Raw genomic sequence first — 114,694 nt, 5'->3', positions numbered from 1 at the left:
TGCACCCTGATCATGTTGCGGGCGCGGATCGTGCGTCCCTTGCTGGTCGGGATGGTCGGGATGGCAGCCTTGGCGCTGCCGTTGTTCGCCTTGGCCATGCACCCGTCGTTGGTCGTGGTCATGGTCTGCTGCCTGGTGGCGGGCGCCGGGGTGCAGGTGTTCATGATCACCTGGCAGACAGCCATCCACGAGAACGTCCCGGAACGGTATCTCTCCAGGGTCACTGCCTACGACAGCCTGGGATCCTTCGTGGCCTTGCCGCTGGGGCAGCTCGCGGTGGGCCCGGCGGCCGAGATCGCCGGACCTGAACCGACGCTGATCGGTTCGGGTGTCTTCTTCCTCGCGGTGGTCGCCGCGGCGCTGGGGGTACCGGCGGTCAGGACGATGCGTCGGAGTACTCCGGTGGGTGCGGACTCCCCGAAGGCCCCGGTGGTCGAACCTGCGACGATCGAACCCCAGCAGGCGGAGCCGCGCACGGGCGGGACGGCGGTGGCCAGCGCTCCCGGTGCGGAGCCCGAGCACTGGACGACGAACAGCGAGAGGCGGCGCGAGGCCCCGTAAACTGGTGGTTTCCGTTCTTTTCGCTGAAGGAGACTCGTGGCTGTCCAGGACATCCGGCTGTTCGGCGACCCCGTGCTGCGCACCCCTGCTGCACCGGTCGTCGATTTCGACAAGGAACTGCGCAAGCTCGTCGAGGACCTGACCGACACGATGCGCGACGCTCCTGGGGCCGGTCTGGCCGCACCTCAGATCGGGGTGGGCCTGCGGGTCTTCACCTGGTGGGTCGATGGTCAGCTGGGTCACCTGTGCAACCCGGTGCTCGACCTCTCCGAGGAACAACAGGAGGGGGACGAGGGATGTCTTTCCATCCCCGGTGTCTACGTGGACACTCCGCGTGCGCTGCGCGCGGTGGCCACCGGAGTGGACATGTACGGGGAGCCGGTCCGGGTGGAGGGGACGGAGCTGTTGGCGCGCTGTCTGCAGCACGAGACCGATCACTTGGACGGCATCCTGTTCGTCGACAGGTTGGACCGTGAGCAACGCCGTCTGGCGATGAAGGCGATCCGGGCTGCCGAGTGGGCCGGGACGACGCCACCGACGGTGAAGGTCAGTCCCCACCCGACCTTCGGTCGGGGGTGGTGAGGAATGCGTCTCGTTTTCGCAGGTACCCCCGAGGTCGCGGTGCCCTCGCTGTCGGCCTTGCTGGATTCTTCTCATGAGGTGGCCGCCGTGGTCACCCGTCCGGACGCGCCTGCGGGCCGGGGTCGTACGCTCCGCCCCAGTCCGGTGAAGGAACAGGCGCTCGAGGCCGGGGTGGAAGTGCTGACCCCGGTGTCGGCGCGTGATCCGGAGTTCCTTCGCCGGTTGTCTGAGCTGGCACCCGAAGCCTGCCCGGTGGTCGCCTACGGCAATCTTCTGCCTGCTCCGGTCCTGGCCGTCCCGACCCACGGATGGATCAATCTGCATTTCTCGTTGTTGCCGGCGTGGCGGGGCGCTGCGCCGGTGCAGCACGCGGTGATCGCCGGTGACGAGTTCACCGGCGCCAGTACCTTCCTGTTGGAGGAAGGCCTGGACACCGGGCCAGTGCTGGGGGCGATGACCGAACCGGTGCGTCCGCAGGACACCGCTGGGGAACTCTTGGATCGGCTGGCCTCAGCGGGCGCGTCCTTGCTGGTGGCGACGCTCGACGCGGTGGAGTCCGGAGCGGCCTCACCGGTGGTTCAGCCTGCGGACGGGGTGAGCCTCGCGCCGAAGCTGACGACCGAGGACGCCAGGGTGCGTTGGGGTATGCCGGTGGCGGCGGTGGACCGTCGCATCCGGGGTTGTACTCCTGCCCCGGGGGCATGGACCACTTTCCGGGGCGGTCGGATCAAGTTGGGCCCGGTCATCCCGGTCGACGACGACCAGGTCAGACCGGTTTCCCCCGGGGCGATGGTGGTGACCCGGCGGGATGTCTTCGTCGGGACGGCAACGACTCCGGTGCGGCTGGGGACGGTTCAACCGCAGGGCAAACGGCCTATGGCGGCAGCCGATTGGGCTCGTGGTGCGCGGGTCATGACCGACGAGATCCTGGGAGAGTGAACGTGTCGGGTACGAGGCGTGGCGGATCCGGCGAAGCCGGACGGAGCGGGTCGGGCTCGGAGCGTGGGGGAGGACGACGATCTTCGACGGAGGCTTCGGCTCCGTACCGAGGACCGCGACGTCGGTCGGTGACCCGCCCGGCGCAGCGGCATCGGGAGGTCGACCGGGCGCGTCTGGTGGCATACGAGGTGGCCCGAGCAGTCGCCGAGGGGGCCTACACCAACCTCGAGCTGCCGAAGCGTCTACGCGCCGCGCAGGTGACCGGTCGTGATGCCGCTTTTGCGACGGAGCTGGTCTACGGGAGCACCCGGATGCGGGGCTTCTACGATCTCGTGGTGGCTCGGGCGGCCGGGCGGCCGCTGTCGAAGCTGGACGATTCGGTGGTGGACGTCCTGCGTCTCGGGGCGCATCAGCTGCTGGGCATGCGGGTTCCGGTCCACGCCGCTTGTGACACCACTGTGGCCTTGGCCCGGCAGACCCATGGCACGGGGGTGTCGGGTCTGGTGAACGCGGTGATGCACCGTATCAGCGAGCAGGACCGGGAGGCGTGGCTGCGTGACGTCTCCCCCGGTGAGGGCGCCGACGCCGGGGCTCGGCTGGCCGTGGAGACCTCTCATCCGGAGTGGATCGTGCGCGCGTTGCGCTCGGCGCTGATCGGGCATGGCTCGGTGACGGCAGCGGAGGCCGACGAGGCGCTGGCTGCGCTCCTGAGTGCGGACAATGCCCCGGCGGCGGTCTCCTTGGTGGCCCGGCCGGGGTTGGCCGGGGTCGACGAGCTCGTCGCGGCGGGTGCGGAGGCGTCCACGACAGTGCGGACGGCGGCGGTGCTGACCGCAGGAGGAGATCCCGGGGCGATTCCGGCGGTGCGTGAGGGGCGGGCCGCGGTGCAGGACGAGGGGAGCCAGTTGGTGGCCCTGGCGCTGGCGGCGGCGCCGCTGTTGCCGGTGCCGCGCGAGGAGGGCGCGGCCGACGACGGCGACCCGTCGTCGGAGCAGTGGTTGGACATGTGCGCCGGTCCGGGAGGGAAAGCCGGTTTGCTGGCGGCACTGGCCGCGAGCCATCCTGCGGTCCTTTTCGCCAACGAGGTGAGTGAGCACCGGGCGCGTCTGGTACGTCAGACCGTGGCTGCCGCTGTCCAGGCCGGCACGGAGGTTTACGTGGGGGTGGGGGACGGACGGGAGATCGGCGAGCTCGAGCCTGGCGTCTACGACCGCGTGCTGGTGGACGCGCCGTGTACGGGACTGGGCGCATTGCGGCGTCGTCCCGAGGCGCGGTGGCGTCGTTCCGCGCAGGACGTGGCGGCTTTGACCGCGGTCCAGGGGCAGCTGCTCGATTCGGCGTTGGCAGCGGTCCGGGTGGGCGGTGTCGTGCTCTACGCCACCTGCAGTCCTCATCTGGCGGAGACCCGTTTCGTCGTGGCCGACGCGATGAAGCGGGCGCAGGCGAGGGGTGTCGGGGTCGAGGAGTTGGATACCGGGGCGGTGTTCGCCGAGGTGTCCGACGGACGTGTCGACCGGACGGGGGAGGGTGCGTCGGTGCAGTTGTGGCCACACCTTCACGGTACGGATGGGATGTTCGCGGCTTTGTTGCGTCGGACGTCGTGAGGGTGCGCGGCCTCCGGGTTGCCGGGCGAGGTCGGAGCCAACCGTGGAGGGGGCGCTGCGCCGCTCAGTAGGATGTCCGGGTGCAGATCTCGCCCAGCATCCTTTCCGCCGATTTCGCGAATCTCCAGTCCGAGTTGGAGGCGATCCGTGACGCTGATTGGGCCCATGTGGATGTCATGGACAACCATTTCGTGCCGAATCTGACCTTGGGCCTCCCGATCGTGGAGTCATTGCTCAAAGTGAGTCCGGTTCCGCTGGACTGCCATCTCATGATCGAGGACCCTGACCGGTGGGCGCCGGCCTATGCGGAAGCCGGGGCGGGGAGCGTCACCTTCCACGTGGAGGCGGCGCAAGACCCGGTCTCCGTGGCCAGGGCCATCCGGGCGGCCGGCGCGCGGGCGTCGATGGCTTTGAAGCCGGGAACGGCGTGGGAGCCTTACGAGGAATTGCTCCCGGAGGTCGACATGGTCTTGGTGATGACGGTGGAGCCCGGTTTCGGTGGGCAGTCCTTCATGGCCGACCAGATGCCGAAGGTGCGAGCGGTCCGGGAGTCGGTCCGTCGCCACGGGGGGCAGATCTGGGTCCAGGTCGACGGTGGGGTCTCCGCCTCGACGATCGAACAGTGCGCCGAGGCCGGCGCGGATGTCTTCGTCGCGGGCTCCGCGGTCTACGGAGCCGAGGACGTCTCCGGACGGGTGGCGGAGTTACGAGACCTGGCGGGCCGACACGCCCACCGCTGAAAGCGGAAGAACCGGTCGACTGACCTCTGGCAACTAATCTGTGCAGCAACACTTCTGATGTCTGTCCGAGTGTTGCTGGGGGGATTCCTCACGGCGCCCTCGGCACGGTTCGCCAGGGAGGAGTCGCATCTGTGAACGGATCTTCGCCTAAGGCACTCGCACATGACGAAGACGCCGAGGAGGTCGCGGGAACCCGTGTCGTGATCGAGGACGAACAGCTCGGTGAAGAGATCGTCCTCGACGAGGACGAGGCCTGGACCCGGCTGGTACGTCTGGTCGAGCGATCACCTGGCCGAGTCGTCCTTGGTATCACCGGGGCGCCGGGGGTGGGCAAGACCGTCTACGCCGATTATCTGGCGGCCTGTTGCGTCGATGCCGCAGTGGTCGGTCTGGACGGTTTCCAGTTGTCCCGCTCGGCGCTCTCCCGGATGGGACGGGCCACTCGCCGCGGTGCGCCGGACACCTTCGACGTCGAGGGATATCTGACGCTCCTACGCCGCCTGCGCAGCGAGGACGACCAGACGATCTGGGCTCCGGAGTTCCGGCGTGAGTTGGAGGACCCGGTGGCCGGATCCGTCCCGGTGCGTCCGTCGACCAAGGTGGTCATCACCGAGGGGAACTATCTGCTCCTGCCTGAGCGTCCCTGGGCCCAGGCCCGCGAGCTGTGCGACGAGGTGTGGTTCGTGGAGGTCCCTGAACGTGTCAGGATCCTCCGTCTGGTCAACCGGCATGCCCATTACGGTCTGAGCCGGGCCCAGGCCCGGGCGCGGGTCACGGTGGGCGCTGACGCGGAGAACGCGAAACTGGTGCGGGGCACCCGGAGCCGAGGAGATTTCGTGGTCCGGATGGCCCTGTCCGAGGAGGAGGCAGGATGAGCTCGTGCCCAGGGACGGGCAGGGCGGACGGGACGAGCCGGGGCGGAGTGACCTGCGTCGGGCTCACCGTCTTGGACGTGGTCCAACGGGTGCGTGGGCCGGTGCTCTGGGGGTGCAAGGCGGTGTCCTCCTCGGCCGAGGTCACCGTCGGGGGTCCCGCAGCGAATGCCGCCATCTGTGCTGCCCGGTTGTCGGGCTCGGCCACGCTGGTCACCGGGGTCGGGCGCGGCGCCGCGGCCGAGCTGGTCCGCGCCGAACTCGCGGAGTGGAATGTGCGTCTGATCGACCTGGCTCCGGTCGGTTGGCAGTTGCCGGTCGCTTCCTGTCTGGTGGGTGAAGACGGCGAACGGACCGTTGTCGCGCCGGGGGCCTTGTCGACCTCGTGGCCCTTGGACGCCCAGGCAACTCTGGCCGTGGAAACGGCAGGTGTTCTGCTCGTGGACGGCCACCATCCCGTCGCGGCGGAGGGCGCGCTCAGGTCGGTGCACTGCTCCCGGGGGAGGGGCGAGGCGTCTGCGATCACCCTGGTCGATGCCGGAAGCGTCAAATCCCACGTCCAGGGGTGGATGCCGATGTTGGACATCGTCGCCGGCTCTGCCGATTACGCGGTTGCGCTGGCGGGGTCGCCGGACGCGGCGATGGAACTGGTCTTGGCCGCGGGGGCGAAGGCTGCGGTGATGACCGACGGCCCGGGGGACATCCGTTGGACCACGTCGAGTGGAGAACGAGGACGGGTGACCCCGCCGCAGGTGACGGCAGTGGACACCCTGGGTGCGGGGGACGCCTTTCACGGAGCGCTCGCGGCCGGATTGGCTGCGGGGATGGATCTTGGGGAAGCGGTGGGCCTGGCGGCGAGGACGGCCTCTTCCCGGGTGTCCTGGCAAGGGGCTCGTTCGTGGATGTCCACGGTCCCACCTCTGCCATGAGCGGTCTTCTTCGTCGTCGAACGGTCGAATCAGGAAAAATATGATTCATTCGCAGCAGACACCTGCACGGTGGCATACTGGGGATCACGTGCTCCGGGGTCGGTGAAATTCCGAGCCGGCGGTGATAGTCCGCGACCCGTTGTCCTCGCTCGCGAGTTCACGGTGGATCCGGTGAAAGTCCGGAACCGACGGTGAAAGTCCGGATGGGAGGCGCACGTGGCCACCTGAGATGGTGGTTCGGCGGCGGTGACTACGTCGTCGTAGCCCTACGCGAGCACGTCTTCGGACGTGCTCGTCCTGTGTTCGGACCCGATGGGTCCTCGACGGGGTGCTTCGCCAGGAGCCTGCGTCGGACACCGGGGGCAGAGCGCGGAGGTCCGGCCGTGTACTGCCTTCCCCGAAGAGGGGCTCGACTACGCGTTCACCGATCCTCCGCCCGTCCCCGGAGCTCGACAGCATGGTCGAGGAGCAGGAGGGACGAGGGTGTCGAGCACCGCCGACGAGGAATTCATGCGCATCGCGCTGGCTGCAGCCGTGCTAGGTCCGGCGGCCGACCCCAATCCGCAGGTGGGGGCGGCGATCACCGATGCCTCCGGACACCTGGTGGCGGTCGGCCATCATCGCGGTTCGGGGACCCCGCACGCCGAGATCGGCGCACTCATCCAGGCCGGGACGCGGGCGCGGGGCGGCACCTTGTACGTGACTCTCGAACCGTGCCGCCACCGGGGTCGCACCGGGCCGTGTACGGAGGCTCTGATCGGTGCCGGCATCTCCCGGGTGGTCTTCGCCCAGGAAGACCCCACTGAACAGGCCGGCGGAGGTTCGCAGGTACTCGCCGAGGCCGGGATCGCCGTGGAGTCGGGGGTCCTGGCCGAGGAAGCGACAGCTTTGAACGCCTTCTGGTCGTGGGCGATGTACCTGGGGCGGCCGGTGGTCTCCTGGAAGTACGCGGCCACGCTCGACGGCCGTTCGGCGGCTGTGGACGGCACCAGCCAGTGGATCACTGGCGAAGAGGCCAGGGCCGACGTCCATGAACGTAGGTCCCAGTGCGGGGCCATCGTGGTCGGGACGGGGACCGCCTTGACGGACGACCCTCAACTGACCGTGCGGGACTCCTATGGCGCGCTGACCGGCCGACAGCCTTACCGGGTGGTCGTGGGGCATCGAGACCTGCCCGACGGCGCTCATCTGCGAGACGGCAGCGCACCGACCCTCTTCCTGCACACCCACGACCCTGCCGAGGTCCTGGCCGAACTCCACGAGCGGGAGATCCGCCATGTCTGGCTCGAGGGCGGGCCCACGTTGGCCGGGGCCTTCCTCGAGGCGGGGCTCGTCGACGAGGTGGTCGCCTATATCGCCCCGATGTTGTTGGGCGCGGGACCGTCTGCTCTGTTCGGTCCCCAGATCACCACCTTGGCCGAGGCATACCGCCTGCAACTCCAGGATGTGGCGCGTCTCGGCGACGACATCCGTCTGATTCTGAACCCTGTCGACTGAGGAGGCTGTTCATGTTCACCGGAATCGTCGAGGAGATCGGCCGAGTCACTGCGATGGAACATCGCACGGACTCGGTGGTGCTGCGGATCCGCGGGCCGCTGGTCACGACGGACGCCGTCCGTGGCGCCTCTGTCGCGGTCAACGGGGTCTGCCTGACGGTGACCGGCCACGAGGACGAGGAGTTCACCGTCGATGTGATGCAGGAGAGCCTGGACCGCAGCAGCCTCGGCACGGTCGAGGTGGGTGGCCCGGTCAACCTGGAACGGGCGATGTCGGCCCAGGGGCGGTTCGGGGGACACATCGTCCAGGGCCATGTGGACGGTACCGCCACCTGTCTGGGGCGGGAACCGGGTCAGGACTGGGAGGTGCTGACCTTCTCGCTGCCGGTCGAACTGGCCCGGTACGTGGTCCTGAAGGGGTCGATCACCGTGGACGGCGTGTCCCTGACGGTCTCCGGGCTCACCGAAGAGACCTTCGCCGTCAGCCTGATTCCTACCACCTTGCGGGACACGACCCTGGGCGAGCTCCAGGTGGGGTCTGTGGTGAACATCGAGGTCGATGTCCTCGGTAAGTACGTCGAGCGGATTCTGGGCCGAGCCCCGTCCGCGGTGGATCGCGTCGGGGGACCGGCGGCCGACGAGGGGAGCAGGCCGTGACCGGCCGTCGGGGAGATGAGCAGAGCCGGATGGTGTCACCGCAGGTGACGGCACGAGCAGGGGAATCGATACCGGGGATATCGGAGATGGGGGAGAACATGGTGGGGACCGGATTCGCGACCATCGAGGCGGCGCTGGCGGCGATGCGCGCCGGCCGGCCGGTCCTGGTCCTGGACAGCGCCGACCGGGAGAACGAGGGCGATGTCGTCCTGGCCGGGCAGACCTTGACCACTTCATGGCTGGCCTGGACGATCCGACACAGCTCGGGTTATGTCTGCGTGCCGATGACGGCCGAACGTGCCGACGAGCTCGGGCTTCCCCCCATGGTCGTCGACAACGAGGACCCGCGGGGCACGGCCTATGCGGTCAGCTGCGATGCCGCCACCGGGGTCAGTACCGGTATCAGCGCGGCGGACCGGGCCCGGACCATCCGTCTGCTGGCCGATCCGTCGTCCGGTCCTGAGCAGTTCGTCCGACCCGGACACGTCCTGCCCTTGCGGGCGCATCCCGGAGGGGTCGCGGCTCGAGCCGGTCACACCGAGGCCGGTGTCGAACTGGCCCGGGCTGCCGGGTTGTCCCCGGTAGCGGCGATCGCGGAGCTCGTCCACGACGACGGGACGATGATGCGAGCCGGTGACGTACTGCGCCTGGGAGAGGCCCATCAACTGCCGGTGATCACGATCGTCGAGTTGCAGACTTGGTTGGCTCAGGCTCAGGACGCGGACCGCCCGACGGGTGTGTCGCAGACCGTAGCCGGTGCCCTTGCACGCCGCCCCGGAGCACACCGGGTGGTTCGTCGTGGGGAGGCTCAGCTGCCCACCGCACATGGGGTCTTCCGGATGATCGGTTATGCCGACCTGGTCACGGGAGCGGAGCACCTGGCCCTGGTCAGCCCGTTGGGGTTGGGGGAACGCCCTGTGGTGCGGGTGCATTCGGAATGTCTGACCGGAGACGCACTGGGATCCTTGCGCTGCGACTGCGGGCCGCAGCTGCAGTCGGCTCTGGAGACAGTCTCGACCCAGGGCGGGGTCGTGGTCTACGTCCGCGGTCACGAGGGGCGTGGCGTGGGCCTGTTGTCGAAGGTGTCCGCCTACGAGGTCCAGGACCAGGGGGTGGACACGGTCGACGCCCAGGTGCGTCTCGGCCTGCCGGTCGACGACCGCGAGTACGGGGGCGCGGCGGCGATCCTCGCCGACCTGGGTGTCGGTCCTTTCGACCTGCTCACCAACAACCCGTCGAAGATCACGGCCCTGCAGGGATTCGGCCTCGAGATCCTCTCCCGTCGGGAGCACCACGTCGGGGTGAACCCGGCCAATGTCGCCTATCTGGCCACGAAACGTGACCGGATGGGGCATCTTCTCTCCCAGGACCAGCACATTCCTTCACCCGCCCCTCCTACGGAAGGTTGACCATGGCCGGACACGGTTCCCCGACCCTGACCCCCGACGCCGGCGCGCTGCGCGTGGCCGTCGTGGCGTCCAGCTGGCACGACGAGATCATGGACGGTCTGATAGCGGGGGCCACCCGGGCCCTGGCCGAGGCCGGTTGTCCGCAGGTCGACCTGGTACGGGTCCCGGGGACTTTCGAACTCCCGGTGGCCTGTGCCCGGCTGGCGTCCTCCTACGACGCCCTGGTCGCCTTGGGGGTCGTCATCCGCGGGGGGACCCCGCACTTCGATTACGTCTGTTCCGGCGCGACCACCGGTATCACCCAGGTGTCGGTGACGACCGGCATCCCGATCGGGTTCGGGGTGTTGACCTGCGATGATGAGGAACAGGCTCGGGCGAGGGCCGGTTTACCGGGTTCGATCGAGGACAAGGGGCGGGAGGCTGCGCAGGCAGCAGTGGCCACGGCGGCGATCTTGTCCGGGCATCCTGGACCGCCGGTGGGCCAAGGAGTTCCACGGTGATCGACATCCTGCGTGATCTCTTCGAAGCCAAGATCAGCGTCGGGGGTTATCCGCTGTACTGGAGGGAGATCATCGGTAACGGTTTCGGCTTCGTCTCGGCTGTCGGTGGCCTGCGCCGACGGGTGTGGGCCTGGCCGGCGGGGATCATCGGCAACGTCCTGCTGTTCACCGTTTTCTTCGGGACGGCGTTGAGCCTGGACGATGGCCGGTTCCCGTTGTTCGGGCAGTCGGCCCGCCAAGTGTTCTTCATCATGACCAGCGTCTACGGCTGGTGGAGATGGCGTCAGACGAGTCGAGGTCGGGCCAAGGACGCACCGGCGATCACCCCTCGGTGGGCGTCCTTCCGGGAACGCATGGTCTATCTCGCGGTGTGGGCGGTGGGCGTCGTGGTCGCCCAGGGTGTCTTCGCCGCTGTGGGCGCCGGATGGCCGGCTCCGCGTTGGTACTACTGGACCGATGCGTGGATCTTCACCGGCTCGATCGTGGCGACCTTCGCCATGGCCCGGGGGTGGAACGACTTCTGGCTCTGCTGGATCGCGGTCGACCTGGTCGGAGTGCCCTTGCTCTGGCACAGTACGTACTACCCCAGCGCGGTGCTCTACGCGGTCTACGGGGCGTTGGTGCTCTACGGGTTCTCCGTGTGGGTGCGGGCTACCAGGGCGGAATACCCCGATCAGGGAGTTGAATCCCCGCCACCGACGAGCGCAGTACGACCTGCCTGATCACGCCGGCGGCGCGGTGGCGGGCCGATTCGTCGTTCGTCCACGGCGTCTTCTGCGGTGGAGAACCGAAGGTCCGCCGTTCCCGTGACGATATGGGGACACCGTGCCCGTACCGGTCACGGTGTTGTCGCCGCACACGATCGCGGCCGGCGCGAGGAGGTCCCCGGATGGGTGCTCAGGACGATACGTACGCGGGGTGGGATGTCGAAGGAAGCGGCCTGCGGGTCGCGATCGTCGCAGCCAGATGGCACCGGGAGTACATGGAGGGGATGCTCGAGGGCGCGAAGCTGGCCCTGTCCGAACATGGTGTCCACGAACCGGACATCGTGCGGGTCCCCGGTGCCTTCGAGCTTCCGGTGGTCTGCGCCCGGCTGGTCCATCAGCCGTATGACGCTCTCGTAGCCCTGGGGATCATCCTCAAGGGCGGGACCCCTCATTTCGAATACGTGGCGCAGTCGGTCACCCAGGGGTTGTCCCGGGTGTCGACCGCGGCCGGCGTCCCGATCGGGTTCGGGGTGTTGACCTGCGAGAATGAGATGCAGGCCCGCGACCGTTCCGGAGTGCACGGTTCACGGGAGTCCAAAGGTTACGAAGCAGGCATGACGGCCCTGGCCACCGCGACCGTCCTGCGTGCGGTGGACGCCTGCCCCGACTGACCCCGGACGGGACCGGACCGGGAAGAGCGAGGCCACGGACCGGGATACGGGCCACGACACGTGATGACGGTCGCGGCCGGTAGCCTGACGCACGTGAAGAGCTTCGACGACCTCTACGCCGAGTTGGCCGAGAAGGCCCGCACCCGCCCTGCCGGTTCCGGCACCGTTGCGGAACTCGACGCCGGGGTCCATTTCATCGGCAAGAAGATCGTGGAAGAGGCCGCCGAGTCCTGGATGGCCGCCGAATTCCAGTCCGACGAGGAAACTGCCGCCGAGATCAGCCAACTGCTCTACCACGTGCAGGTCATGATGATCGCCAAAGGTCTGACCCTGGAGGACGTGTACCGACATCTGTGACCGGTGGCGCCCGACGCCATCGCGCTGCTTTGTCGAGTACAGACCTACACCAACCAGAGGAAAGACCGTGTTACGTATTGCTGTCCCCAACAAGGGGAGCCTGGCCGAGTCCGCCGCCGTCATGTTGAAGGAATGCGGGTACAAAGTCCGCCGTGACTCCAAGGAACTGGTCCTGACCGATGTCGACAACGACATCGAATTCTTCTACCTGCGGCCCCGGGACATCGCGGTCTACGTCGGCTCGGGGACCCTCGACGGCGGGATCACCGGCCGTGATCTGCTCCTGGACTCGGGGAGCGAAGCCGTGGAGACCATGTCCCTGGGTTTCGCCCGCAGCACCTTCCGATTCGCCGGCCGCCCCGGCGCGGCATCCTCGGTCGCCGAACTGGCCGGCCAACGCATCGCCACCAGCTACACCGTCCTGGTCCGGGACCATCTGGCCACCAACGGAGTGGACGCGGAGGTCGTCCGTCTCGACGGGGCCGTGGAGACCTCCATCATGTTGGGTGTCGCCGATGTGATCGCCGATGTCGTGGAGACCGGGACCACCCTGCGGAACCAAGGGCTGGAGGTCTTCGGGGAGCCCATCCTGCGCAGTGAGGCGGTGCTCATCGCCCGCCCGGACACGGCTGAATCCCCGGCGATGGGCGTCCTGCAGCGCCGCCTGCAGGGAGTCATCACCGCCCGCACCTACGTCATGGTCGACTACGACGTCCGGGTCGAACTCGTCGAACGGGCCTGCGCGGTCACCCCTGGGTTGGAATCGCCGACGGTCAGCCCGTTGCACGACAAGGGCTATGTCGCGGTCCGGGCGATGGTGCCCCGCGCCGGGGTGAACCGGGTGATGGACGAGCTGTACGCCATGGGTGCCCGCGGCATCCTCGTCACCGACATCTCGGCCTGCCGTCTATGACCTTCCCGGTGTGATCACGGACGCCGGTCACGAGTTCGTCTGTGCGTACGCGGTCACACCGACGTCAAGATGAGTAGCGTGTGCTTGTGAACAGCACCGCGCCCGAGCCAGGTGACGCTCCGCGCCCCTTCGATCCCTACGCCGTGATGCGTCCGCGCCGGGGGGCCGCGGTGGCACTCGCACTGTCGGCGATGGTGCTGGTGGCCTTCACCTATGCGGCGATCACCGTGCCGGGACGTGAAGGACAGAAAGCGGACTGGGGGATTCTCGACCGGACGATGATCTTCGTGAGTGGAGCAGCCATCGCCTGGTTCATCTGGCGATTCGCCAGTATCAGGGCGACCCCTTCACCAGAGGGGATCGTCGTACGGAATCTGCTGCTGACCAGGACGGTCGACTGGACCCAGATCGTCCGGGTCCAGTACGGCGGTGCCGCGCCCTGGGCGAGGTTGGACCTGTCCGACGCCGATACGGTCGCCGTCATGGCGATCCAGAAAGCCGACGGTGCCCATGCCCAGGCCCTGGCAGCGCGCTTGGCTGCACTGGTGGAAGTGCATTCCTCGGCCGCGGAACCGGAAGCAGGGCTCGGCCCTCGGCGAGGAGACGGGTGACGGTCACTGAGCTCGGCTCGCCGAGGCCTGGTCGTCCTGCACCTGGGGTTCCCGTCTGTCCACCAGGACGAAAGTGCTGGGCACATAGGTCACTGCCTCTTGATAGGGCAGCCCGGTGACCTCCAGCAGATCGACGACGATGGACCGCACCTGGGCGCGAATCACCTCCGAGGACAGCGAAGGGCGCTCGTCGACATAGGTGGTCATCTCGGCCAGGTCCACCAGGATGAGCCGCGAGGCCTCGGGGAGTTCCCGCTCCGAGAGACTCGCGGCCATCAGCTCGGTCGCCTCGGCGAGACCGTCGACCATGTCCAGATAGGCCTTGGAGACGACCTCTCCGGCGGAGACCGCGACATACGCTCGGCGGACCAGTACCCGAAGGTTGCGGATCGTGTGGTCGAGAGGATCGAGCAGATCTGCGATCACCTGGACCGCGGGCAACTGCCTGCGACGGAAGGGCGAGGTGCGGACCACCGCCAGCCCGGCGTCGGCGCTCTCCCTCAGCTCGTCCAGGATCTCCTCGGTGGTGCGGGCCCGTTCCAAAGCGGCGGAGGCCCGTTCCGGGTCCTGTTCCCGGAGGGCACGCACCGTGTCCCGCAGGATCGCACTGATCTCGGCCAGGGCCTCGGCGGCTTTCAACCGGGGAGTCCGCACCGGCGTGGCCGGAGTGATCGTCGCCGCCAACAGGGCGACACCACCACCGATGACGGCATCGGTCCAGCGGAGAAAAGCCTGCCCGGGCGGGGCCACCAGGATGGTGACGACGGCCGACTGGATCCCGGCGGTGGCCGTCATCCCGACTCCGGCGTCGAGCAGGGTGGCCGCCGACATGGCGGTGATGACGATCACCGCCAGCTGCCAGTAACCGGCGCCCATGAAGTGGACGAAGGCGTCACCGATGAAGACGCCCAGGGCGACCCCGACCACTACCTCGACGACCCGACGCAGCCGTTGGCCGAAGGACTGCCCCAAGACGATGAGGGCAGCTACGGCGGCGAAGATCGGCATCTCGTGGCCGAGCAGACCCTGCGCGACCGAGTAGGCGACTCCCGCGGAGATCGCGCACTGCACGATGAAGAAGGAACGGCTGTGCAACCGGGAGATCCGGGTCTGCAGGGAGGAACGCCCTCGGCGGGCTACCCGCCGAGGAATCGCCAGTCCCCAGTCGACCCAAGCGGCTTCGTACCAGCGAGAGCTGTCAGCCGTTCTGGGCATGGAGGTCCTTCCTGGAAGTGGAGTGTGCTGCTGACGTCGAGGTGGGCCCTGCAGGTCCGTCCGGGCTGTCGCCTCCGGTGTCGAGGACCAGATCGGCGTGTTCCCAGGTCTTCTCCCGGGCGAAGAGTTCTTTCTCCTGCCGCGCCCAGCGGTACCAGTACGGGCGGAAGGCGTCGCCGTCGCGTCGCAGAGCCCGCGTCCTGCGGGTCTCCTCCGGGGCATCGGTCCAGACGACGGCGGACAGGTACGGCCGACAGGAGCGCGAACCGCAGCCGACGCCTTCCACGACGATCCACGGCGCTGCCGGGAGCGGGCGGGGATCGCCGAAGGACTGCCTCGTCCAGTCGTAGACCGGGGACGAGACCGGACGACCCTGGGCGAGGGGCTCCAGGACCTGCCTCACCAGCAGGTCGACGGCCGGTGACAAACCGTCCCAGCCCGGGTAGAGGTCGTCCATGTGGACGATCGGGATGTCACAGCCTCCTTCGGAGGACAAGGCGTCGGCGAGCTCGCCGGCCAGCGTGGTCTTCCCCGCACCGGCCGGTCCGTCGAAAGCGACCACCGTGCTCCGGCCGGCCAGAGGGCCGCGGCGTTCCGCGACGGCGACGACCCGGGCCACCGTCGCGGAGACATCCATGTTCTTCGAGGAGGACTGGGTCATACCTCAGACATAGTTCATGGACATCGCGGTGCGCACCTCGTCGAGGGTGGCCGTCGCGACCTCGCGGGCACGGGCATTTCCGTCGGCGAGGACATCGCGCAGATGTCCGGGGTCGGCGGCGAGTTCGGTCCGGCGGGCCCGGATCGGGGCCAGGTGCTCGTTGACGGCCTCGGTGACGACGGCCTTGAGTCGGGCGCCACCGCCGTCGCCGATCTCCTCGGCCAGTACGGCCGGGTCCCGGTCGGACAGCAGACCTGCCATGAGCAGCAGGTTGGCGACCTCGGGGCGGTTCTCGGGGTCGTAGGTGATGTGCCGGTCGGAGTCGGTCACGGCCCGCTTCAACCGCTTGGCCGTCTCGTCGGCGGTCATGCCGAGCTCGATGGTGTTGCCCTTCGACTTGGACATCTTCGTGCCGTCGGTGCCCAGGATGTGTGCCCCTGAGGAGAGCAGCGCCTCGGGAGCGGGGAAGACCGGGCGCTTCTTGTCGGCACGGCCGAACCGCTCGTCGAACCGGCGGGCGATGACCCGGGCCTGCTCCAGGTGGGGGAGCTGGTCCTTGCCGACCGGGACGAGATTGCCCTTGCAGAAAAGGATGTCGGCGGCCTGGTGCACCGGGTAGGTCAGCAGCAGACCGGACAGGGCCCGCCCACCGGTGGCCTCCTGCTCGGCCTTCACCGTCGGGTTGCGCCGCAGCTCGGAGTCGGTCACCAACGACAGGAAGGGCAGCATCAGCTGGTTCAGCTCGGGGATCGCGCTGTGCGTGAAGATCGTGGTGCGGGTCGGGTCCAGGCCCACGGCCAGATAGTCGGTGAGCAGGGAGTAGACGCGTTCCTTCATCTCTCCGACGCCGTCCCGGTCGGTGATCACCTGGTAGTCGGCGATGACGACGAAGGTGTCCAGGCCCAGACCCTGCAAACGGACCCGGTTGCTCAGGGTGCCGATGTAATGGCCCAGGTGGAGGTTGCCGGTGGGGCGGTCGCCGGTGAGCATCCGGAAACCGCTCGGGTCCTCGGCGATCTGCTCCTCGATCTGGGCGCTACGGGCCTGGCTGCGGCGGAGACTGGCGTCGCTGACCGAGTCGGCCATGGCCTGGTCCTCCGGGGAGTCGCCGGGGCCTTCGACGACGGGGTCGGTCTGCGGCGTGGGATTACTCACGTGGTCTTCCTTCGCTGTGCTCAGGATCGCCCGCGTCCGACGTGGATCCGCCGTCGCACGGGCGACGGCGGATGGATGTGCTGCTCAGTGCCGTCGCGTGGACGGCCACCAGGAAGGCACTGGGCGAATCATAGCGATATCGTACGCTGCCGCCGATGGACACCGTCGCCGGACAAGGCACATCCGGTTCTACGCTGGTCCGGTGAGTGTGGCTACCCGTGTCATCCCCTGCCTCGACGTCGACGCCGGCCGCGTGGTCAAAGGGGTGAACTTCCAGGACCTGCGTGACGCCGGCGACCCGGTGGAACTGGCGGCAGCCTACGAGGCCCAGGGCGCGGACGAGCTGACCTTCCTGGACGTCACCGCCAGCAGTGGTGACCGGGCGACCACCCTGGAGATCGTGGGACGCACCGCCGAACAGGTCTTCATCCCGCTGACCGTCGGTGGCGGCGTCCGCACCGTCGACGACGTCGACCGTCTTCTCCGTGCCGGTGCGGACAAGGTCGGGGTGAACACCGCGGCGATCGCCCGCCCCGAACTGATCGGGGAGATCGCCGACCGCTTCGGCTCCCAGGTGCTGGTGCTCTCCGCCGACGTCCGCCGCTGGACGGACCGCGGCGACGGGCTCTCCACGGACGGGCACCCCCGGCCCGGTTCGGGTTTCGAGGTGACCACTCACGGTGGTCGACGGGGCACCGGGCTGGACGCCCTCAACTGGTGCGTTCGCGCCGCGGAGCTGGGCGCAGGGGAGATCCTGTTGAACTCCATGGACGCCGACGGCACCCGTGACGGCTTCGACCTCGAGCTGATCCGATCAGTCCGTCCTCGGCTCACCGTGCCGCTCATCGCGAGCGGGGGAGCTGGGGTGACCGGGCATTTCGCACCGGCGGTCCGCGCCGGAGCCGACGCGGTCCTCGCCGCCAGCGTCTTCCATTTCGGCGCGATGACGATCGGGGACGTCAAGGACGCCCTCAGAGCGGACGGACACCTCGTGCGCTGAAGGCCCATCTGGTGACCTGGCGCGTTGGTGACCAGTGTGCCTGCAGCAGAATTACCATGTGCGAATGACCGATTCCTCGGCTTTGGCCGTATCGGCGCGGAATCTGCCCGTGCCTGCGCCTCGCGGCTGTGCGGAACCGTGACCCGGCGGGTGGCGCAGACCTTCGCCGCACGAGGGGTCGTCGTGGTCGGAGTGGGAGCCGACGGATGGACCGGGTTGGGAGAGGAAGCACGTCAAGCCTTGCGTTCGGCAGGGGCGATCGTCGGGAGCCCCCGACTGCTGGAACACCTGCCGACCTGGCTGGGCGCGGAACGTGTCGAATGGCGCAGCCCGCTACGCAGCGACATCCGCTCTCTCGTGGAGGAGCACGCCGACCGAGGGCTGGTCGTCCTCGCCTCCGGTGACCCTCTCGTCCACGGAATCGGACGTACCCTCGTCGCGGAGCTGGGCATCACCCGTCTCCTCTTCCTCCCCACCCTCTCCTCGGTGGCCCTGGCCTGCGCCCGACTGGGCTGGCCGTCGGAGGACGTCGACGTGGTCAACGCCGTCGGCGGCGGCCTGGCCGGACTGCCTGAGACCTTCCTGCCCGGCGCTCGGTTCGTCGTGCTCTCCGCCGGACGTGACACGCCTTCCACGGTGGCCTCGATGCTGGTGGATGCAGGTTTTGGCGACAGTTTCCTTACCGTCCTGGGTGACCTGGGGTCCTCGAAGGAAAAACGGTGGGAAGGGTCTGCTGCCACCTGGACGGCCGAGATCGACGCCGGGATGAATGTGGTCGCCGTCGACTGCCGCGCTACGGATGTCCGTGCCGACGACGGCGGCTCCCGTCCGTCGGCCGCGGACGGGACGCTCGGCGGCCGTTTCCCGCTACCAGGATGGGAAAGCGGCGAGGGCGACCTCTCCGCGCGGACCGCGCTCGCGCTGATCATGTCGACGCTCCATCCCGGACCGGGTGAATGTCTGTGGGAGGTCGGCGGGCCCGGGGTCTGCGCGACCGAGTGGACCGGGATGGGACGAGGACGCCGAGCTGTCGTGCTGGACCGGCTGCCGGATCCGGCCGCGAAGATGTCACGGCCGTTGCCGGATGCTGTGGTGGCGGTCGGCGCAGGACTGGCCCCGCGCAGTGTCGAGGCCTCCTGGCGCGCCCTGCGTCCGGGGGGAAGGGTCGTCGGTGCCGGGACGACCGTGGATGAAATGGCGCTGCTGGCCCGGTACCACCGGGCCATGGGAGGAGAACTGACCAGGTGGGATTGCGTTCGTGGGATTTCCTCGGCGGATCGGGGGCGGACCCGTTGGTCCGGTGGCGGCCAGATGGTCCTGTGGTACCTGTCGAAACCGCTCGCAGAGCAGGCGGAGCGGTGATGAAGGTGACCGGTCGGGTGGACGCCCTTCAACGGCGCCGTCCTGTGTTGGGGCTCCCGCTCGCCGTGGTCTACAAGTACATCGATGATCAGGGTGCCTATCTCGCGGCATTGATCACCTACTACGGTTTCATCTCGATCTTCCCGTTGCTGCTCCTGCTCTCCTCGGTCCTGGGTTACGCCTTGGAGAACAATCCCGAGTGGCAGGCACGGATCATGGAGTCGGCCTTCCGCCAGGTTCCGGTCATCGGGGACCAGGTGGAGCGGGCCCAGTTGCAGGGAAACACCACGGCGGTCGTCGTCGGCGCACTGGGTGCACTCTTCGGTGCCTTGGGGGTTGCCCAGGCCATGCAGAACGCCTTGAACGCGGCCTGGTACGTCCCCCGCGATTCCCGGCCGAATCCGGTGGTGGCTCGCGCCCGCAGCACGGCGTTGTTGTTGGTGGTCGCACTCTTCCTGGTGGCGACGACGGTGCTCTCCCAGGCGGATGCGGCGCTGGTGGCCATGGGGGTCAGCGACCGTGCGGTCGGCGTCTGGGGGAAGGTGGTCTCGGGGATGATCACCGGCCTGCTCTTCCTGGTGATCTCCCGGTACGGCACGAGCTACCCAGTCACGGTCAAGGAAGCCCTGCCGGGGAGCGCGCTGGGGGTCCTGGCCTGGCAGGGTTTACAGAACGCCGGTACGGAGTTCATCCGTAGTTTCGTGGCCGGGGCGACTGCCACCAACGGGGTGTTCGCCGTCGTGTTGGGCCTTCTGGCGTGGATCTATCTGGCCTCGGTGGCTTTCGTGCTCTGCGCGGAGCTCAACGTGGTCCTGGCCCTGGGGCTCTATCCGCGGGCGCTGCTCACCCCGTTGACCGATGACGTCGATCTGACGGAGGCGGATGTCGCCGCCTATGCGGGTATCGCCAGGGCTCAACGGTTGAAGGGTTTCCAGACGGTGCAGGTGACCTTCGAGCACGACGGGCAGTACCGGAGCGCCCGTCTGCATCGGGAGGAGCGTCAACGGTTGGCCGAGATGGCGCAGGAGGAGACCTGCCGTCGGGCGGCCCAGGCCCGACTGGACCGGGAGATCCGTCGCACTGCTGGGAGGCGCCGTCGTCGGGTGAAGGATACGGACTAGGTTGGTGGACATGAGTGAACGGTGGACATGGACCTGCGCGGACGGAGCCGGTGACCCCGTGGAGGTCGTCGGGATGACGGCGGCCTTCTCCTCCCGGGAGGAGGCTGAGTCTGCGTTGAGCAGCGGTTGGGAAGAGCTCTCCGACGAGGGAGCGGAGACGGTCTCCCTGTGGTGCGACGGCGAGCTGGTGTACGGTCCGATGTCCCTCCAGGAGGGGTGACCGGTTCCCGGACAGGGCGCGGCCCCCGGATCGGATGGATACCGGGGGCCGTCCAGCAGGTGCTCGGAAGATTCGGGTCAGTCGACGGAGGCTCCGCGTTCGACGCGGGGCAGGGGGAGCCGGGCCCGACGCATCGAGAGGGTACGACTCATCGTGTAGAAGAAGGTGCCGCCTGCGGCTTTGTTGCCGAATTTGGCCAGGTGGCGCCGTTTGATGCTGAACCACAGGATCACGGTGTCCAGCATGAAGACGGCGAAGGCGCCGTAGACGACCGAGTAACCGATGCGGACGAGCAGACTGGTCGGGGGGAAGAAGAGCAGCGGCAGACCGATGAGGACGATCGGCATGAGGAATTCGCCGATATTCCACCGGGAGTCGATGACATCACGGATCCAGGCCCGTTCCGGTCCGCGGTCCCGGGGCATCAGCGCCCATTCTTCACCGCGACGCATGGCCTCCTGGCGCTTCAGTCGCTGTTCACGCTCGGCCTGTTTGGCGGCAGAGGCCGCGGCTTTCCGGTCGGCGGGGACCAACGGTTGTTTCCGTGCGGCCTCGGCTTGCTTGCGCTTGGGCGTGGGGCGGTTCTTGGCGCCAGCCCGTTCCACAGCAGCCTGCTCCGGGAGCGTCTCCTGCAGTGAATGATCCTTCTTACGTCCGAACACGAGGGCAACTCTAGGGCACCTTCCCGGCAGGTTGGAGAGCTGTGTCCGGAGATGGACAGCTGTGCGGGGGGAGTCTTCGGGCTTTGCTGTCAGCGGGAGCCTCAGAACGTAGGCTCAGGACATGAGTGACGAGCTGAGAAAGTCTGTGCGAGAAAGTGATCTGCCCGCAGGACGGCGGGATGAGTTGGCTGCTCGGGTGGCATCGGCGATGCCGGGTGTCCGCGCAGATCTGGAGTCCTTGGTCCGGATCCCCAGCGTCTCCCTGTCCAGCTTCGACGCCGGGCAGGTGTCCCGGAGTGCGAAACGGGTCGCCGAGCTCTTCCGCGCGGAGGGGCTCGAGGTGGAGGTCGTCCGGATCGGCGAGGGACACCCTGCTGTCCTGGCGCATAAGCCCGGCCCTGAAGGAGCTCCTCGGGTCCTGCTCTACGCACACCACGATGTGCAGCCGCCCGGCGAAGACTCCGAGTGGATCAGTCCCGCCTTCGAACCGGTCGAACGTGACGGACGCCTCTACGCCCGCGGCGCGGCCGACGACAAGGCCGGCGTGATGGCACACGTGGCGGCGCTGCGGGCCCTGGGCGACGAGACGGCCGTCGACGTGCGGGTGATCGTCGAAGGTGAGGAGGAGGTCGGTTCGGAGAGTCTGCCGGGGATCCTGTCGACCTACGCGGACCGGCTCGACTGCGACGCGATCGTGCTGGCCGATTCGTCCAACTGGGCGGTGGGTGCGCCCGCGCTCACCACGACCTTGCGAGGCAATGTGCGGGTGGTGGTGACGGTGACCGCCTTGGAGCACGGGGTGCACTCGGGGATGTTCGGTGGGGCTGCACCCGATGCGTTGACCGCGCTGTGTCGACTGCTGGCGACCCTGCACGACGATGACGGGACCGTGGCCGTCGCCGGACTGCGCAGCGATTCTGCCAGTGACCTGGACTATCCGCAGGACCAGTTCCGGAAGGACAGCGGGATGCCCGCGGACGCGCCTCTGATCGGGTCGGGCAGTGTCGTCTCTCGGATCTGGTCGCAGCCTGCGGTCACGGTCATCGGGATCGACGCGCCCAGTGTGGACACCGCCGCCAATCTCCTGCTCCCGCAGGCTCGGGCGAAGGTCTCGGTCCGGTTGGCGCCCTCCCAGGACTGGGAGTCGGCCTGGGAGGCGGTCCGTGAGCATCTCCAGACCCGCGCCCCCTGGGGCACTCGCGTCGACATCGAGCTGGAGGATCACGGCAACGGGTTCGTGGCACCGACCTCCGGTCCTTTTGTGGATGCGGCCCGGGCGGCCTTCGAGGACTCCTGGGGTGTGTCGCCGGTCGATACCGGTATCGGCGGGTCGATTCCCTTCATCGCTGAATTCGCCGAGCAGTTCCCGCATGCGGCGATCCTGGTCACCGGGGTCGAGGACCCGGACACTCGGGCTCACGGCGCCAACGAGAGCCTGCACCTGGAGGAGTTCGAAAAGGTCTGCCTGGCCGAGACGATCCTGCTCGAGAGGATCGGGCGTCTGCCCCGCGACTGAACGTTCCACCGCATGCTGGTCGTGGATGACCGGCGGTGCGACCATGTGAGGATGCGAGTGTTGATCTGCCCGCAACGTTTCGGGGGCACGTTGACGGCGGTGCAGGCCGCCGAGGCGATAGCGGCCGGCTGGCGTTCCCGTGCCCCCGGGGACGAGCTGACCTTGGCTCCGATCAGCGGCGGCGGCGCCGACTTCCTCGAGGTGCTGTCCAAGTCAGCCGAGGGTGGTATCACCGTCGCGGCGACGGTCAACGACCCGCTGGGTCGAGAGGTGCCCGGGATGGTCCTCCTGGTGGAGGACGGCTCAGGACTCACCGCCTATGTCGAGGCCACTCAGGCCGCGGGCCTGCATCTGCTCTCCGCGTCGGAGCGCCGCCCCGGGGTGACCAGCAGTCGGGGGGTCGGGGAACTGATCGGGGTGGCTCTGGAGGAGAAGGCCGACCGGGTCGTGGTGGCGGTCGGTGATCTCGCCACGAACGACGGAGGCGCAGGCATGTTGGGCGCCTTGGGTGCAGGCCCACCCGAGGAGCTCTGCCGGGGCGGTGCCGCACTGGCCGAAGCGGACCGGGACGCACTGTCCGGTTTGGGCGCCTTGCGGGAAAGACTCTCCGGTGTGGAACTGGTCCTGGTGACCCAGGAGGAACTTCCTCTGCTGGGTTTGCAGGGAACCTCTGCGGCGACAGCTGGGGCTCGGGGCGCCGACCCCCAGGAGGCCCAGATCCTGGAGCACGCCTTGAGCCGGTTCCGGCATCTGGCCGATACGGTCTGCCCCCCGCCGGTCGACCTGTTGAGTGGGACACCGCGTCGGCTGGACCGGGCGGCCGGAGCAGGAGCCGGTGGAGGCCTGGGTTACGGGCTGTTGCTGCTGGGGGCACGCCGGTGCAGCGCCGCAGGTTGGTGTTTCGAGGCGTGGGGTCTCCCCTCGTTGCTGGCCTGTACTGATCTGGTGGTGACGGGGGAGGGCTGTCTGGACTGGCGGTCGGCCGGTCAAGGTGTGGTGGCCGAGGTCGCGGAGGCGGCAGGGCGGCGCGGGCTGCCGGTGGTGGCGGTCGCCGGGACGGTCGAGGTGGGTCGGCGGGACACGATGTCGATGGGGTTGTCGGCGACCTATGCGGTGGCCGAGCGTCCGGCCGAGGTCGTGGCCGCGCTGGCGGACCCGGCAGGTGCTTTGAGTGCTCGGGTGGCCAGGGTGGCGGCCACCTGGTCTCCGGGGTGACGCCGGGCCGGAGCCGGGTCCGACGACGGTGGGCGCAGGTGAGGTCGACCTTCGACGCTCGCGTAGCATTCGTACAATGCGGGCGGAACAAATGCGGTCCTCAGCCGCGTTGATGCCCCACGAAGGACTTCTCGACCAGCGGAGGACGACGTCATGACCACCCAGAACGAGACTCAGGCGCACGGTGTGATCCTGACCGATGTCGCAGCGACCAAGGTGAAGAGCCTGCTCGAGCAGGAGGGTCGCGACGACCTCCGCCTGCGCATCGGCGTGCAGCCCGGCGGCTGCTCCGGCTTGATCTACCAGTTGTACTTCGACGAGCGCAGCCTGGACGGTGACCTGGTGCGCGACTTCGACGGTGTCGAGGTCGTCGTCGATCGGATGAGCGCTCCGTACCTGGACGGCGCCACCATCGACTTCGCCGACACGATCGAGAAGCAGGGCTTCACGATCGACAACCCCAATGCGCAGGGTTCCTGCGCATGCGGAGACTCCTTCAGCTGAGTCCTCGCAGCACGACCTACGGCGGCCGCCGCTTTCCTTGACGGGAAGCGGCGGCCGTTCTTGTGGGGTGTGTTCAGGACGATGCGCGGCGCAGGGGTCGCCACAGGCGGCCGGCGAGAGCGAGCACGACGAGGAAGATGCCCAGGCTGATGAGGGCGAACGTGCCGCTGGTGGTCAGTCCGCCGCTGAAGCTGGTGGCGGTGTGCTGCGCGCGGTATTCGATCCCGGGGAGGAAGGAAACCCGCCCCACGACCTCGTGTTCGACGCCGGTCGCGATGACCGCGTCCATCCAGGTGAAGGCGGTGTAGAAGACGACGGTCCAGTAGATGGCGACCGCGAGGGCGGCGGCGGACAGTCCTTGGCTCCAGGCGGGGCGACGCGGATCACGGATGGCGTGCGCCGACTCGCGAGCGAGCTGCTCGGGAGAGCCGATGCCGTGGATGGCCTCGCGGGCTCCGCCGTGCGTGGCGGCCTCGCGCAGGTTGCCCCGCAGCTCGCGGCGCAACCCGCGGCGCTGCTTGCCGCTGACCCCGTAGAGGTCGAGGGCGAAGTCGTAGCGCTGCACGGCGTTCTCGATGCGGACACGGTCGATGACGGACATGTCAGGCCTCCTGGGTCTGCAAGGGGGAGGGGGTCGTGGGGGAGGCCTGCACGGCGGCAACGGCGGCGACCAGGTCGGACCAGGCGGCCTCGGCCCGGGCGAGCTCGGCGCGGCCGCCGTCGGTGATCCGGTAGTACTTCCGGGCCGGGCCGGAGGTGGACTTGAGCAGGTAGGACTCGAGATGCCCCGCCGCTTCGAGTCGGGTGAGCGCGGGGTAGACCGTTCCTTCCACGAGGTCGGGGAATCCGGCCCCCTGTAGGCGGGTGACGACGCCGTATCCATATCCGTCCTCGTGCAGGAGCAGGCGGAGCAGGAGCAGCGAGAGGACGCCCTTGAGCATTTGGGGGTCGTGACTCGGCATGTGGCTAGATTAACTCCAGTACTTTGCTATATCTAGTAGTTGAGGAGTCGGGGACGACACACGGTGGCTTAGGGTGATGCCGTGCCCCCCGTCGAACCGCCGCCCACCCCCTGGGACCTGGCCTCCGCCCGGCCGACCCCCGGAGACGACCTGGTCGCCGTGGGCGCCGACCTCGAAGCCGGAACCATCCTGCAGGCCTACCGGAACGGGCTCTTCCCGATGGGACTCGGAGACGACGGAGAAGAACCCATGGGGTGGTGGAGCCCCGATCCACGCGGCGTCCTCGAACCCTCGGCGCTGAAGGTCTCCCGGTCCTTGAGCCGTTCGCTCAGGAAATTCGACCTCACCTGGGACGCAGCCTTCGACCGGGTCGTCGAAGAATGCGCAGACCCGACCCGACCCGGATTCTGGATCACCCCGCAGATCCGCGCGGCCTACGGTGACCTGCACGAGCTGGGCTGGGCCCATTCGGTGGAGGTCTGGTCCCACGACGAACTCGTGGGCGGTCTCTACGGAGTCGCCGTCGGAGGGCTCTTCGCAGGCGAATCGATGTTCCACCGGGCCACCGACGCTTCCAAGGCTGCCCTCGTCGGGCTCGTCGAGGTGATCCGCGCGGACGCGGACCCCCGCCGGATCATCGATGTCCAATGGCATACCGAACACCTCGGCAGTCTCGGGGTCCAAGAGTTCTCACGGACGGACTACCTCGCCCGACTCCACCGCGCCCTCAGCGCACCGCATCTGACCCTTGCGCGAGGAAGCCGCATCACGGTGCACAACGACCGTACCGGGAGCATCCACCGCTGAGCGTGTCAGAGAGCCGCCCACCGATTTGATCGGGGCCTCGCCCGGTACCGGACGCTCAGCCGCACTTCACGACGGGTGCGCGCGCGTAACCTTCAGCTCATCGGACACGCCCGTCCACGCCCTGCGAAGCACATCCGAGGGCATCCACACCGATAGCGGAAGGTGCACCATTGCATCGGCATCCTGACACCCGCGGCCGCCGACCGCGACGGGTGACGAGCATCGCAGCCATGACGAGCCTGGCGGTCATCACACTCGGAGGCTGCAGCAGCGAGGAACTCTCGCGAGGTTTCCTCCCCCGTGGAGCGTCCGAAGGTGCCCAACGTGTCCAGGACCTGTGGGTGGGCGGTTGGATCGCAGCCCTGTGCGTCGGTGTCCTCGTCTGGGGGCTCACCATCTGGTGCATGGTGGCCTACCGGCGTAAGAAGGACGACGTGGGGCTGCCCCCGCAGCTGCGCTACCACGTGCCGATCGAGCTGTGCTACACCGTCATCCCCGTGATGATGATCGGTGTCCTCTTCTACTACACCGCCCGGGACGAGGCGATCCTGCTCGACACCAGCCAGAAACCCGATGTCACCATCAATGTCGTCGGCAAGCAGTGGAGCTGGGACTTCAACTATGTCGAGGCAGAGGTCTGGGAATCCGGGGTCCAGGCACAGCTGACCGGAAAACCCGGGGTCGAGGCCACCTTGCCGACCCTTTACCTGCCCAAAGGGAAACGCGTCGAATTCGTCCTGACCGCCAGGGACGTCATCCACTCCTTCTGGGTGCCGGCCTTCCAGCAGAAACTCGACATGATCCCCGGCAAGGTCAACCGGCTGCAGGTCGTTCCCACCGAGGAAGGCACCTACCAGGGTAAATGTGCCGAACTCTGCGGCCAGTACCACGCGACGATGCTGTTCAACGTGAAGGTCGTCTCGCAGGAGGAATACGACAAGCACATGCAGTCACTGCGGGCCAAGGGCCAGACCGGCATGCTCGACAACAGCCTCAACAGGGCGAAGCTCGAGCCTGGTCAGGAAGGCCGCATGCAGTGGAAACCGGAGGGGAAGCGCTGATGTCGACCGTACTGACACCCACACATGTCGCCGGGGTTCCGGCGACGAGGAGGAAGCAGACCAAAGGTCAACGCTTCGTATCGCTGATCACCTCCACCGACCACAAGGTGATCGGCAACCTGTACTTCGTCACCACCATGTTCTTCTTCCTCATCGCCGGTGTGATGGCGTTGATCATCCGAGCAGAGCTGGTAGCCCCCGGCCTGCAGGTCCTGCACAACCTCGAACAGTTCAACCAGATGTTCACCATGCACGGGTCGATCATGCTGCTGCTGTTCGCCACCCCGCTGTTCGCCGGATTCGCCAACGCCCTGCTCCCGCTGCAGATCGGCGCCCCCGACGTGGCGATGCCGCGCCTGAACATGCTGGCCTACTGGCTCTACCTCTTCGGCGGACTCATGGCCGTCTCCGGATTCCTGGTCCCCGGTGGTGCGGCCTCCTTCGGCTGGTTCGCCTACGTCCCCCTGTCGAACTCCACCTTCACCCCCACCCTCGGTGGCGACCTGTGGATCCTCGGTTTCGGGCTGGGCGGCTTCGGCACGATCATGGGTGCGGTCAACTTCATCACCACGATCGTGTGCATGCGCGCACCGGGGATGACCATGTTCCGGCTGCCCATCTTCACCTGGACGGTCCTGGTGACCTCCATCCTCATCCTGATGGTCTTCCCCGTGCTGACCGCAGCTTTCATGGGGTTGGCCGGCGATCGACTGTTCGGGATGCACATCTACGACGTGACCAACAACGGGCCGATCCTGTACCAGCATCTGTTCTGGTTCTTCGGCCATCCGGAGGTCTACATCATCGCCCTGCCCTTCTTCGGCATCGTGAGCGAGATCTTCCCGGTCTTCTCCCGCAAACCGATCTTCGGCTACAAAGGTCTGATCTTCGCGACCATCGCCATCGCAGCACTGTCCGTGACGGTGTGGGCACACCACATGTACGTGACCGGTCAGGTCCTGCTGCCCTTCTTCTCCGTGATGACGATGCTGATCGCGGTGCCCACCGGGGTGAAATTCTTCAACTGGATCGGCACGATGTGGGGCGGTTCGATCACCTTCGAGACCCCGATCATCTGGGCACTGGGCTTCCTGGTGACCTTCCTCTTCGGCGGTCTGACCGGAGTGGTCCTGGCCAGCCCGGCCCTGGACTTCCACCTGTCCGACAGCTACTTCGTGGTGGCCCACTTCCACTACACGGTCTTCGGCACGGTCGTCTTCGCGATGTTCGCGGGCTACTACTTCTGGTGGCCCAAGCTGACCGGTCTGATGCTCGACGAGAAACTCGGCAAGTGGCATTTCTGGCTGCTCTTCGTCGGCTTCCACGCGACCTTCCTCGTGCAGCACTGGCTCGGGGTGCAAGGCATGCCCCGGCGGTACGGCGACTGGATGGTCGAGGACAACTTCGGGCTGCTGAACGTCATCTCGACGGTCGGCTCGGTGGTCCTGGGCATCTCCTTCCTGCCCTTCTTCTACAACATCTGGAAGACACACAAGGAGAACAAACGCGTCACGGTCGACGATCCGTGGGGCTACGGCGGATCGCTCGAGTGGGCGACCTCCTGCCCGCCACCCCGGCACAATTTCAACAGTATTCCTCGGATTCGTTCCGAGCGTCCGGCCTTCGACCTGCACCACCCGGATGCCGAGGACATCAGTAGTCCCGCTCCGGACCGGGCCGTCCTGGAGGCGCTCCACAGTCAGCGTGGCACCGCCACGACCGAGGTAGGTGCGCACCAGTCTGCGCCCGCGGACGGTGACGGAGGTCACGCCCGATGAAGGTAGAGGCCAAACTGTTCCAGTACGGAGCGGTGCCATTCATCCTGACCGCTGCGATCTACGCCTGGGCGACCGCGGTCTTCACCCCTGACGGGCTGGAGCCGGCGGGCACGGTCTGTATCTTTCTCACCGGCTTGATGACCGGCATGATCGGGTGGTATCTCTCCAAGACTGCGCAGACTCTCGACGCCCGACCCGAGGACGATCCCGACGGCCATATCGGGCAGATGGAAGGGGAATACGGTTTCTTCAGCCCGCACAGCTGGTGGCCGCTGCCACTGGCGCTCTCGGCGCTCCTGCTCTTCCTGGGCCTGGCCGTCGGCTGGTGGGTCTTCATCGTGGGGGCCTTCTTCGGCGCGATCTCCCTCCTGGGATGGACCTTCGAGTACTTCCGCGGCGATATCGGAATCTGACTGATATCGATCTGTGAACATATCGAAAGGGGCGTCTGGCTACGCTGGACGCCCCTTTCGGCTCCGGAGTCCCTGCCAGACGGCTCCCACAGACACATGGCAGTTCAGGAAGTTGCCAGGGGGAGATGTGAAGTTGGTGTTCGGTTAAGGCGCTGCGGATTTGGCCTGCGGTGCGCGGAGCTGGGAGAGAACACGTTGGGCAGAGTCGTACCCCGTGGCACACGCTGGGCGGTCATTGCAGGGCTAACGGTGTCAGTTGCCGTTCTGACCTCCGGATGCCAGGACGGGGAAGAGAAACAGAGCGAGAAAGCTGTGATCGACACCAAGTCGGCACAGGTCAAGCTCGAAGTATCCGTCCCTGACGGGACGAAGGACGTCGCCCCGGAGAGCGTCGTCACCGTGAAAGCCCTCGAAGGTGAGATCGGAACGGTGACGGTCACCAGCGAGGACGGGAAAAGAACCGTCGAGGGGAAGGTCGGCGAGGACAAGAAGCTCTGGTCCTCCCAGAGGAAACTGGCGCCCAAGACGACGTATAAGGTCACCGCGACCGCCCGGAACAAGGACGGGGAGGAGAGCACGTCCACCTCTTCCTTCACCACACTCACGCCCAAGAAAACCATCGGTTACACGGTGACCCCGGACGGTTGGACGGTCGGGGCGGGGATGCCGGTGCAGGTGAAGTTCGACGCACCGATCACCGCCCCGGAGTCGAAGGCTCAGATCGAGTCGCAGATGTCGATCAACGCGAGCCCCAGTCAGCCCGGATCCTGGGGGTGGACCAACGACCGCACCCTGCTCTACCGTCCGCAGGCGTACTGGACCTCAGGGACCAAGATCGAGGTCAAGGCCCCGCTGGCCGGGACGAAGGTCGCACCGGATACCTATCTGGCCGAGGACAACGGCGCCAAGCTGACCATCGGCACCCAGCGAGTGCTGAAGGTCGACCTGGCCGCCTATTCCATGGCTCTGGTCGAGAACGGTCAGACGGTGAAGACCTTCGCGATCAGCGGAGGACGAGCCGGTGAACGCTTCGAGACCCGTGCCGGGACCAAGGTGATCCAGGACAAGTACCCGGACATCGTCATGGATTCCTCGACCTTCGGTGTGGACAAGAGCGACCCGGAGTACTACCGCACGAAGGTCAAGTGGGCGCTGCGGATCACCGACAGCGGTGAGTACCTGCACTCCGCGCCCTGGTCGGTGGGCCAACAGGGCAAAGCGAATGTCTCTCACGGGTGTGTCAACATGGCCCCGGGCGACGCCGAATGGCTGTTCGGCAAGGCCCAATACGGCGACATCGTCGAGACGGTCAACTCCAACTACCAGCTCAAACCCGAGCAGGCCGGGGTCCCTATCTGGTTGTGGACCTGGGAGGAGTGGCAGGCGAAGTCCGCCGTTGCCGCTGCTGGTTCCTCGGAGGGGCCGATGAAGGGCTGATCCGTTCGATTCCTCTCGATCACGGCGTGTGTCCCCTCATCTCGAGTGGGGACACACGCCGTGCGCTCATCCCCAGCCGAGTTCGTGCAGACGCTCGTCGTCGATACCGAAATGATGGGCTATCTCGTGGACTACGGTCACCGCTACTTCGTCGACGACCTCCTCCGACGAGGTGCACATCCGTAGCGTCGGTCCGCGGAAGACGAAGATCCGGTCCGGCATGAGCGGTTCACCCCAGTCCCAACCCCGCTCGGTCCGGGGAACTCCTTCGTAGACGCCGAGGCAGTCGGCGCCGAGTTCGTCATCCGGTTCGTCCTCCACGAAGAAGACGACATTGTCCATCAGGTCGAGAAGTTCGGCCGGTACCGCATCGAGCGCATCGGCGACGGCTTCCTCGAACTCCGCCCGGCTCATCTCGACTGTCATGGAGGCATCCTCTCACCGGGGAGAATGAAGGCATGCGACTTGTGCTACGTGTTCGCCCCGGAGCATCCCGGACACGAGTAGGTGGAGCCTACGAAGCCCCGGAGGGACCGCAACTGTGTGTGGCGGTGAACGACCGGGCCGTCGACGGCCAGGCCACGGAAGCAGCTTTGAAGGCTGTCGCGAAAGCCTTCGGCGTACGACCACGTCAGGTCACCCTGGTGTCGGGTGCGACTTCCCGGTCGAAGATCGTCGAGGTGGACGCCCCTCAGGAGGAGACAGCGGTCAGACTCCGTGAGCTGCTCGACCGGTGAGCTCCTTGTCCGGGCTTTCTCCGGACAAAGGCTGAGGGCCGCCCGCCTGGAGCGTTCCAGGTGGACGGCCCTCAGCCCGCCGTGAAATGTCAGCCGGCGCTGGGGCCCTTCCCCACAGGCTGGTCCGCAGAGGCGCTTTCCTGCGAGGGCTGACCCTGCGGGTCGCCATGCCCGACAGCCTGTGGTCCACGCCCGGCCGGATCCGGAAGCAGGACGGCTGCGTAGTCGTGGTGGTGGCTCTGCGCCTCGCTGAGCTCAGCTGGGGTGACCGGTTCGACCCGGTCGGAGAAGTAGAAGCGGGAGAAGAAGGAGCGAGCTCTTCCGTGTTTCGCCTTCGGATCCGCATTACCCATGGCGTCGGTGTGACGCCCGGTGAGCAGAGGTTGCGGCGACTCGTGCTGGACGAGGTTCCACCGCTGGTAGGGGTCCAGGGGTTCATGGGCCTCGGAGAACCCGTCCCGTTCGCTGAAGACGATGCGTCCTGTCTCGTGGCCGTGCAGAACCTTGGCACGGTCGGCCAACTGGAGGGAGAGACACAGCCGCTTGGTCACCCAGAAGACAAGGACCGGGCCGACGAAGAAGAGCACCTGCAGGGCCCGGGTGATGTCGTTGATGGACAATCCCATCTTGATCGCCATCAAGTCGTTGCCTGCGGCGAGGAACATGACCAGGTAGGCGGTCAGGGCCGCCGCCCCGATCGCGGTACGGACCGGAGCATTACGGGGGCGGTCCAACAGGTGGTGTTCGCGATGGTCACCGGTCACCCAGGCTTCGAAGAAGGGGTAGGCGCCCATGAGGGTGAACACCACGGGCAACAACATGATCGACCCGATCGCCAAGTTCAGGCTGAGGGTGTACCCCAGGATCTCGAACTCCAACTGGCCGGGCAGCAGGCGGAGGGCACCGTCGGCGAACCCCATGTACCAGTCGGGTTGGGAATCCGCGGTGACCGGGGAGGGGTCGTAAGGTCCGTACATCCAGACCGGGTTGATCGCTACCAGCCCGGAGATCAGAGCGATGATCCCGAAGACGATGAAGAAGAATCCCCCGGCCTTCGCCGCGTACACCGGCATCACCGGGAAGCCGACGACATTGTCATTGGTCTTGCCCGGGCCGGGGTATTGGGTGTGTTTGTGCACCATCACCAGGATGAGGTGCGCGGTGAACAGGCCGATGATGAGGGCCGGCACCAGCAGGACGTGAGCGATGTACAACCTGGGGATGATGTGCTCCCCGGGGAAAGCCCCACCGAAGATCATGTACGAGAGATAGGAACCGATGATCGGTGAGGACTCGACGAAGCCCTCCATCACCCGGATGCCGGTGCCGGAGAGCAGATCGTCGGGCAGCGAGTAGCCGGCGAAGCCTTCGATACAGGCCAGGAGCAGGAGCACCGTTCCGATGACCCAGTTGATCTCACGTGGCTTGCGGAAAGCGCCGGTGAAGAAGACACGACAGGCGTGCAAGCCCACGGCCGCCACGAAGAAGAGCGCCGACCAGTGGTGGAGTTGACGGATGAGCAGCCCGCCCCGGACATCGAAGCTGATGTTGAGGGTCGAGGCGTAGGCCTCGGACATCGGCAGCCCCTTGAGGGGGACATAGCTGCCGTCGTAGACGACGTGCCCGGCACTGGGGACGAACCAGAAGGTGAGGAAGACCCCGGTGATCAACGCGATGAGCATGGAGTACATCGCGATCTCGCCGAGCATGAACGACCAGTGGTCGGGGAAGACCTTGTTCATCAGGTACCGCAGAGGCTTGGCAGCCCCGGTGCGTTCGTCGAACCAGTTGGCAGCACCGCCGTCCTGTGAACCGCGACGGTCCGTGGCCCGCGGCGGTGGGACGTCCTCGGCGCGGAGGGAGTCCGCAGCGGCGCGGGCGCGCTCCTGCGAGGAGGGAGAAGAATGAATGGTCATCGCGCACGCGTCCAGAAGCTCGGTCCGACAGGCTCCATGAATCCCTGGTCGGCGACCAGGTAGCCCTCTTTGTCCACGGTGATCTTCAGCTGCGGCAAGGGGCGTTTCGCCGGGCCGAAAACGACCTCGCAGTCATTGGTGACATCGAAGGTCGACTGGTGGCAGGGGCAGAGGAGATGGTGGGTCTGTTGTTCGTACAGGCCGACCGGGCAACCGGCGTGGGTGCAGATCTTGCTGTACGCCACGATGCCTTGGAAACCCCAGTCACGTGCCTTGGCACTGACGAACTTCGCAGGGTCCAACCTCATGAGGAGGACCGCGGCCTTGGCCTTGCGTTCGAGCACGCCCAGGTTCTCGTCGTGTTCGAAGGTCTGGCCTGGTGCAGGTTTCTGCTTCGGTTTGTCGTGGATGCCCTCGGGAAGGACGTGGTAGACCGATCCGAGCGTGACATCTGCGGCCTTGATCGGCCGGTTCTCCGGATCGGTCATCAGCCGCAACCCTTTACGCCAGAAGGTGTTGCGCAGTTCCCGTTCGGCGTCGCCCATCTTGCCCAGTCCGCCGACGACCTGGACCAGCAAGGGGAGGGCGAAGATCCCCAGTGATATCCCGCCTGCGGTACGGATCAGTTTGCGTCGGCCCAGCTGGCTCTGTTCCATCCCGCGGTGCAGGGTGTCGAGTACTCCGCGACGGTCCTCCTCGCTGGAGACCGTCGGATGACGATGTTCGACCACCTCCTCGTCGGGCATCAAGGTCTTGGCCCAGTGCACGGCACCCAGCCCGATCCCCAGGAGGGAGAGGCCGAGGAAGATCCCGAAAAGGGTGTGCAGCAGGTCCAGGTTCCCGAAGAAAGGCACGAAGACCATGTGGTTCATCGGCACGGTGAAATAGGCGACGAGGAAACCGATCGTGCCGACGATGGACAGGACGAAGAGCCCCGCCACCTGGCGCTCCGCCCGTTTGGCGGCACGTTCGTCGACATCGGCGTGCCGCAGGACGTGCGGGGGGAGACCCGGGTTCTCGAAGCGATCGGTGACAGCTACCGCGGTGCCCGGGACGTGCCCGTCCCCCAAGGACACTTCGTGCCCGGTCACGTGCGGGTTCTCAGGGCGACCGTTCCCTGTCGCCCCGGAGTGGGAGCCGTTCTCGTTCATTCGTCGTTCCTGTCGGTACCGAGACCTGCCTTGCGGCGTGGTCGTCCTGGGAGGAGAGGGTCAGGCGGCCTTGCGACCCAGCCAGATGGCGGAGCCGATCATGATCGGGATGGCGATCAGCCACAGGAAGAAACCGTCGGCGACGGGGCCGAAGGAACCCAGGGTGTGCCCGCCGGAGTTGTTGGCTTTGTCCAGCTCGTGCAGATAGGCGATCACATCCCGCTTCTCCTCGGGGGTGATGTTCTGATCGTTGAAGACCGGCATGGACTGCGGCCCGGTGAGCATCGCCTCGTAGAGGTGTTTGCCTTCGATACCCCGCAGCGGGGGCGCGAACTTGCCTCTGGTCAGAGCACCGCCGGATCCGGCGTAGTTGTGGCACATGGCGCAGTTCACCCGGAAGATGTCGCCGCCCCGGGCCAGGTTGGCTCCCTCGGTGGTGGTGTATTTCTGGTCGGGCACTGCAGGGCCGGGGCCCAGCGATGCGACGTAGGCGGCCATCTGTTTGATCTCGGTGTCGTTGAACTGCACCTTGTTGCGTTTGGCCTGGACATTCTGCTGGGGGAGGGGCATCCGACCGGTTCCGACCTGGAAGTCCACCGCTGCGGCGCCGACGCCGACCAGGCTGGGCCCGTCTGCGGTGCCGGTGGCATTCGCGCCGTGGCAGGTCGTGCAGTTCGCCATGAACAGCTTCTTGCCGGTTTCGACGTCCTGGGACGAGGAACCGGCTTCGGCCTGCGCCGGGCCTGGAGCGAAGAAGGCGTAGGCGCCGCCGGTCATCAACAGCCCGATCAGCAGGAGGACGGCGAAGGCGGCGGGGTGTCGACGGCGGGCTGCGAGGGCTTTCACGTCAGTGGTTCCTTGGGGTCGGAGCGCAGGTGGTGTGGCGGGGTGTGCTGGTTACTTCAGGATGTAGATCGTGATGAACAGGGCGATCCACACCACGTCGACGAAATGCCAGTAGTAGGAGGTGACGATGGCGCCGGTGGCTTGTCGGTGGGTGTAGCGGCGTGAGGTGAAGCTGCGTCCGATGATCAGGAGGAAGGCGATCAGGCCACCGGTCACGTGGATGCCGTGGAAACCGGTGGTGATGTAGAAGGCCGAGGTGTACGCGTTGTGGCTGAGCGTCATGCCCTCGGAGGTGAGGGTCGCGTACTCCCAGACCTGTCCGGCGACGAAGACTGCACCGAAGAGGTAGGTGAGGACGTACCACTCACGCATGCCCCATTCCTTGAGCGGGTGGCGGGTCAGGAGCTTCCCGGTGCGTGATCCTCGGCCCTGCTCGGCGGCGAAGACTCCGAACTGGCACCAGATGGAGGAGATGACCAGGATCAGAGTGTTGATGAAGGCGAACCAGAAGTTCAGCTTGGCGGTGCCGTCGCTCCACAGGTCCGGTCGGACGGAGCGGATCGTGAAGTAGATGGCGAAGAGTCCGGCGAAGAACATCAGTTCGCTGGCCAACCACACCATGGTCGCGACCGACGCCATATTGGGTCGAGTGACCGGGCCGTGCCCGGGGATCACGCGAGGTGCGGGGGAATGAACGGAGGTATCGGTCGCCACGGCCGCAATATTGCCTGACGATCGGCGGCGATCCGGCGTGCTGAGCAGGGCTAGGCGGTGCGTCGAACAGATCGTCGCTCAGCGGTCGGTTGTCCCGGACGAGCGGTGGGCGGACCTGCGTTTTCACGGTAGGCGAGCCAGTCAGGTCGGGGTGAGTGGGCGTCCGCGCCTTCGGCTTCCGAGGAGAAGAGGTACGGGCGTCCGTAGTGGACCGGCGCGGGTAGGATCCCCCTATGAGCACCTCCCCCGAATCCGCTGTCGACGCCGCAGCAACCGAGGATGCCGCCGTGCCCCGTCGTCTGCGTGTCCTTCTCTACAGCGACGACCGGTCCACGCGTGACGCCGTGCGGGTCGCCGTCGGTAAACGTCCTTCCCGCCAGGTGGAGATCGAGTCGTGGTTCGAGTGCGCGACCCCGGTCGCAGCCGAGGAGGCAGTTCGGTCGAACACCTTCGACCTGTTGATCCTCGACGGCGAGTCGGCGCCCTACGGCGGGCTGGGGATGTGTCGCCAGTTCAAGCACGAGATCTTCGAATGTCCTCCCGTGGTGGTCTTGACCGGGCGTCCGCAGGACGATTGGCTCGCGGCCTGGTCCTATGCCGACGGCGTGGTTCCTCATCCGCTCGATCCGGTGCAGATGGCGAAGGTGGTCGCCGAGACGTCTTCTCGGGAAGCGGTGACCCCGGTTTGAGCATGGCGGCCGGTCCCACCTGGCCCACAGTACTGACCGCAGTGTTGTCCGGTCGTGATCTGGCTCCGTCGGAGGCGACCTGGGCGTGGCGTCGCATCATGAACGGTGAGGCGTCCCCGGCGCAGCTCGCAGCTTTCGTGGTCGCCTTGCGCGCCAAGGGCGTGACGGTGGACGAGCTGACGGCCATTGCGGAGGAGATGCTGGCGCACGCCCGGCCGATCGTGGTGCCCGGGCCCACTCTGGACATCGTGGGTACCGGAGGGGACGGGTCGCACAGCGTGAACATCTCGACGATGGCGGCCCTGGTCTGTGCCGGGGCCGGAGCGACCGTTGTCAAGCACGGTAACCGTGCGGCCTCGTCGAGTTCGGGGACCGCTGATGTCCTCGAGGAGCTCGGGGTGGTCCTGGACCTTTCACCGGATCAGGTGGCCGAGGTGGCTCGCACGGCAGGGATGACTTTCTGCTTCGCCCAGGTCTTCCACCCTGCGATGCGCCATGCGGCGGGGCCACGTCGAGATCTGGGGATACCGACGGTCTTCAACATCCTGGGTCCGTTGACCAATCCGGCGCGACCCAGTCACGCGGCGATCGGTGTCGCCGATCCTGCCTTGGCTCCCTTGGTGGCGGGGGTTTTTGCCGCCCGGGGGAAGGATACTGCGGTGCTGCGGGGCGACGACGGTCTGGACGAGTTGACGATTTCCACGACGTCGCGGGTGTGGTGGGTGCGGGGTGGATCGGTACGCGAATATGTCGTTGACCCTGAAACACTGGGGGTGCCCGTCTCGCCGTTGTCGTCTCTGCGGGGTGGGAGCCCGGCTGAGAACGCGCAGGTCGTTCGGGAGGTTCTCTCCGGCAGAGTGGGGCCGATCCGTGACGCGGTGGTGCTCAACGCCGGTCTGGCCTTGGCGGTCATGGGTCCGAGCAGTGGGTCGGATCAGGGTGCCTTCGTCCGTGATCTACGACAGGGGATGGACCGGGCCGAGGCGTCGATCGACACGGGGTCAGCCGCGGACAGCTTGGAGCGGTGGCGGTCTGCCACCTGCGGTTATCGCGCCGGTTGAGGCTGCTTAGTCGAGCCCGATCTCGAAAGCAGCGTCCATGTCTGCGGAACCGTACTGCCGGAAGGCGATATGGGTGCGGGTGCTGCGTACCCCGGAGGTCTTGTTCAACCGGTCGGCGATGACGTCGGCGAACTCCTCGTGTTGATCGACCTGGACGACGGCGATGAGATCGCAGTCACCGGTGACCGAATAGACCTCACGTACACCTGGCTGACCTGCGATGTCCTGGGCCACTTCGGGGATCCGGTCGACGTCGGCATGGATGAGGACGATGGCGGTGATCACTCCGACACTCTAACCGGACACGTCCACAGACCTGCTCGGAAGCCATCGCACCGGACCTACCATGACGAGATGTCCTCGGCAGAATTCGTGAGCAGGCGGGATGTCCTGCGCGGCGCGGCCGGGGGCGCATTTCTGTTCTGCGGCGCGACGATCACGGCCTGCGCCGATCCTGCTCCTTCTTCCCGACCTGGACGTTCCCCCGACCCGGAGCTCTCCGGGCTGGAGAAGGCTCTGTCGGGGAGAGCCGCGGCCTATGCCCGTGGGGACGAGGTCGGCTGGGTCGGGAGTGTCCGGTCCGAGTCGGGTCTGGACGAGGGGCCAGGCGCATTCGCGGTGATGCAGGCGCTGGGCGTGCGTGAAGTCTCCTACGGGGCTTTCCGCAGGGCCGGGCAGCGCCTGGGCGCTGAGCTGAGCTACCGGATCGAGGGGGTCGACCGGGTCGCGGCGACGGGGATGACCTGGTGGCAACTGGACGACCGGCTTCCGCGCAGGGTCGGGGAGGCATCCTTCCCCTGGGAGGAGGCTTCGGCTCAGGTCCGCAGGGGGGCGGACTGTCTGGTCGTCGGTGGGGGATCGCCCGCGCTCCTGTCAGAGGCCGTCGCTCGGGCCGATGGAGCTGTTGCGCAGGTGCACGACCTGTGGTCGGGGGAGAGATGCCGGCCGGTGGTGTTGATGCCTGTCGCGGTCGCCCATTACGAGAGATGGGCGACACAGCCCGGGAGCGGTGGGCAGATCCCGGCGGTCACGGTTGGAGCGGTTCGTGAGGGGCGCAGTGTGGGTGCCGACCGGGTGGTGGTGAATCCGCAGATGTGGGGGCGTCTGGTGGCCGAGGGCAAATCCATCGTCCTGGCCCACGAGTTCACCCATCTGGTGCTGCGACGCGATCTGGACGGGCCTCGGCCGTTGTGGCTCGACGAGGGGTTCTGCGAGTACATCGCCTACCGGAGGACCTCCTTACCGGAGGAAGCCGTCGCGGCGGATCTGGCACGCAGAGTTGCCCGGCACGGCCCGCCCGATGGGCTCCCCGAGGACAAGGACTTCTCCGGTCAGGCCCGTCAGGAAGCCTATGCCTCTGCCTGGTTGGCCTGCCGGATCGTGGCAGAGACCCATGGTGAGGAAGCTCTGTGCCGTTGGGTGCGTCAGGCCCGTGGACGAAGGGCCGGCAGTCCGGGCGTGGTCGATTCCCTACGGTCCGTGACCGGATGGCGTCTACCCGACCTGGAGTCCGCGTGGCGGAAGAGGGTGTCCTCACTGGGCGGACGGTGAGTGTGCAGGCATCTGCGAGGATGCTTCTGCACACCCACCCCACGTCTCCTGCCCCGCAGGACCGTCAGCCTGCCGAGGGCGGTCCACCGGTGCCGTACAGGGCATCGATCTGGTCGGCGAAGTCATGGGCGACGACGGTCCTCCGGATCTTCAGCGAGGGGGTCAGATGCCCGCTCTCCTCGGTGAAGTCCGTCTCGAGGACCACGAACTTACGGATGCTCTCGGCGCGGCTGACCTTCTCGTTGGCCCGGTTCACCGCCATTTGGAGATGTTCGAGGACCAGCGGGTCCGTATGCGCGTTGTCCCAGGTGAGATCGGTGCGGCCGTGGGCTTGTCCCCAGATGGAGATCATCTCCGAGTCCAAGGTCACCAGGGCACCGACGAAGGGCCGCTGATCACCGACGACCATGCATTGGGAGACCAGGGGGTGAGCGCGGATCGCGTCCTCCAGGGGGGCGGGGGCCACATTCTTCCCCCCTGCGGTGACCAGGATCTCCTTCTTCCGCCCGGTGATGGCCAGTCGCCCGTCCTCGTCGAGAGAACCGAGATCACCGGTGCGGAACCAGCCGTCCTCGGTGAAGGCCTGTGCGGTGGCCTCCTCGTTGCCGTGATAGGCGCGGAAGATCCCGATCCCCTTGACCAGGAGCTCCCCGTCGTCGGCGATCCGGACCGAAGTCCCAGGCATGGGGAGTCCTACGGTGCCGATGCCGTTCGAGCTGGGGAGATTCACGTTGGTGGGTGCCGTGGTCTCGGTCAGGCCGTAACCCTCGAGGATGTTGATGCCGGCTCCTCGGAAGAAGTGGCCGAGCCGGGAGCCCAAGGGAGCTCCGCCGGAGATCGCCCACAGGCAACGCCCGCCGAGCGCCGCCCTCAGCTTGGAGTAGACGAGGAGGTCGAACACCTTGTGCTGGATCCTCAGGGGGATGGATACCGAACCGGTGTCGACGGCTCGGCTGTAGGCGATCGCGGTCCGGGCCGAGAGCCGGAAGACCCGGCCCTTACCCTCGGTGGCGGCCTTCTGGTCGAGTGAGTTGTAGATCTTCTCGAAGACGCGCGGGACCGCGAGCAGCAGTGTCGGGCGGAAGGAGTCCATGTCCGGCAGGAGCTGTTTGATATCAGGGGCATGTCCCACCCGCATGCCGACGTCGATGCCCAGCACCTGGATGAAACGGGCCAGGACATGGGCCAGGGGGAGGAACAACAGGGTGCAGGCCTCGGGGTCACCGACGATCTCGGGGAGGGAACCTGCGGCGTTCTGCGACAGCTGGAGGAAGTTGTCGTGGGTCAGCTCACACCCCTTGGGGCGTCCGGTCGTCCCTGAGGTGTAGATGATCGTGGCGAGGTCCTGCCGGGTGGTGCGTTTCGCAGCCTCCTGCAAGGGCCGCTGGTCACATTCCTGGGCGGACAGGCGGTCGAGATCGCCGGCGTCGATCTGCCAGAGGAATTCCATCTGCGAACAGTCGTCGCGGATCTTCTCGACCGTCTTCTGGTGTTCGGCGGATTCCACGACGATCGCGCGACATCCGCTGTTCGACAGGATCCAGTGCACCTGTTCGGAGGACGAGGTCTCGTAGATGGGCACGCTGACCAGGCCTGCGGTCCACAGGGCGAAGTCGACCAGTGTCCACTCGTATCTGGTGCGACTCATCACCGCCACCCGGTCGCCCCAGTTCAGACCTGCGGCGAGGAAGGCTGCGGCGAGGGCTCGAACTTGTTCGTCGAATTCCCGGCAGGTGACATCCACCCAGTCGGTCGATCCGGGGAAGCGGCGGCTCAGGGCCACACGATCGGGAGCTATGCGCGCATTGCGTGCGGTGATATTGCCAAGACTCGTCTCCGTCGACGTGGCGAGGACGGGGACAGAATTCTCTCGCATGGATCCCTCCGTAAGCTGCAGCAGTGCGGCTGCCGCTGGACACTACCCGCTGGTCACGCACAGTGACCGCCTTCGATGATGTGACACCGATAACGCGCCATGGCCCGCGTACAAGGCCGGTTGTGGACGTGACGTGACGTGACGCGCCCTCCTGACACATCCTGGTGTGGTGTGGGATTCGACGCGACATCAGGTGCAGATCGTCGACGAGACATATATCGAGGCGTCCCCAGCCCTTCTGGCCGCTGTCTTCCGTCATGGCGACAATGTCGCCAACGTATGGCCCCACGTTCGCGCGACCTTACACCAGGATCGTGGACACTTGGGTGCGATCTGGCATGTCGAGGGTGTCCTGCGGGGCGAGTTCGAGGTGTGGTTGGAACCTTTCTGGGACGGCACGATCGTGCATCATTATATCCGCGCCGATGCCCTCGGCAGGCATGCCAGACGCATTGAGTACGCCCATGTTCGCAGGTGGAAACGCTTTGTCACGGCGCTGAAGGATCGGCTCGAACCGGACAGGCGTGTCTGGGAGGTCCACGGGGGACAGTCCGCCCGTCCTTTGACGGACGAACATCTCCAGGATTCGTGAGTTCTCCGCCCGTCGACAACGGTACGGTCGGCCCATGGCAGATCACACCGAATCGAGCATCTACGTCGAGAGTTCCCCCACCGTCGTGGCCGATGTCATCGCCGATGTCGAGGCCTATCCGCAGTGGACCTCGCAGATGCAGTCCGTGCGGGTGCTGACCCAGGACGAGGAGGAATGGCCCGAACATGTCGAGTTCGTGGTGGACGCCGGGATCTTCAAGGACACCTACGTGCTCGACTACACCTGGGACATCGAGGAGGACAGCCAAGGGGTCATCTCCTGGACACTGGTCCGAGGGGAGAAGCTCACCGCGATGGACGGCTCGTACTCCCTCTGTGCCGAGGGCGGAGGAACTCGGGTCACCTACCGACTCACCGTCGACGTCGACCTCGCCGTGCCCGGGATGCTCAAACGGCAGGCTGAGAAGAGCATCGTGACCGGCGCCCTGGACGGGCTGAAGAAACGCTGCGAAGGCTGAACACTTGCCTGATCTCCATCTGCTGACCGGGGTCGGTGGTGCCGGTGTGAGTACCGTGAGTGCGGCGCTGGCTGCAGCCTGGGCGGCCGAGGGGCACAAGGTCAGACTGGCGCACATCGCAGATCCCGTCAGCCTCGACAGGCCGTTCCCCACCGGGGACGCGGGAAGGGGCATGCTCGATGTCGTCGATCTCGCCGTGACGCCGAAGTGGGGGGATACGGACCAGGCCTTGGCCGATCTCCTGGTCTCCCAGGGGTGCCCCGGGGAGATCGCCGAGGAGTGGCGGGGCTTGCCCGGCGCCGACAGCTGGCAGGTCCTGGCGGCCCTGTCCGGCTGTCTCCAGGACGTGGACATCCTGGTGGTCGATCTGGGGGATCTGTACCGAGCGGGGTCGCTCATCCGGGCGTGCACCCGGGTTCCGTGGGTGATGCGCCATCTTCTCGAAGCGGTGACCGGGCCGTGGGGCGCGGTCGCTGGGGTCACCGAGTCGCTGCTCTCCGGATTGGCCCACATCGAAGCCGGGGCTGATCGGCTCACCGACGCCGGTAGCGTGCTCCACCTGGTCACCAGCGGACGCCCCTTGGACGAGGCTAAGATCCGCCGGAGTGTCCCCGGGCTCCTGCTGGCGGGTATGAGCGCAGGTCTGCTCGTCCAGATCTCGGAGGGCCAGGAAGAAGAGAGTGCGAACTACTGGCGGCCTTTCGCACCGGTCCGGGTCGGTCCGACCCGGCTCGCTGCGAACGGTGCCTTCGCCGAACGGCCCGAGGAATGGGCGGCACCGCTGCTGTCGGGGGTCCTTCCGGCGTCGGTAGGTTCGCGGCCGCGTGCGCGTATCGTCCAGGATCCGCAGTGCGCCACGCGCTTGCAGTGGAGCATGCCGTTGCCCTGGACGCAGGCTGCAGATATCCGTCTGGAGCAACGGGGAAGCGATCTGACGCTCGTCGTGCACGGGGTCGCCCACCTGCTGGCGCTGCCGTCGGCGGTGCGTCGTTGCGAGCCTGAGGCAGCTCGGGTCGTCGACGGTGAAATCGTGATCGATCTGCTCTGGCGGGAAGGGGAGTGGCGCGAACGTGACCTATGACCGGGTGGCCCGGGAAGCGGAACTGTTGACTGAGGTACTCACCGGGTCGGCTGCAGGGGTGGCGAGGGATGGGCGGGGTCCTCGTCCGGCCGGACAGCCGGATCCGTTTTCGGCGCAGGGTGACTCGACTTCTGGGAAGGGTGCGGGGCGGGCTTCTCCTCGGTGGGCGGAGCTCGCGGTGCGGGCCGCTGCGCTGGCCCGCGAGGGTTTCGGGCGCGTGGGCGTGTCGCTGGAGGAATGGGCGCCGGACGGAGTCGACGGCGTACGATCCCCTGCGGGATCGCCGCAGGAAACCCGCGGGAGACACGGGGGGCGGCCGCCCACGGTGTACCGGCGGGTGGAGCGTCGGGATATCCCGGTGACCGACGGAAAGCGACGGTGACCCGGCGCGGCCCATCCGTACCGGCCGTTCGCGCGTGAAGGAGAACAGAGGATGGATGTCGCAGTAGGCATCGACATCGGGGGCACGAAGGTGTCCGGCGGGGTCGTGACCGGCGAGGGCCAGATCTTGCATCGTGCCCGAGCGGCGACGCCCAACCGGTCGACCAGTCCCCAGGTCGTCGAGGACACGATCGTGTCGGTCGTCGAGCAGCTTCAGGAGGCTGCCGGAGCCGACGTCGCTGTTCGCGCGGTGGGCGTTGGCGCCGCCGGATGGGTGTCCAGCGATCGCGCGACCGTCCTCTTCGCCCCGCACCTGTCCTGGCGTCATGAGCGTCTGCGGGACTCGTTGCGCAGCAGGATCGACGCGCCTGTCTTCGTCGATAACGACGCCAATGCCGCGGCCTGGGCGGAATGGCGTTTCGGTGCGGCTCGTGGCCAGGAAGACATGGTCATGATCACCTTGGGCACCGGAATCGGGGGAGCCATTCTCCGGGAAGGACGGATCGACCGGGGGCGTTGGGGATTGGCCGGTGAGTTCGGCCATATGCAGGTGGTCCCTGACGGTCAACGGTGCGAGTGCGGTAACCGTGGATGTTGGGAGCAGTACGCCAGTGGGAATGCTCTGGTGCGGGAGGCCCGGTCGATGATCGACGCGGGCTCGCCTATCGCGACCGATCTTGCGGTGCGACTACGTGCCGACGGGGGTCCCTTGACCGGTCCTCTGGTGACCGCGGCTGCCCGGGAAGGCGATCCCACGGCGGTGGAACTTCTCGCGGAGATCGGGCATTGGCTCGGCGTCGGCTTGGCCAATCTTGCTGCGGCGCTTGATCCCTCGCTCTTTGTTATCGGGGGTGGGGTGAGCGCGGCGGGAGATCTCTTGATCGCACCGGCCGCGGCGGCCTTCCACCGACGTCTGCCCGGACGCGGGTACCGTCCTGCTGCGCAGATCGTGGGAGCGCAGCTGGGTAATGACGCCGGGCTCATCGGCGCCGCCGACCTGGCCTGGAGCGAGATCCAGGGCTGCTGAACCGCAGCATCCCAGCAGGGACGGCGGCTGGCCGCCGCTATCGGACCGGAGCCGGAGGAGGATCAGACGCGGGCCCCGTCATCGCCCTCGTCATGTTGTTCGGGCAGTTTCCGTACCAGAAGTGCAAATCCGGCCGCCGTCGCCAGCCCGGACAGCCACAGGGGGAGGTGGGTGGTGTGGGGCCCGGTCAACGCCCAGCCCACGAAGACCACCGGACCGCCGACGATCCCGGCGAGCGCCCCCCAGAACTGGAGGTCGCCCCGGGGCAGCGGCGGGTCGGGTTCTTCGAAGTCGTCGTCCTCGGGAACTTCCTCCGGCGGTAGATGGACCCGCCAGCCCTCCGGTGCCACGGCGAAGGACGGACGTCGTGGTTCGGGACGTGCCGGAAGGACCGGGGACGAGTTCGTCTTCTCCGTAGCCGTGTGCGATCTCCCCGGACCGGTGTCCCGTTCCCACTCGGCCACAATGGCCGCGAAAGCTGCGTCGATGCGCTCGTCGTCCGGGGTTCGGTCCTGCGGAGTCGGTTTCGTCATCAGGGGTCTCCAGGCGGCGCGGCGAGACGGGGAGGATGTCGGAACGGCGGAAACCGTGACATGGGCGCCTCGGAGGTGAGGCACCTCCCATTCTTCCATGGCGACATGTCGACCGCGAGAGCGATGAGGGACCGCGACATGCCTCGGAGTGTCGTAGAGTCAAACGGCCGTCAAGGAGGGGTCGCTGCCATGTTCTACAGGTTGATGAAGGTTTCGGTCGGTCCGGTGTTGACCGTGCTCTTCCGTCCGAAGGTCGAAGGGCTGGAGCACGTTCCGGACAGTGGTGCGGCGATCCTCGCCAGCAACCATCTGTCCTTCTCGGATTCGTTCTTCCTGCCCTTGGTGCTCCCCAGGCGGATCACCTTCCCGGCCAAGATGGAGTACTTCACCGGGACCGGGGTGAAGGGGCGGATGACCGCAGCCTTCTTCCGTGGGGTCGGGCAGATCCCGATCGACCGTTCGGGTGGTGCCGCCAGCAGGGCTGCGATGGAGAGCGGGTTGGCGATCCTGCGCCGCGGGGAACTCTTCGGGATCTACCCCGAGGGAACCCGCTCCCCCGACGGCCGTCTCTACCGAGGCAAGACCGGGATGGCTCGGCTGGCCTTGGCCGCAGGCGTGCCGATCATCCCGGTGGCGATGATCGATACGGACAAGGCGCAGCCCACCGGCCAGATCATCCCGAACATCACCCAGGTCGGTGTACGTATCGGTGCGCCGATGGACTTCTCCCACCTTGCCGGGCGGGAGGACGACCATGTGCTCCTGCGTCAGGTGACCGACGAAGTCATGGCTGCCCTGCGCGATCTGTCGGGTCAGGAATACGTCGACGAGTACGCTGCCGATCGCAAACGGGCCATCCAGGAGAAGGCCGAGCGGATGATGGCCGCGGCCAAGGCACAGGCCGATGCTGCGGCGGCGAAGGCCCGGGCGGAGGCCGCTGCCGCGACTGCCCGGGCGCGGGACGAGGCCGTGGCCGCCGCCGCGAGGGCACGGATGCAGGCCGACGAGTACGCCGAGTGGGCCCGGATGGAATATGCGGCGGCGCTCGAACGGGCCACTGAGGCGACCTCCCGAGCCCGGGACGAGGCCACTGCGGCGACGGAACGTCTGCAGGCGCAGGTGATGGAAGCGACCGAGAAGACCCGCGCGGCGACGGAGAAGACCCGTGCACAGGTTGTGGAAGCGACGGAGAAGACTTTCGTGCAGGCCGACGAGGCCTTGACGAAGGTACGTGCGCAGGCGGCCGAAGGAGCGGCCAAGGCCTGGAGCCAGGCCGCGGAGGGCGCAGCCATCGCAGAGGGCTGGCTCGCGCAGGCCCGGGCCGACAGCGTGGCCAAAGCCGGAGCGCTCCAGGACCGTGCCGGTGAACTGCACGGCCGCGCCGAAGAATTGCATGTGCGTGCGGAGGAACTGCAGGAGAAACCGGAGAACGAACGCGAACAGCAACCGTCGGACGCCGTTGCGGGAGAGCTTTCCGCTGAGGAAGATCCTGCAGGGAAGAATTCTGCCTCGGCGGGGAAGGATCTCGCCGGCCCGGTCGACGCGGCCGCCGGACAGTCATCGTCCCGGCAAGGAACTGGACCCGGACCCGAAGGGGATCAGCGAGGAAGGAAATCCTCCGGCGAGGGAGCATCGCAGGTCGGAAAGGGTTCGTCGCAGAGCTGAACGTTCGTCATCCGGACCCTGACCGGGAGACTCTGCCCGCCAGGTAGCCTGTGGGGCGTGAGCGCACGAACCATCCTGGACTGGGCCGACCTACCGGCAGCTCAACAACCGACATGGCCGGACCCGGACGCTCTCGCCTCGGCGAGAGCGTCTTTGGCGACCTTTCCACCGTTGGTCTTCGCCGGGGAATGCGACATCCTGCGCGACAAACTGGCAGCGGCGTCGAGAGGCGAGGCCTTCGTCCTCATGGGTGGCGACTGTGCAGAAACCTTCGCCTCGGCAACGGCCGACAACATCCGTGACCGGGTCAAGACTCTCCTGCAGATGGCGGCGGTGCTCACCTACGGGGCGAGTACCCCGGTGGTCAAGGTCGGCCGGATCGCCGGACAATACGCCAAACCGCGGAGCAAGGACACCGAGCACCGTGGCGATCAGGTCCTGCCCGCCTACCGCGGTGACATGATCAACGACTACGCCTTCACCCCGCAGTCGCGTCGTCCCGATCCGCAGCGGCTGGTACGGGCCTATCACGCCAGTTCCGCGACCTTGAACCTTATGCGGGCCTTCACCCAGGGAGGTTTCGCCGACCTGCGGCACGTCCATGACTGGAACCGAGGATTCGTCCGCAACCCGGCACATCATCGGTACGAGCGGATGGCCGGTGACATCGACAAGGCCATGCGTTTCATGGCGGCTTGCGGTGCCGACTTCGAGGCGATGCGTCGGGTCGATGTCTGGGCCAGCCACGAAGCGTTGTTGCTCGACTACGAGCACCCGCTCGCCCGGATCGACAGCCGCACCGGCCGGCCTTATGCCACCAGCGGGCATTTCCTGTGGGTCGGGGAACGGACCCGCCAACTCGACGGAGCCCATGTCGATTTCGTCCGTCGCATCCGAAACCCGGTCGGGGTCAAGATCGGTCCGACAGCGACACCGGAGGATCTACTGGGGTTGGCCGAGAAGATCGACCCGGACCGTGAACCCGGTCGTTTGACGGTGATCGTCCGGATGGGTGCCGAACGAGTCCAGGAGGGCCTGCCCCCTCTCCTGGAAGCGGCGAAGTCCGAAGGCCTGCAACCGACCTGGATCTGTGACCCGATGCACGGGAATACCTTCGAATCGGCGACCGGCTACAAGACCCGGCGTTTCGACGACATCGTCGCAGAGGTGCGCGGGTTCTTCGAGGCCCATCGCGCGGCCGGCACCTGGCCCGGAGGTATCCACGTCGAGCTCACCGGCAACGACGTCACGGAATGTCTCGGCGGAGCGATCGACCTGCACGACGAAGACCTACAGCTGCGTTACGAAACGGCATGCGACCCGCGACTGAATCACCAGCAGAGTCTGGAACTGGCCTTCGTCGTGGCTGAAATGCTCGCCTCCTCGTAAGGCTTCAGGAAGAGGTGACCCCGTGACCCAGGACGATGCCTTCGCCGAGGAACGTCAGCTGCCGCCAGGTCAACGGCGCAGTGAGGAGATGCGCGTCGTCCACTACGGGCGGGTTCCGCGGATCGACCTCGGGCGTTGGCAGCTCAGTATCACCGGCGCGACGCTGGACGGGACGGATCACTTCCTCCGTTGGACGGATCTGTCGGAGATGCCCCAGATCAAGGTCACTGCGGATCATCATTGCGTCTCCCGGCACAGTGTCTTCGACGTGGTCTGGGCAGGGGTGCCGACCAGCGAGTTGGTCAGGTTGTTCCCCCCGGCGGACGACGCCGCCTACGCCCTGGTCTCAGCCGCATACGGGTACAGCGCGACAGTCACAGTGGACGATCTCTCACAGCCGAGGGCCCTCCTGGCGACCTCGTTGAACGGGGAGAGCCTGACCCCGGAACGAGGCTGGCCGGCTCGACTGGTCCTGCCGCATCTCTATGGATGGAAGGGCCCGAAATGGGTCCTCCAGATCGAGTACTCGACAGAACCGGTGCGGGGATTCTGGGAACGGCAGGGCTATCACGTCACCGGGGACGTGTGGCGGGAAGAACGGTACGCACACCAGGAGTAGACCCGACATCCGACGGGCAGGGCCGGCAGGAAGAGAATGCTTCCCCCTGGCCGGCCCTGCCCGTTTTCAGAAGACGCGCAGGACGACCTTGGTACCCCGCGGAACCGAGGAGCCTGCCTTCGGGCTGGTCGAATGGGCCATGCCGAACAGGCCACCGGCGAATCGGTCCACCTCGACCTCCAGGCCTACGGCGCGGAGGGCTTCCACCGCCTGCGATTCCGAGCTACCTCGCACCTTCGGAATCTTGACGAGTTCTGATCCCTTGCTGATCGTGAAACTGACCTGGGCACCTTTGAACAGGGTGCCATTGGCAGGGGTCTGTTTGATGACGGCACCCTGCGGGATGTCGTTGTGGAATTCTTCGCCGCTCACCTGAGCGACCAGTCCGTCCCGTTCGAGCGCGCTCTTGGCCTCTGCGAAGGATTTCCCGGTCCAGTCCTTCACCTCGATCGGTTTGCGGCCTTTGCTGACCACCAGATTGACTGCGGTCGAAGGTTTCACCGAGGTTCCCGAGGTCGGGTCGGCGGAGACGACGTGACCGGTCTTGACGGACTCGTTGAACTCCTCCGCGACCTTGCCCAGGGAGAGCCGGGCGTCGGCGATCGACTTCTTGGCCTCGTCGAGCGGCTGGTTGACGATCTCCGGGATGGTGACCCGGTCCTTGCCCTTGGAGATGGAGACAGCCACTGCCGTGGAACGTCGTACGACACTGCCGCGTACAGGTTCGATTGAGACGACCAGACCGGAGCGGACGTCCTCCGAATAGATCGGGATGATCTCGGCGCGTAGATCGACGGCTTCCAAGGCTGCGATGGCCTGCTCCTGAGACATGCCGGACAGCTCCGGAACCGTCCGTTGTGAACCGGGGCCGGCCAGGAGGTACCAACCGACGAGTCCGCTCAGGAAGAGGACGACGGTCGCAGCGAAGACGGCCAACTGGCGCGGCGAGAAAGCCCGTAACGGGCCCAGACGTGATGACCACGAGCCCCGGGCGCCCGTCATGTCACGCCGGAGCACATTCGTGGGGACCGGCCCGGTCCGTCTTCCGCGCCGGGTCGCGGCTTCGTTCCCGTTCGGGTTCATCACCGGGACGGGTTGCGTCGGCCGGTGGACGCGCGCGGTGTGAGCCACCCCGGAGGAAGCCCCGGGGACACCGAGAGGGGGGAGGTCGAGTTCGTCCGGGGCGAGACCGCGCTCTGCGGCGGTCATCTCCTCGAGGAAGATCTCGGCGTCGAAGGGTCGCTCATGCGGTTCCCGCCGGGTAGCCATCGCGACGAGCTGGTCCAGGACCGGGGAGAGCCCTGGACGGAGGGCGCTGGGCCGGGGGACTTCACCGTGCACATGCTGGTAGGCGACCTGGATCGGGCTGTCACCGTCGACGGCTTTGACTCCGGTGAGCATCTCGTACAACACCAGGCCCGCTGCGTAGACATCGCTGCGTGGGTCGGCGATCCCGTGTTCGACCTGTTCCGGGGCCAGATAGCTGACAGTGCCCAGAATGGTCGACCCGGTGGTGCCTGCAGTGACCGAGTTCACCGTTCGGGCCAGACCGAAATCCGCGACCTTGACGTCGCCGCTGTCCGAGATGAGGACATTCTCAGGTTTGACGTCGCGGTGGACGATTCCGGCCAGATGGGCCGACGCCAGTGCGGCCAACACCTGGCGAAGGACTCGCAGGGACTCACGGGGCGTCATGGCGCCGTCGGTGTCGAGCGCTGAACGCAGTGTTCGTCCCTTGACGAACTCCATGGTCAGGAAGACCTGCTCGCCGTCCTGTCCCTGATCGAAGACACCGACGACATTGGGGTGGCTCAGTTGGGCCACCGCGCGTGCTTCTCGACGGAAGCGTTCCACGAAGACAGAATCCCTGACCAGGTCGGGTCGCATGACTTTCAACGCCACCTGGCGGTCCAGCCGTTTGTCGAGGGCGAGATAGACACTCGCCATGCCCCCGTCTGCGAGATGGCGCAGCACGAGATAGCGGTCGTCGATCAGGGTGTCGACGAGAAGGGCACTGGTCATAGCGCGCAGTCTAGGAGGCCGCGCCGAGAAGTCCCTCAGAAGTCCCCTCTGCTGGGATCAGGTTCGAGCTGCCGTCACATCTGGCGTTTGTAGGCCAGGACCGATGCTACATATTCCTTGGTGTCCTCGAAGAGGCCTCTGGCTCGTACCGAGGCGATTCCCTGGTAGTAACCGGCGATGACCTCGGTCTCGGTGGTGGCACTCCGGGCGAGGCTCCGTAGGAGAACCACGCCGCAGGTGATGTTGTCCTGTGGGTCGAGGAGGTCGAGAGGTCGACCGACGAGCTGGGAGACCCACTGGGCTGTGGACGGTAGGCATTGCATCACCCCGATGGCATTGGCCTCCGAAACGGCGTTCTGGCTCCATCGTGATTCCTGCCAGGCGACGGCCAAGGCGAGCCGGGGATCGACTCCGTGGGCTTGCGCGGTGGCGGTGATCATCGCTTTGAGCTGAGAACGTGAGGGTGTCCCGGTCCGGTTCAGGTAGGTGAGATTGGTGGTGGCGGCTTCCGAGAGGTTGCCCGGCCTGGAAGGAGCCGCTGCGCTGGCGGCGAGGCTGCCGACGACCTGGAGCCGGTCTCCGGGCCTGAGCGGATGGTTCAGTCCGATGCCATTGGCCTTGGCCAGGCCGGTCATGGAGACGCCGTACCGACCGGAGATCGCCCAGAGGGAGTCTCCGGGGCCGACCACGGCGGTGGTGGTTCGGGTGTCGGCTGCACCGGTCCGGGCATTCTTGGTGGCGGCGCGGACGGTCTGGTGTCCCCCCGGGACGGTGAGGCGGCGTCCGGGAAGGAGCATGTCACGGGGGGAGAGCCCGTTCGCGTTGAGTAGCGCGGGGACGTCGACGCCCAGATGGCGGGCGATCGCTGAGGCGGTGTCCCCGGGGCGGATGACGTAGGTGCCGTAGGGGGAGGGGTCCGGCCGGGGGGAGGCATGTGACGCTCCGGGTACCGCGAGCCGCTGCCCTGGCAGGATGACCGAGGTGGGGGAGAGCTTGTTCGCCTGGAGGAGCGCCTCAACCTCGACTCCGGTGGTGTGGGCGATGTCCCAGAGGGACTCTCCGGCCCGCACCACGTGGGTGGGACGTTGCGGGGCTCTGGGTGTCGGGACGGGGACCGGGGCGGCGGCAGCGGCCGGGGACAACGGGGCCGGTGCATTGCCGGAGGGGACGGTCAATTGGTCGCCGACGCGCAGCGGGGTACCTGCGGAGGCGAGTCCGTTGCGGGCGACCAGTTCGGTGACGGAGACCTGTGCTTTGGCGGCGATCTTCCACAGGGTGTCCCCGGGTCGTACCTCGTAGGCGACCCAGGTCCGTCCCGGAGCGGTGCTCCGGTTGGTGACGGTGGCGGCCGGTGCGGCGTGTACTGCGGGTAAGGAGACAGGTGTCATGGGCGGACGTGGTCCTTTCCGACGTATCGTCCGTGAAGGCTCACCCCAGGTGTCGAGGGGACCAGGGGGCGATATGTCGTGGGCGACGATCGTGTCCCGGGGTACGGAGCTCTTGGATGCTGCTGACGGGACCCATCTGTCGACTGTGACCGTACCGGATTCTTCCTGTGCAGAACGGGATTGACGGGAGGACGCGCGGAAGACGGACTCGGCGGCGACCGGTGGATGTTTCTGCGGTGTGTTCACTCGCGACTGTGCGTTCTGTGTGGAGGATGGCATGCTCGCTGATGTGAGTAAGAAGAGCGCGTCAACACCGGATACGTCCACCGAGCCCACCCGCCGCGAGCAACGTGCCGCTCTCGACGGCGAACGGCTGGCTGCCCTCGAGGAACTGGTCCCGGGGTGGCTGTCCGTCCCCGAGGTCGCCGAACTCCAGGGTGTCAGTCTGTCGACGGTACGCCATCAACTCCAGGAGCGCGAACTTCTCGGAGTACGCCGGGGGGACAACAAAGCGGTCTACGTCCCCGAGTCCTTCGTCACCGCTGAAGGACCCCGGCCTGAGCTGCGGGGCACCTTCACCGTGCTGAGCGACGGTGGGATGGACGATATAGAGCTGTTGAGCTGGATGTTCCGTCCGGACGACAGCTTCACCGGTGGCAGCCCCATGGGTTGTCTGCTGGCCGGGCACAAGACCGAAGTACGTCGTCGGGCGATGGAGGAGGCTTTCTGATCCTCTACCGGACGTGGGCTGTTCCGGCGTGGGAGGAGGCGCGGGCCCGTAACGCGCGGCGATCGTCTCCGACCCGCCGCCGGGGGGTTGGCTCCGTCGGGTCACGGGTCAGCTGTCCCTCTCGGTGGCGATGTCGATGAGTTCTTCCAGCGCGGCCCGCCCCATGTCGGTCAGACCCGTCGCCGCGGCCAGTTCGGCGCGCGCGATCGCGCTCTGCTCGACGATGATCTCCTCGTGCAGGTCCAGTGCCCCGGAGCGGCGGACCAGTTCCCGCATCGTCTCGATCTCCTCGGCGGCCAGGTCGTTGCGGCCCAGCCCGGCCGTCATGGTCGCTGTGTCGGAAGCGTCCAGGGCGTCGAGGGCCAGAGCCATCAGCACGGTGCGTTTCCCCTCGCGGAGGTCGTCGCCCGCCGGTTTCCCGGTGGTCGAGGGGTCACCGAAGATACCCAGCACGTCGTCCCGCAGTTGGAAGGCTTCGCCGAGCGCTAGTCCGTAGGCGGACAGATGGGTGGCGTCCTCCGCGTCGACTCCGGCCGCATGTGCCCCGATCAACAGGGGATGTTCCACGCTGTATTTTGCGCTCTTGTACCGCACGACCTGGCGGGTTTGCTCGATCCGTTCTGTGGTGGCCAGGCCGTCCCACCCGCGGGCGGAGACCAGGACGTCGAGGAACTGGCCGCCCATGAGCTGAGTGCGCATCACGTCGAAGACCGTTCGTGCCCGGTCGAGTTCATCGGCGGGTAATCCGCTGCCGGCGACCATCTCGTCCGTCCAGACCAAGCAGAGGTCACCGGCGAGGATGGCTCCGGAGACTCCGAAACGGTCGGCGTCTCCGGCCCAGCTCTCCTCGTCGTGCCTGTTGGCCAGAGCCCGATGCGCCGTGGCACGCCCTCGGCGGGTGGCGCTGTCGTCCATGACGTCGTCGTGCAGGAGAGCTGCAGCCTGGAACATCTCCATCGCGGTGGCGACGGAGATCATCTGCTCGGTGTGGCTTCCCCCGCAGGCAAGGTACCCGCTGTGGCAGAACGCGGCCCTCAACCGTTTCCCACCGGCCAGTAGCCCCTCCACGGCATCGACGAGCTGCGCCATGTCCGGTCCAAGTTCAGCGAGAACCACTCGCTGACGTGCCATTTCGGCATCGATCCTTTCCTGGACATGGTGGCGGAAGATGCCCAGGTCCCATGCACTGCTCAAACGGTCCTCCCGAAAGCTGGTCCTCTGAGCCTACGTTGTCGTTGTCTTCTACGCTGATCTGCATGTCACGCCCGTCGATTCCAGATCTGCTCTCCGCACCCGAAGCGACTTTCAGTTTCGAGTTCTTCCCCCCGAAGAGTGACGCTGCGGAGGACGCGTTGTGGCATGCCATCCGACGTCTGGAGCCTGTGTCTCCGGCTTTCGTCTCGGTGACCTATGGCGCCGGCGGTTCCACCCGGGACCGCACGGTCCGGGTGACCGAACGGATCGCGAAGGAGACCACCCTACGTCCGATGGCGCATCTGACCTGTGTTTCCTCCTCTGTGGACCAGCTTCGTGAGGTGGTCGGTCAATATGCGGCCGGTGGCGTTCGGGACGTCCTGGCGTTGCGCGGAGACCCGCCGGGCTCGCCCGGAACTCCCTGGACGCCCCACCCCGAAGGCCTGGACCACGCCGAGGACCTGGTGCGTCTGCTGCGGAGCCTAGGGGATTTCACCGTCGGTGTGGCTGCTTTTCCCGATAAGCACCCCGAATCGGCCGACCTGGACGCGGACGCCGACGTCCTGGCCCGTAAGTTCGAGGCTGGCGCAGAATTCGCTGTCACCCAGTTCGCCTTCGACGTGGACTCCTACACCAGGCTCCGTGATCGACTTGCCGCCCGGGGATGGGAGAACCCCATCGTTCCCGGTCTCATGCCGGTGACCTCCTACAAACAGGTCAGCAGGATGGCCGAACTGTCCGGCACCTCCCTTCCGGCTGCAGTGGTCGCGAGACTCGCACCCCTGGAGGAAGAGCCGGAGGCGCTTCGCGCCGAAGGCGTGCAGATCGCCACGGAACTGGCCGAGAGCCTGCTCGCGGAAGGAGCGCCCGGGCTGCACTTCTACACGATGAACAGGTCGACCGCGACCCTGCAGGTCTATCGGAATCTGGTGGGTGGCGCGCCTGAACTGGCAGTTCCGCTCCAGGTGCGCCCGGATCTCCTTCGTGGAGGAGTCGTCGCCTCGGTCCTGCGTATCGTCCACGCCGTCGATGCCCAGGACTGGCGCGCAGTCCGGGAGTGTCTCTGCGAGCGGGTCGTCGCGGAATTCCCGGCGCAAGGGGTCCGGATACAGGGAGCTGAGACCCTGATGGGGGTCATTCCGGGCGCCTTCGAGAGGCTGTCCGTGGAACGGGTGGTCTACGACGGCGGGCTCCAGGCGGTTCTGTGGATCAGCAGGGACGGTGCAGGGGGTGAGCGTGTTCACGACGCACTCTTCATCTGTCTCGATCACGTAGGCCGGATCGAGTCGGTGGTGGCCCTCCGCCCCGGCACCTGATCCGCATCGGACCTGTCCCGATGATTGCCTTTCCGACCACCGAGCGAGACTTCAGCGTGGGATCACGGCATGCTCGCGGGGGCATAGCCGCTGTCCGGCGGGGTATTAAGGTGACACAGGGAACCATCCGGGAGAGCCGCACTGCGGAAGAGCGCATCGCGAGAGGGGATCTCTCCGCGATGGGAAGAGAGAGTCGCGTCGATGCCTGAAGAATCGCGCCGCGTGCGTCGTGGCAACCTCCAGCACTCGCCACGCACTGTGATCCTGTGGGAGAGGATCACCGCTGCGGTCGAGACACGTGTCGCCGAGGTCGGGCGTCCGTTGCGGGTGGTGGACCTGGGCGGAGGCAGCGGGGGGACGGCCGTCCCCCTGGCGGCATTGGGACATCACGTCACGGTGGTCGACCCCAGCCCGGACGCGCTGGCCTCACTCGAACGTCGACTCCGTGATGCCGACCTCCCTGATGCGGGGCGGCATCTGGTCGCCGTCCAGGGTGACTCGACAGTGTTGTCGGGTCTCGGTCTGGACGGCGTCGACCTGATCACCTGTCACGGTGTGCTCGAGGTCGACGACAACCCCGAGCGGACGTTGTCCGACATCGCCGGCGCGCTGGCGCCGGGGGGGATGCTCAGCCTGCTGGTCGCCCAACGGTTGGCCGTGGTCCTGGCGCGGGCGCTGGCCGGCCGGTTCACCCAGGCCAGATCGGCCCTGCTCAGCGAGGACGGGCGGTACGGAGAGGGCGACCCGATGCCTCGGCGGTACGACCAGGATCAACTGTGCGATCTCGTCCGACGGGCCGGGCTCACCGTCGTGGACCGCCGTGGGCTTCGGGTCTTCACCGATCTCGTCCCCTCGGCCTTCGTCGACAGCGAGACCGACCGGGAGGCTCTGCTCGCCCTGGAACGGGCGATCGCCGAACACTCCGATCACGAGCTGCTCGGACGTCTGGGTAGTGCCGCGCATCTGCTTGCCCGTCGTTGAACCGGCGGGGGCATCCGGAGAGCAGCCCGTCTCATGAGCAGGCGACATTTCGCGCTTCCGCGGCGGAGCGGGGATCAGCCACCGGACGACGTCGGCTGCTCGATCCTGCACGTCGACATGGACGCCTTCTACGCCTCGGTGTCCTTGCTCGACCGCCCGGAGCTGGTCGGTCGGCCCGTCGTGGTCGGCGGAGGCCCGCGCGGCGTGGTGTTGTCTGCGACCTATGAAGCCAGGTCCTTCGGCGTGACCTCGGCGATGCCGTTGAGCCGGGCACGTCGGCTGTGTCCTCAGGCCGTGCTGGTGGCACCCGACCATGCAGCCTATGCGCAGGTCTCGAGGTCCGTCATGGCGATCTTCGGTGAGATCACCCCTGTGGTCGAGCCGCTCAGCACGGACGAGGCCTTTCTCGATGTCTCCGGTGCCCTGCGCAGACTGGGTCCGCCGGCTGCTATCGGTGAGCTGGTCCGGGCCCGTGTCCTGCACGACCAGGGCATCACCTGTTCGGTGGGAGTGGCTGCCAACAAATTCGTGGCGAAGCTGGCCTCCTCGTTGGCGAAACCGGACGGACTTCTGGTCGTCCCCGAGGCCGAGGCCGCGGCCTTCGTGCAGCAGCTTCCGGTGGGTGCGCTGTGGGGTGTGGGTGATCGCACCGAGGAGATCCTGATCCGGGCGGGCTTCCACACGGTCGGTGACATCGCCCGTGCCTCTCCGTCCGCGCTGAGCGCCTGTGTCGGAGCGATCGGGGAACGGTTGTACGACTTCGCCTGGGCGCGGGACGATCGGTCCGTCGTCCCGACACGTCAGGAGAAGAGCCTCGGAGCTGACGAGACCTTCGCCCAGGACATCGACGACCGTGACGAGCTGAGGAGACGACTGCTGCATCTCTCCGAGAAGGTCGCTGCACGGGCCCGTTCCCACCGGGTCCTGGCTCGCACGGTGAATCTCCGGGTGCGGTTCTCCGATTTCCGGACGGTCGGACGGTCCCGCACCCTGGCCAGGCCCACGGATACCGGCCAGGAGATCTTTGCCGTCGTCGGTGAGCTCTTCGCCGACCTCGCACGAGACTCCGGAGGATCTTTCCGTCTGCTCGGCGTGCGCCTGGAGGGTTTGCTCCCGGCGGAAGGTACCCCCCTGCAGGGGACGCTCGGCGAACCTGAGCACGGGTGGCGGGAAGCAGATCGGGCGGTGGACCGGGTGAGCGCCAGATTCGGGGAGGGTGCCGTCCGGCCGGCTTCCCTCGTGGGACCCGACGAATGCGACCGAATCGGATCACGTCGCGGTGGCCGAGGAACCGAGGGGTGAGCGCGGGCGAAACCGGTTCTCGGATCGCTACCGTAACCAGCCAGTCATTGCCTATCCTGGAGTGACCGACACCACGGTGTGGGAGGGGCGGGAATTTTCGACGAGCCTCGTGTGTTGGATCGCAAAGGATCCCCTGAAAAGGTGAGGACGCGCCAGGAGGCGCGTTTCGGTGGAGGAGGTCAGCATGCCGCTGTCGGAGCACGAGCAGAAGCTCCTCGACCAGATGGAGCGTGCCCTCTATGCCGAGGACCCGTCGTTCGCGACCCAGATGAAAGGGACCGGCCGTTCGGTTTCGCGGATGCGCCTTCTCTGGGGAATCGTTGCCGCGGTGGTGGGTCTCGGGGTGGTCCTGCTGGGGGTCAACCTGATGAGCATCCCGGTGGGCGTCCTGGGCTTCGTGATCATGGTGGGCGGGGTCATCTGGGCGGTGACCCCGCGGCGTGGGGGCGACACCGGCCTCGCGGGCACGGGGGTGGCGACGAAAGCTCCTCGAGCCAAGGCGAAGAAACCGGCCAAGCGCCGTTCCACCTTCATGAGCAAGTTGGACGAGAGGTGGGAGCGTCGCCGTCGTGAGGACGGACGCTGATCTGTAGCTCCGGCAGGCGGAAGGTGGCTATTTCCTGGTCCGAGGAGCGCCTCGACCGGGAATCGCCGGAGGACCGCTCTCCTGACGCCCGTATCCGATACGAGGGAGCCCGCCGGGGACGGTCACGTCGGTGTGACCTGCCCGGACAGACTTCTGCCGCGGCATCTGTCGGCCGACCTCCGGCCAGGTGCTCCCACGACGGATGTAGCCCAGCCGGCGCAGTCGTGCCGTGCCAGCCCCTGGTGGGGAGCCGTCATCCCTGGCGGGACTCCTCGTGCAACCGGCTGGTCTCGTCAGAGATCTCGGTCGCGACATCGGCGAGCGCCGGTAGGTGTTGACGCGCGTGGTGCGCGCAGAAGAGCAGCTCACCGCCAGAGGCCATTCGTGCGCGAACATAGGCCTGCGCGCCGCACCGGTCGCAGCGGTCTGCGGCGGTCAGTGTGCTCGCAAGTGCTGTCTCCACATCGACCTTCCTGTCATGTCTCCTGGCGATGGACCCCGGGTGGGTCCATGTCGGAACATGCACCTTGTATCGCTCAACAGTCAAACACGCTCAGGTGTTCCCCCGGGATCGTGTCCGTTGTCACGTCCCCGGGCCGTCACGGTCAGCCATCCTCTCATCGGCCGGCCGGCGCCTCGGACGCAGAAGTTCTCCTTCTGCAAGATCACGGGTGTCCGGCCTGGGCACGCCGTTGGGGTGTAGCGCGACCGGCTGTGGGATGGTGTCGGCGATCAGCGTTACCCTGAACCGCGATCTCCACCTGCAGAAAGGAATCTCTTCCGTGGCTGCCAGCACGCCCGAGAGCTACAGCGCCCGCCACCTCCAGGTACTGGAGGGGCTGGAAGCGGTGCGGAAGCGGCCGGGGATGTACATCGGCTCGACCGATGCCCGTGGTCTGATGCACTGCTTGTGGGAGATCATCGACAACGCCGTCGACGAGGCCCTGGGGGGGCATTGCAGCTCGATCGACGTCATCCTGCATGCGGACGGGTCGGTGGAGGTCCGCGACGACGGTCGGGGCATCCCCGTGGATGTGGAACCCCGGACCGGTCTGTCTGGGGTCGAGGTGGTCTTCACGAAGCTCCACGCCGGTGGCAAGTTCGGCGGGGGCAGCTATGCGGCCTCCGGCGGACTGCACGGTGTGGGGGCTTCGGTGGTGAACGCTCTTTCCGAGCGTCTCGACGTTCAGGTCGACCGTGCTGGCAAGACCTATGCGATGAGTTTCCACCGAGGTGAGCCCGGCATCTTCGCCGATGGGGCCGATGGGCCGGGGGTGTCCTCGGCTTTCTCTCCTTTCGTGGAGGGCAGCGAGCTCCAGATCGTGGGGAAGGCCCGGCGTGGAGTCACGGGGAGCAGGGTGCGTTACTGGGCCGACCGGCAGATCTTCCTGACCGAAGCGGCTTTCTCGTACGAGGAATTGGTGGCCCGGGTGCGTCAGACCTCTTTCCTGGTCCCGGGTCTGAAACTGACGGTGCGGGACGAACGGGGGCTGCCGGGTACCCCGGGCGAGGAAGGCCCTCATGAGGAGGTCTTCCGCCACGACGGTGGTATCAGCGAATTCTGTGACTTCCTGGCTCCGGACACCCCGGTCACCGGGGTCTGGCGTCTGCAGGGCTCCGGTCACTTCCAGGAGCGGGTGCCGGTGTTGGACGACAAGGGACATATGACTCCCAAGGACGTCCAACGGGAGTGTCAGGTCGATGTGGCCTTGCGTTGGGGTACGGGCTACGCGGCTCGTTCGGAATCCTTCGTCAACATCATCCACACCCACAAGGGCGGGACCCATGTGGCCGGTTTCGAACAGGCACTCCTCAAGGTCTTTCGGAAACAGTTGGAGGAGAACGCCCGCCGCCTGCGGGTCGGTCAGGACAAGGTCGAGAAGGACGACATCCTGGCCGGGATGACCGCCGTGGTCACGGTGCGCCTGGCCGAGCCTCAGTTCGAGGGGCAGACGAAAGAGGTCCTCGGGACGAATGCGGTTCGCGCGATCGTCTCCAGGGTGGTGGAGAAGGAACTCACGGCCAAGCTGCGTTCCTCCAAACGTGACGACAAGACCCAGAGTTCGCAGCTGCTGGAGAAGATCGTCGCGGAGATGAAGTCCCGGATCTCCGCACGCACCCACAAGGAGAACCAGCGGCGCAAGAATGCGTTGGAGACCTCGACCCTGCCCTCGAAACTGGCCGACTGCCGGAGCTCAGACGTAGAGCGGACCGAGTTGTTCATCGTCGAAGGGGATTCTGCGCTGGGGACGGCGAAACTGGCCCGGGACAGCGATTTCCAGGCGCTGATGCCCATTCGGGGCAAGATCCTCAATGTGCAGAAGGCCTCGGTCGGGGACATGTTGAAGAATGCCGAGTGCGCGGCGATCATCCAGGTCGTCGGGGCCGGTATCGGACGGAGCTTCGACGTGGACGCGGCCCGTTACGGCAAGGTCATCATCATGACCGACGCGGATGTCGACGGAGCGCACATCCGCACCCTGTTGCTGACGCTCTTCTTCCGGTACATGCGACCGCTGGTCGAGGCAGGGAGGGTCTATGCGGCCGTTCCGCCCCTGCACCGTATCGAGGTCGTCAACCCCGGGGGGAAGAAGAACGAGCTCATCTACACCTACAACGAAGCCCAGATGCGGACCACCATGGCTCGGCTGCGTCGTTCCGGGCGGAAGGTGAAGGAGCCCCAGCGGTACAAGGGGTTGGGAGAGATGGACGCACACCAGCTCGCGGAGACGACGATGGACAAGCGCCAGCGCACCCTGCGTCGGGTGACCCTGGCCGATGCCGAGGCCGCAGAGCGGGTCTTCGACCTCCTCATGGGCAGCGATGTCGCGCCGCGCAAGGACTTCATCGTCGACCGAGCCCACAGTCTCGATCGGGAACGGATCGACGTCTGAGCGTCGAGCGAGGGGCGGCGGAGGGCGTCTGCCGCCCCTCGCGCTGTCACCGGTGCGAGGACATGCCCCCGCCGGGGATCTCCTCGGTGAGTTCTACCTTGTAGGAGGTGGAAGGGACTCCGGCTCCTCCGCAGGAGACAGCCGGGCCGGGTCGGGTGAGCGCGGTGACCGCAGCCAGCCAGCTTCGTCCGTCGTCATGGGTGACCCGGTGCAGACTCAGCTCTGCATCGTCCGAAAGGTTCCGCGGCGACACGTCGTCGGGAAGAGCGGTCACCTGCAACGCGGGCGGCCGTAGCTCGCGGACGGACGCTCGGACCGCAGCGTCCGCAGCCTGAGCGGGGCCGGACAGGTGGGACATCCCCCGCAGATGACGCTCGCCCAGGGCCTCCTCAGGTAGGCGACCGTACTGGGCTGCGTCGACGACGGAGACGGCCAGTTCGGTGGACAAGCGGGCGAAGGTCGCTCCGGACGGCAGGACCAGGCCTGTCGGTGCGAAACGGTGCCCGCCGGTGTGGGTGCACTCCCAGACCAGATGCCCGCGTTGTCCTGCCGCGTAGGCGGCGATCTTCCGACCTCGGACCGCGCAGCACAGGTCACGTTTCCCGTTGGTGCAGATCAGCAGCACCGGGGTGCGGCAGTAGGAGAGCTCGGGGAGGATCTGGCGCGCCGCTTCGGCATCTCCGGCAGCGATCTTCTCCCACGGGAGATGGATCAACACCGACGGGTCGACGAAGAGGCCTTGGAGCAGCCAGGGTTTCCCCTGGTGGGCGCCTCCGGCGAGATAGACCCGGCGCGGGGCTCCGGAATTGTCCGTGCGGTGGTCACCCACCGCGCGGATCAGCAGGGTACGGCCGCCGGCCTCGACGGTGTCCTGCTGGAGAGCGGCCCCGACCCGAGGATCAAGCCGTGACTCGGTGAGAGCCTTTGCGCCCCACGGCCCAGGTTGCTCCACCGCCAACCAGAAGGTCGCCGGTGACGCCGTTCCCCACACGGGGGCCTCCGAGCCGTCCCATTCCTGCGAACACCAGGGAACCTGATCGGGGGTCTCGGAGCTGATCTGGGATGTTTCACTCACCCTGGCCACGGTACGTGTCCTGTTCCGGCGGCGCTCCCGATGACCGCGGACCGGAGCCACCGAAGCCGACTCCTCATCGCGGATCGGCGGTGGGACGGCGACCTCGTACCGGGGCGGGCAGCGGCGAGCGCAGCCGGTCGAGGAGCGCCCGGGCCGTCTGCTCGTCGACGACCAGATCGGTCACCGCCCCGGACCGCAGCGCCCCCAGGGTGGCCTGGGCCCGGTGCCGTCCGGCGACCACACACAGACGCCGGCGCACTCCGGCGAGGACCTCCGGGGTCGGGCCGGACGCTCGCGCGTTCAACGGGATGTCCGCATAGCTGCCGTCCTCCCGGATGGCGACCGTGCAGATGTCGCCGACGACCCCCTCCTGCAGCAAAGCACCCATCTCCTCGGCGGAGAGATAGCCGGCCGCGTAGACATGGGACATGGTCGGACCCTGGAAAGCGCCGACCCCGAAGACGGCGATGTCCAGTCGGCTCTGCATGGACAACACCCGACGCACGGAACGTTCCCGCCACAGCGCCGTCCTGGTGTCGACGTAGTCGAAGAAGGCCGGGACCGGGAAGTGCTGGACGTGGGCGTCGAAGGCCTGTCCGAACCTGGCGAGGATGTCGCCGGTGTAGGCGACACCAGTGGTGGTCGTGCTGGCTGCCCCGTTGAGCTGGACGATCTGGCTTCCCCTGGTCGGGGTGATCGGGAGGTGGTTGGCCACCGCGCTGACCGTCGTACCCCAGGCCACCCCCAAGGAGGTCTCGTCGTCCATCCACTCGGCCAACAGCATCGCCGCCTGTCGGGCGACGGCGTCCAAGCGGTTCGTCGGCCGCGCCGAATCGCGGACGGGGACCACATGGACCGTCACCCCGAAGGCCTCCCGTAACCTCTCGGCCAGCGGGGAGGACAAGGAGTCGGGCGAGGCCAAGGAGATGCGGACCAGACCGGTCTCCCTGGCCTGCCGCAGCATCCGGGACACCGTCGAACGGGACACCTTGAGCCGGGTCCCGATGCTTTCCATCGTCTCGTCCTGTAGGTAGTACAGGGCGGCGGCCTCGTAGAGACGGTCGCTTTCGTGCATGGCCCGATCGTACGACTGCACATTCGTGCATGCACCTTGCTCGTCCGTTCAACGGGCGTCAAGGTATGGGGACAAGGCGTCCTCCGAAGAAGCAGAGCACCTGCCTCCGAGCGTCGACGACATCCAGCGGAGCACGATGGCGCACCCCGAAGCACCATCGGCACAAGACGAGGAGGAACGTGATGGCCACGGCGTTGACCGGGCAGTCCCGCGCAGCAGCGATCGCGAAGATGACCGACGAAGAGGGAGTGGACCTTCTCGTCATCGGTGGGGGCGTGACCGGCGCCGGTATCGCACTCGACGCCGCCACCCGAGGATTGCGTACCGCCATCGTCGAAGCCCAGGACTGGGCCGGTGGGACCTCCCAGTGGTCCAGCAAGCTCGTCCACGGGGGACTCCGCTATCTCTACAATCTCGACTTCGCGCTCGTCGCCGAGGCACTCAAGGAGCGGGGCCTGCTCCTCTCCCGTACCGCGCCGCACCTGGTGAAGGCCCAGCCCTTCCTGTGGCCGCTGAAGATGCCGGTCATCGAACGCAGCTACAGCGCCGTCGGCGTAGGCATGTACGACATGCTCGCCCAGATCGGCGGCGGGGGACACCGCGGCGTCCCCATGCAGCGTCATTACACCAAGCGAGGAGCCAAGCAGCTCTTCCCCGGCATCCGTGACGACGCCCTCATCGGCGCCATCCGTTTCTACGACGCCCGCGTCGACGACGCCCGGCTCGTCATCGACCTCGTCCGTACCGCGGCAGGATTCGGTGCACTCGCGGCGAGCCGGACCCAGGTCACCGGATTCGAGAAGGACGCCTCCGGGAAGGTCGTCGGTGCAACCATCCGCGACCTCGAGAGCGGACGCGACCTGCACGTCAAGGCGAAGTACGTGATCGCCGCGACCGGGGTGTGGACCGAACAGACCCAGGATCTGGTCAAGGACGATGCCGGCCTGCGGGTCCTGGCGTCCAAGGGGATCCACATCGTCGTCCCCAAGGACCGGATCAAGGGCGAGACCGGGATCTTCCTGCGCACCGAGAAGTCCGTGCTCTTCATCATCCCGTGGCAGCGCTACTGGGTGATCGGCACGACGGACACGGCCTGGCACGAGGACCTGGCCCACCCCGTGGCCACCGCAGAGGACATCGACTACGTCCTCGATCATGCGAATGCCGTACTCGCCGACCCTCTCACCAGGGACGACATCATCGGCACCTACGCAGGTCTGCGTCCCCTCCTGCAGCCGAAGATCAAGGACGACTCCAAGTCGGCCAAGGTCAGCCGCGAGCACACCGTCACCGAGGTCGCACCCGGGATGTGTGCCATCGCCGGTGGCAAACTGACCACCTACCGCGTGATGGCCGAAGACGCCGTCGACTTCGCGCTGACCGGACTCTACGGAAAAGAAGGACCCAAGCTCCGTCCTTGTGTGACCGACCTGACTCCGCTGGTCGGCGCAGCGCGCTACCGTGGAGTGGCGGCCCGGCGTGAGCGGATCGCCAGGGAACGCGGGTGGACCCTCGACCAGGTCGACCACCTCCTCGATCGCTACGGCGACGAGATCGAGACGATCTTGGCGATGATCGACGAGGACTCCTCCTTGGGTGAACGCCTCAGCGGGGCTCCGGCCTACCTGCGCGCCGAGGTCGCCTTCGCAGTCACTCACGAGGGCGCACTGCACCTGGAGGACATCCTGCTCAAGCGGGTGCGTCTCGATTATGAGATGCGTGACCGTGGAGCTTCCTGTCTGGAGGAGATCGCCGCTATCGTGGCGCCACTGCTCGGCTGGGACGAGCCGACGGTGTCCGCGGAGATCGATTCCTATCGTGCTCGCGCAGCTGGTGAAGCCGCTGCCGAGAACGAGCGGAACGATGCTGCGGCCAGCGCCGCGCGCGCAGAGGTCCGCGATCTCGTCCCGATGGCCTAGGCCAGATCTGCCACCGGGGTTCCCGGCGTTCAGGTCCCTCGTCGGCCGGGAGAGCGTTCGTCGTCGCTGCGCGCGGCGGCGAACGCGCCATGTAGGCGGCCTTTCCCCAGATCGGGGGAAAGGCCGCCTACGAAAGCTGTATATAGCTGTCGTACAAGGACGTTCGCACAGAAATGAGTGATTCGATGAACGCGATCATCGCGGCCGCGCCCGCTGAGCCGGTTCCCCTGTCCACGGTGTTCTACTCCGAGGTCCTGGGCACCGCGATCCTGCTTCTCCTCGGCGTCGGTGTCGTCGCCAACGCCCTCCTGGCGGAGTCCAAGGGCAAGGGCGGCGGGAACCTGATGATCAACTGGGGCTGGGGTCTCGCGGTCTTCGCCGGTGTCTACGTGGGATACCGATCGGGCGCGCACCTGAACCCGGCCGTCACACTGGGTCTGCTGGTCAGCGCGGACGAAGCCTATGCGCCCGGTGTCCCGATCAACACGGCCTCGACGATGGTCTACCTGGTGGCCCAGCTCGTCGGCGCTTTCCTCGGCGCCGTGGTCGCCTGGCTCGCCTACAAGGACCACTTCGCTGCGGAGAGCGACGCCGGCCTGAAACTCGCCTGCTTCTCCACCGGTCCGGCCATCCGCAACACCGTCTCGAATCTCATCACCGAGGCGGTCGCCACTTTCGTCCTGGTCTACGTCATCCTGAAATTCGGAGCCACACCGACGCAGGTCGGGCCGCTCGCCGTCGCACTGCTCGTCGTCGGTATCGGCGCAAGCCTCGGTGGACCTACCGGATACGCCATCAACCCCGCTCGTGACCTCGGCCCGCGTATCGCCCACGCACTCCTGCCGATCAAGGGCAAAGGCGCCAGCGACTGGGCCTACTCGTGGATCCCGGTCGTCGGTCCGATCATCGGCGCGGTCATCGCAGGTCTGTTCTCCAGGGTCTTCTGACCCCCACCGTGTGCTCCCTCCCGAAGGACACACGAACCGACGTACCAGTTACCTCTGTCATCCCTGGCGGGCGTCTCTCCCTCCGGCCCTCACCCCCGTAGGGCACTCACCCAGCTCGCTGCCCCAGCAGCCACAATGACGTGAAAGGCACAGCTCATGTCCGACAAGAAGTACGTCCTCGCGATCGACCAGGGCACCACCAGCTCGCGGGCGATCCTGTTCGACCACGCCGGTCAGATCGTCAGCGTCGGCCAGCTCGAGCACGAGCAGATCTTCCCCAAGGCCGGCTGGGTCGAACACGACCCGGCCGAGATCTGGAGCAATGTCCGTGAAGCGGTCGGTCAGGCGTTGACCAGGGCCGAGGTCAACCGGCACCAGATCGCCGCCGTCGGTATCACCAACCAGCGGGAGACCGCGGTGGTCTGGGACAAGAACACCGGAGAGCCGATCTACAACGCCATCGTCTGGCAGGACACCCGGACCCAGAAGATCTGCGATTCCCTGGCCGGCGACGAAGGCGCCGACAAGTACAAGGACGTCTGCGGGCTGCCGTTGGCGACCTACTTCTCCGGACCCAAGGTGAAGTGGATCCTCGACAACGTCGAAGGCGCCCGGGAGAAGGCCGAGAAGGGCGACCTCCTCTTCGGCAACACCGACACCTGGGTGATCTGGAACCTGACCGGTGGCGTCGACGGCGGTGTGCACGTCACCGATGTCACCAACGCCTCCCGGACCATGCTCATGGACGTGCGGAAGCTCACCTGGGACGAGCGGATCTGCGCCGACATGACCATTCCGATGTCGATGCTCCCGCAGATCAAGTCCTCCTCGGAGATCTACGGCTACGGCCGCAAAACGGGGCTGCTCATCGACACGCCCATCGCCGGCGACCTCGGTGACCAGCAGGCCGCGACCTTCGGTCAGGCCTGTTTCGCCAAGGGCATGGCCAAGAACACCTATGGCACCGGCTGCTTCATGCTGATCAACACCGGCGAAGAAGCTGTGACCAGCAAGAACGGCCTGCTGACCACGGTTTGCTACAAGATCGGGGAGAACAAGCCGGTCTACGCCTTGGAAGGTTCCATCGCGGTCACCGGTTCCCTGGTGCAGTGGTTGCGGGACAACCTGGGCATCATCTCCTCCGCGCCGCAGATCGAGGAGTTGGCTGCCTCGGTCGAGGACAACGGCGGCGCCTACTTCGTTCCCGCCTTCTCCGGCCTGTTCGCGCCCTACTGGCGCAGTGACGCCCGAGGGGCACTCGTCGGGATGACCCGCTATGTCAACAAGGGTCACATCGCCCGGGCAGCGTTGGAGGCGACCGCCTATCAGACCCGGGAGGTACTGGACGCCATGAACGCCGACTCCGGGGTCGACCTGACCGAGCTCAAGGTCGACGGCGGGATGACCGCCAATGACACGTTGATGCAGTTCCAGGCCGACATCCTGGGCGTTCCTGTCGTCCGGCCCAAGGTCGCCGAGACCACCGCGCTGGGCGCCGCATACGCGGCCGGCATCGCCGTGGGCTTCTGGACCGGTGAGGAAGACGTGGTCGCCAACTGGGCCGAGGACAAGCGTTGGGAACCGCAGATGGACGACGCCCAGCGGGAGAAACTGCTGCGGCAGTGGAAGAAAGCCGTCACCAAGACCCTCGACTGGGTCGACGACGACGTGGAATGACCTGATAGGCCGTCGTCCGGCTGCGGGGGCCCATCCCGCAGCCGGACGGCATCCATGAGGCTGTGCTGACCCTCACCACCGCGGGGGTCAGCACGGCCTCATGGATTTCCTCAGGTCGGTCGGCGAACGGCCGGTTCAGTCCCGCCCGATCTGGACGATGTCGCTCAGGTCGTCCGGGTCGTCGCCTTCCCTGACGATCTGGGGACGTACCCGAGGTGCATGATCCTCTACCTCGAAGAGCGAGTCGCCGGCAGCCAAACCAGGGATCGGAGCCGATTTCCGTACCTTCTCCGGCGAGGACTGCCCGCCGGTAGAAGACCGTCCCCGTGCTGCTTCGACCCTGCGGGCGTCCTCGGCCCGCAAGGTCTCCCGGACCGTGTCCAGGTCGCCTTCTCCTTGGACGCCTCCATCCGTCGACGACGGCGAGCCCCCCGGGGTCGTCCCTCCGTCATCGTCGGGGACGGGCCCTGATCCGGCAGGTGCGATCGCCGCGATCGCCGCAGGAGCAGGCTGTCCCGACCCGTCACGTTTGCCGGTGGCCGCGGGGAGGACGATCGGGGAACCGTCGGAGGTCGCTGCCCGGGCAGGGGTATGTCCTGCCCATCCGAAGAACAAGCGGGTCTCCCCGCGGAGGAAACGTTGGCAGCGCACTCCACCGGTGGCTCTCCCCTTGCCGGGGAACTCCGTGAACGGGGCCACCTTCAACGATCCGGGTTCGATGCCGGGCAAGGCGTCCTCGGCGCCGGCGCTGGTCACCACGACCGACCCCGGACGAGCAGGATCGACCGCACCGAACCAGATCACCTCGTCGCCGGAGCCCAGTTTGATGCCGGCCATTCCCCCTGCCGGTCGACCCTGCGGGCGGACGGATGACGCAGGGAAGTGCAGGAGTTGCGCACGCCGGGTCACGAAGACCAGATGGTCTGTCTCTCCGGCCAGTTCGACCGCGCCCACCACCCGGTCGCCCTGTTTCAACGAGATGTACTCCCAATCGGCGCGGCCCGAAGGATAGTCACAGGTGACCCGTTTGACGACGCCCTGCGCGGTGCCGACGGCCAGGCCGGGGGAATCCTCCGCCAAGGAAACCAGACACAAAGGCCATTCGTCCTTGGGCAGATCCAGAAAGACCCCCAGGGGCGCGCCTCCGGCCAGATGGGGAGAACCGTGCGTCGGAGGCAGAGTGGGAAGCTCCAGGACGGACAGGCGCAGGATCCGCCCCGCCGAGGTGGCTACCCCGACCTCGCCACGTGCCGTGGAACGTACCCGGGAGACGATCGCATCGTGCTTGGCTCGTTCCCCGGCATCACCGAATTCGTCGGCGCCGGTCGTCCGCGCCAACAGGTGGGTGGAACTCATCAGGACCCAGCAGGGGTCGTCGGCGATCTCCAAGGGTGCCGCGGCCGTCACCGGGGACCCCGAGCCTTCCAGGAGGACGGTCCGGCGTGCGGTGCCGTGCTCCTTGGCCACGGCAGCGAGCTCGTCGGAGACGATGCGTAAGAGCAGGGCGTGGTCGGCCAGGACAGTCTGAAGCTCTTCGATAGCAGCTCTCAGCTCGCTGTCCTCCTTCTCCAGTTCGATCTTGGAGAACTTGGTCAGTCTGCGCAGCTGCAGCTCCAGGATGTAGTCGGCCTGGACCGTCGAGAGCGAGAATGCGGACATCAATCCGTCACGTGCTGAAGAGGTGTCATCTGCTGCTCGGACGATGCGGATGACTTCGTCGATGTTCACGATCGCCAACAGCAGGCCCTCGACCAGGTGGAGACGCTCTTCCTTGCGGGCCAGTCGATAAGCGGTGCGGCGCCGGACGACATCGGTGCGGAAGTCGACGTAGACCTGGAGGAGCTCACGCAGACCCAAGGTGCGGGGTTGACCGTCGACCAGGGCCACATTGTTGATCCCGAAGCTGTCCTCCATCGGGGTCAACCGGTAGAGCTGCTCGAGAACCGCTTCCGGGTTGAACCCGTTCTTGATCTCGATGACCAGCCGTAGGCCGTGCTTGCGGTCGGTCAGATCCTTCAGGTCCGAGATGCCCTGGAGCTTCTTCGCCTGGACGAGATCCTTGATCTTCTCCATCACCTTCTCCGCCCCGACCAGGTACGGAAGTTCGGTGACGACGATCCCCTTCTTGCGCGGGGTGACATTCTCGATCCGGGTGGTGGCCCGGGTCTTGAAGGTGCCTCGGCCGGTCTCGTAGGCGTCCCGGATGCCGTTCAGTCCGACGATCCGTCCGCCGCCGGGCAGGTCAGGGCCGGGGACGAAACGCATCAGGTCTTCGAGGGTGGCCTCGGGGTGGTCGATCAGGTGACGGCAGGCTCCGACGACCTCGCTCAGATTGTGCGGCGGCATATTCGTGGCCATGCCCACCGCGATCCCCGATGCGCCGTTGACCAGCAGGTTTGGGTAGGCCGCCGGGAGCACTTCCGGTTGGTGCAGGGTCTCGTCGTAGTTGGGGACGAGGTCGACGGTGTCCTCGTCGAGGCTCGTGGTCAGCAAGGACGCAGAGGAGGCTGGCCGCGCTTCCGTGTACCGGGAGGCTGCCGGGCCGTCGTCGAGCGATCCGAAGTTGCCGTGCCCGTCGACCAGGGGGAGCCGGAGGGAGAACGGTTGGGCCATACGGACCAGGGCATCGTAGATCGCCGAATCACCGTGCGGGTGATAGCGGCCCATGACTTCGCCGACGATACGTGCCGATTTCACGTGCGGTCGGGTCGGCCGCAGCCCCATCTCGCTCATCCCGAAGAGGATCCGTCGCTGCACCGGTTTGAGCCCGTCGCGGGCATCGGGGAGCGCGCGGCTGTAGATCACCGAGTAGGCGTACTCCAGGAAAGCCCCTTGCATCTCCTCCTCGACGTCGATATCGACGATCTTCTCGACGATGTCGTCATCCGTGGAGGTCGAGGTCCGTCGGGCCATGCGCGCTGTGTCTCCTCGCTGGGGCTGCGGTGCGGTCAAGGACGAGCGTCCCGGCGACCTGCGGCGGTGCCATCGGGTCGTCGGCTGCACTTCATCGTGGTGGTGACCGTGCCGGAGCGGAGGTGCCGGGGCGGTGCGGTCGCCGGTGTCCTATCTTCGCTCATCCTCGACGCTGTCGTGACACGGCGGTTGGGTCTGCTCCGCCGGGAACTCGGGACGGCTCTCTAGGGCCTTTCGTCGCGGTCCGCGGGAATCCCTTGCCGGGTGGGGTCGTCCTGAGGGGCCCGGGGTCAGCGGGGCGGCATCCGCAATGCGCCGTCGAGGCGGATGACTTCACCGTTCAGCAAGGGGTTCTCGACGATATGGGCCACCAGGGCGGCGTACTCCTCCGGACGCCCCAGGCGGCTCGGATGAGGGACCAGGGATCCCAATGCGCTCCGGGTCTCCTCAGGAAGCCCCGCCATCATCGGTGTCTCCATGGTGCCCGGGGCGACCGTCATCACGCGGATCTGCCGGTCCGCGAGATCGCGGGCCGCAGGAAGGGTCAGCCCGACGACGGCTCCTTTGCTGGCCGCGTAGGCGAGTTGTCCGACCTGACCGTCGTAGGCTGCGATCGAGGAGGTCAGGACGATGAGGCCGCGGTCGCCTTCCACCGGGTCATTCAGCGCCATGGCCGCGGCGGCGAGCCGGAGCACATTGACCGTCCCCACCAGATTGATGTCGACGACGGTGCGGAAGGTCTCCAAGGGGAGAGGGCCGTTCCGTCCGAGGAGCCGACCGGGAGTGGCGACCCCGGCGCAGTTCACCGCGATCCGGAGCTCCCCCGATGAGACCGCTTCCTCGACCGCCTCGCCGACCTGCTCCTCGTCACGGACATCGGCGGCGACGAAGCGGACCCGCTCGCCCAGTTCTTCGGCGACCTCCGGTCCGGTCGACGTCGGCAGGTCGACGATCACGACACGGCAGCCTCGCCGGTGGAGATCCCGGACGGTGGCCAGGCCCAATCCGGAAGCGCCACCGGTGACCAGGGCAACGGTGGCTGGGCTGATCTCCATCATGGTCCTCCCCAGGTGAGACAGTGAAACTACTTGTGCAAGTAGGGCATTTCATCCGTCACGCTAGCGGTCTGAAACTCTGTGCGGAGCGTTAAGGAGCAGGTTTCTCGCTCCGGAGAGCCGCTGGTTCCTCGACGACAACCACAACGCTCTCGGGGTGCTGTCCGTGGGGTGAGGATACGGACAGCACCCCGAAAGCGTTGTTTTCCTTCAGGCCGCCGCCATCACGGCCGGCTCGCCCTTCGTGTCCTCGTTCGGTGTATCGGTCGAGGACGTCGACCTGCTGAGCCTCTTCAGCGCGATCACTGTCGCGGCGCAGACCGCGGTACCGGCAGCGACCGCGACCACGAACATCATGCCGTGGCCGATGAGGGGGAAGACCCACAGTCCGCCATGCGGTGCCCGCAGCGTGCTCCCGAAAGCCATCACCAGGCCACCTGTGACCGCAGAACCGGCCATGGAGGCGGCGATCACCCGGACCGGGTCGGCTGCGGCGAACGGGATGGCCCCCTCGGAGATGAAGGACAGGCCCAGCAGCCATGCTGCGCGCCCGTTCTCCCGCTCGGGGCCGGTGAACTGGCGAGGGTCGACCGTAGTGGCCAGCGCCATTCCCAGCGGAGCCACCATGCCGGCCGCCATCACCGCAGCCATGATCTTCAGCTGGGGCGCATCGGTCGCCGCTGACGCCGCCACCGCGGTCAGGCCGGTGGTGGCGAAGGTGTACGCCACCTTGTTGACCGGCCCTCCCAGGTCGAAACCCATCATCAGGCCCAGGACAGCTCCGAGCAACACGGCATTCCCGCTGGTCATCCCGTTCAAGGCTGAGGTCAGTGCCTCCATCAGGGAGGCGATCGGCCGCCCGAGGAGAAGCACCATCGCGCCACCGGTCAAGAGCGTGGAGATCAGCGGGACCACGACGACCGGCATCACACCGCGCACATGCGGGTGCACCGGCCAGCCGCTCACCCACCGGGCGGCGAAACCGGCGATGAAGCCGGTGGCGATACCGCCCAGGAAGCCTGCCCCCATCATCGTGGCGATGGCGCCACCTACCAGGCCGGGTACCAGTCCCGGCCGGTCGGCGATGCCGAAGGCGATGTATCCGGACAGGATCGGCACCAGGAAATTGAAGGCAGCCGCCCCCACGGTGAAAAGCAAAGCGGCCCAGTGCATCCCATTGGTGGGGTCGAAGACGTTCTGCAGGAGCAGCTCAGGAGCCTTAGCCTTCCCCGCCTCAAGGGTGAAAGCCGTGACGTCCATGGGCCCCTGCGCGCCCCCGAAGAGCTGGGCGAGGATGAAGCCCAACGCGATCAGGATGCCCCCGGCAGCCACCAACGGGATCATGTGTGACACCCCGGTCATCAACCAGATGCGGATCTGGTTACCGGTCGACGGTCTCTCCCGTGACATCGGGGCGGGCTGCGGCGTCGTCGCTGCGGAGTCCTCTGCGGCACCCGAATCAGACGTCTTTCCGGAAACGTCCTGTCGATCCTCTGACACCTGAGAGCCCTGGGCGACCAGAGCCTCGGCGCGGGTGAGCAGCTCGGCGGCACCGTTGATCGCGGCCTTGACCCCGACGTCGACCGTGGGTTTCCCGGCGAAACGGTCGGCGTCCCTGATCTCCAGCTCATGAGCGAAGATGACGGCGTCGGCCTCGTCGATGGTCTTCTGCGGCAGACGTACCGCGCCTGCGGAACCCTGAGTCTCGACCTCGATCTGGTGACCGGCCTGTTCCGCCGCCTGTTCCAGAGCCGCCGCCGCCATGTACGTATGGGCGATGCCGGTGGGACAGGACGTGACTCCGACGAATTTCATGCCTTGATCACCTCGTCCTCGATCACCGTGACCACTGCAGCGGCGTCGGAGGCCTGACGCAGAGCGTTCTTGAAGTCCTCCCGCATCAGTTTGCGAGCCAGCATGGCCAGGATGGACAGGTGATCCTGCCCGCTCTCGGCAGGAACTGCGATCAGGAAGATCAACGTGGCCGGGCCGTCCTCGGCGCCCCAAGGGACCCCGGACGTGGACCGACCGAAGGCCAAGGAGGGCTCGGTGACGGCGGTGCTCCGACAGTGCGGGATGGCGATCCCGTCGAACAGCCCGGTCGACATCATCGCCTCACGTCTGGCGACATCGGCCAGCAGCGCTTCGAGGTCGGTGACCCGGCCGGTGTCGACCAGGGTCTGGGCCAGCGCGCGAGTGGCTTCGGCGCGGTCGCCCTCAGGGAGGTCAAGGATCACTTGCTGGGGGGTGATGATCGACATGGAAGGGGATTCTCCTCGTGGATGGACGTAATCAGGGGGTAGAGCGGAATTCGTCAGTCATCGAGCGGTCGGTCCCGGCAGGGAACCTCCTGCACGGTCACCGGGACGGAGGCGACCTCGGCGGGGCCGGGGACCTCGGTCCCAGGACACATGACCGCCGCGGTCCCGAAGGCGACCGCAGTCGCGAGGGCATCCTCCGGGGCCTGTCCGCAGACGACTCCCGAGAGATAACCGGCCAGGGAGCAGTCGCCGGCCCCGACGGTGGACAGCGGACGGGTCGCGGAAGCATAGGCATAGCAGGACTGACGTCCACCGACCAGGAGCGCACCGTCCCGACCCAGGGAGACGAGGACACGCCCGACACCCCGGTCGACGAGCTCACGTGCTGCGTCGACGACGTCGCCCACAGTGGGCAGATCCGCGTCCATGAGCTCGGCGAGTTCGGCTCGATTGGGTTTCAGCAGGTCCGGCGCGGCGTCGATCACCTGACGCAGGGCTTCTCCGGAGGCGTCGACCGCGACCCGCACCCCCCTGGACCGCGCTTGCTCGGTGAGTTCGGCGTAGATCGTGGCGGGCATCCCCGGCGGGAGACTCCCGCAACAGGTGAACCAGGTGGTCGACGCGGTGCAGGCTCCCATCAGGGTGTCGATGAAGGACTCGGTTCTCCGAAGGTCGTACCGGGGCCCGGCTTCGTTCACTTTCGTGGTGGTCCCGTCGCGCTCGACCACGGCGATATTCGTGCGGATCTCACCTGCGGAGGGCAAGGCGATCAGATCGACACCGGTGCCGTCGAGGAGGTCGCTCATGAGCTTCCCCGAGTCGCCGCCCAACGGTAATGCGGCCCGGGTGGACAGCCCGTGCCGGGCCAGGGCCCGTGAGACGTTGACCCCTTTGCCTCCGGCATCGACCCGGGTGAAGACGGCGCGATGTACGTCCCCCGGTCGGAGCGCGGGCACGGTGACGGTCCGGTCGATACTGGGATTGGGCGTGACCGTGAGGATCATCGTCCGGCCAGACGCGGTACAAGTGATGGCATCGTCGGTTCCGCTCGTGTCGACTGGGATGGGGACACCCGTCCAAGGTCGCAGTGACTTTAGCGGACTCGGCGGGGAGCGTGGGGGTCGTTGGTCTCGACGGTCTCATCGCAGCAGGTCATTGACCCCTCCGCTCGCGGCGGGAAGGATGACGTCATGACGGACTCCGACGCCTTCCAGGGCCCCGGAAATGCTCCCCCCGGTTACCCCGGATCGTGGGAGGCGGACGTGGTCCTGCGCGACGGGTCGATCGCGCACATCCGCCCGATCGTTCCCGACGACGGCGACGGTCTGCGGGCCTTTCACGCCGGACAGTCCGAAGAATCGATCTACCTGCGTTTCTTCGCACCGATGAAGGAACTCCCGGACAAGGACGTCCGTCGGTTCACCCACGTCGATTACGACTCGCGGGCCGCCCTGGTCGTGACGGTACGGGGGGCGATCATCGGAATCGGACGCTACGACCGGCTGACCGACGGGCACACGGCCGAGGTCGCCTTCAACATCGCCGACGCCCACCAGGGCAAGGGTGTGGGGTCGGTGCTCCTCGAACATCTGGCCGCGGTGGCTCAGGAACGCGGGATCACCCGTTTCGTCGCGGATGTCCTGCCGCAGAACCGCAAGATGATGAAGGTCTTCGTCGATGCCGGGTACGAGGTCAGCCACCATTTCGACGACGGAGTCATCGCCGTGGAGTTCGTCGTGGAACCCACGGCACGTTCTGCGGCGGTCAGTCTGGCTCGTGAGCACCGTGCCGAAGCGGAGAGCATGTCCGACGTCCTGCGTCCGCGGTCGGTGGCGGTCGTCGGGGTGAGTCGACGTCCTGATGCGCCGGGAAGCCTGGTCCTGGACAACATCCTCGACGGTGGATTCACCGGACAGGTCCATATCGTCAACTGCGAGGCCGACCAGGTCCGTGGGCTGCGCGCCCATGGCCGGGTCAGCGAGATCGACGGTGAGGTGGACCTGGCCGTGGTAGCCGTGCCGGCGGAAGCGGTCTCCGACGTCGTGGCTGACTGCGCGACGAAGAGGGTCCGGGCGCTGGTGGTGCTCTCCTCCGGTTTCGCCGAGTCCGGCCCCGCAGGGGAGCAGCGACAGGCCGAGCTGCTGCGTACTGCACGAGCAGCGGGGATGCGGGTTCTGGGGCCGTTGTCCTTCGGCCTGGTGAACAACCATCCCGAGGTGCTGTTGAACGCCACGATCGGCCGACAACCCCCGTGTGCCGGCGCGCTGGGACTGTTCAGCCAGTCGGGTGGGCTGGCGGTCGGGCTGGCGGCTTCCGCCGCGGAACGAGGACTGGGCCTGTCCACGATGGTGTCCGCGGGCAACAGGGTCGACATCTCCGGCAACGACATGATGCAGTACTGGATCGACGACGATTCCACGTCGCTGGTGGGTATGTACCTCGAGTCCATCGGGAACCCCAGGAAGTTCAGCAGGATCGCCCGCCAGCTGTCTCTGCGTAAACCGGTCGTCGTCGTGAAGTCGGACACAGCTCGTAGCGTGCCCCCCGGGCATCGGGCGCGGGCACCGAAGGTCTCGCCCTCGGCTTTCGACGCCCTGCTGACGCAGGCCGGGGTGATCCGGGCACGCACCGTCCACACGATGATGGATATCGCCGAGCTGGTCGCCCACCAGCCACTTCCCCGGGGCGGACGGGTGAGCGTCGTCGGTAACTCCGACGGATTGAACCAGATCATGGTCGAAGCGGCCCGTTCCCGGGGTCTGCAGGTCCCGGCAGACCCGCTACGGGTGCCCCTGGGGGGGACTGCCCGGGAAGTCCGGGCCGCGCTGGAGATGGCTTTCGGTGACGAGGGCACCGACAGCGTCGTCATGGCTTTCGTCCCGCCCATGCAGGCTTCCGACGAGGTGATCGCCACGACGGTGGCTCACGCCGCATGGGGTCAAGAAAAGACTTGTGTCACAGCTTTTTTAGGGATGAGAGATATATCGGCCGAATTGCGCAAGGCCAGTGAACCCCGACCGGGGAACAGCGACGGACGTCGCCGGATCATCCCGGTCTACCGCACCCCCCTGGACGGGATCGAGGCCTTGGCCGCGGCGACGCGGTATGCCGAATGGCTACGCACCGACCACGGCGGACACATCCGACCGGCAGGGATCGACCGGACCACCGCACATCGGACCGTCGAGCGGGCACTCGCCGACTCACCGGCCGGGCGACCCCTCGACGACCCGGAGACCAGAGAACTCCTGGCCGCCTACGGGATCGACATATGGACATCGATACCGTGCCCCGACGCCGAGGACGCGGTCTGCGCAGCCGGGCAACTGGGATACCCGGTGGTCCTGCGCTCACTCGCCGAAGGGATCCGCACCCTGCCCGGAGCCGGTGGAGTCCGTGCAGATCTCCGAACACCCGAAGCGGTCAGGTCCGCCCACCGAGGACTCTCCGAATGGCTGACCGACCTGCAAGACCCTCAGCTCGCGGTCCAACGGATGGCACCCGCCGGAGTGGCTACCGTCATCCGATCCCACGAGGACCCGCTGTTCGGTCCGGTGGTCAGCTTCGGGATCTCAGGAGTCCCCGCCGATATCCTCGGAGACCTGACCCACCGCATCCCCCCGCTCACCGAGACCGACATCCACGACCTGATGGACACACTCCGAGCCGCGCCACTCCTGCAGGGCGGACACGGCAGACGCCCGGTCGACCGCGGTCGACTCCACGAACTGCTGTCACGAGTAGCGGCGCTCGCCGAGGACATCCCCGAGATCGACGCGCTGGAACTGAACCCGGTGATGGCTCACGCCGGTGGAGCGGAGGTCCTCGGAGCCCGCGTCAGGGTGGCCCCGGCGCCTCGCCGTCAGGACACGGGACGGCGCGCGCTGCCCTGATGCGTCAAGATGTCTTCATGAACAACCCTGGGCGCCCTGCGGACAAGATGTCCCTCCCTGCGGAACTCCACCGCGGGATCGAGGAAGCCGGGTACCACCCGGCCCTGGTCGGTGACGTCGTGGCCACGGCGGTGGCCGGGGACCCCGTCGTGGCCCATCTGGTGCATCAGGAGACCACTTTCGACCACGACGCGGTACGACGGCATGTCACCGTGCTCGTCCTGACCCCGACGAGACTGGTGGTCGCCCACGCTGACGAACACGGAGGCGAGGAGGTCCCTGTTCCGACGGTGACGGCCACCACGGAATCCGTCCCTCTCGCGGGGGTCCGAGGCGTGATGCTCACCCACGTGGTCTCCGACCCGGCCCACTACCGCCCGGGGAAGCTCGGCCACGAGGTGACGGTCACCATCGGTTGGGGATCGGTCAGCAGGTTGGACATCCTGCCGGCGACCTGCGGGGACCCGAATTGCGACGCCGACCACGGGTACGAGGGGACCCTCACCGCAGACGACATCAGCTTGCGGATCAGCGCAGTGGCCGACGGAGATTCCAAGCTCCGTGAGGCCATGGCCTTCGCGCACGCCTTGCAAGCGGCCACCGCACGCTGACGTGGCCGCTTCCTCCGCACCGATCGATCCGTCCCGGCCTCGGGACGACCTCGAGATCCCCCGCTACGACGTCGGAGGACTGGCCGGAGTGCTCCCCGCCGTGGCTCAGGCCCTGGGCGCGCCGGTCCTGCCCGGGCGCACCGTCCTGGAACTTCCCGAGGCCCGACGGGCCGTCGTGGTCCTGGTCGATGGCCTGGGCTGGGAGCTCCTGCGTCGACGGAGCGGGCACGCGCCCTTCCTGCGTTCGTTGATGGCCTCGGGCGCCCGGCTGACTGCGGGGTTCCCGACGACGACGGCAACCAGCATGGGCACCTTCGGCACCGGGCTGCCTCCTGGCAGCCACGGGCTGGTGGGCTACGAGGTCCTCGTGCCGGACACCGACAGCCTCATCAACGAACTGAGCTGGGAGAACGGGCCGGAGCCTGAGCTCTGGCAACCGGAGGAGACGATCTTTCAACGGATCTCCGGAGCCGGTGTCCCGGTCACGATGATCGCACCAGCGCATTTCCGAGGTTCAGGTCTGACCCGGGCTGTTCTGCGGGGCGCGCGTGTGGTCGCGGCCAACCACCCCGAGGAACGGGTTCCGGCGGCGCTGGCGGCGCTACGACGACAGCCTCGTGGACTGGTCTACCTCTACTGGGGCGAGGTCGACAAGGTCGGTCATGGCCACGGGTGCGACAGCCACGAATGGGGGCTCGCGGTGGAGGAGGTCGACTCGGCGCTGCGCAGGCTGGCCGGCGCGCTGCCCTCCGACACCCTGCTGGCGGTCACCGCCGACCACGGCATGGTCGACATCCCCTTCGAGGACCGGGTCGACCTGGCGCGAACCCCTGAACTCGCTGCGGGCGTACGCCATCTGGGTGGTGAGGCGCGTGCTCCTCAGGTGTATGTCGAGCCGGGGCACCTCCCGGACGTCCTCCCTGCCTGGCAGGAACACCTGGCCGGGCGGGCGGTCGTTCGGACCAAGGAACAGGCGATCGACGAAGGCTGGTTCGGGCCGGAAGAAGGCGCCGCCGGACGCCGCGCCGAAGTAGCCCGCCGGATCGGCGACATCGTGGTCTCCTGCGGGCCGGGAACCGCCGTCGAGGACGGTCGCCGGCGGCCTCGTCTGCTCGGACTGCACGGGGCACTGACTCCGGACGAGATCGCCGTTCCACTGCTCGTACGCGCGCCAGGAGGTCATCGTGGCTGAGTTGGTCTTCTTCTCCGGGACGATGGACTGTGGGAAGTCGACCCTTGCCCTGCAGCTGGACTACACCCACCGGTCGAGGTCCAGGACGGGCATCGTGTTCACCAAGCTCGACCGGGCCGGCGAGCAGGTACTTTCGTCGCGTCTGGGGCTGGTGTGCCCGGCGGTGGAGGTCCAGGACGACCTCGACTTCTGGCAGGCGGTGAGCGCGGCGAGCCGGGAGGGTCGGATCGACTATCTCGTCTGTGACGAGGCCCAGTTCTACTCGCCGACGCAGATCGACCAACTGGCCAGGGTCGTTGACGAGCTCGACGTGGACGTCTTCGCCTTCGGGATCACGGCAGATTTTCGGGCGCAGCTCTTCCCGGGGAGCAAACGGTTGATCGAACTGGCAGACCGGGTGGAGGTCCTCCAAGTGCAGGCTTTGTGCTGGTGCGGACGTCGGGCCACTCACAATGCCCGAGTGCTCGACGGGGAGATGGTGGTCGAGGGGGAGCAGGTCGTGGTGGGGGACACCGACCGGGACCACGGTCCGCACGAGGTCGAGTACGAGGTTCTCTGCCGCCGTCATTTCATGCGGCGGATGACATCGAAGGTGGCCCGTCGGATCGCCCCGTCATCTGAGCTGTTGCCCTTCGACCTCGACGCCTGTCCGGCTCCGCGTCGTTGAACGGAGCCGGACAGGACGAAGGGGAAGATCACCCCTTGGGCTTGCTGCCGAACATGACATCATCCCAGCTGGGAACACTGGCTCGGCCTTTCGAGCGGGCTCTGCTCGCACGGTGGCCGGCCCGTGTGCCGGTTTCCGTGGCCTCTTCCGTGCTGGTGTTCTCGGGCTCCGCGGAGACTGCCGGGTCGTCCTCGTGGGCGGCGCGTCGGCGTCGGCTGGGTCTCCCCGACGGCGCCGACAGCGCGCCGACGGATTCGGAATCTCTTGCGGCGTCGGCAGGGTCCTGAACGGACACCGGTGTCCTGGCGGTGCTTCCCCGTCGTGGTCGGGGTGCGGCGACCTTGGTGTGGCGTCGAGTCGGTGTGGTCGCTTTCCGTGCCGCTTCGGCGGCGGCGGGCTCGGGAAGGCCGTCTACGCCGTCGGGGTCGGGGGACGAGTGGGCACCGGGGGGGAGTCCCATGACCTCCGGGTCGTAGTCGATGGGTGCGAGTGCAGCGCCTTCAGGTCCGGCGGGTTCCTCGACGGGCGGCAACGATGTGGGGGAGGCGTCGGTGGAGGCGGGGGTGACCTCGACCCGGTGGGAGCGTCGGGCGAATCCACCTCTACGGTGTCGGGCCGCGGACTGGTTGCGGACCGAGTCGGCCAGGTCGAAATGTTCTTCCGGATCTTCCTGCCCGGATTCGTGTTCTTCCTCGGGGTGGGGGCCGCTCTCGTCCTCGGAAGACCGGGAACGGACCTGGGAGGGGGTGATCGGGAGGGGTTGGGTCGTCGGAACCCGGTCGATGTCGTCGTCTCCGGAGAGCCAGAGTGCTTCGTCGTCGAGTGCCTGCACGGTGACGGTCTGGCGGGAAAAGGCCCAACTGGCCTGCCGGGCACGTCCACCGGCGAGGAAGGCGACGACGACGGTCCACTGACCGTCCTCGGTGCGCCAGGAGTCCCAGGTCACGCTTTCGGCAGGGACGCCGCGGGCGGAGAGTCGCTCGTCGACCCGTTCGGCCAGGGTGGCGCCGTGATCGCCGTAGCGTCCTCGGAGACGTGCTCGCCCGGCGGTGGTGGCGATATGTTCGCGTTCGGCCAGGATGGGGCCGTCGTAACGGTGGACCTTCTCCACGGTCCATCCTGCGCGGACAGCGGCTTCCTCGGCTGTCGCTCCGGCGCGGATCATCGCCTGGACCTCGCGCGGACCCAACGGGGGAGCGTCGCGAGGTGGGAGGGACTCGATCCGTGGCTCACGCCGGGCAGCCTGTCGGACCGCGTCGTCGAGTCGCAGCCGGAACTCGGCGCCGGAGTCGTCAACGAGGAGGAGATGTTCGCCGTCCTCGTGAACTCCGATCAGGTGCAGGTCCTGCATGGTCGCCTCTCAGCAAGGGGTGGTTGCACGCCTGACTCTGCCACGCTAGTTCGTCCGGTGGTAACGGGCACGCCGGGGCCGGGCGTGCCCGCCTCCGTCCGGACGGTGGGTGACGGAGCTGCGTCATTGTCGGTGGACTCCGGTACGGTGAAAGCGTTCCACAGGTAGCTCCGTGCCAGGAGATCCATGTCAGTCGATGCACTCTCTCCCTACGACGCCGTCCTGCTCCATAGCTTCGGCGGTCCTGAAACGCCGGAGGAGGTCCTTCCGTTCCTGGAACGGGTGACCGGTGGGCGTGGGATCCCACGTGCTCGGCTCGAAGAAGTGGGTCGACACTACTTCGAGTTCGGGGGACGTAGCCCCATCAACGATGAGAACCGCGCCCTGATCTCGGCATTGGAGACGGAACTGTCCCGTCGTGGGGCGCCTCGCTCGATTTTCTGGGGGAATCGTTTCGCAGAGCCTTTCACCTCGGAAGCCCTGGGCAGGGCACGGGAGTTCGGGGTTCGACGGCTGGTCGCAGTGACGACGAGTGCTTTCCCGTCGTATTCGGGGTGCAGAGCCTATCGCGAGGATCTGGACCAGGCACTCTCATCCGTCACACCGGACGAAGGATCCGGGAGCATCCAGGTCGACCGGACCCGTCCCTACGCCATGCGCGAAGGCTTCATCGAGGCCAATGCGCGCCTGGTCGCCACCGCATTCGAGGAATTGGTCGCTGCCGAAGGGCTCACGGCGTCACAGATACGCCTGCTCTTCGTCACCCACTCGATTCCGGTGACTCAGAACGACTCCTCCGGGCCTGCGCCGGGAGGAGCTTATCTACGATGGCACGAGGAGGTCTGCGCGCAGGTGTCCCGCTCGGTGGGGAGAAGGATCGGAGAGCGGGTGGACTCCGAACTGGTCTTCTGCTCCCGTTCGGGCCCACCGAACCAGGCCTGGTTGGAACCGGATGTGGAGGATCGGATCCGGGAGCTGGCGGTCGGCCCGATCCGGGGCGTGGTGGTCGCACCTGTCGGTTTCACCGCCGACCACATGGAGGTCGTCTACGACCTCGACGTGGTGGCGGCTACCGCTGCCCACGAGTCGGGCCTGGCCTTTACCCGCGTGTCCACGGTCCGCCGTGAGGACGAGTTCGTGAACTGCCTGGTGGATCTCCTGTTCGAACAGGCTGCACGGGCCAGGGGTGAGTCGACGGGGCCTCGGGGTGCCGCCGAGGCCCTGACCGAGGGGGAAGCCTGCTGCGGCGCCGGATGTTGCCCGAACCCTCGAGGAGTGTGACCGTGTCGATGACCAGTGGATTTTCTCCGTCCCCGGGCGGCACGGGCAGCCCGTCTCCTGAGCTGGTGCGCGCTCTCCGGAGGACAGCTGTGGAGCTCGCTTCCGGTGCGGCTGAGCTGGCACTGTCGGGGCGGGAGAAAGCCCTCTCGGGTGAGGGCGTCGTCGACACCAAGAGCACGAGTACCGACGTGGTGACCGCCATGGACCGGTCCTGCGAGGATTATCTGCGCGCGCAGATCAGGAAATGTCGACCACAGGACGCGGTCCTCGGTGAGGAGGCCGGCGTCGAGGGTTCCTTCGAGGGGATCACCTGGGTGGTGGATCCGATCGACGGCACCGTGAACTATGTCTACGGTCGGCCGGCGTACGCCGTCTCGGTGGCGGCGGTGCTGGGTGATCCCACGGTGCCGGGTAGCTGGTGGCCGATCGCCGGGGCGGTGTGCAATCCGGTGACCGGTGAGACCTTCCATGCCGGACTCGGTGAGGGCGCCGCGATGGATTCCCCGGCTGGTCGCCGGGCCCTGCGATGCACCTCGGTGTCTGAGATCGGACAGACCCTCCTGGCGACAGGCTTTGGCTATGCCGCGGAACGACGCAGGTTGCAGGCTCTCGCCCTGGTGGAGATCCTGCCTGTGGTGCGGGACATCCGGCGGGAGGGCAGTGCCGCACTGGACCTGTGTTCGGTGGGTTCGGGACTGGTCGACGCCTATGCGGAGATGGGAGTGAACTCCTGGGACATCGCGGCGGGATGGCTGGTCGCCCAGGAGGCCGGTGCGCAGGTCTCCTTCTGGTCTGCAGGGGCTGGACTACCGGCAGGAATAGCTGCCTCCCCACCTGCTGTTGCACAGGAGATCCACGACCTGATGACCTATGCCTACACCGTGGCGGGTCAGCAGCTGTGAACTGGTGAGGATGACCAGGTGACGGCGGCGTACGATCGCTGGCCGATGGGTCGGACGTCCAGATCTGGTCTTCTCCACGTCCTTACGGAGTGCCGGGGATGAAACCCGCCGCTTTTTAGGGCACAATCCCGCTGGACCGGGCACAGAACAGCGGCCCGGCGCGTTGGTCCTGCAGCACAGACGACGCGTCGGCCTTGGTGAGTCCCACAAGCCCGGCGATCCACGTCACCCATGCCGACAGGGAGAAATTCGATGGCGACCGATTACGATGCCCCGCGGAAGACCGATGACGACGACCTGGGGGAAGACTCCCTCGAGGAGCTGAAAGCCCGGCGCGGGGACAAGTCCGCGAGCAGTGTCGACGTCGACGAGACCGAACAGGCCGAGGGATTCGAGCTGCCCGGTGCGGATCTGTCCGGTGAGGAGCTGTCCGTCCGGGTGATCCCCAAGCAGGCGGACGAGTTCACTTGCTCGCGTTGTTTCCTGGTCCATCACCGGAGCCAGTTGGCCAAAGAGGTCAACGGCAGTCCCGTGTGCTCGGAGTGCGCAGGCTGATTGACGGTGGTGGATGACGTCCGTATCGAGGTGGTCCGGCTCGACCCGGAGCTGCCCCTTCCCTGTTACGCCCGGGAGGGGGACGCCGGTCTGGATCTGTACGCCAAGGAGGACCTTTCCTTGGCTCCGGGGGAGCGTTCATTGGTTCCCACAGGTCTGGCCGTGGCGATCCCAGCGGGGTACGTCGGGCTGGTGCACCCTCGTTCCGGTCTGGCGCACCGGTACGGACTGGGCATGGTCAACGCGCCAGGAACCATCGACAGTGGATATCGTGGCGAGATCTTCGTCAATCTGATAAACCACGATGCGCATCGTCCGATCGTCCTGAACAGGGGCGATCGGATCGCTCAGCTTGTCGTCCAACGGGTGGCCCGCGCCCATCTGGTGGAGGTGGCCAGTCTTCCGGGCAGTGAAAGAGGGGCCACCGGCCACGGCGCCAGCGGTGGTTTCGGTGGCTCCTCGAAGTGTCTCGCTCCGGGGGGCTAGGATCAGCCGCGTTCGGGTTGAGCCACACAGCACCACGTCACGGCCTGCCAAGGGCTTATGAGGAGATCAGATGGCACTGTTCCGGCGCCGGCGCCGCGAGGGTGAGGACAAGGTCGGTCGACGGGTCGTCGTCACCGACGACCTGGGGATCGACGAGTACGAGAACCCCGATTACCCGTATGACGACGGGCCCGCACCAGAACCAGCGGCCGCGGACAGCGTCTCTTCCCTGGACTCGGACTACCGCAGGGAGGACAGCGGGCCCTACGACCGTTCGGAGGTCGAGGACCGCGGGGACCGTGTCGACTTGGGTGGTGTGTGGCTGGCTGCGCTGCCAGGCGCGGAATTGCGGATCGAGGTAGACCCGGAGACGAACGACGTTCAGGCCGTCACTACCGGCCTGAACGGCAGCTCGATGCAGATCCAGGCCTTCGCCGCCCCGCGCAGCGCCGGGATCTGGGACTTCATTCGGGACGAGATCGCTGAAGGCGTGACCACCAGGGGTGGCACGGCCGATCTGCGCAACGGACCGCTCGGCACCGAACTGCTCACCCGGCTGCCTAGCCGCGGACCGGATGGGCGGACGGTCTACCAGGTCATGCGTTTCATCGGCGTAGACGGGCCGCGATGGTTCCTCCGGGCCGTCCTGACCGGCCCCGCTGCTTCTCAGGAATATGCAGCTGAACCGTTCTACCGGATGATCAGCAACTCGGTGGTGATCCGCGGCACCGATGCTCGGCCGCCCCGGGAGATGCTCCCCCTGCGTCTGCCCAAGGAATTGATGGAGGCGAACGGTGCGGGCCCGGAAGGCCAGTCGCCGTCCGATGCGCTCCGTCCGTTCGAACGTGGCCCCGAGATCACAGAGATCCGGTGATCTGGCGTCCATGGGATCGGTCTTTTCGCGCTTCGCTCGGCGGGTCACCCGTTCGCAGGAGGAAGAGGACGCTGCGGAGTTGGTGGAGCACGCCCAGTCGCTCGGTGCATACAGCATCAAGGAGGTCAAGGACCGTGGGATGGCCGACGTCTGTGGTGAGCTGCGCTCGTTGACCCTTCCCGCGCATGCTCGGGTGCCGATGTTGACCGCCGAGCTGTACGACGGTACCGCCACGATGCGTCTGGTCTGGTTGGGGCGTAGAGAGGTCCGCGGGATCGAACCCGGGGTGAGGATGCGGGTCCGGGGTCGGGTGATGTACCGCAAGGGCACGCCGACCGTCTTCAACCCCCAGTACGAACTGTTGATGCCACGCCATGGACGGTGAAGGACGACACCGGCGCGAGGCGCCGGACACGGTCGAGGGCATCCTGCGGGACAGACTTTCCCAGCTGCTCGGTGGGTGGCGGGGTGCGGTCGAGGCCGGTGTTCCCACTGTTGCTTTCATCCTCGTCTGGGCCTGGGCCGGCGATCTGGTCAAAGCGTTGGTGGCGTCAGGCATCGCGGTCCTGGGCGCTGTCGTCCTCCGGGTGGTGCAGCGACAGACGGTGCGTTATGCGCTGTCGTCGGTGCTGGCGACGGCGATCGCTGCTGCTTTCGCGTTGAGGACAGGGCGGGCCGAGGACGCCTTCCTGCCGTCGATCCTGTGGAATCTGGCACAGGGCGCGGGCTTCCTGGTGTCGGTGCTTGTTCGCTGGCCGGTGATGGGCTTCATGGTCGCCGCAGCTGATCCTCGGCTCACGGAGGATCCGGAGGATGTCGATCTCGGCGTCTTCACCAGGTGGCGCAGACATCCGGGGATGGTCAGGGTCTGTTCACGCATCACCTTGTTGTTGGCCGCCCTCATGCTCGGTCGGGCCGCCATCATGTTGCCTCTGTACGCAGCGGGGCAGGTAGCCCTGCTCGGAACGGCGAAACTGGTCCTGGGGTGGCCGACCTATCTTCTGGTCGTCGGGGTGATCGCTGCGATGCTCCTGCGGGGCAATACCCCGCTGGACGAGCAGGAGAACGAACCTTGGTCGGACCCGGAGGGGAGCCGTCCCCGCCGGGCCTGACCGGTCACGTTCAGTCCTCGGGGTGTTTGGTGGCCCGGGGGTTGAGCAGGCACTCGAGGGCGATCTCCGATTCGGGGTTGGTGACGAGCATCAGTTCGTCACCGGCCTCGAGGAGATCGTCGGGGGAGGGGGCGATGGCCCGCTGTTCCCGCACGATGCAGGTGAGAACGGTGTTGGCGGGCCAGAGGACGTCTCCGACGAGACGGCCGGCCCAGGGAGAGTCCTCAGGAAGGGTCAATTCGACGAGGGTCGAACCACTCTGCTGGAACTCGAAGATCCGCACCAAGTTTCCGATGCTGACCGCTTCTTCGACCAGTGCGGTCATCAGGCGTGGCGTCGAAACCGCGACATCGACTCCCCACCCTTCGTCGAAGAGCCATTCGTTCTTGGGATTGTTGACCCGAGCGACGGTGCGGGGCACTCCGAACTCGGTCTTGGCCAGGAGGGAGACGACCAGGTTCGCTTTGTCGTCACCGGTGGCGGCGACGACGACCTCGCAGCTCTCCAGACCGGCCTCATGCAGGGCTGAGATCTCGCAGGCGTCGGCGAGCAGCCATGAGGCGTCGACCACGCGGCTGGGCTGGACCTCTGCGGAATTGTGGTCGATGAGCAGGACCTCATGACCGTTGTTGATGAGCTCCTGGGCGATGGAGCGGCCGACGCTGCCGGCCCCGGCGATGACCACGCGCATGGTGTTTTCCTTCTTCTGCGGCTCAGTCGGTGGGCGGGACGCGGTCGAGGATCTGCTCGACATCGGAAAGACGTTTTGTCTCGCACAGGATGTTGATCAGGTCGCCGTCCTGGAGCAGGGTCTCCGAGGTGGGAAGAACTCCTTCGCCCAGCCGCAGCAGGTAGGCGACCCGGGTGCGGGTGATTTCTTCGATCCTGGACAGCGGTTTCCCGATCCAGCCCGGGTTCGCGCGGACCTCGGCGATGACGACATTGCCACTGGGGTCCGTGAACTGGGGGACTGCGCCGTCGGGAAGCAGCTGACGCAGCATCCGGTCGGCGGTCCAACGGACGGTGGCGACGGTGGGGATGCCGAGGCGTTGATAGATTTCGGCTCGGCCCGGGTCGTAGATGCGGGCGACGACGTTCTCCACCCCGTAGGTCTCCCGTGCCACGCGGGCCGCGAGGATGTTGGAGTTGTCGCCGCTGCTTACGGCGGCGAAGGCGTGGGCATTCTCGATGCCTGCCTGTTCGAGGGTGTCGCGGTCGAAGCCCATCCCGGTGATCCGTCGTCCTTCGAACTCCGGCCCCAACCGTCTGAAGGCGGTGGCATCCCGGTCGACGACGGCCACGTCGTGGCCTTGTTGTTCGAGGGCCAGCGCCAAGGCGGAACCGACGCGGCCGCAGCCCATGATCACGAAGTGCACGGCCTGACGGTACACCTCCGGCCGGGGGATATCACCTGGGCAGGGGAGTGCTGCGCCGGGAGGGACGAATGTCAGCTCAAAACGGGGCTTTATCGAGGACGTGGGGTATCCCGGATAGGTGTCGGGCGATGTGAGTCCTACAGTGAAGCCGTGTCGAAAGCCAGTCGTGCCCTCAAACGGGTTCTTGTCGGTCGCGCCATGCGTAGTGATCGTTTGGGAGAGACCCTGCTGCCGAAGCGGATCGCCCTGCCGGTCTTCGCCAGCGACGCCTTGTCCTCGGTGGCCTATGCTCCGGACGAGATTTTTCTGACCTTGGCCGCTGCCGGTGGGGCCTTCGCCGCCACCCATTCCTGGCAGATTGCCCTCACCGTGGCTTTCGTCATGGTCATCGTGGTCATGTCCTACCGGCAGAATGTGCATGCCTATCCGTCCGGCGGTGGCGACTACGAAGTGGCCACGGTCAACATCGGTCCGCAGGCCGGAGTCGTGGTGGCCAGCGCCTTGCTGGTCGATTACGTGTTGACCGTTGCGGTTTCCATCTCCTCCGGAGTGCAGAATGCTGCTGCCGCTCTGCCCCAGTTGCGCGGTAACGAGACTTTGGTGGCCGTGGTGCTGGTCGCCCTGTTGACCGCGATGAACCTGCGGGGGGTGCGTGAGTCCGGGTCACTGTTCGCGATTCCCACCTATGCCTTCATGTTCGGCGTGATCGCGATGTCTCTCTACGGTTATTACCGTGCCGCGGTCGGTGACCTGCCGATGGCGGTTTCGGCGAAGTACGAACTGGTTCCGGAGAGCGGGATGGAGTCGCTGGCCGGGGTGGCGATGTTCTTCCTCCTGCTGCGTGCTTTCTCCTCGGGATGTGCGGCGCTCACCGGAGTGGAAGCGATCAGCAACGGGGTGCCTGCCTTCAAGAAGCCCAAGAGCCAGAATGCGGCGACGACCCTGTTGTTGATGGGGTCGATCTCGGTGGCCATGTTGATGTCGATCGTCCTGTTGGCCAACAAGGTCGGCATGAAATTCGCGGAATTTCCGGCCGAGCAGCTTTTGTTGGACGGTAAACCGGTGGGTTCGTCCTATGTGCAGGAGACCGTGCTGGCGCAACTGGCCAATGCGGTCTTCAGCGATTTCGCACCCGGTCTCTACTTCATCGCCACGGTGACCGGAATTCTGTTGGTGCTGGCTGCGAACACGGCCTTCAACGGTTTTCCCGTGTTGGCCTCGGTCTTGGCGAAGGACGGTTATCTGCCGCGTCAGCTGCATACTCGCGGCGATCGGCTGGCATTCAGCAATGGCATCATCATCCTGGCCGGCGCGGCCTGCGTGTTGATCGTGATCTACGAAGCGAAGGTCACCGAGCTCCTCCAGCTCTACATCGTCGGTGTCTTCGTCTCTTTCACCTTGAGCCAGGTGGGCATGATCCGTCACTGGAACCGGAATCTGCGCACCGCCGTGGCCGAGGAACGCCGACACATGCAGATCAGTCGGATCATCAACATCATCGGTGCCTCCATGTCGGGGCTCGTCCTGCTGATCGTGCTGGTGACGAAGTTCCAGCGGGGCGCGAAGTGGGCGATCGCGGCGATGATCGTCACCTACTTCCTCATGCAGGCCATCAACCGGCACTACCGCTCGGTGAGCAGGGAGCTCGCGTTGGGTGACGATCCCCGGGAGGAGCGTGCGCTGCCCAGCCGGGTGCATGCTGTCGTGTTGATCAGCAAGATCCACAAGCCGACGATGCGTGCCTTGGCCTATGCCCGTGCGTCGAGGCCTTCCCAGCTCGATGCGATCACGGTGAACGTCGAATCAGAGGCGACCAAGGAATTGTCCCGTGAATGGGATCGCCGGAATATACCGGTTCCGCTCACCATTCTGGACAGTCCTTACCGGGAGATCACCAGGCCGGTGCTCAACTACGTCAAGGATGTGCGGGCGCGTCATCCTGAAGATGTGGTGACGGTCTACATTCCTGAATATGTGGTCGGGCATTGGTGGGAGCAGGTTTTGCACAATCAGAGCGCGTTGCGGCTGAAGGCGGCCCTTTTGTTCACGCCGGGTGTCATGATGGTGAGTGTGCCTTGGCAGCTTCAGTCTTCGGCGAATGCCGAAGCCCGTTTGGAGGCGGCGACGACCGCTCCGACGGCAGGCGCGGTGCGGAGGGGCGAGTGACTGCTAACCGGGTCTCGGCGGTGGGCGCCGAGTATGTGGTGGAAGTGGGCCCGGTGGCACACGGCGGACATTGTGTTGCTCGGCACGAGGGGCTGGTCCTCTTCGTGCGGCACAGTCTGCCCGGTGAGCGGGTGCGGGCGCGGGTCATCGCGGGACGCACTGGGGACCGTTTCCTGCTGGCAGAGGCCATCGAGGTGTTGGAGCCCTCGGAGAAGCGGGTGGACGCGCCGTGCCGCTATGCCGGGCCTTCCGGCTGCGGGGGATGCGATTTCCAGCATGTCGATCTGGCCTATCAGCGGGAGATGAAGGCTGCCGTGGTCCGGGAGCAGCTGTCGAGGCTGGCCGGAGTGGACCGGACGGTCACCGTGGAACCGCTCGCCGGTCACGAGGACGGCCTGGGCTGGCGCACCAGGGTGAATCTGGCGGTCGACCGTCGAGGTCGGACCGGCTTTCACCCGCACCGCAGCCGAGAGGTGCTGGCGGTCGACGAATGTCTCTTGGCTGCGCCCGGGATCGCTGACAGCGAGGTGTTCTCGTCGGTGTACCCGAGGGCCAAGGCGGTGCATGCGGTGGTCTCTTCCACGGGGGAGCGCGCCGTGGTGACGGCGCCGCAGGGACTGAAGCGCACTCCTTCTCTCCACGAACGGGTCGTGGTGGGCGGGGAAGAAGCGTTGTTCCGGTTGAACGCCTTGGGTTTTTGGCAGGTCCATCCTGCGGCGGCGCAGACTTTCGTCGATCGGGTTCTCGAGGGTCTGGCGCCGGAGCCGGGTGAACGCTGTCTCGACCTGTACTCGGGGGTCGGTCTCTTCGCGCGGGCCCTGGCCCGTTCGGTGGGGGGCACCGGTGAGGTGGTGGCGGTGGAATCCGATTCCCGGGCTGCGCACGCGGCGGCCGATCATTTCGCTGGGGACGGCCAGGTGTCGATCCTGCATGGACGGGTGGATCACGCCTTGCCCGAGCTTGTGGAGCAGGGCGCGTCGTTCGATCTGGTGGTCCTGGATCCGCCGAGAACTGGTGCAGGTCGTGATGTCGTCGAGGCCGTGGCCGCCTTGCGGCCGCGGGCGGTGGCCTATGTGGCCTGCGATCCGGCGGCGTTGTCCCGGGATATCGCTTATGCGGCGGAGGCAGGTTATGTCCTGCGGGACCTGTCCGTCTTCGATGCTTTCCCGATGACCCATCACATGGAGTGCATCGCCATCCTGTGTCCGGAGGCGACGACGGGGTGAGCGGACGGCGGCATGCCCGATCGGTTCCGTCCGGGACCGGTCGGGGTGGCCGTCTGTGTGGGGGGCTGGGGTCCGGCTGTGGAGAGACCGGCCGGGCGGGTGTGGTGCGTCGTGCTGGTGGGTCGGCCGACGTCTGCGCCGGTATTGGTCTGATCCCGCGCTGTTGTTCTGGTTCGGGTATCGATGTGGTTAGATATCTTGATATCGAGAGAACTTGTGAAGGAGCCCGACATGAGCTGTGACAGCTTCCAGGCCAAAGGCACCCTCCACGTGGGTGATGCCTCCTACGAGATCTTCCGGCTGGCCGCCGTCGACGGAAGCCAGACCCTCCCGTACAGCCTGAAAGTGCTGCTGGAGAACCTGCTTCGCACCGAGGACGGCGCGAATATCACCGAAGCACACATCCGTGCCCTGGGGAACTGGGACGAGAACGCGCAACCCGACACGGAGATCCAGTTCACTCCGGCTCGTGTCGTCATGCAGGACTTCACCGGTGTGCCCTGCGTCGTCGACCTCGCCACCATGCGGGAAGCCGTCGCCGAACTCGGCGGCGACCCCAGCCGTATCAACCCGCTCGCGCCCGCCGAGATGGTGATCGACCACTCCGTCCAGATCGACGTCGCCGGCAGCCGGGACGCCTTCTCGATCAACCAGAAGATCGAGTACCAGCGCAACAAGGAGCGCTACCAGTTCCTGCGCTGGGGACAGACCGCCTTCGACGAGTTCGCCGTCGTGCCGCCGGGCACCGGCATCGTCCACCAGGTCAACATCGAACGCCTCGCCCGGGTCGTCATGTCCCGCGGCGGACAGGCCTACCCCGACACCTGCGTCGGCACCGACTCCCACACCACCATGGTCAACGGCCTCGGCGTGCTCGGCTGGGGAGTCGGCGGCATCGAGGCCGAAGCGGCCATGCTCGGCCAGCCGGTATCCATGCTCATCCCGCGGGTCGTCGGCTTCAAACTCAGCGGGACGATGAACGCCGGGGTCACCGCCACGGATGTCGTCCTGACCATCACCGAGATGCTGCGCAAGCACGGCGTCGTCGGCAAGTTCGTCGAGTTCTACGGCGCCGGCGTCTCCGCCCTTCCCCTGGCGAACCGGGCCACGATCGGCAACATGAGCCCCGAGTTCGGCTCGACCTGCGCCATCTTCCCCATCGACGAGGTCACCGTCGAGTACCTGCGTCTCACCGGCCGCGACGACGAGCAGATCGCCCTCGTCGAGGCGTACGCGAAGGAGCAGGGGCTCTGGCTCGACCCGCAGGCCGAAGCCCGGTACTCCGAGAAGCTCGAACTCGACCTGTCCACCGTCGTGCCGAGCATCGCCGGCCCGAAACGCCCCCAGGACCGCATCGAACTGGCCTCGGCCAGGAAAGCCTTCCGCCAGGTGCTCCCCGCCTACGTGAAAGGCCGCGAAGGCGACGTGGAGCTCGAGGACGCCCACGAGGACATCGCCTCCGACGCCCCGGCCCAGATGAGCGACCTGCCCAGCAGCACCGCCGGCGCCGTGCGTACCCGCCCGTTCGAGGGCCTGCGCCGTACCTCCCGCAAGATCCCGGTGACCACCGAGAAGGGCACCTTCGAGATCGACCACGGCCATGTCGCCATCGCCTCGATCACCTCCTGCACCAACACCTCGAACCCCTCGGTGATGATGGCCGCAGGCCTGCTGGCCCAGAAAGCGGTGGACAAGGGCCTGCACGCCAAGCCCTGGGTCAAGACCTCGATGGCCCCCGGCAGCCAGGTCGTCACCGGTTACTACGAACGGGCCGGGCTGTGGCCCGCGCTGGAAGCACTCGGCTTCCACCTGGTCGGCTACGGCTGCGCCACCTGCATCGGCAACTCGGGCCCGCTGCACGAAGCCGTCAGCAAGGCCATCAACGACAACGACCTCGCCGTCACCGCGGTCCTCTCCGGCAACCGCAACTTCGAGGGCCGGATCAGCCCGGACGTCAAGATGAACTACCTGGCCTCCCCGCCGCTGGTCATCGCCTACGCCATCGCCGGGACGATGGACTTCGACTTCGACAGCCAGCCGCTGGGCCAGGACCAGGACGGCAACGACGTCTACCTCACCGACATCTGGCCGAGCCCCACCGAGGTCGAGACCGCCATCTCCGCGGCCATCTCCCGGGACATCTTCGTGGAGGACTACAAGGACGTCTTCGCCGGGGACGACCGCTGGCAGGGTCTGGACACCCCTGAGGGCAAGACCTTCAGCTGGGAGGAGAGCTCGACCTACGTCCGCAAACCCACCTACTTCGACGGCATGACGATGGAACTCGCCCCGGTGCAGGACATCACCGGAGCCAGGGTGCTGGCCAAACTGGGCGACTCGGTGACCACCGACCACATCAGCCCCGCCGGCGCCATCAAACCGGACAGCCCGGCCGGCAAGTACCTCGCCGACCACGGCGTCGAACGCAAGGACTTCAACAGCTACGGCTCCCGCCGAGGCAACCACGAGGTCATGGTGCGCGGCACCTTCGCCAACATCCGGTTGAAGAACCTGCTGCTCGACGGCGTCGAAGGCGGCTTCACCCGGAACTTCCTCAACGGCGGTGGCCAGACCACCATCTACGAGGCGAGCGAGGCCTACCAGGCCGCCGGCACCCCCCTGGTCGTCCTGGGCGGGAAGGAATACGGCTCGGGAAGCTCCCGCGACTGGGCGGCCAAGGGCACCCGGCTGCTCGGCGTCAAGGCCGTCATCGCCGAGAGCTACGAACGCATCCACCGTTCCAACCTCATCGGGATGGGCGTCCTGCCGCTGCAGTTCCCGGAAGGGAAGAACGCCGACTCCCTCGGGCTCGACGGCACGGAGACCTTCGACATCACCGGGGTGAGCGCGCTCAACGAAGGACGCACCCCCAAGACGGTGAAGGTCGTGGCCACCGCGGCCGACGGCACCAGGACCGAGTTCGACGCGACCCTGCGCATCGACACCCCCGGCGAACGCGACTACTACCGCAACGACGGGATCCTGCAGTACGTCCTGCGAGGCCTCGTGAAGTCCTGACCGCAGACCTGACGCCGGTGGGGCGGGCGCACGGAGAAGACCCTCCTGCGTCCCGCCCCCCGGCATATCCGGCCCCGGCCAGGACCCTGTGCAGGACCACGACCCTGCTGGTGGCAGAGTTGCCCTGACAGTTCCTCCCGGATACGGCCAAGACTGACCGGCTCAGGACCTTCGGGCCGCATCTCACGCAGCGCGAGAGTTCACCGTCCTTCAGCCCCGTTCGTCGACCCGGGGTGGCAGGCTGTCCACGAGGGCGCCCGCCGGGTGCTGGATCCGGGAGGGTGCACGTGGCTGAGGTGGTGATTTTCCACTCGGCGTTGGGAAGACGTCCGGGTGTCTTCGACGCGGCCCGACGCCTACGCGACCAAGGACACACCGTCCACACCCCGGACCTCTACGAGGGCGTCAGCTTCGACGGCGGACCGGGTGGATATGACGCCGGAGTCCTCCGCATGGAGGAGATCGGCTGGACCACCATCGTCGACCGGGCCTGGTCCTGTGTGGAAGAACTCCCCGGAGAGCTCGTCTACCTCGGCTTTTCGATGGGCGCCGGCATCGCCCAGGAGCTGGCCATCCACCGTCCCGGCGCACGCGGAGCGGTCCTGATCGGCGGAGGCGGGGCCTATGACGACGAACCCTGGCCCCTGGGAGTCCCGGTCGACGCCCACCACATGGTCGACGACCCCTGGGTGGACGAGTTCGCGCCCGTCCGCCTGGCCCGGCTCGCGGCCAGGGCCGGATCCTGCAGTAGCGTCTACCTCTACCCCGGGGACCAGCACCTGTTCACCGACCCCGATCTCCCCGAGGAATACGATCACGGTCTGACCGAGTTGGTATGGCGACGCGTGATGCGTTTCCTGATTCGACTGGAAGCTGGGTACATCCCCAGCAGAGGCTAGGGCGAGAGGTAACCCGGTGACGGACCGGTTGTCCGGTGGGCGAGGAGCCCGCCGCTGGTGGAGATCCGCGCAACAGATGTCCCCCCGACGGATGCTGCGCAGGGTGAGGCAGGGAATCGACTCATCCGACCGCGCGTTGAGGGAGGTGAACGCGCCGACGGCGCACGCGAATCGCGACGGGAGGAGGAGACCCCAGATGCGTGATCCTCGCGAGCTGTACCACTTCGAGACCGACACCGACATCGGCAGTTTGCGTGCCACGGTCATGCTGGTGGCCTTCTCCGGATATCTGGACGCGGGAGGCACACAACGGATCCTGGTGAACCACCTGCTGTCGACCCTCGATCACCGGGTCGCCGCGACCTTCGACATCGATCAGCTCTTCGACTACCGGGGACGGCGACCCTCGATGACCTTCGAGGAGAACCGGTGGACCGCCTACGACGATCCCACCCTGGTGCTCTACGAAGTGATCGACGACGATGGCACCCCTTTCCTGCTGCTGACCGGACGGGAACCGGACTACCAGTGGGAACGGATGATCGAAGCCGTCCGGGGGATCCTCGACCGCTTCGGGGTCGAGCTGGTGACCACCGTCTACGGCATCCCGATGGCCGTGCCCCATTCCCGTCCGCTGTGGGTGACGGCACATGCCACCGACGAACACCTCGTTGCCGGGAAGCAATCGGTTTTCGACAAGGTCAAGGTCCCTGCCGGACTCTCCAGCCTGTTGGAGCTGAGACTGGGCGAAGCCGGACGCCAGGCCCTGGGCTTCGCCGTCCACGTCCCCCACTACCTGGCCCAGGCGGATTTCCCTTCGGCGGCGCTCGCCGGACTGGAGAACCTGGTGGCGGCCACCGGGTTGAACCTTCCGGACGCTGCACTGCAGATCGCCTCCGCGGACAACCAGCGCGCTATCGCGGACGAGGTCGCCGGCACCGAGGACGCCCCTGCGGTGATCAACGCCCTGGAGGAGCAGTACGACACCTTCATCTCGGGGCGGCAGCGCAAGGCCTTGTTGGCTGGGGACGACTCGTTGATCCCGACGGCGGAGGAGCTGGGGGAGGAGTTCGAGGCCTTCCTGCGGAGTCAGGACGAGGACCGGGGCGGGGAATCTGCTCCTTGACCGTTCCGATCGGACTGCGGAGTGGAGGTTTGGGAGGTCGTTCGAGGGGCATGGTGTGCAGGAGTCCGTCCCGGAGATTCCGGGATCTCAGGACGAGTGGAATTTCAGGAGGATCAGCGTGGGCGTCTTCAACAAGCAGGGTGGTTCCCGGCCATCGCAGGACGTGGTGGCTTCGGAGGGTGCTGCAGGGTCGGCGGCCAAGCTCGTGGAACGCCTTCTGGCGATCGGGATCGACGGCAAGGGCCATTTCGATTCAGCGGAATCCGTGGCCCGGACCGCGCAGGCGAAGGCCGGTTCCGCCGAGGGCGCGGTGGACGCGGTCGTCCGCGACCATCTCAAACTGTGCGCCGCCAGCGGTTTCGTGACCGGCCTGGGCGGTTTCATCACTCTCCCGGTCGCCTTGCCCGCAAATGTCCTGGGGTTCTATGTCGTCGTGACCAGGATGTCCGCAGCGGTGGCACATCTGCGTGGCTACGATCTGAACCGCCCGGAGGTGAGATCGGCGGTCCTGCTCTCCCTGGTGGGAGCGGACGCGGACGATGTCCTGCGTAAAGCGGGGTACGCCAGTTCAGGTCGGGTCGCCACGTTGGCGGCCGAGCGACTCCCCGGGCCGGTGCTGATGGCGGTGAACAAGGGCGTCGGGTTCCGGCTGGTGACCCAGTTCGGGAAGAAGAGCCTGGCCAAGCTGGGGCGGGGGGTCCCGTTGGCCGGCGGTCTGCTGGGGGCTGGCCTCGACGGATTCATGTGCAGGCGTATCGCGAACCATGTCCGTACCGAGTTCCCCCGCCGGGATCAGACGATGAACCCCTGATCGGAAGCCTGGAGCCCGGAGCCTGCGCCGGTCCACAAGGACGGTCGGCTCCGGGGCTGCGTCCACATCTCCTCCCGGGTGTGCTCTCGAGCATGTCCCGGCTGCTCAGGATGTCGGTCATGACATCTGCGGTGCACGTCAACCGGCCTGAAGAACTTGCAGTCGCCCTGCCTTATCTCCTGGGTTACCGACCCAACGATTCTGTGGTGGTGGTGGTGGCTCTGCGTGGACGTCAGGTCGGGGTGATCCAACGACTCGATCTGCTGCCGCCGGGTGAGCACTATCCGCCGCAGGCCTTCGAGGTCCTGTGCGCGGTGTTGGCCGCCGACGGATGCGATGGGGCGCTGCTCGCGGAGTTCACCGATGCCGGCCCGACGACTCATCACACGTCGGACCAGGTCGCGGTGGCATTGGAGGACGGAGGGATACCTGTCCGGGCGAGTCTCGTCGTCCGGCAGGGGATGTGGCGGTCTTTGACCGCCGGGGGAGGCAGGACGTCCTTCCGTCCGCTCCCGGCTGCGGAGGATGTTCCCGCAGTGGCGACCTGCGTGCTGCTGGGTGTCTCGCCGTGGCCGAGTCGGGCGGCCATGGCTGACTCCGTGGAGCCGGGGCCGGGATCTCCTCGCTACGAGCCTGTCGGGTCGGTGGTTCCGGAAGAGTTCGACGAATCTTCTGGCTATGCGGCCTGGGCTTGTCTGCTCGGGGTCGACGGGGAGCAGCCCCCGGAGCGACTCCCGCCGGATATCGCCCGGCTGGTGGTGGTGAGTGCGGGTCGGACCGGGGTACGGGACAGCTTGTTGGCTTGGCTCTGTCCTGAGTTCCTGGGCGGGGAGGGGGAGCGGTCCGGATTGGACGACGGGGTCGCCTCTCTGGGCATACCTCCTGATCTGTCCACCGATGAAGGTCAGGAATGCGCACGGGGAATGATGCATCGGATGATCCGTTTTGCTCGTTGCCTGCCGGAGCAGGACCGCGCTGGCCTGCTGGTGATGGTGGCCGCCTGTGCCTGGCAGCAGGGGCAGGGGGCGTTGGCTCGGATCTGCGCGGACCGGGCATTGTCGTTAGATCCGGGTCATTCTTTGGCCAGGTTGTTGGGTGCGGTGATCGCTCATGGGGTGAAGCCTTCGGAGCTGCGGCGTTGAGGATCTTCCGGACGAACCCGGGTCCGGGAGATCCTGCCCGTTGGATCCGTTGAGGGGCGTGAACTCCCAGGTCGGTGTCCCGGGGAGGGAACAGACGGGGAAACCGCTGGTCGGATCCCTGGTGTCAGCCCTTCTGCGAGGGGTCTTCTCACCGGTTCGGGTGGCCAAGTCGCCAGGCCGCAACAGCCCGAGTAGGCGCTATTGACATCTCGGCCTTTATAATGTTCAGCAGATGGTCGGCCGGAGACCTTCGCCTGAGAGCGACCTACCCCACAACGCCGGCGGCCGCCCCGATCCCAGCGACTACGAACATGCGCGTGTCTTTGATGATGCGCTCTGGACCTGCACGCTCAGGGGCGATACAGGTTCTGTGATGACGAAAGGTGTCGGTGTAAACACGTGCCGAACGGATCCGCCACGACGTCCCGGTCACGCTCCAGCAATCTAGGGGGTGTGGAGCCCACCGTCGCAAAGGTCGTGAAGAACGCTGCGCGCAGCCGTGTGGTCTCGGCCGAGACCCTCAACGAGGCACTGGACGCCGACGGGGTCAAAGGGCCACGACGACGCCAGATCGTCACGGCCCTCACCGGCAACGGAGTGACGATCGAGGGCGAGGTGCGACTGACCGCGCCCCGTGCGCCTCGTGCCAGTGCGGCCAAGGCCAAGGCTGCTTCCGACGGCGAAGAGGTAGTGCCGAAGAAGCGGGCGGCGCGCAAGACCACCGCCAAGAAGACCACGGCCAAGAAGACCACCACCAAGAAGGCCGCGGCGAAGAAGACCGCTGCCAAGAACGGTGACCTTCCCGAGGACATCGACGTCGAGATCGGTGATGAGGTCGACGTCCTCGAGGCCGACGCCCATGAGATTGACGGCGTGGAGCTCGGTGTCGAAGGTGCCGAGGAGGAAGAGTCCGAGGACGAGCCGACCCGTCGCCGTTCCGGCGGCCGGGGTGGCCGGGGCCGCAACGCGCAGGAATCCGAGGACGAGCCGGAGGAGCGCGGGTTCGTCCTCCGTGACGGAGACGACGACGACGCCCCCGCCCAGCAGGTCGTCACCGCAGGTGCCACGGCTGACCCGGTCAAGGACTACCTGAAACAGATCGGCAAGGTTGCGCTTCTCAACGCCGAGCAGGAGGTGGAGCTCGCCAAACGTATCGAGGCCGGCCTGTTCGCCGAGGAGAAGCTCAACTCCGGTGAGGAGATCGACAACAAGCTCAAACGTGAGCTGTGGTGGATCGCCCAGGACGGGCGTAATGCCAAGAACCATCTGCTCGAGGCCAACCTGCGACTCGTGGTCTCGCTGGCGAAGCGGTACACCGGCCGCGGGATGCTCTTCCTGGACCTGATCCAGGAGGGGAACCTGGGTCTGATCCGTGCGGTCGAGAAGTTCGACTACACCAAGGGCTTCAAGTTCTCGACCTATGCGACCTGGTGGATCCGCCAGGCGATCACCCGCGCGATGGCAGACCAGGCCCGCACGATCCGTATCCCGGTGCACATGGTCGAGGTCATCAACAAGCTGGCCCGTGTGCAGCGGCAGATGCTCCAGGACCTGGGCCGCGAGCCCACCCCGGAGGAGCTCGCCAAAGAACTCGACATGACTCCGGAGAAGGTCGTCGAGGTCCAGAAGTACGGCCGCGAGCCCATCTCCCTGCACACTCCGCTCGGTGAGGACGGCGACTCCGAGTTCGGTGACCTGATCGAGGACTCCGAAGCCGTGGTGCCGGCCGACGCGGTGAGCTTCACGTTGTTGCAGGAGCAGCTGCATTCGGTCCTCGATACCCTGTCCGAACGTGAGGCGGGCGTGGTCTCGATGCGCTTCGGTCTCACCGACGGGCAGCCGAAGACCCTCGACGAGATCGGCAAGGTCTACGGCGTGACGCGTGAACGCATCCGCCAGATCGAGTCCAAGACGATGAGCAAACTGAGGCACCCCAGCCGTAGCCAGGTCCTGCGCGACTATCTCGACTGATCCGTTTTCGCGGAGCGTCCGTCACAGGGCGTTCCAGCTCGGCGCGGGGGCCCGCTCGCGGAGGAAGTTCTTCCTCCGGGGAAGGGCCTCCGCACCGCATCGCTTCGTCGTCCTCCTGAGGACGCTCGGGGTTGTGCCCTACTCTCGTGCAGAAGGCGGGCGCCTCCTGACCGGCGGGGTGTCCCGCGAGCGGTGAGGTCGTGGGATGATGGCCAGTGATTCGACGAGGCCCGTCATCCCAGCACCAGGGTGAGTGGACTCGTCCCTGCCTCATCCCAGCACCTGCGAAGGGAACCCACTACGTGTCACCCATGGCCCGCACCGCGTTACCCCCGCACGCGACGCCGCCGGAGCTGATCCGCAATTTCTGCATCATCGCCCACATCGACCACGGTAAGTCGACGTTGGCCGACCGGATGCTGCAGATCACGGGCATCGTCGACGCACGAGCGATGCGTGCGCAGTACCTCGATCGTATGGATATCGAGCGAGAGCGTGGCATCACGATCAAGTCGCAGGCCGTACGTATGCCCTGGGCGACCGACGAGTCGACCTTCTGCCTGAACATGATCGACACTCCGGGACACGTCGACTTCACCTACGAGGTATCCCGGAGCCTTGCGGCATGTGAAGGTGCGATCCTGTTGGTCGATGCGGCTCAGGGCATCGAGGCCCAGACCCTCGCCAACCTCTATCTGGCGATGGAGAACGACCTGGAGATCATCCCGGTCCTCAACAAGATCGACCTGCCTGCGGCCCAGCCGGAGAAGTACGCCGAAGAACTTGCCGGACTGATCGGGTGCGAACCCGATGATGTGCTGCACGTCTCGGGGAAGACCGGCCAGGGTGTGGAGGAACTCCTCGATCGGATCGTGGCCCGGATCCCCGCACCGACCGGAGACCCGGACGCGCCGGCCAGAGCGATGATCTTCGACTCGGTGTACGACACCTACCGCGGCGTGGTCACCTACGTCCGGGTGGTCGACGGCAACCTCAACCCGCGCGAACGCATCCTGATGATGAGCACCAAGGTGACGCACGAGCTGTTGGAGATCGGCGTCTCGAGCCCTGAACCGGAGCCGTGCAAGGGTCTGGGCGTCGGCGAGGTCGGCTATCTGATCACCGGTGTGAAGGACGTACGTCAGTCCCGTGTCGGTGACACGGTGACCAACCAGTCCGGGGCTGCCGTCCAAGCCCTGGGCGGTTATCGGGACCCCAAGCCGATGGTCTTCTCCGGGCTCTACCCGATCGACGGCACCGACTATCCGCTGCTACGTGACGCCCTGGACAAACTCAAGCTCAATGATGCGGCGCTGGTCTACGAGCCGGAGACCTCGGCGGCGCTCGGCTTCGGGTTCCGGGTCGGTTTCCTCGGTCTGCTCCACCTGGAGATCGTCCGGGAGCGGCTGGAACGCGAATTCGGGCTGGATCTGATCTCCACCCTCCCCAACGTGGAGTACGACGTCACCCTCGAGGACAAGCGTGTCGTCGAGGTCACCAACCCCAGTGAGTTCCCCGACGGCAAGATCGCCGAGGTCCGGGAACCGGTGGTCCGAGCCACGATCCTCGCGCCCAGCGAGTACATCGGGGCGATCATGGAGCTGTGCCAGCAACGTCGAGGAACCCTGCGCGGGATGGACTATCTCAGCCCGGAGCGGGTCGAGATGCGGTACACCCTGCCGTTGGCGGAGATCGTCTTCGACTTCTTCGACCAGCTGAAATCGCGGACCCGCGGTTACGCGAGCCTCGATTACGAACCTGACGGCGACCAGGTGGCCGACCTGGTCAAGGTCGACATCCTGTTGCAGGGGGAACAGGTCGACGCCTTCTCCTCCATCGTGCACAAGGACAAGGCCTATGCCTATGGGGTCTCTATGGCGACCAAATTGCGCAAGCTGATTCCCCGGCAGCAGTTCGAGGTCCCCATCCAGGCCGCTATCGGCAGCCGCATCATCGCCCGGGAGAATATCCGCGCCATCCGCAAGGACGTCCTGGCCAAGTGCTACGGCGGTGACATCTCCCGGAAACGCAAACTGTTGGAGAAGCAGAAGGAGGGCAAGAAGCGTATGAAGATGGTGGGCCGGGTCGAGGTCCCCCAGGAAGCCTTCATCGCTGCGCTCTCCTCCGAAGAGGTGGAGCAGAAGAAGTGAACAATGCCCTGGCGGCCGGGGCGTCGTCCGGATCCGACATGTCGGAGGCGACCACCGACGCATCCCGGCTTCCGTACGGTCTACGACGTGAGGTGGTCTCCTTCGCCCGGCGGGACGGACGGATCCATCCGAAGATCGCCAAGGCGTGGAGCGCCGAGCACGAGGCGCTGATGGTCTCACCGCCGCGGTTGGACCGGGACGCATCCCTGGACCCGGAATGGCAACTGGACGCGCACTCCGTCTTCGGCAGGCGTGCACCGCTGGTGGTGGAGATCGGTTCGGGTACCGGCGAGGCCGTCCTGGCCTCGGCGGCGGAACATCCTGAGCTGGACCACCTGGCGGTGGAGGTCTATCGGCCCGGAGCGGCCAAGACAGCGATCCGGGCGCACCGCCGAGGGCTGACCAACCTGCGGATCCTCCAGGCCGATGCTGCTGCTCTGCTGCGCACCGGTCTGGAGGAGGCCTCCGTTTCCGAGGTGCGGATCTTCTTCCCGGACCCCTGGCACAAGGCCAGACATCACAAACGTCGCCTCGTGAACGAGAACACCGTCGCCGGGCTGGCCCGCGTGCTCGCCGACGGCGGGCGGCTGCGTCTGGCGACCGACTGGGCCGAGTACGCCGAGCAGATGCTCCGGGTCGTTTCCTGCTGTTCCGAGCTGGCCAACCCGCACGACGGCTTCGCGCCGAGATGGTCAGGCAGACCGGTCACCCGTTTCGAACGTAAGGGATCCGAGGCCGGACGTCTCGTACATGACCTGGAATTGATTCGTCTACAACGAAATTGATGGACAAACTTGGCATCTCTCACCAGTTTTGCCCATAGCCATATTGGTACATGATGGCCCCATGACTGTTGCTGGTGAGCCGTCCACGCCATCCCTGGGCGTGGGCACCGCGAGCGGGAGCGTGCACGAAACACTCACCCTGCTCGCCCAGGCCCAGGAACTCGCGGACACCCTGCGATCCGAAGCGGAATCACAGGCCGCGCAGGTCCGCGAAGAGGCCCGCCGCAGCCGCCGCGCCATCAGCGCCGCAGCCGGCGAACTCCAAGAACTTCAGGAACGTATCGCCCAGGCCAGAGTCAACGAACGCAGCATCATGGCGCGCGCCCGCGAAGACGTCGACGCCCTCATCCGGGACGCCGTGGACCAGGCCGCACTCGTCCAGGCCCGAGCCGCCCGAGCCGCTGAGGACGCCATCCAAGCAGCCCAGATCACCTCTCGTCGACAACGAGGGGAGGCCGAAGCCGAATCCGAGGCGATGATTTCCCGGGTCCGAAGAGAAACCGAGGAACGCCGCTCCTTGCTGGTGGCACTCGCCGCAGAACAGACCCGGGTGCTCACCGCAGGACGCGCCGCCACCGAAGCCGATATCGCAGCCGCGCTCCACCGTGCCGAGGAGAACAGTCGGCAGATGGTCGACGAAGCCGTCGCCGACTGCCGACGTCTCACCAAGTCCACCGAGCAGGAGACCACCAGGCTCCGGGAAGACGCCGAGGAATACAGCATCCGGATCCGCGCCGAAGCCGAGGAACACCTTCGCCGAGCCCAGAACAAAGCCGATCAGCTGATCGAAGAGACCCGCAGCGAAGCAGCAGGGCTGCTGTCCCAGGCCGAGGAACAGCTGCTCTGGGCGACCCAGACCTCCCAAGCCCTGGTCGAGCGGACCGAGGAGGAACTCGCGGTCCGCTCGCGCAAAGAACATCGCACGCTGGGCGCCCACGCCCACAAGGCAAGGGACGAGGTCACCCTGCTGCTGACCAATGCGCGCACACGAGCTGCCGAACGGATGGCCAGGGCCGAATCCGAGGCCGTCCGTTGCCGAGCAGAAGCAGAAGACGCCCGCAGCGCGGCCCAGACCGAGGCCGAGGAGACCCTCGCCGCCGCGCAGCGACAGGCCGAGCAGATCCTCACCGCCGCGCGGGCCCGTGGAGAGGAGATCGAAAGACGCGCCAGACGACGTACCGACGAAGCCGAACGCGCGGCGGCAGCAGTGCGTGAACGTATCGGACGAGAAGCCGAGCGCCTGCATCGCGAAGCCTACGAATACCATCGGACAGCCCGGTCGAACATCCTCCAGATGAGCAGAGAAGCCCAGGAACGTTCCGAAAGACTCCGCGAGGAAGCCGAGATGGCCGTGCGGCGGGCCCGTGGCGAGGTACAGTCCTTGGCCACCCAACGGGCGGACATCTCACGTCAGCTCGGCGAACTGTCCGCCGTGATCGAGGCCCTGAGTGTGCCCGAAAAAGGCGGGGGCGTAATGTCATCTGACCGGGTGGGTGATACGGAGGTTCCCAGCGACCCCGTCCCCGACGGTCAGACCCCTTTGGACACTTCCCGGCGAGGTGGCCGGTGAACGTGCCTCCCATACTTGATTCGACTACGTCCGACAAGGAGCTTCGATGAGCACCGATGGAGCAACCCAGCACTTTGCGACCGTCTTCCGCGGGTTCGATCCTGGGCAGGTCGAAGCCGCACTGACAGCAGCGCACGAGAACTTTGCAGCAGCGCGCGAGGAATGCTCGCGGGTCCACCTGCAACTGACTTCCGTCCAAGGAGAGCGTGACGACCTCAAACGTCGCCTCACCGATGCTCAGGTTCGCCTGGATGCGCGCGCCTCAGAAGCGGCCTCGGCCCATGACGATCTGCAGCGGCAGATCGAAGAACTGCAGGCCAAGAACGAGAACCTGCAGAACATGCTCAGCGACCGCGACGAGAATGTCGCCAAGCAGAACAACTTCGAACACCTCGGCAAACGGGTCGGCCAGATCCTGACCCTGGCCGAACTGGAGGCCGAGTCCCTGACCGCGACGGCTCACGCCGAAGCCGAGAAGCTGCGTGAGGACGCCCACGCCGAAGCCGAGTTGACCCGCCGGTCCGCCGAGCAGTACGGCACCGAGATCCGCGAGCGCGCCGAGACCGAGGCCGAGCAGGTCGTGCTCGAAGCCCGGGAGAATGCCGCAGCCATCGTCGACGAGGCCGTCCGTGACGCCGCGGCCCGCCGTGAAGAGGCCGAGGCCTACTACGAGCGTCAGCGGGCAGTCGCCTCCGAAGCCGCTGCCGAGTTCGAACGGACCCTCAGCCAGCGTCGGGAGCGGGCCACTCACGAGTTCCAGGTCGAGATCTCGGCACGCGAAGAAGAGCTGCGTCGCGTCGTCGAACACACCGAGGCGCTGCGGACCGAGGCCGACCAGGAGCGTCAGGACGCCGCTGCCGAGGCCGCGCACCGTCTCCAGGAAGCCCGCGAGCAGGCTCAGGAGCTGCTCGACACTGCTCGTGCACAGGCAGAACGGGTCCGCCGCGAGTCCGAGCGTGAACTGGCTGCCGCGATGGCCCGCCGGGATTCGATCACCTCTCAGCTCAGCAACGTCCGCAGCATGTTGGCCACCTTCGGTCTCGGTGCCGGCATGGGCGAGGAGCAGCTGGCTGCCATGACTCAGGCCACCGAGCAGAAGATGGCTCAGGCCGCGTCTGAGGGCGGGGAGAAGAAGGAAACCGCGGACGAGGGCGAGGGAGACGCTCAGAAGGGCGCTGCCGAAGGGGAGAAGAAGCCCGCGGCGCCGACCGACAAGCCGGAGGCGGCCCAGAATTGAGTTTCTGGCCAGGTGACGGCGACACGGCCACGGAAGCAGCGTGACTCGTGCCGCCGTCACCATCGGGTGAGCCCCTTCCCGAGGACGGCTCCCTCCCCGCGGATGTGCTGCGCCGGGGAGAAGAGGACGAACTCGGGGTCTACGTCCATGTGCCTTTCTGCCGAGTGCGTTGCGGATACTGCGATTTCAACACCTATGTGCCGTCTGACCTGTTATCCGCGCCCTTGGCCGCGTCCGGCCCGGGCCGACACGAACCGGCCGGGACGACTCCTGACACCTATGTCGACGCCCTGAGCAAGGAGATCGATCTCGCGGTGCAGGTCCTCGGCCGGGCGGTCCGCCCGTTGTCGACGGTCTTCATCGGCGGGGGGACCCCGACCCTGCTCCCGGTGCACGAGCTGGTGCGCATCGTGGACCTTCTGCGGAGGAACTTCGGATTCGTCGACGGAGTCGAGATCACCACGGAGGCGAATCCGGACACCGTCAATGCGGGCTACCTGGACACTCTCGCCGCAGGGGGTTTCACCCGGGTGAGTCTCGGCATGCAATCGTCGGTGCCGCACGTCTTGCAGGCGCTGGACCGAACCCATCGCCCGGAGAACGTGGCCAGAGCGGTCGAGGCGGCTGCCGCGGCAGGGATGGCGACCAGCGTCGATCTGATCTACGGGGCTCCCGGGGAGTCCTCGGACGACTGGCGTCGCAGCCTCGAGACGGCGATCGCCTTGGAGCCTGACCATGTCTCGGCATATGCGCTGGTCGTGGAGACGGGCACCCGCTTGGCTGCCCAGGTCCGCCGCGGTGAACTCTCCGCACCGGACGACGACGACGAGGCCGACAAGTACGAGCTGGCCGACGACCTGCTCCACGCGGCCGGGTACAGCTGGTACGAGGTGAGTAACTGGGCGCGGACCCCGACTGGTGTCTGCCACCACAATCTCGGCTACTGGCGCGGGGGGAACTGGTGGGGATTCGGCCCGGGCGCGCACAGTCATGTCGGCGGGATGCGGTGGTGGAACATCCGCCACCCGCGGAGCTACGCCCAGCGGGTGAACGCAGGACGTTCACCCGCCGAGGCCGGGGAAAGACTGACCGCCGAGCAACGGTACGACGAGACGGTGCTGTTGCGCTCGCGTCTGGCCGAGGGACTGCCGTCGAACATGTTGCGTGACGAAGGCCGTAGCGCGGTCGCAGCTCTGATCGACGATGGACTCGTCGAGGCCGGTCCGTTCTCAGGGACGCTGGGCGAACCTCGCGTGGTGCTGACCCGCCGGGGACGCCTCCTGGCGGACACGGTGGTTCACCGGCTCCTGTGAGTCCGTGGGACAGACCGGGGGTCGGACGGGGGAGAAACGGACCCGTCCGACCCCCGGCGTATCCGGCTCCGGGAAGGTACGGACATCGATGCCGACTTCGATGTGAATTCACGCGGGCCGGATCATGACCGACGGAGATGCTCTCCGCTGGTCAAGCCGAGGCTGAACTGGGAAAACGATGGTCTACCGGGGGGCCTTGACCGTTCTCAGTCCGCACGAAAAATTGTCCTCACGGCATTCTGAGCACACATCAGCTCTTTCATCTCAGATAGTCCAACCCGATGTCGAGCACCGGCGCGCTATGTGTCAACCAGCCCACGGAGATCAGATCGACCCCGGTCTCGGCGAGCTGGCGCACCGTCTGCGGAGTCACCCGACCGGAGGCCTCGGTGATGATCTGCCCGTCGACCAGTTCAACGGCCTGCCGCAACTGTGCAGGGGACATATTGTCCAGGAGGACCGCGTCAGCCTCGGCTGCGAGCACTTCCTCCACCTGGTCGAGACGATCGACCTCCACCTCCACCTTGACCAGGTGACCCACCGTCGAACGGACATCGCGTACGGCACGGGTGATCGACCCGGCGAAAGCCAGATGGTTGTCCTTGATCAGCACTGCATCGTCGAGCCCGTATCGATGGTTCGCTCCACCACCTGCGCGGACGGCAGCCTTCTCCACGGCGCGCAACCCCGGTGTGGTCTTGCGGGTACAGCACACCCGCGCCCTCGTCCCGGCGACGGCTTCGACGAAGGCAGCTGTCGTGGTGGCGATCCCGGAGAGATGCCCGAGGAAGTTCAGAGCGACACGCTCCCCGGTCAACAGGGCACGAACCGGGCCGGTCGCCACACCGATGACCGAGCCGGGCTGCAGCCGCGCCGAATCCATCAGATCGGCTCGGAAATCGACTGTCGGATCGACCAGCTGCCAGGCGATCCGGGCACAGGCGGTGCCGGCGAGGATCCCGTGGTCGCGAGAGACGAGCGCAACGCCCCCGGTCAACTCCGCCGGGATGATCGCCTCGGTGGTGAGATCTCCTGCTCGTCCCAGATCTTCCAGAAGCGCGGCACGGACGGTCGGTTCGATCATCAGATCCAGCATCAGGCGCTCCTGTTCTGCGCGGCCGCGACTTCGATCCGGGCCAGGACCTCAGCAGCGGTGAAGAGGGTATGGGCGGGCGCACCACTCCCGGAACAGTCGATCCGACGGTGCGCGCCACGGGATTCGGTGCGGCTCAACGCCGACCAGAGGATCATCAGGGCGACCAGATGAGCATCGTCATGCAGAGCCCCGGGGCCTAAGGAGGACAAAGCGGTATGTAACCGCTGCTCGTCGCGGAGCACCCCGCAGTGCCGATCCATCAACCGCCTCATCTCCTCGTCGGGCCCGGACCGTCCACATCGGGAACTTTCCGGACCGCTCCCCTCGTGGAGAACGAATCTGCTCGTCCTCGAAGCGGACGGTGAAGAACGGCGGCGTGTGTCGAGGTCGATCCGCGCCCGGAGCGCAGATGCCGTGGCTCGTGCGGTGACCACGGCCTCGAGCAAGGAATTACTGGCCAAACGGTTCGCCCCGTGCAGCCCGGTGGCGGCGACCTCGCCGACGGCCCACAGCCCGGGGACCGTCGTCCGCCCGTCTCCGTCCACGGCGAGTCCGCCCATGTGGTAGTGCGCGGCGGGGCAGACCGGTAGGGGAGCAGTCGCCGGATCGAGTCCGGCAGCGGCGCACTGCGCAGCAACCGTGGGGAAACGGCGAGAGAAGCTCTCCCCGTACGCTGCGGGGGTATCCAAGTAGACGGTTCCTCCCTGGTCGAGCCGATCTGCGACAGCACGCGAGACGATGTCACGGGGAGCGAGATCGTCCTCCAACAGATGACGACCCCGTTCGTCGATCAACCGGGCACCGTCACCGCGGACGGCTTCGCTCACCAGGGGCATCGGATCCGTCCCGACGGCCAAGGCGGTGGGATGGAACTGGACCATTTCCAGATCCTGGGCGAGAGCTCCGGCGCGTAGTCCCAGCGCCAACCCGCTTCCCCAGGAAGCTCGTGGATTGGTGGTGCGGGCGAAGAGCCCGCCGATGCCGCCGGTCGCGAGGACAATCTGCCCGGCGGGGATCGTTCCGCTGGCAGCTCCTTCGACGACGACGCCGTCGACGACGCCGTCGGTGTCCCACAGCAGACGACGCGCCCTGGTGTGCTCCAGGACGGTGATCCAGGGCGCTGTCCGGACCGCACGGGCCACGGCTGCGGTGACGGCGTGCCCGGTGGAATCTCCGTCCACGTGCACGATGCGTCGCCGACAGTGGGCGCCTTCCAACCCGAGGATCAACATCCCGTCGGGAGACCTGTCGAAGGGAACCCCCAACCTCTGCAGGTAGTCCACGACCTGCGGACCGCAGGAGACGATGCGTCGCACGACATCTGGCTCGCACAGTCCGGCACCTGCCGTGAGGGTGTCCTGGACGTGCAGGTCTATGTCGTCGTCGGGGCCGACCACTGCCGCGATCCCTCCCTGGGCGAGATCGCTGGAGCACTCCGATGCGAAGGTTCCTGCGGTGACGACCACGCAGGGACGGGCGAGTTCGAGCGCGGTGACGAGTCCGGCCAGTCCGGATCCGACGATGACCGCTGCGGGAGCCGTCGACATCATGGGGGCTCCTCTCAGGAGAGGTCGAGCATCCGGGAGACGGCTCTGCGGGCGCCCTCGGCGACGGAAGGGTCCAGGTGGATCTCGTGGGTGCCGGTCTCCAATGCGTGACGGATGGTGGACAGGGTGTTGCGTTTCATGTGGGGACACAGATTGCAGGGGCGGATGAGTTGGATGTCGGGATTCGCCGCGGCGAGGTTGTCGCTCATGGAGCATTCGGTGATGAGCGCGACCTGTCGGGGCCGCTGTTCCTCGACGTAGTTCTGCATCTGGGCGGTCGATCCGGCGAGATCGGCGGCGTCGACCACGTCGGGCGGGCATTCGGGGTGGGCGAGGATCCTGATCCCGGGGTGTTCTTTGCGGATCCGGTGTAGGTCCCCCGGGGTGAATCGTTCGTGGACCTCGCAGCTGCCTTCGTAGGTGAGGATGTCGATGCCGGTCTGGGCGGAGATGTTACGGGCGAGATAGCGGTCGGGGATGAGCAGCGCGCGGGGTCGGGACATGCCTGCGGTGACGGATTCGACGATGCGGGTGGCATTTCCGCTGGTGCAGCAGATGTCGGAGGCGGCTTTGACCGCTGCGGAGGTGTTGACATAGGTGATGATCGGGATGTCGGGGTGTTGTCGGCGCAGGGTATGGACGTCCGGGGCGGTGATGCTGTCGGCCAGTGAACATCCTGCTGCCGGGTCGGGGATGAGCACCGTTGTGTTCGGGTTGAGCAGTTTTGCGGTCTCCGCCATGAAGTGGACGCCGGCGACGACGATGATCTCCGCGGAGACCCTCCGGGCTTCCCGGGCGAGGGCGAGGGAATCCCCGACGATGTCCGCGACGGTGTGGAAGATCTCCGGAGTCATGTAGTTGTGGGCCAGGACGATGGCTTTTTTCTCTGCTTTGAGCTGCCAGATCGCCTGGACGTCGTCGATCATGGTGGCCCATTCGACGGGTGGGATCACGTGACGGACCCGTGAGTACAGTTCGTCGGCGCGAGGGATGGCGAGGCCGACAGGCATGGTTCCTCCCGGGGTGGGGTGTGGCGGCGGTCCACGTCTTTTAATGCTAAATATGAGCATAAGAGTGCTGCGTCGGCTGTCAAGGCAATTGCCCACGGAAAACCCCGGATCCTGCTGCGTCCCTATCCGCTCACCGTTGACGGGCCTGCGGCAGACGTAGCCCCACCCCCGGACGCTCCGAGAGGACGTCCGCACGGAAACGCACCAGTTTCGCCGGACGTCCTCCGGTCGCCGCCGTCCGTTCGCCGGTCTCCTCGACCAACTCCTCGGATTCCACCAGGCGTCGGAAGTTCTGCTTGTGCAGCAAGGTCCCGGAGAAGGCCTCCACCACCGTCTGCAACTGCCCCAGGGTGAAGGTCGGCTGCATCACCTCGAAGACCACCGGACGGTACTGGATCGTCGAACGTAACCGGCCCATCGCCGTGGCCACCATTCGACGATGATCCGAGCGCATCGACCGTCCGACCACCTCCGGGGACGCCGCATCCTCCAGGGGAACATCCCTGCACATTCCAGGTCGGGCGGTTCCGGCGGACTCCGGCAGGAGCCCTGCCTCCCAGAGCAGCTCGTACCGGGACAGACAGTCCTCCGCATGCCAGGCCCGCTCACCGTCACCGAAAGCCAGCCGAACCCGGGTCGAGCGATCGGCCACCACTTCGGCGCGGGCCCCCGACCGGACCCAGGTGGACAACCGCTCGCGCAGCTCGGACAGGACCGCCTCGGTGCGCACCCTGCGCCGGTCCTCCCAGGGGAAGAGCTCGTACCAGGGACACCACCGCGCTGCTCCGTCGGCCGGCTCGGTCGGAGGGGTCAGTCCGATGTACGACACCGAGATCATTCGTTCGTGCGCGCCGATCCGTTCCCGGTCCGCGAAGGTGTAGAGCTGCTCCACGAAACCCAGCCGGAGTCCCGTCTGCTGCTCCACCCAGGCCCGGAGCCCTGCCTGCAGGGAACGGTGATCAGCCAGCAGCGGTCCGCTGGGCAAGGCCGGGACCCCGTCGCGGGCGCCGACGGTGAGAACTTGGGGGACACCGGAATCGACCGTGGCGACGACGGCGACGACTTCGGTGGTCAGCAACTGGAGAGCCACGGCACCAGCTTGGCATTCCGATGCCTCAGGCGGGAATCCCCGTGGGGCCGACCGTCACAAAGTCGATCAGTTCCTCCACCGGAGCCAGGAGCTCCGGTTCCAGATCGGTGTATCCGTTGACATGACCCAGGATCCGCCGCCACCCCAGTGCCACATCGGCCTGAGTCCGGTTCTCCCAGCCCAGATGCGCCAGAACGCCTTGCTTCCAAGGGATCTCGCGAGGTATCCGTGGCCATTCGTCCAAGCCCAGCCGTCCGGGGCGAACCGCCTGCCAGATGTCCACATAGGGATGGCCCAGGATCTTCAGGTGCACACCCTCAGGACGCATCGCCTCGACCTGGGCGACCAGTCGTGACTCCTTGCTGCCAGGGACGAGATGGTCGACCAGGACCCCGAGCCGACGTTCTGCGGTCGGTACGAACTCCCGGACGTAGGCCGCCAGATGATCGACCCCCTCGATGTATTCCACCGCGACGCCTTCGACTCGGAGGTCGTCACCCCAGATCTTCTCCACCAGCTCGGCGTCGTGACGGCCCTCCACGAGGATGCGGGACGCTCTGGCCACCCGTGCCGGAGCGCCGACGACCGCCCTCGACCCGCTGGCGGTGCGGGAGGCGGCCCTGTGTCGCTCGGCCAGCTCTGCCACCTGGGGTGAGAGCGGAGGCGTCAGGGTAACCGGACACCCTTCGATGAGGAAGCCGGGCCCCAGTGGGAAAGCCCGCACCTGCCCCTTCCGGTCCTCCAGGTGTACTACGTGCAGGCCGCCGGCCTTCTCCACGGCGACCACCGCGCCGCACCATCCGGTGGTGGCTTCCTCGACGACCAGCCCCGGCTCGGCCCGATGATCGGTGGACCGGCCTCTCCTCGGCGTCCGCCAGTCCCCGGCGAGCGGATCGGTGTCATATCGAGAGTTCACGATCGGCATCGTAGACTGGCACTCGGTCGGTGTGAGTGCCAACGGCCTCGGGGGAGGTCGCCACGGCGGGTCCCCGTCGGGCCTCCCGTCTCGGGCAGCTCACCGGTCGGCGCCGGACCAGGGACGGCGTCAGGAGACGGTGGAAAGGAGGCCGCCATGAGCGAGGAACGCCGGATGGCCGTGTTGCGAGCCATCGTGCAGGACTATGTGCGTACCTCCGAACCGGTGGGGAGCAAAGCCCTGTTGGACCGGCACGCGCTCGGTGTCTCCGCGGCGACAGTACGCAACGACATGGCCGCACTCGAGGAGGAGGGGCTGATCACCGCTCCGCACACGAGTGCAGGGCGCATACCCACCGACGCCGGTTACCGGCTCTTCGTCGACCGGCTCTCCGAGGTCAAGCCGTTGTCGGTGGCCGAGCGGGCGGCGATCGCGGACTTCCTCTCCGGAGCCATCGACCTCGACGACGTGGTGGAACGCACCGTACGTCTGCTCGCCTCCCTCACCCACCAGGTCGCGGTCATGCAGTATCCGTCGCTGACCCGCAGCTCGGTGCGGCATATCGAGCTGGTCGCGATCGGGCACGACCGCCTGATGGTGGTGCTCATCCTCACCACCGGGCGGGTCGAGCAGAGAGTCATCGAGTCGGGCTACGACCTGAGAACGGCGGCCGGAGAAGAACAGCTCTCGGATCTGCGTTCCCGGTTCAACACCGAGGCCTGCGGCCGCACCCTGCCCGATGCGGCGACCCGGTTGTCCATGCTTCCCGACGACCTGCCGCCCCACTATCGTGATCTGGCCCGGGCCGTCGTCCGCGCCCTGGACGACGCCCTTGTGGAGGAACGGGAGGAACGGGTCGTGATGGCCGGTACGGCCAACCTGGCACGTTTCTCCCCCGACTTCCCGTTGACCATAGGCCCGGTGCTCGAAGCCCTGGAGGAACATGTGGTCCTCCTGAAACTGTTCGGTACGCTCGCCGCCGACGGGCCTTCCTCCGGCGTTGCGGTGAGCATCGGGCGGGAGAATGATCATCTGGGGTTGCT

Annotated in this window: 107 protein-coding genes and 1 riboswitch (2 of these 108 cut by a window edge); of the genes, 74 read left to right on the top strand and 33 right to left on the bottom strand. The window is 66.8% G+C overall.

Features of this window, described 5'->3' with window-relative positions; all coding sequences use genetic code 11:
• From AUCHE_RS06205 to AUCHE_RS06130, 16 genes are all read left to right on the top strand, one after another.
• Positions 1-561 carry the end of an MFS transporter gene (locus AUCHE_RS06205; RefSeq protein ID WP_006502427.1) on the top strand. It extends 816 nt beyond the left edge of the window, so 561 of the gene's 1,377 nt are visible here — the last part of the coding sequence; its start codon lies off the left edge, out of view; it ends in the stop codon at positions 559-561.
• A gap of 36 nt (positions 562-597) precedes the next feature.
• A complete protein-coding gene (gene def, locus AUCHE_RS06200) occupies positions 598-1,143 on the top strand; it encodes a peptide deformylase (protein ID WP_006502426.1) in 546 nt (181 codons plus the stop codon).
• Positions 1,144-1,146: 3 nt separating this feature from the next.
• The gene (gene fmt / locus AUCHE_RS06195) at positions 1,147-2,082 is read left to right on the top strand and encodes a methionyl-tRNA formyltransferase (RefSeq protein ID WP_006502425.1); all 936 of its coding nucleotides are present in this window, start codon (positions 1,147-1,149) and stop codon (positions 2,080-2,082) included.
• Positions 2,083-2,210: 128 nt separating this feature from the next.
• Positions 2,211-3,686, top strand: coding sequence for an RsmB/NOP family class I SAM-dependent RNA methyltransferase (locus AUCHE_RS06190; RefSeq protein WP_006502424.1), 1,476 nt, complete (start codon positions 2,211-2,213; stop codon positions 3,684-3,686).
• Between the two features lie 80 nt (positions 3,687-3,766).
• Positions 3,767-4,426, top strand: coding sequence for a ribulose-phosphate 3-epimerase (gene rpe, locus AUCHE_RS06185; protein ID WP_006502423.1), 660 nt, complete (start codon positions 3,767-3,769; stop codon positions 4,424-4,426).
• 131 nt (positions 4,427-4,557) lie between these two features.
• Positions 4,558-5,301 (top strand): nucleoside/nucleotide kinase family protein, encoded by a 744-nt coding sequence (locus tag AUCHE_RS06180; RefSeq protein ID WP_006502422.1) that lies wholly within the window; start codon positions 4,558-4,560, stop codon positions 5,299-5,301.
• Positions 5,298-6,227 carry a PfkB family carbohydrate kinase gene (locus AUCHE_RS06175; RefSeq protein ID WP_081578147.1) on the top strand — a complete coding sequence of 310 codons (930 nt, stop codon included), beginning with the start codon at positions 5,298-5,300 and terminating at the stop codon, positions 6,225-6,227. The genes AUCHE_RS06180 and AUCHE_RS06175 overlap by 4 nt, the downstream gene beginning before the upstream one ends.
• A gap of 85 nt (positions 6,228-6,312) precedes the next feature.
• A riboswitch (FMN riboswitch) is annotated at positions 6,313-6,446 on the top strand.
• 264 nt (positions 6,447-6,710) lie between these two features.
• Entirely contained in the window at positions 6,711-7,724 is a 1,014-nt protein-coding gene (ribD, locus tag AUCHE_RS06170; RefSeq protein WP_006502420.1) for a bifunctional diaminohydroxyphosphoribosylaminopyrimidine deaminase/5-amino-6-(5-phosphoribosylamino)uracil reductase RibD, read from the top strand.
• A gap of 11 nt (positions 7,725-7,735) precedes the next feature.
• Entirely contained in the window at positions 7,736-8,380 is a 645-nt protein-coding gene (locus AUCHE_RS06165) for a riboflavin synthase (protein WP_006502419.1), read from the top strand.
• An 86-nt stretch (positions 8,381-8,466) separates the two neighbouring features.
• Entirely contained in the window at positions 8,467-9,789 is a 1,323-nt protein-coding gene (locus tag AUCHE_RS06160) for a bifunctional 3,4-dihydroxy-2-butanone-4-phosphate synthase/GTP cyclohydrolase II (protein ID WP_006502418.1), read from the top strand.
• 2 nt (positions 9,790-9,791) lie between these two features.
• Entirely contained in the window at positions 9,792-10,289 is a 498-nt protein-coding gene (ribH, locus tag AUCHE_RS06155; RefSeq protein ID WP_006502417.1) for a 6,7-dimethyl-8-ribityllumazine synthase, read from the top strand.
• The gene (pnuC, locus tag AUCHE_RS06150) at positions 10,286-11,011 is read left to right on the top strand and encodes a nicotinamide riboside transporter PnuC (RefSeq protein WP_006502416.1); all 726 of its coding nucleotides are present in this window, start codon (positions 10,286-10,288) and stop codon (positions 11,009-11,011) included. The genes ribH (AUCHE_RS06155) and pnuC overlap by 4 nt, the downstream gene beginning before the upstream one ends.
• A 167-nt stretch (positions 11,012-11,178) precedes the next feature.
• Positions 11,179-11,667, top strand: a complete 489-nt coding sequence (ribH, locus tag AUCHE_RS06145; RefSeq protein ID WP_006502415.1) for a 6,7-dimethyl-8-ribityllumazine synthase — start codon at positions 11,179-11,181, stop codon at positions 11,665-11,667.
• 93 nt (positions 11,668-11,760) lie between these two features.
• Positions 11,761-12,024 (top strand): phosphoribosyl-ATP diphosphatase, encoded by a 264-nt coding sequence (locus AUCHE_RS06140; RefSeq protein WP_040321711.1) that lies wholly within the window; start codon positions 11,761-11,763, stop codon positions 12,022-12,024.
• A gap of 67 nt (positions 12,025-12,091) precedes the next feature.
• Entirely contained in the window at positions 12,092-12,937 is an 846-nt protein-coding gene (gene hisG, locus AUCHE_RS06135) for an ATP phosphoribosyltransferase (RefSeq protein ID WP_006502413.1), read from the top strand.
• An 86-nt stretch (positions 12,938-13,023) separates the two neighbouring features.
• A complete protein-coding gene (locus tag AUCHE_RS06130) occupies positions 13,024-13,548 on the top strand; it encodes a PH domain-containing protein (protein ID WP_245706814.1) in 525 nt (174 codons plus the stop codon).
• A gap of 3 nt (positions 13,549-13,551) precedes the next feature.
• Here the strand turns inward: AUCHE_RS06130 and AUCHE_RS06125 are convergent, their stop codons facing one another.
• The 3 genes from AUCHE_RS06125 to trpS are packed head-to-tail and all read right to left on the bottom strand — an operon-like array spanning position 13,552 to position 16,510.
• The gene (locus AUCHE_RS06125) at positions 13,552-14,763 is read right to left on the bottom strand and encodes an FUSC family protein (protein WP_006502411.1); all 1,212 of its coding nucleotides are present in this window, start codon (positions 14,761-14,763) and stop codon (positions 13,552-13,554) included.
• The gene (locus AUCHE_RS06120) at positions 14,747-15,424 is read right to left on the bottom strand and encodes a uridine kinase family protein (protein ID WP_006502410.1); all 678 of its coding nucleotides are present in this window, start codon (positions 15,422-15,424) and stop codon (positions 14,747-14,749) included. The genes AUCHE_RS06125 and AUCHE_RS06120 overlap by 17 nt, the downstream gene beginning before the upstream one ends.
• Before the next feature lie 3 nt (positions 15,425-15,427).
• Complete coding sequence (gene trpS, locus AUCHE_RS06115) at positions 15,428-16,510, bottom strand: tryptophan--tRNA ligase (RefSeq protein ID WP_040321705.1); 1,083 nt, start codon at positions 16,508-16,510, stop codon at positions 15,428-15,430.
• Positions 16,511-16,781: 271 nt separating this feature from the next.
• Here trpS and hisF point away from each other — a divergent pair, with 271 nt between their 5' ends.
• The 4 genes from hisF (at position 16,782) to AUCHE_RS06095 (ending at position 20,282) form a co-directional block, all read left to right on the top strand.
• Entirely contained in the window at positions 16,782-17,579 is a 798-nt protein-coding gene (gene hisF / locus AUCHE_RS06110) for an imidazole glycerol phosphate synthase subunit HisF (protein ID WP_006502408.1), read from the top strand.
• Positions 17,580-17,717: 138 nt separating this feature from the next.
• On the top strand, positions 17,718-18,941 hold the full coding sequence (cbiE, locus tag AUCHE_RS06105; protein ID WP_006502407.1) for a precorrin-6y C5,15-methyltransferase (decarboxylating) subunit CbiE: 1,224 nt from the start codon (positions 17,718-17,720) through the stop codon (positions 18,939-18,941).
• The gene (locus AUCHE_RS06100; RefSeq protein WP_006502406.1) at positions 18,941-20,062 is read left to right on the top strand and encodes a YihY/virulence factor BrkB family protein; all 1,122 of its coding nucleotides are present in this window, start codon (positions 18,941-18,943) and stop codon (positions 20,060-20,062) included. The genes cbiE and AUCHE_RS06100 overlap by 1 nt, the downstream gene beginning before the upstream one ends.
• Positions 20,063-20,072: 10 nt before the next feature.
• Complete coding sequence (locus tag AUCHE_RS06095) at positions 20,073-20,282, top strand: hypothetical protein (protein WP_040321699.1); 210 nt, start codon at positions 20,073-20,075, stop codon at positions 20,280-20,282.
• A 77-nt stretch (positions 20,283-20,359) separates the two neighbouring features.
• On the opposite strand, the gene AUCHE_RS06090 is transcribed toward AUCHE_RS06095, so the two are convergent.
• Positions 20,360-20,944: a DUF3043 domain-containing protein gene (locus tag AUCHE_RS06090; RefSeq protein WP_006502404.1), complete on the bottom strand. Its 585-nt coding sequence runs from the start codon at positions 20,942-20,944 to the stop codon at positions 20,360-20,362.
• 121 nt (positions 20,945-21,065) lie between these two features.
• Between AUCHE_RS06090 and AUCHE_RS06085 the strand changes: the two genes are divergently transcribed.
• From AUCHE_RS06085 to erpA, 3 genes are all read left to right on the top strand, one after another.
• Positions 21,066-22,460, top strand: coding sequence for a dipeptidase (locus tag AUCHE_RS06085; RefSeq protein WP_040321490.1), 1,395 nt, complete (start codon positions 21,066-21,068; stop codon positions 22,458-22,460).
• A gap of 51 nt (positions 22,461-22,511) precedes the next feature.
• A complete protein-coding gene (locus AUCHE_RS06080) occupies positions 22,512-23,675 on the top strand; it encodes a glycerate kinase (protein ID WP_040321697.1) in 1,164 nt (387 codons plus the stop codon).
• Between the two features lie 153 nt (positions 23,676-23,828).
• The gene (gene erpA / locus AUCHE_RS06075) at positions 23,829-24,179 is read left to right on the top strand and encodes an iron-sulfur cluster insertion protein ErpA (RefSeq protein ID WP_006502401.1); all 351 of its coding nucleotides are present in this window, start codon (positions 23,829-23,831) and stop codon (positions 24,177-24,179) included.
• 73 nt (positions 24,180-24,252) lie between these two features.
• On the opposite strand, the gene AUCHE_RS06070 is transcribed toward erpA, so the two are convergent.
• A complete protein-coding gene (locus AUCHE_RS06070) occupies positions 24,253-24,780 on the bottom strand; it encodes a hypothetical protein (RefSeq protein ID WP_006502400.1) in 528 nt (175 codons plus the stop codon).
• 1 nt (position 24,781) lies between these two features.
• Positions 24,782-25,141 carry a PadR family transcriptional regulator gene (locus AUCHE_RS06065; RefSeq protein ID WP_006502399.1) on the bottom strand — a complete coding sequence of 120 codons (360 nt, stop codon included), beginning with the start codon at positions 25,139-25,141 and terminating at the stop codon, positions 24,782-24,784.
• Between the two features lie 81 nt (positions 25,142-25,222).
• Between AUCHE_RS06065 and aat the strand changes: the two genes are divergently transcribed.
• From aat to AUCHE_RS06040, 5 genes are all read left to right on the top strand, one after another.
• Entirely contained in the window at positions 25,223-25,948 is a 726-nt protein-coding gene (gene aat, locus AUCHE_RS06060; RefSeq protein WP_006502398.1) for a leucyl/phenylalanyl-tRNA--protein transferase, read from the top strand.
• Between the two features lie 230 nt (positions 25,949-26,178).
• Positions 26,179-27,009, top strand: coding sequence for an aa3-type cytochrome oxidase subunit II (gene ctaC / locus AUCHE_RS06055; RefSeq protein WP_006502397.1), 831 nt, complete (start codon positions 26,179-26,181; stop codon positions 27,007-27,009).
• Positions 27,009-28,787 carry an aa3-type cytochrome oxidase subunit I gene (ctaD, locus tag AUCHE_RS06050; protein ID WP_040321695.1) on the top strand — a complete coding sequence of 593 codons (1,779 nt, stop codon included), beginning with the start codon at positions 27,009-27,011 and terminating at the stop codon, positions 28,785-28,787. Before ctaC ends, ctaD begins: the two co-directional genes overlap by 1 nt.
• Positions 28,784-29,200 carry a cytochrome c oxidase subunit 4 gene (locus AUCHE_RS06045; protein ID WP_006502395.1) on the top strand — a complete coding sequence of 139 codons (417 nt, stop codon included), beginning with the start codon at positions 28,784-28,786 and terminating at the stop codon, positions 29,198-29,200. Before ctaD ends, AUCHE_RS06045 begins: the two co-directional genes overlap by 4 nt.
• A 249-nt stretch (positions 29,201-29,449) precedes the next feature.
• The gene (locus AUCHE_RS06040) at positions 29,450-30,637 is read left to right on the top strand and encodes a L,D-transpeptidase (RefSeq protein WP_162137224.1); all 1,188 of its coding nucleotides are present in this window, start codon (positions 29,450-29,452) and stop codon (positions 30,635-30,637) included.
• Positions 30,638-30,703: 66 nt separating this feature from the next.
• Here AUCHE_RS06040 and AUCHE_RS06035 read toward each other — a convergent pair whose 3' ends face one another.
• A complete protein-coding gene (locus AUCHE_RS06035; RefSeq protein WP_006502393.1) occupies positions 30,704-31,063 on the bottom strand; it encodes a metallopeptidase family protein in 360 nt (119 codons plus the stop codon).
• A gap of 32 nt (positions 31,064-31,095) precedes the next feature.
• On the opposite strand from AUCHE_RS06035, the gene AUCHE_RS06030 reads away from it, so the two are divergent.
• Positions 31,096-31,374 carry a DUF167 domain-containing protein gene (locus AUCHE_RS06030; RefSeq protein WP_006502392.1) on the top strand — a complete coding sequence of 93 codons (279 nt, stop codon included), beginning with the start codon at positions 31,096-31,098 and terminating at the stop codon, positions 31,372-31,374.
• Between the two features lie 89 nt (positions 31,375-31,463).
• Here the strand turns inward: AUCHE_RS06030 and qcrB are convergent, their stop codons facing one another.
• Genes qcrB through ctaE form a run of 4 tightly spaced genes read right to left on the bottom strand, consistent with a single transcriptional unit; the run spans position 31,464 to position 36,001 of the window.
• Positions 31,464-33,290: a cytochrome bc1 complex cytochrome b subunit gene (qcrB, locus tag AUCHE_RS06025; protein ID WP_006502391.1), complete on the bottom strand. Its 1,827-nt coding sequence runs from the start codon at positions 33,288-33,290 to the stop codon at positions 31,464-31,466.
• On the bottom strand, positions 33,287-34,441 hold the full coding sequence (gene qcrA, locus AUCHE_RS06020) for a cytochrome bc1 complex Rieske iron-sulfur subunit (RefSeq protein WP_006502390.1): 1,155 nt from the start codon (positions 34,439-34,441) through the stop codon (positions 33,287-33,289). Before qcrA ends, qcrB begins: the two co-directional genes overlap by 4 nt.
• 60 nt (positions 34,442-34,501) lie before the next feature.
• A complete protein-coding gene (gene qcrC, locus AUCHE_RS06015; protein ID WP_006502389.1) occupies positions 34,502-35,287 on the bottom strand; it encodes a cytochrome bc1 complex diheme cytochrome c subunit in 786 nt (261 codons plus the stop codon).
• Positions 35,288-35,338: 51 nt separating this feature from the next.
• Positions 35,339-36,001: an aa3-type cytochrome oxidase subunit III gene (gene ctaE, locus AUCHE_RS06010; protein WP_006502388.1), complete on the bottom strand. Its 663-nt coding sequence runs from the start codon at positions 35,999-36,001 to the stop codon at positions 35,339-35,341.
• A gap of 233 nt (positions 36,002-36,234) precedes the next feature.
• Between ctaE and AUCHE_RS06005 the strand changes: the two genes are divergently transcribed.
• Together AUCHE_RS06005 and trpD are read left to right on the top strand one after the other, a co-directional pair.
• The gene (locus AUCHE_RS06005; RefSeq protein ID WP_006502387.1) at positions 36,235-36,690 is read left to right on the top strand and encodes a response regulator; all 456 of its coding nucleotides are present in this window, start codon (positions 36,235-36,237) and stop codon (positions 36,688-36,690) included.
• A gap of 2 nt (positions 36,691-36,692) precedes the next feature.
• Positions 36,693-37,751 (top strand): anthranilate phosphoribosyltransferase, encoded by a 1,059-nt coding sequence (gene trpD, locus AUCHE_RS06000; RefSeq protein ID WP_006502386.1) that lies wholly within the window; start codon positions 36,693-36,695, stop codon positions 37,749-37,751.
• A 6-nt stretch (positions 37,752-37,757) separates the two neighbouring features.
• Here trpD and AUCHE_RS05995 read toward each other — a convergent pair whose 3' ends face one another.
• Positions 37,758-38,036, bottom strand: coding sequence for an Lrp/AsnC family transcriptional regulator (locus tag AUCHE_RS05995; protein ID WP_006502385.1), 279 nt, complete (start codon positions 38,034-38,036; stop codon positions 37,758-37,760).
• Positions 38,037-38,105: 69 nt separating this feature from the next.
• Between AUCHE_RS05995 and AUCHE_RS05990 the strand changes: the two genes are divergently transcribed.
• Positions 38,106-39,302, top strand: a complete 1,197-nt coding sequence (locus AUCHE_RS05990) for a hypothetical protein (protein WP_006502384.1) — start codon at positions 38,106-38,108, stop codon at positions 39,300-39,302.
• Between the two features lie 64 nt (positions 39,303-39,366).
• On the opposite strand, the gene AUCHE_RS05985 is transcribed toward AUCHE_RS05990, so the two are convergent.
• Positions 39,367-41,178, bottom strand: coding sequence for an AMP-dependent synthetase/ligase (locus AUCHE_RS05985; RefSeq protein ID WP_006502383.1), 1,812 nt, complete (start codon positions 41,176-41,178; stop codon positions 39,367-39,369).
• A 169-nt stretch (positions 41,179-41,347) separates the two neighbouring features.
• On the opposite strand from AUCHE_RS05985, the gene AUCHE_RS05980 reads away from it, so the two are divergent.
• Genes AUCHE_RS05980 through AUCHE_RS05965 form a run of 5 tightly spaced genes read left to right on the top strand, consistent with a single transcriptional unit; the run spans position 41,348 to position 44,737 of the window.
• On the top strand, positions 41,348-41,770 hold the full coding sequence (locus tag AUCHE_RS05980) for a polyketide cyclase / dehydrase and lipid transport (protein WP_162137223.1): 423 nt from the start codon (positions 41,348-41,350) through the stop codon (positions 41,768-41,770).
• Between the two features lie 34 nt (positions 41,771-41,804).
• Positions 41,805-42,248 (top strand): SRPBCC family protein, encoded by a 444-nt coding sequence (locus AUCHE_RS05975; protein WP_006502381.1) that lies wholly within the window; start codon positions 41,805-41,807, stop codon positions 42,246-42,248.
• A gap of 4 nt (positions 42,249-42,252) precedes the next feature.
• Complete coding sequence (locus AUCHE_RS05970) at positions 42,253-43,329, top strand: hypothetical protein (protein ID WP_006502380.1); 1,077 nt, start codon at positions 42,253-42,255, stop codon at positions 43,327-43,329.
• Entirely contained in the window at positions 43,319-43,711 is a 393-nt protein-coding gene (locus tag AUCHE_RS16555) for a hypothetical protein (protein WP_006502379.1), read from the top strand. Before AUCHE_RS05970 ends, AUCHE_RS16555 begins: the two co-directional genes overlap by 11 nt.
• Before the next feature lie 51 nt (positions 43,712-43,762).
• Entirely contained in the window at positions 43,763-44,737 is a 975-nt protein-coding gene (locus AUCHE_RS05965; protein ID WP_006502378.1) for an ROK family glucokinase, read from the top strand.
• Positions 44,738-44,799: 62 nt separating this feature from the next.
• On the opposite strand, the gene AUCHE_RS15550 is transcribed toward AUCHE_RS05965, so the two are convergent.
• Entirely contained in the window at positions 44,800-45,270 is a 471-nt protein-coding gene (locus AUCHE_RS15550) for a hypothetical protein (protein ID WP_006502377.1), read from the bottom strand.
• A gap of 189 nt (positions 45,271-45,459) precedes the next feature.
• Between AUCHE_RS15550 and AUCHE_RS17830 the strand changes: the two genes are divergently transcribed.
• The 3 genes from AUCHE_RS17830 to AUCHE_RS05945 are packed head-to-tail and all read left to right on the top strand — an operon-like array spanning position 45,460 to position 48,943.
• On the top strand, positions 45,460-46,935 hold the full coding sequence (locus AUCHE_RS17830; protein WP_006502376.1) for a lysophospholipid acyltransferase family protein: 1,476 nt from the start codon (positions 45,460-45,462) through the stop codon (positions 46,933-46,935).
• 57 nt (positions 46,936-46,992) lie between these two features.
• Positions 46,993-48,324, top strand: a complete 1,332-nt coding sequence (locus AUCHE_RS05950) for a class II 3-deoxy-7-phosphoheptulonate synthase (RefSeq protein WP_006502375.1) — start codon at positions 46,993-46,995, stop codon at positions 48,322-48,324.
• A gap of 22 nt (positions 48,325-48,346) precedes the next feature.
• Entirely contained in the window at positions 48,347-48,943 is a 597-nt protein-coding gene (locus tag AUCHE_RS05945; RefSeq protein ID WP_006502374.1) for a molybdopterin-dependent oxidoreductase, read from the top strand.
• A gap of 66 nt (positions 48,944-49,009) precedes the next feature.
• Here AUCHE_RS05945 and pknB read toward each other — a convergent pair whose 3' ends face one another.
• Complete coding sequence (pknB, locus tag AUCHE_RS05940) at positions 49,010-50,965, bottom strand: Stk1 family PASTA domain-containing Ser/Thr kinase (protein ID WP_006502373.1); 1,956 nt, start codon at positions 50,963-50,965, stop codon at positions 49,010-49,012.
• Between the two features lie 74 nt (positions 50,966-51,039).
• Positions 51,040-52,353 (bottom strand): LysM peptidoglycan-binding domain-containing protein, encoded by a 1,314-nt coding sequence (locus tag AUCHE_RS05935; protein WP_052024812.1) that lies wholly within the window; start codon positions 52,351-52,353, stop codon positions 51,040-51,042.
• A gap of 277 nt (positions 52,354-52,630) precedes the next feature.
• Between AUCHE_RS05935 and AUCHE_RS05930 the strand changes: the two genes are divergently transcribed.
• Positions 52,631-53,083, top strand: coding sequence for an Rv2175c family DNA-binding protein (locus AUCHE_RS05930; protein WP_006502371.1), 453 nt, complete (start codon positions 52,631-52,633; stop codon positions 53,081-53,083).
• Positions 53,084-53,191: 108 nt separating this feature from the next.
• Here the strand turns inward: AUCHE_RS05930 and AUCHE_RS05925 are convergent, their stop codons facing one another.
• Entirely contained in the window at positions 53,192-54,277 is a 1,086-nt protein-coding gene (locus AUCHE_RS05925; protein ID WP_006502370.1) for a polyprenyl synthetase family protein, read from the bottom strand.
• 62 nt (positions 54,278-54,339) lie between these two features.
• Between AUCHE_RS05925 and metF the strand changes: the two genes are divergently transcribed.
• From metF to AUCHE_RS05905, 4 genes are all read left to right on the top strand, one after another.
• Entirely contained in the window at positions 54,340-55,593 is a 1,254-nt protein-coding gene (metF, locus tag AUCHE_RS05920) for a methylenetetrahydrofolate reductase [NAD(P)H] (protein WP_006502369.1), read from the top strand.
• 201 nt (positions 55,594-55,794) lie between these two features.
• Complete coding sequence (locus tag AUCHE_RS05915) at positions 55,795-56,574, top strand: methyltransferase domain-containing protein (RefSeq protein WP_006502368.1); 780 nt, start codon at positions 55,795-55,797, stop codon at positions 56,572-56,574.
• A gap of 33 nt (positions 56,575-56,607) precedes the next feature.
• A complete protein-coding gene (gene dinB / locus AUCHE_RS05910) occupies positions 56,608-57,876 on the top strand; it encodes a DNA polymerase IV (RefSeq protein ID WP_006502367.1) in 1,269 nt (422 codons plus the stop codon).
• Between the two features lie 184 nt (positions 57,877-58,060).
• Positions 58,061-58,462, top strand: a complete 402-nt coding sequence (locus AUCHE_RS05905) for a DUF3040 domain-containing protein (protein WP_040321678.1) — start codon at positions 58,061-58,063, stop codon at positions 58,460-58,462.
• A 253-nt stretch (positions 58,463-58,715) separates the two neighbouring features.
• Here the strand turns inward: AUCHE_RS05905 and AUCHE_RS05900 are convergent, their stop codons facing one another.
• The gene (locus AUCHE_RS05900) at positions 58,716-58,925 is read right to left on the bottom strand and encodes a DUF7455 domain-containing protein (RefSeq protein ID WP_006502365.1); all 210 of its coding nucleotides are present in this window, start codon (positions 58,923-58,925) and stop codon (positions 58,716-58,718) included.
• A 319-nt stretch (positions 58,926-59,244) separates the two neighbouring features.
• On the opposite strand from AUCHE_RS05900, the gene AUCHE_RS05895 reads away from it, so the two are divergent.
• A complete protein-coding gene (locus AUCHE_RS05895) occupies positions 59,245-61,356 on the top strand; it encodes a DNA gyrase/topoisomerase IV subunit B (RefSeq protein WP_006502364.1) in 2,112 nt (703 codons plus the stop codon).
• A 46-nt stretch (positions 61,357-61,402) separates the two neighbouring features.
• Here AUCHE_RS05895 and AUCHE_RS05890 read toward each other — a convergent pair whose 3' ends face one another.
• Together AUCHE_RS05890 and AUCHE_RS05885 are read right to left on the bottom strand one after the other, a co-directional pair.
• The gene (locus AUCHE_RS05890; RefSeq protein ID WP_162137222.1) at positions 61,403-62,431 is read right to left on the bottom strand and encodes a sucrase ferredoxin; all 1,029 of its coding nucleotides are present in this window, start codon (positions 62,429-62,431) and stop codon (positions 61,403-61,405) included.
• Positions 62,432-62,504: 73 nt separating this feature from the next.
• Positions 62,505-63,506: a sugar-binding transcriptional regulator gene (locus AUCHE_RS05885; RefSeq protein ID WP_040321483.1), complete on the bottom strand. Its 1,002-nt coding sequence runs from the start codon at positions 63,504-63,506 to the stop codon at positions 62,505-62,507.
• A gap of 182 nt (positions 63,507-63,688) precedes the next feature.
• Between AUCHE_RS05885 and AUCHE_RS05880 the strand changes: the two genes are divergently transcribed.
• From AUCHE_RS05880 to glpK, 3 genes are all read left to right on the top strand, one after another.
• A complete protein-coding gene (locus tag AUCHE_RS05880; RefSeq protein WP_006502361.1) occupies positions 63,689-65,425 on the top strand; it encodes a glycerol-3-phosphate dehydrogenase/oxidase in 1,737 nt (578 codons plus the stop codon).
• A gap of 185 nt (positions 65,426-65,610) precedes the next feature.
• Positions 65,611-66,372: an MIP/aquaporin family protein gene (locus tag AUCHE_RS05875; RefSeq protein WP_052024811.1), complete on the top strand. Its 762-nt coding sequence runs from the start codon at positions 65,611-65,613 to the stop codon at positions 66,370-66,372.
• Between the two features lie 156 nt (positions 66,373-66,528).
• On the top strand, positions 66,529-68,049 hold the full coding sequence (gene glpK, locus AUCHE_RS05870) for a glycerol kinase GlpK (protein WP_006502359.1): 1,521 nt from the start codon (positions 66,529-66,531) through the stop codon (positions 68,047-68,049).
• Positions 68,050-68,184: 135 nt separating this feature from the next.
• On the opposite strand, the gene AUCHE_RS05865 is transcribed toward glpK, so the two are convergent.
• The 5 genes from AUCHE_RS05865 to pfkB all read right to left on the bottom strand — a co-directional run bounded on the left by AUCHE_RS05865 (position 68,185) and on the right by pfkB (position 75,282).
• Positions 68,185-70,962 carry a DNA gyrase/topoisomerase IV subunit A gene (locus AUCHE_RS05865; RefSeq protein WP_006502358.1) on the bottom strand — a complete coding sequence of 926 codons (2,778 nt, stop codon included), beginning with the start codon at positions 70,960-70,962 and terminating at the stop codon, positions 68,185-68,187.
• Between the two features lie 290 nt (positions 70,963-71,252).
• Complete coding sequence (locus AUCHE_RS05860; protein ID WP_040321482.1) at positions 71,253-72,017, bottom strand: SDR family NAD(P)-dependent oxidoreductase; 765 nt, start codon at positions 72,015-72,017, stop codon at positions 71,253-71,255.
• Between the two features lie 210 nt (positions 72,018-72,227).
• Complete coding sequence (locus tag AUCHE_RS05855; RefSeq protein ID WP_006502356.1) at positions 72,228-73,832, bottom strand: PTS fructose transporter subunit IIC; 1,605 nt, start codon at positions 73,830-73,832, stop codon at positions 72,228-72,230.
• On the bottom strand, positions 73,829-74,278 hold the full coding sequence (locus AUCHE_RS05850) for a PTS sugar transporter subunit IIA (protein WP_006502355.1): 450 nt from the start codon (positions 74,276-74,278) through the stop codon (positions 73,829-73,831). The genes AUCHE_RS05855 and AUCHE_RS05850 overlap by 4 nt, the downstream gene beginning before the upstream one ends.
• A 53-nt stretch (positions 74,279-74,331) precedes the next feature.
• Positions 74,332-75,282 carry a 1-phosphofructokinase gene (pfkB, locus tag AUCHE_RS05845; protein WP_006502354.1) on the bottom strand — a complete coding sequence of 317 codons (951 nt, stop codon included), beginning with the start codon at positions 75,280-75,282 and terminating at the stop codon, positions 74,332-74,334.
• A gap of 186 nt (positions 75,283-75,468) precedes the next feature.
• On the opposite strand from pfkB, the gene AUCHE_RS05840 reads away from it, so the two are divergent.
• From AUCHE_RS05840 to AUCHE_RS05825, 4 genes are read left to right on the top strand one after another with little or no spacing between them, the layout of a single operon-like run.
• A complete protein-coding gene (locus tag AUCHE_RS05840; RefSeq protein WP_006502353.1) occupies positions 75,469-78,171 on the top strand; it encodes a bifunctional acetate--CoA ligase family protein/GNAT family N-acetyltransferase in 2,703 nt (900 codons plus the stop codon).
• A gap of 17 nt (positions 78,172-78,188) precedes the next feature.
• Positions 78,189-78,782 (top strand): DUF5998 family protein, encoded by a 594-nt coding sequence (locus tag AUCHE_RS05835; RefSeq protein ID WP_006502352.1) that lies wholly within the window; start codon positions 78,189-78,191, stop codon positions 78,780-78,782.
• Position 78,783: 1 nt separating this feature from the next.
• Positions 78,784-79,974, top strand: a complete 1,191-nt coding sequence (locus tag AUCHE_RS05830) for an alkaline phosphatase family protein (protein WP_006502351.1) — start codon at positions 78,784-78,786, stop codon at positions 79,972-79,974.
• Complete coding sequence (locus AUCHE_RS05825; RefSeq protein ID WP_006502350.1) at positions 79,967-80,641, top strand: thymidine kinase; 675 nt, start codon at positions 79,967-79,969, stop codon at positions 80,639-80,641. The genes AUCHE_RS05830 and AUCHE_RS05825 overlap by 8 nt, the downstream gene beginning before the upstream one ends.
• A gap of 28 nt (positions 80,642-80,669) precedes the next feature.
• On the opposite strand, the gene sepH is transcribed toward AUCHE_RS05825, so the two are convergent.
• Complete coding sequence (gene sepH / locus AUCHE_RS15545) at positions 80,670-81,992, bottom strand: septation protein SepH (protein ID WP_006502349.1); 1,323 nt, start codon at positions 81,990-81,992, stop codon at positions 80,670-80,672.
• Between the two features lie 186 nt (positions 81,993-82,178).
• Here sepH and AUCHE_RS05815 point away from each other — a divergent pair, with 186 nt between their 5' ends.
• From AUCHE_RS05815 to AUCHE_RS05785, 7 genes are all read left to right on the top strand, one after another.
• Positions 82,179-83,273, top strand: a complete 1,095-nt coding sequence (locus AUCHE_RS05815; protein ID WP_006502348.1) for a ferrochelatase — start codon at positions 82,179-82,181, stop codon at positions 83,271-83,273.
• A gap of 8 nt (positions 83,274-83,281) precedes the next feature.
• Complete coding sequence (locus AUCHE_RS05810; RefSeq protein WP_006502347.1) at positions 83,282-84,175, top strand: inositol monophosphatase family protein; 894 nt, start codon at positions 83,282-83,284, stop codon at positions 84,173-84,175.
• Between the two features lie 252 nt (positions 84,176-84,427).
• Positions 84,428-84,730 carry a DUF4193 domain-containing protein gene (locus AUCHE_RS05805; RefSeq protein WP_006502346.1) on the top strand — a complete coding sequence of 101 codons (303 nt, stop codon included), beginning with the start codon at positions 84,428-84,430 and terminating at the stop codon, positions 84,728-84,730.
• Complete coding sequence (dut, locus tag AUCHE_RS05800; RefSeq protein WP_006502345.1) at positions 84,731-85,216, top strand: dUTP diphosphatase; 486 nt, start codon at positions 84,731-84,733, stop codon at positions 85,214-85,216.
• 70 nt (positions 85,217-85,286) lie between these two features.
• Positions 85,287-86,090, top strand: coding sequence for a DUF3710 domain-containing protein (locus tag AUCHE_RS05795; protein ID WP_006502344.1), 804 nt, complete (start codon positions 85,287-85,289; stop codon positions 86,088-86,090).
• 10 nt (positions 86,091-86,100) lie between these two features.
• Positions 86,101-86,475: an OB-fold nucleic acid binding domain-containing protein gene (locus tag AUCHE_RS05790; protein ID WP_006502343.1), complete on the top strand. Its 375-nt coding sequence runs from the start codon at positions 86,101-86,103 to the stop codon at positions 86,473-86,475.
• The gene (locus AUCHE_RS05785; RefSeq protein WP_006502342.1) at positions 86,465-87,202 is read left to right on the top strand and encodes a DUF3159 domain-containing protein; all 738 of its coding nucleotides are present in this window, start codon (positions 86,465-86,467) and stop codon (positions 87,200-87,202) included. The genes AUCHE_RS05790 and AUCHE_RS05785 overlap by 11 nt, the downstream gene beginning before the upstream one ends.
• A 10-nt stretch (positions 87,203-87,212) precedes the next feature.
• Here AUCHE_RS05785 and AUCHE_RS05780 read toward each other — a convergent pair whose 3' ends face one another.
• Positions 87,213-87,893, bottom strand: coding sequence for a potassium channel family protein (locus AUCHE_RS05780; protein WP_006502341.1), 681 nt, complete (start codon positions 87,891-87,893; stop codon positions 87,213-87,215).
• A 22-nt stretch (positions 87,894-87,915) separates the two neighbouring features.
• On the bottom strand, positions 87,916-88,578 hold the full coding sequence (locus AUCHE_RS05775; protein ID WP_006502340.1) for a potassium channel family protein: 663 nt from the start codon (positions 88,576-88,578) through the stop codon (positions 87,916-87,918).
• Positions 88,579-88,728: 150 nt separating this feature from the next.
• Between AUCHE_RS05775 and AUCHE_RS05770 the strand changes: the two genes are divergently transcribed.
• The 13 genes from AUCHE_RS05770 (at position 88,729) to hemW (ending at position 107,992) form a co-directional block, all read left to right on the top strand.
• Entirely contained in the window at positions 88,729-90,744 is a 2,016-nt protein-coding gene (locus AUCHE_RS05770) for an APC family permease (protein WP_006502339.1), read from the top strand.
• Positions 90,741-91,970, top strand: a complete 1,230-nt coding sequence (locus AUCHE_RS05765; protein ID WP_006502338.1) for a class I SAM-dependent RNA methyltransferase — start codon at positions 90,741-90,743, stop codon at positions 91,968-91,970. Before AUCHE_RS05770 ends, AUCHE_RS05765 begins: the two co-directional genes overlap by 4 nt.
• 183 nt (positions 91,971-92,153) lie before the next feature.
• The gene (gene acnA, locus AUCHE_RS05760) at positions 92,154-94,988 is read left to right on the top strand and encodes an aconitate hydratase AcnA (RefSeq protein WP_407639823.1); all 2,835 of its coding nucleotides are present in this window, start codon (positions 92,154-92,156) and stop codon (positions 94,986-94,988) included.
• Positions 94,989-95,275: 287 nt separating this feature from the next.
• Positions 95,276-95,887, top strand: coding sequence for a dienelactone hydrolase family protein (locus tag AUCHE_RS05755; RefSeq protein WP_006502336.1), 612 nt, complete (start codon positions 95,276-95,278; stop codon positions 95,885-95,887).
• A gap of 196 nt (positions 95,888-96,083) precedes the next feature.
• Positions 96,084-97,013, top strand: coding sequence for a PAC2 family protein (locus AUCHE_RS05750; RefSeq protein WP_006502335.1), 930 nt, complete (start codon positions 96,084-96,086; stop codon positions 97,011-97,013).
• Positions 97,014-97,131: 118 nt separating this feature from the next.
• On the top strand, positions 97,132-97,824 hold the full coding sequence (locus tag AUCHE_RS05745; RefSeq protein WP_006502334.1) for an EcsC family protein: 693 nt from the start codon (positions 97,132-97,134) through the stop codon (positions 97,822-97,824).
• A 119-nt stretch (positions 97,825-97,943) separates the two neighbouring features.
• Complete coding sequence (locus tag AUCHE_RS05740) at positions 97,944-98,966, top strand: DUF4192 domain-containing protein (protein ID WP_006502333.1); 1,023 nt, start codon at positions 97,944-97,946, stop codon at positions 98,964-98,966.
• Between the two features lie 453 nt (positions 98,967-99,419).
• Entirely contained in the window at positions 99,420-100,937 is a 1,518-nt protein-coding gene (locus tag AUCHE_RS05735) for an RNA polymerase sigma factor (protein ID WP_006502332.1), read from the top strand.
• A 311-nt stretch (positions 100,938-101,248) separates the two neighbouring features.
• Positions 101,249-103,087: a translation elongation factor 4 gene (gene lepA, locus AUCHE_RS05730; protein WP_006502331.1), complete on the top strand. Its 1,839-nt coding sequence runs from the start codon at positions 101,249-101,251 to the stop codon at positions 103,085-103,087.
• On the top strand, positions 103,084-103,872 hold the full coding sequence (trmB, locus tag AUCHE_RS05725; RefSeq protein ID WP_006502330.1) for a tRNA (guanosine(46)-N7)-methyltransferase TrmB: 789 nt from the start codon (positions 103,084-103,086) through the stop codon (positions 103,870-103,872). The genes lepA and trmB overlap by 4 nt, the downstream gene beginning before the upstream one ends.
• Positions 103,873-103,933: 61 nt before the next feature.
• On the top strand, positions 103,934-105,442 hold the full coding sequence (locus AUCHE_RS05720; RefSeq protein ID WP_006502329.1) for a coiled-coil domain-containing protein: 1,509 nt from the start codon (positions 103,934-103,936) through the stop codon (positions 105,440-105,442).
• Positions 105,443-105,488: 46 nt separating this feature from the next.
• Positions 105,489-106,679: a coiled-coil domain-containing protein gene (locus AUCHE_RS05715; RefSeq protein WP_006502328.1), complete on the top strand. Its 1,191-nt coding sequence runs from the start codon at positions 105,489-105,491 to the stop codon at positions 106,677-106,679.
• Positions 106,680-106,726: 47 nt separating this feature from the next.
• A complete protein-coding gene (hemW, locus tag AUCHE_RS05710) occupies positions 106,727-107,992 on the top strand; it encodes a radical SAM family heme chaperone HemW (protein ID WP_006502327.1) in 1,266 nt (421 codons plus the stop codon).
• A 259-nt stretch (positions 107,993-108,251) separates the two neighbouring features.
• Here the strand turns inward: hemW and nadC are convergent, their stop codons facing one another.
• The 5 genes from nadC to AUCHE_RS05685 form a co-directional block, all read right to left on the bottom strand.
• The gene (gene nadC / locus AUCHE_RS05705) at positions 108,252-109,088 is read right to left on the bottom strand and encodes a carboxylating nicotinate-nucleotide diphosphorylase (protein WP_006502326.1); all 837 of its coding nucleotides are present in this window, start codon (positions 109,086-109,088) and stop codon (positions 108,252-108,254) included.
• Complete coding sequence (locus AUCHE_RS05700) at positions 109,088-110,638, bottom strand: L-aspartate oxidase (protein ID WP_006502325.1); 1,551 nt, start codon at positions 110,636-110,638, stop codon at positions 109,088-109,090. The genes nadC and AUCHE_RS05700 overlap by 1 nt, the downstream gene beginning before the upstream one ends.
• 11 nt (positions 110,639-110,649) lie before the next feature.
• The gene (gene nadA / locus AUCHE_RS05695) at positions 110,650-111,645 is read right to left on the bottom strand and encodes a quinolinate synthase NadA (RefSeq protein ID WP_006502324.1); all 996 of its coding nucleotides are present in this window, start codon (positions 111,643-111,645) and stop codon (positions 110,650-110,652) included.
• 130 nt (positions 111,646-111,775) lie between these two features.
• Complete coding sequence (locus tag AUCHE_RS05690) at positions 111,776-112,735, bottom strand: NUDIX hydrolase (protein ID WP_006502323.1); 960 nt, start codon at positions 112,733-112,735, stop codon at positions 111,776-111,778.
• A 25-nt stretch (positions 112,736-112,760) separates the two neighbouring features.
• A complete protein-coding gene (locus AUCHE_RS05685) occupies positions 112,761-113,651 on the bottom strand; it encodes a DUF3097 domain-containing protein (RefSeq protein WP_006502322.1) in 891 nt (296 codons plus the stop codon).
• 156 nt (positions 113,652-113,807) lie between these two features.
• Between AUCHE_RS05685 and hrcA the strand changes: the two genes are divergently transcribed.
• A protein-coding gene (gene hrcA / locus AUCHE_RS05680; RefSeq protein ID WP_006502321.1) for a heat-inducible transcriptional repressor HrcA crosses the window boundary here: on the top strand, positions 113,808-114,694 show its 5' portion. It continues 151 nt past the right edge of the window; the window shows 887 of its 1,038 coding nt (coding positions 1-887); it begins with the start codon at positions 113,808-113,810; the stop codon falls past the right edge of the window.

The sequence above is a fragment of the Austwickia chelonae NBRC 105200 genome (assembly GCF_000298175.1).
GTDB classification, from domain to species: Bacteria; Actinomycetota; Actinomycetes; order Actinomycetales; family Dermatophilaceae; genus Austwickia; species Austwickia chelonae.
The sequence above is the reverse complement of the archived record's forward strand: the minus strand, read 5'-3'. Positions and strand labels throughout refer to the sequence as shown.

Excerpts from the sequence above, each read along its gene's own strand:
- fmt (WP_006502425.1), top strand. The coding sequence starts at position 1,147 with ATGCGTCTCGTTTTCGCAGGTACCCCCGAGGTCGCGGTGCCCTCGCTG.
- AUCHE_RS06175 (WP_081578147.1), top strand. The coding sequence starts at position 5,298 with ATGAGCTCGTGCCCAGGGACGGGCAGGGCGGACGGGACGAGCCGGGGC.
- AUCHE_RS06165 (WP_006502419.1), top strand. The coding sequence starts at position 7,736 with ATGTTCACCGGAATCGTCGAGGAGATCGGCCGAGTCACTGCGATGGAA.
- AUCHE_RS06160 (WP_006502418.1), top strand. The coding sequence starts at position 8,467 with ATGGGGGAGAACATGGTGGGGACCGGATTCGCGACCATCGAGGCGGCG.
- ribH (WP_006502417.1), top strand. The coding sequence starts at position 9,792 with ATGGCCGGACACGGTTCCCCGACCCTGACCCCCGACGCCGGCGCGCTG.
- ribH (WP_006502415.1), top strand. The coding sequence starts at position 11,179 with ATGGGTGCTCAGGACGATACGTACGCGGGGTGGGATGTCGAAGGAAGC.
- AUCHE_RS06125 (WP_006502411.1), bottom strand. The coding sequence starts at position 14,763 with ATGCCCAGAACGGCTGACAGCTCTCGCTGGTACGAAGCCGCTTGGGTC.
- AUCHE_RS06120 (WP_006502410.1), bottom strand. The coding sequence starts at position 15,424 with ATGACCCAGTCCTCCTCGAAGAACATGGATGTCTCCGCGACGGTGGCC.
- trpS (WP_040321705.1), bottom strand. The coding sequence starts at position 16,510 with ATGGCCGACTCGGTCAGCGACGCCAGTCTCCGCCGCAGCCAGGCCCGT.
- AUCHE_RS06100 (WP_006502406.1), top strand. The coding sequence starts at position 18,941 with ATGAAGGTGACCGGTCGGGTGGACGCCCTTCAACGGCGCCGTCCTGTG.
- AUCHE_RS06095 (WP_040321699.1), top strand. The coding sequence starts at position 20,073 with ATGAGTGAACGGTGGACATGGACCTGCGCGGACGGAGCCGGTGACCCC.
- AUCHE_RS06085 (WP_040321490.1), top strand. The coding sequence starts at position 21,066 with ATGAGTGACGAGCTGAGAAAGTCTGTGCGAGAAAGTGATCTGCCCGCA.
- AUCHE_RS06080 (WP_040321697.1), top strand. The coding sequence starts at position 22,512 with ATGCGAGTGTTGATCTGCCCGCAACGTTTCGGGGGCACGTTGACGGCG.
- erpA (WP_006502401.1), top strand. The coding sequence starts at position 23,829 with ATGACCACCCAGAACGAGACTCAGGCGCACGGTGTGATCCTGACCGAT.
- AUCHE_RS06070 (WP_006502400.1), bottom strand. The coding sequence starts at position 24,780 with ATGTCCGTCATCGACCGTGTCCGCATCGAGAACGCCGTGCAGCGCTAC.
- AUCHE_RS06065 (WP_006502399.1), bottom strand. The coding sequence starts at position 25,141 with ATGCCGAGTCACGACCCCCAAATGCTCAAGGGCGTCCTCTCGCTGCTC.
- ctaC (WP_006502397.1), top strand. The coding sequence starts at position 26,179 with ATGACGAGCCTGGCGGTCATCACACTCGGAGGCTGCAGCAGCGAGGAA.
- ctaD (WP_040321695.1), top strand. The coding sequence starts at position 27,009 with ATGTCGACCGTACTGACACCCACACATGTCGCCGGGGTTCCGGCGACG.
- AUCHE_RS06045 (WP_006502395.1), top strand. The coding sequence starts at position 28,784 with ATGAAGGTAGAGGCCAAACTGTTCCAGTACGGAGCGGTGCCATTCATC.
- AUCHE_RS06035 (WP_006502393.1), bottom strand. The coding sequence starts at position 31,063 with ATGACAGTCGAGATGAGCCGGGCGGAGTTCGAGGAAGCCGTCGCCGAT.
- AUCHE_RS06030 (WP_006502392.1), top strand. The coding sequence starts at position 31,096 with ATGCGACTTGTGCTACGTGTTCGCCCCGGAGCATCCCGGACACGAGTA.
- qcrB (WP_006502391.1), bottom strand. The coding sequence starts at position 33,290 with ATGACCATTCATTCTTCTCCCTCCTCGCAGGAGCGCGCCCGCGCCGCT.
- qcrA (WP_006502390.1), bottom strand. The coding sequence starts at position 34,441 with ATGAACGAGAACGGCTCCCACTCCGGGGCGACAGGGAACGGTCGCCCT.
- AUCHE_RS06005 (WP_006502387.1), top strand. The coding sequence starts at position 36,235 with ATGAGCACCTCCCCCGAATCCGCTGTCGACGCCGCAGCAACCGAGGAT.
- trpD (WP_006502386.1), top strand. The coding sequence starts at position 36,693 with ATGGCGGCCGGTCCCACCTGGCCCACAGTACTGACCGCAGTGTTGTCC.
- AUCHE_RS05990 (WP_006502384.1), top strand. The coding sequence starts at position 38,106 with ATGTCCTCGGCAGAATTCGTGAGCAGGCGGGATGTCCTGCGCGGCGCG.
- AUCHE_RS05985 (WP_006502383.1), bottom strand. The coding sequence starts at position 41,178 with ATGCGAGAGAATTCTGTCCCCGTCCTCGCCACGTCGACGGAGACGAGT.
- AUCHE_RS05975 (WP_006502381.1), top strand. The coding sequence starts at position 41,805 with ATGGCAGATCACACCGAATCGAGCATCTACGTCGAGAGTTCCCCCACC.
- AUCHE_RS05965 (WP_006502378.1), top strand. The coding sequence starts at position 43,763 with ATGGATGTCGCAGTAGGCATCGACATCGGGGGCACGAAGGTGTCCGGC.
- AUCHE_RS15550 (WP_006502377.1), bottom strand. The coding sequence starts at position 45,270 with ATGACGAAACCGACTCCGCAGGACCGAACCCCGGACGACGAGCGCATC.
- AUCHE_RS17830 (WP_006502376.1), top strand. The coding sequence starts at position 45,460 with ATGTTCTACAGGTTGATGAAGGTTTCGGTCGGTCCGGTGTTGACCGTG.
- pknB (WP_006502373.1), bottom strand. The coding sequence starts at position 50,965 with ATGACCAGTGCCCTTCTCGTCGACACCCTGATCGACGACCGCTATCTC.
- AUCHE_RS05935 (WP_052024812.1), bottom strand. The coding sequence starts at position 52,353 with ATGACACCTGTCTCCTTACCCGCAGTACACGCCGCACCGGCCGCCACC.
- AUCHE_RS05930 (WP_006502371.1), top strand. The coding sequence starts at position 52,631 with ATGCTCGCTGATGTGAGTAAGAAGAGCGCGTCAACACCGGATACGTCC.
- metF (WP_006502369.1), top strand. The coding sequence starts at position 54,340 with ATGTCACGCCCGTCGATTCCAGATCTGCTCTCCGCACCCGAAGCGACT.
- AUCHE_RS05915 (WP_006502368.1), top strand. The coding sequence starts at position 55,795 with ATGCCTGAAGAATCGCGCCGCGTGCGTCGTGGCAACCTCCAGCACTCG.
- dinB (WP_006502367.1), top strand. The coding sequence starts at position 56,608 with ATGAGCAGGCGACATTTCGCGCTTCCGCGGCGGAGCGGGGATCAGCCA.
- AUCHE_RS05905 (WP_040321678.1), top strand. The coding sequence starts at position 58,061 with ATGCCGCTGTCGGAGCACGAGCAGAAGCTCCTCGACCAGATGGAGCGT.
- AUCHE_RS05885 (WP_040321483.1), bottom strand. The coding sequence starts at position 63,506 with ATGCACGAAAGCGACCGTCTCTACGAGGCCGCCGCCCTGTACTACCTA.
- AUCHE_RS05880 (WP_006502361.1), top strand. The coding sequence starts at position 63,689 with ATGGCCACGGCGTTGACCGGGCAGTCCCGCGCAGCAGCGATCGCGAAG.
- AUCHE_RS05875 (WP_052024811.1), top strand. The coding sequence starts at position 65,611 with ATGAACGCGATCATCGCGGCCGCGCCCGCTGAGCCGGTTCCCCTGTCC.
- glpK (WP_006502359.1), top strand. The coding sequence starts at position 66,529 with ATGTCCGACAAGAAGTACGTCCTCGCGATCGACCAGGGCACCACCAGC.
- AUCHE_RS05865 (WP_006502358.1), bottom strand. The coding sequence starts at position 70,962 with ATGGCCCGACGGACCTCGACCTCCACGGATGACGACATCGTCGAGAAG.
- AUCHE_RS05860 (WP_040321482.1), bottom strand. The coding sequence starts at position 72,017 with ATGGAGATCAGCCCAGCCACCGTTGCCCTGGTCACCGGTGGCGCTTCC.
- AUCHE_RS05855 (WP_006502356.1), bottom strand. The coding sequence starts at position 73,832 with ATGAAATTCGTCGGAGTCACGTCCTGTCCCACCGGCATCGCCCATACG.
- AUCHE_RS05850 (WP_006502355.1), bottom strand. The coding sequence starts at position 74,278 with ATGTCGATCATCACCCCCCAGCAAGTGATCCTTGACCTCCCTGAGGGC.
- pfkB (WP_006502354.1), bottom strand. The coding sequence starts at position 75,282 with ATGATCCTCACGGTCACGCCCAATCCCAGTATCGACCGGACCGTCACC.
- AUCHE_RS05840 (WP_006502353.1), top strand. The coding sequence starts at position 75,469 with ATGACGGACTCCGACGCCTTCCAGGGCCCCGGAAATGCTCCCCCCGGT.
- AUCHE_RS05835 (WP_006502352.1), top strand. The coding sequence starts at position 78,189 with ATGAACAACCCTGGGCGCCCTGCGGACAAGATGTCCCTCCCTGCGGAA.
- sepH (WP_006502349.1), bottom strand. The coding sequence starts at position 81,992 with ATGCAGGACCTGCACCTGATCGGAGTTCACGAGGACGGCGAACATCTC.
- AUCHE_RS05815 (WP_006502348.1), top strand. The coding sequence starts at position 82,179 with ATGTCAGTCGATGCACTCTCTCCCTACGACGCCGTCCTGCTCCATAGC.
- AUCHE_RS05810 (WP_006502347.1), top strand. The coding sequence starts at position 83,282 with ATGACCAGTGGATTTTCTCCGTCCCCGGGCGGCACGGGCAGCCCGTCT.
- AUCHE_RS05805 (WP_006502346.1), top strand. The coding sequence starts at position 84,428 with ATGGCGACCGATTACGATGCCCCGCGGAAGACCGATGACGACGACCTG.
- AUCHE_RS05795 (WP_006502344.1), top strand. The coding sequence starts at position 85,287 with ATGGCACTGTTCCGGCGCCGGCGCCGCGAGGGTGAGGACAAGGTCGGT.
- AUCHE_RS05790 (WP_006502343.1), top strand. The coding sequence starts at position 86,101 with ATGGGATCGGTCTTTTCGCGCTTCGCTCGGCGGGTCACCCGTTCGCAG.
- AUCHE_RS05785 (WP_006502342.1), top strand. The coding sequence starts at position 86,465 with ATGGACGGTGAAGGACGACACCGGCGCGAGGCGCCGGACACGGTCGAG.
- AUCHE_RS05780 (WP_006502341.1), bottom strand. The coding sequence starts at position 87,893 with ATGCGCGTGGTCATCGCCGGGGCCGGCAGCGTCGGCCGCTCCATCGCC.
- acnA (WP_407639823.1), top strand. The coding sequence starts at position 92,154 with ATGTGGTTAGATATCTTGATATCGAGAGAACTTGTGAAGGAGCCCGAC.
- AUCHE_RS05750 (WP_006502335.1), top strand. The coding sequence starts at position 96,084 with ATGCGTGATCCTCGCGAGCTGTACCACTTCGAGACCGACACCGACATC.
- AUCHE_RS05740 (WP_006502333.1), top strand. The coding sequence starts at position 97,944 with ATGACATCTGCGGTGCACGTCAACCGGCCTGAAGAACTTGCAGTCGCC.
- lepA (WP_006502331.1), top strand. The coding sequence starts at position 101,249 with ATGGCCCGCACCGCGTTACCCCCGCACGCGACGCCGCCGGAGCTGATC.
- AUCHE_RS05720 (WP_006502329.1), top strand. The coding sequence starts at position 103,934 with ATGACTGTTGCTGGTGAGCCGTCCACGCCATCCCTGGGCGTGGGCACC.
- AUCHE_RS05715 (WP_006502328.1), top strand. The coding sequence starts at position 105,489 with ATGAGCACCGATGGAGCAACCCAGCACTTTGCGACCGTCTTCCGCGGG.
- nadC (WP_006502326.1), bottom strand. The coding sequence starts at position 109,088 with ATGCTGGATCTGATGATCGAACCGACCGTCCGTGCCGCGCTTCTGGAA.
- AUCHE_RS05700 (WP_006502325.1), bottom strand. The coding sequence starts at position 110,638 with ATGATGTCGACGGCTCCCGCAGCGGTCATCGTCGGATCCGGACTGGCC.
- nadA (WP_006502324.1), bottom strand. The coding sequence starts at position 111,645 with ATGCCTGTCGGCCTCGCCATCCCTCGCGCCGACGAACTGTACTCACGG.